Below are 115,343 nucleotides of genomic sequence, written 5' to 3'. Positions count from 1 at the left end.
ACGACGACTTCTTCGCCCTGGGCGGCGACTCGATCCTGGCCGTGCGGGCGCTGTCGCGGCTGGGCGGGCTGCCGGTGCGCGCGATGTTCGACCACCGCACGGTCGCCGCGCTCGCCGCCGCCCTGCCCGAGCGGGACAGCGCGCCGATCGCGCGCGTGCCGCGGATCACGCCGCTGCCGCTGTCGTCGGCGCAGCGCCGGCTGTTCTCGCTCGACGGCACCGCCGAGCAGAACACCGCCGTGGGCGTCCGGCTGACCGGTCCGCTGGACGTGGCCCGGCTGGAGCGGGCGCTGGACGCGCTGGCCCGCCGGCACGACGCGCTGCGCACCACGTTCGACGTGGTGGGCGACGAGCCGGTGCAGGTCGTCGCGCCGCACGGCACGATCCCGCTGCGCGTCCTGCCCGCCCGCGACGGCGAGCCCGATGCCGCCGACCTGGGCCTGGACGAGCCGTTCGACCTGCGGCGCGGCCCGTTGTCCCGGGCCGTGCTCAGCCCGCTGGGGCCGGACCGGCACCTGCTGGTCCTGGTGCAGCACCACATCGTCACCGACGGCTGGTCGGTGCAGGTGCTGCTGGAGGAGCTGGCCGAGCTGTACGCGGGCGGGCAGCCCGGCGAGCCCGCCGTGCAGTACCCCGACTTCACCGTGTGGGACCGGGCCCGGCCCCAGGGCGACCCCGCGTACTGGCGGGCCCGGCTGGACGGCATCGAGGCGCTGGACCTGCCCACCGACCGGCCCCGGCCGCCGCTGCGCACGACGTCCGGCGCGGTGCTGCGCCGCCCGCTGCCCGCCGACCTGGTCCGCCGGCTCGCGGGCGTCGGGCGGGCGCACGACGCCACCTTGTTCATGACGCTCACCGCCGCCGTGCAGGTGCTGCTGTCGGCGCGCGCCCGGCAGCGGGACGTCGCGGTCGGCACGGTGAGCTCCGGGCGCGACCGCGCCGACCTCGAACGCGCGGTCGGGTTCTTCGTCCGCACGCTCGTGCTGCGCTCGTGGGTGGACCCGGACCTGCCGTTCACCGCGTTCCTGGACCAGGTGCGGGACACCGCGCTGGAGGCGTTCGCGCACGACGACGTGCCGTTCGACCGGGTGGTGGAGGAGCTGCGGCCCGACCCGGACCCCGGCCGCACGCCGCTCGTGCAGGCCGTCGTGGCGCTGCACCAACCGCTGCTGCGCGACCCGGCGTTCGGGGAGCTGACCGCCGCCGAGCACGACCTGCCCCGGCCGGTGGCCCGGTTCGACCTGGTGGTGGAGTTCTGGCCGCGCGGCGACGACCTCGCGCTGACCGTCGAGTACAACACCGACCTGTTCGACGCGGCCACGATCGAGTCGCTGAGCGACGACCTGGAAGCGCTGCTGCGCCTGGTGGTGGACGACCCGGACCGCCCGCTGCGCGGTCTGGCGCCGCTCGACTTCGCGCCCGACGACGCGGTGCGCGTCCGCGGGTTCCGGGTCGACCCCGCCGAGGTCGAGCGAGCGATCCGGCGGCACCACGAGGTGACCGACGCGGTCGTCAAGGCCGTCGGCCGGCGGCTGGTCGCCTACGTGACGCCCCCGGTGGGCGCCGCCGCGCTGCAAGGCTTCCTCGGCCAGGTGCTGCCCGCGCACGCCGTGCCCACGACGGTCGTCGGCCTGGACCACCTCGACCGCGACGCGCTGCCCGAACCGCCCGAAGAACGCACCGAAGTCCGTTACGTGGCACCGCGCACGCCCGTGGAGGCCGTGCTGGCGGACGTGTTCGCCGAGGTGCTGGGCGCGGCGCGGGTGGGCGTGCGGGACAATTTCTTCGCGCTGGGCGGCGACTCGATCCTGGGCATCCAGGTGGTCACCCGCGCCCGCCGCGCCGGGCTCGTGCTCACCTCGCGGGACATCTTCGCGCACCAGACCATCGCCGCGATCGCGCCGCACGTCACCCGCGACCTGCCGCCCGCCGCGGACCAGGGCGCGGTCACCGGCGACGCGCCGCTCACCCCGATCCAGCGCTGGTTCTTCGACAGCCACACCGTGCGGCCCGAGCACTTCGACCAGTCCGTGGTCGTGGACCTCGACGCCGACCCGGACGTGCCCGCGCTGCGCACCGCCCTGGCCGCGCTGGTCGAGCACCACGACGCGCTGCGCACCCGGTTCGAGGGCGACCGGCAGGTGGTCGGCCCCGTCGCGGACGCCGACCCGCTCGCCTTGGAGCACTTCGACCTCGCCCGCGGGCCGCTGCTGCGGGCCGAGGTGCTCGACGGCGGCGCGGTGCGCCTGACCGCGCACCACCTCGTGGTCGACGGCGTGTCGTGGCGGGTGCTGGTCGAGGACCTGACCACGGCCTACCGCCAGGCCCGGGCGGGCGAGACCGTCCACCTCGGGCGCAAGACCACGTCGTTCCGCGACTGGGCGACCCGGCTCGCCGACCACGCCCGGCACGGCTTCGACGCCGAGCTGGACCACTGGGCAGCCGTGGCCGCCACGCCGACCGGCATCCCGGTCGACCGGACCGGCCCGAACACGGTCGGCTCCCAGCGCGAGGTGACCGTGCGGCTCACCGCTCGGGAGACCGACGCGCTGCTGCGCGACGTGCCCGGCGTGTACCGCACGCAGGTCAACGACGTGCTGCTGACCGCGCTGGGCCGGGTGCTGGCCGACTGGACGGGCCGGCCGCGGGTGCTGGTGGACCTGGAGGGCCACGGCCGCGAGGAGCTGTTCGCCGACGTCGACCTGTCCCGCACGGTCGGCTGGTTCACCACCGTCTTCCCGGTCGCCCTCGACCTGCCCGCCGGCGGGCGGGCGGCCGGAGGTGACTGGGGCACGGCGCTGAAATCGGTGAAGGAGCAGCTGCGGTCCGTGCCCGGCCGCGGCATCGGCTACGGCGCACTGCGCCACCTCGCCCGCACCGCCCCCGCCTGCGACCCCCGGGTGTCGTTCAACTACCTGGGCCGGTTCGACGCCGACCAGCGCGACCTGGAGCTGTCCGCCGACCCGCGCGCGCCCCGGCCGCACCTGCTCGACGTGGTCGGCCAGGTCCGCGGCGACCGGCTGGAGTTCACCTTCCACTACAGCGAGAACGCCCACGACGCCGACACCGTCACGCGCCTCGCCGACGGGTTCGCCGCCGCGCTGCGCGGCATCGTGGCCCACTGCGCCGAGCCGGGCGCGGGCGGGCGCACCCCGTCGGACTTCCCGCTGGCCGACCTGACGCAGGCCGAGGTGGACCGGATCACCGGCGAGGACGCCTACCCGCTCACGCCGATGCAGGCCGGCATGGTGTTCCACGGCCTGGGCGACAAGGGCGTGTACTTCCAGCAGACGACGTTCGTGGTCGACGGCGTCACGGACCCGGCCGCGTTCGCCGCCGCCTGGCAGCGGGTGGTCGACCGGACGCCGGTGCTGCGCAGCAGCGTGCTGTGGGAGGGCGTGCGGCAGCCGTTGCAGGTGGTGCACGAGCACGTCCGCGTGCCGTTCACGTTCCTGGACTGGAGCCACCTCGACGCCGACGCCCGCGCCGAGCGGCTGCGCGAGCTGCTGGCCGAGGACCGGGCCGAGGGCATCGACCTGGCCGTGCCGCCGCTGATGCGGGTCGCCATCGCGCGCCTGTCGCCCACCAGCGTGCAGGTGCTGTGGACGTTCCACCACGTGCTGCTCGACGGCTGGAGCGTCTTCCACGTGCTCTCCGACGTGCTCGGCGCCGGTGAGCCGGAGGAGCGTCGACCGTTCCGCGACTACGTGGCGTGGCTGGCCGAGCAGGACGAGGCCGCGGCGGAGGCGCACTGGCGGCGCGTGCTGGGCGACTTCGACTCGCCCACGCCGCTGCCCGCCGACCGCCCGGCCGACCACGGCACGTCGTCGCGGCGGCTGCCGGTCGAGCTGACCGTCGAGGAGTCCGAGGCGCTGTACGGGTTCGCCCGCCGGCACCGCGTCACGCCCAGCGCGATCGTGCAGGGCGCGTGGGCGCTGCTGCTGGCCCGCTCCAGCGGGCGGCGGGACGTGTGCTTCGGCGCGACGGTGTCCGGCCGGCCCGCCGAGCTGCCCGGCGTCGACTCGATCACCGGCATCTTCATCAACACCCTGCCGGTGCGCGTCCGGGTCGACGGCGCCACGCCCGTCGCCGAGTGGCTGCGCGGGTTGCAGGACGCGCAGGTGGAGTCGCGGCGGTTCGAGCACGTGCCGCTCAACGACATCCAGGGCTGGAGCGGCGTCGAGCGCGGCACCGCCCTGTTCGACAGCGTGGTCGTGTTCGAGAACTACCCGGCCGACGTCGCCGAGGGCATGGGGCTGCGCGAGCTGGCCGCGGTCGAGACCACGAGCTTCCCGCTCAGCGCCACCGTCTACCCCGAGGAACGGCTCGCCGTGCTGCTGAGCTACGAGCCCGCCATGTTCGAGCACGACACCGTGGCCCGGCTCGGCGAGCGGCTGCGGCGGCTGCTGGTCGGCCTCGTCGCCGACCCCGACCGGCCGGTGGCCGACGTGCCGTGGCTGTCCGACGCCGAGGTCCGGCAGGTGCTGGTCGACTGGAACGGCACGGTGGTCAGCGAGCCGACCGCCACGATCCCGGAGCTGTTCGCCGCGCAGGCGGCCCGCACGCCCGACGCGGTCGCGGTGACCTGCGAGGGCGCGCACCTGACCTACCGCGAGCTGGACGAGCGGACCAACCGGCTCGCGCACCACCTCGTCGGGCTCGGCGCCGGCCCGGAGCGGATCGTCGCCCTGCGGTTCCCGCGCTCGCTGGACCAGGTGGTCGCGGTGCTGGCGGTGCTCAAGTCGGGCGCGGCCTACCTGCCGCTGGACGCCGCCTACCCCGAGGACCGGATCGCGGCCACCGTCGCCGACGCCCGCCCGGTCGCCGTGCTGTCGGAGGTCCCCGACCTGACCGGACTGCCCGCGACCCCGCCGACCCCGGCGCTGCGCCCCGACCACGCCGCGTACGTGATCTACACCTCCGGCTCCACCGGACGGCCCAAGGGCGTGGTGATCCCGCACGGCAACGTGGTGCGGCTGTTCTCCGCCACCGACCACTGGTTCCGGCTCGGGCCCGACGACGTGGTGTCGATGTTCCACAGCTACGCCTTCGACGTCTCGGTGTTCGAGCTGTGGGCGGCCCTGCTGCACGGCGGCCGGCTGGTGGTCGTGCCGCACGCGGTGTCCCGCTCGCCGCGCGACTTCGCCCGGCTGCTCGCCGACGAGGGCGTGACGATCCTCAGCCAGACGCCGTCGGCGTTCTACCAGCTCATCCCGGAGAAACCCGCGGGGCTCAAGCTGCGCTGCGTCATCTTCGCGGGCGAGGCGCTGGAGCTGCGCAAGCTGGAGGGCTGGGACGGGCCCGGCGCGCTGATCAACATGTACGGCATCACCGAGACCACCGTGCACGTCACCTACACCGAGGCCGACGGCAGCATCGGCGTGGCCATGCCGGACCTGCGGATCTACGTGCTGGACGAGGACCTCAACCCCGTGCCGCCGCACGTGCCGGGCGAGATGTACGTGGCCGGGCCCGGCCTGGCCCGCGGCTACCTCGACCGGCCCGGCCTGACCGCGTCGCGGTTCGTGGCGAACCCGTTCGGCCCACCCGGTTCCCGCATGTACCGCAGTGGGGACCTGGCCCGTTGGGAGGACGGCGTGCTGCACTACCTGGGCCGCGCCGACCAGCAGGTGAAGATCCGCGGGTTCCGGGTGGAACTCGGCGAGGTGGAATCGGTGCTCGCCGCGCATCCTGCCGTCGCCCAGGTCGTTGTAGTGGCGAACGAGCACCGCTTGGTGGCGTACTACGTGCCGGACAAGCCGACTACGGCGACGGAGCTGCGCGACCACACGGCCAGGGTCCTGCCCGACCACATGGTTCCCGCGGCGTTCGTCGCACTGGAAAGCCTGCCGTTGACCGTGAACGGCAAGCTCGACCGCGTCGCGCTCCCCGCGCCCGAGCGCGACGCGGTCACGTCCGGCGAGTACGTCGCGCCCCGGACGGAGACCGAAGAGGCGATCGCGGCCATCTGGGCCGACGTCCTCGGCGTCGGCCAGGTCGGCGTGCAGGACAGCTTCTTCACCCTGGGCGGCGACTCGATCCGCAGCCTGCACATCACGTCCCGGACCAAGGCGGCGTTCGGCGTCGACCTGTCACCGCGCGACGTCCTCACCGCGCGCACCGTCTCCGCCCTGGCCGACCTGGTCGAGGAGCTGGTGCTCGCGGATCTCGAAGCTCTCGCTGCCGACACGGAGGCGTGACCCGTCATGACCGCGTCCAAGAACGACCGCATCTCCGCGTTGCCGGAGCACCTCCGCGACAAGCTCCGCGCGCGGCTGGCCGGCCGCGCCGCGCCCCCGGTCGACGTGATCCCGCCCGCGCCGCGCGACGAGCCGCTGCCGCTGTCGGCGGGCCAGCAGCGGCTGTGGTTCCTGGCCCAGTTCCAGCCCGGCAGCACCGAGTACACCAGCGCGATCGCGCTGCGGCTCACCGGCGCGCTCGACGTGCCCCGGCTGACCGGGGCCGTGCGCGGGCTGGTGCGCCGGCACGAGTCGCTGCGCACCACGTTCGACCAGGTCGACGGCCGCCCGGTGCAGGTCGTGCACGACGACGTCGAGCTCGACCTGCAGGCCGTCGACGACCTGGACGAGGTGCTGGACGAGCCGTTCGACCTGCGGCGCGGCCCGCTGTTCCGGGCCGCCCTGCTGACCGGGTCCGCCGACGCGCACGTGCTGCTGCTGGCCTCGCACCACATCGTGGTCGACGGCTGGTCGCTCGGCCTGCTGGCGGACGAGCTCGGCGCGCTGTACCGCGGCGAGACCCTGCCCGAGCCCTCGTTGCAGTACGCCGACTACGCCGTCTGGCAGCGCGGGCGGCCGGTGGACACCGGGTTCTGGGTGGACCGGCTGGCCGGCGTCGTGCCGCTGGAGCTGCCCACCGACCGGCCCCGGCCCGCGGAGCGCACGTCGGCGGGCGCGACGCACGAGTTCACCGTGCCCGCCCGGCTGGCGGGCGACCTGGCCGAGCTGGCCCGGGTGCACGAGACCACGGTGTTCACCGCGCTGATGGCCGCGTGCCAACTGCTGCTGGCCCGCTACACCGGCCAGGACGACATCGCGGTCGGCACGGTCACCAGCGGCCGCAACCGGCCCGAGCTGGCCGGCCTGGTCGGCTTCCTGGTCGGCACCGTCGTGCTGCGGTCCACTGTGGACAGCTCGCGGTCGTTCGTCGAGTTCCTGGCCGAGGCGAACCGGACCGCGCTGGACGCGTTCGCGCACGACGACGTGCCGTTCGACCGGGTGGTGGAGGCCGTCGGCGCGTCCCGCGACCCGAGCCGCACCCCGCTGTTCGACGTCATGGTGGTGCTCCAGAACGCGGGCCGCTCGCTGCCCGAGCTGCCGGGCCTGCTCGTCGAGGAGCACCCGCTCAGCCGCGCGTGGTCGAACTTCGACCTGACCTTCGAGTTCACCGGCACCCCGGACGGCCTGCTCGGGTCGGTCGAGTACAGCACCGACCTGTTCGACGCGGACACCGTCGACCGGATGGCCCGGCACCTGCTGGCGCTGCTGTCGGCGGTCACCGCCGACCCGTACCGGCCGATGGCCGAGCTGCCGATGCTGCTCGGCGACGAGCCGGACGGCCGCGGGCCCGCGCTGGACGTGCCGGCGACGACGTTCCCGGCGCTGTTCGAGGCGCAGGCCCGCCGCACGGCCGACGCCACGGCGCTGGTGTGCGACGGCGAGGCGCTCACGTTCGCCGAGGTGGACGCCCGCGCCAACCGGCTCGCGCACCACCTGCTCGCCGAGGGCGTCGAGCCGGAGCGGATCGTGGCGCTGTCGCTGCCGCGCGGCGTCGACTGGGTCGTGGCCGTGCTCGGCATCCTCAAGGCCGGCGCGGTGTACCTGCCGGTCGACCCCGGGCTGCCCGACGCGCGGCGGGAGTACCTGCTGGCCGACTCCGGCGCGGTGCGGGTCGTCGACGCGCCGGTGGACACCTCCGGCCTGCCCGACACCCCGCCGGACGTGGCCGTGCGGCCCGACCAGGCCGCCTACGTGATCTACACGTCCGGCTCGACCGGCCTGCCCAAGGGCGTGGTGGTCGAGCACCGGCACCTGGCGAACCTGCTGCACAACCACCGCGAGACGTTCGCCGGCGACCGGATGCGGGTCGCGCTCAGCGCCGTGTTCTCGTTCGACACGTCGTGGGAGGGCATGCTGCTCATGGCCGACGGCCACGAGCTGCACGTGCTCACCGACGACGTGCGGCTGGACGCCGCCGCGCTGCTCTCCTACGCCCGCGAGCACCGGATCGACCTGCTCGACCTGCCGCCGTCCTACGTCCGGCAACTGCTCGCCGACGGGTCGCTCACCGCCGGGAACGGGCCCAAGGCGCTGGTGCTCGGCGGTGAGGCGCTGGGCACGGCGCTCTGGCGCGACCTGGTCGCGTCCGGCCTGCGGGCGTACAACTACTACGGCCCCACCGAGGCCACCGTGGACGCGGTGTCGTGCCGCATCACCGGCGACCGGCCCGTCATCGGCACGCCGCTGGGCAACGTCACCGCGCACGTGCTGGACGACGACCTGCGGCCGGTGCCGGTCGGCGTGCCGGGCGAGCTGTTCATCGCGGGCGCCCAGGTGGCCCGCGGCTACCTGGACCGGCCCGGCCTGACCGCGCAGCGCTTCCTGCCCGACCCGTTCGGCGAGCCGGGCGAGCGCATGTACCGCACGGGTGACCGGGTGCGGTGGCTGGCCGGGGGGACTCTGGAGTACCTCGGCCGGACCGACGACCAGGTCAAGATCCGCGGGTTCCGGGTCGAGCCCGGCGAGGTGGAGGCCGCGCTGGCCACCCACCCGGAGGTCACCGAGGCCGCCGTCGTGGCCCGCACCGACAGCGGGCACACCCGGCTGGTCGCGTACGTCGTCACGACCGGGTCCGCCGACCTGCGGGCGCACCTGCGCGAGTCGTTGCCCGACTACGCGATCCCGTCGGCGTTCGTCGTGCTGGACCGGCTGCCGCTGACGCCCAACGGCAAGCTGGACCGGGCCGCGCTGCCCGCGCCGCAGGCGGTCGCCGGGGGCGGGTTCGTCGCGCCCCGCACGCCCGTGGAGGCCGAGCTGGCCCGGCTGTGGGCCGAGGTGCTGGGCGTCGAGCGGGTCGGCGTCGAGGACAACTTCTTCGCCGTCGGCGGCGACTCGATCCTGTCGATCCAGCTCGTGTCCCGGGCCCGGCAGGCGGGGCTCCACCTGACGTCGCGGGACGTGTTCCGGCACCAGACCGTGGCCGAGCTGGCGCTGGTCGTGTCGCGGGCCGCCGAGACCGCGGCCGAGCCGGTGTTCACCGGACCCGCGCCGCTCACGCCCATCCAGCGGTGGTTCTTCACCGAGTACGGCCCGCTGGCGCACTTCACCATGTCGCTGCTGGTCGAGCTGGAGCCCGGGGCGGACGCCGAGGCGCTGCGCACCGCCGTGCGGACCGTCGTCGGGCACCACGACGCGCTGCGGCTGCGGTTCCGCGAGGTCGACGGCCGGTGGGCGCAGGAGGTCGCGGACACCGAGGTCGACGTGTTCCGGGTCGAGGCCGACGCGGACGTGGAGGCGGTGGCGCGGGACGCGCAGCGCGGCCTGGACCTCGACGCGGGGCCGTTGCTGCGCGCGGTGTTCCTCCCCGGCGCGCGGCCGGAGCTGCTGCTCACCGTGCACCACCTGGCGATGGACGGCGTGTCGTGGCGGGTCCTGCTCGGCGACCTGGAGCGGGCCTACCGGGGCGTGCCGCTGGAACCCGTCGGCACGTCGTTCACGCAGTGGGCGCACCGGCTGGACGAGCACGTGCGGTCCGGCGCGCTGGACGGCGCGCGGGAGCACTGGGACGCGCTGCCCGAGCCCGAGGCCCTGCCGGTCGACCGCGACGGCGCGAACACCGCCGGGTCGGCGCGGGTGGTGTCGGTGCGGCTGGACCGGGCGACCACGGACGCGGTGCTCACCGCCGTGCCGCCGGTGTACCGCACGCAGGTCAACGACGTGCTGCTCAGCGCGCTCGGCAAGGCGTTGGCGGAGTGGACCGGGCGGGACGAGGTCGGCGTCACGCTGGAGGGCCACGGCCGCGAGGAGCTCGTGCCCGGCGTGGACCTCACCCGCACGCTCGGCTGGTTCACCACGCAGTTCCCGGTGGTGCTGCCGGTCGGTGACGAGTGGGGCCGGACCCTGAAGTCGGTCAAGGAGGCGCTGCGCGCGCTCCCGCACCGCGGGGTGAGCTTCGGAGCCCTCGACATCGGGCGACCGGGTGGCGGGCCGCTGCCGCAGGTCTCGTTCAACTACCACGGCCGGTTCGACGTGGCCGACGGCGGCCTCTACCGCGCCCGGCGCGACGGGGTGGGCGAGGACCTGCCCGGGGACGCCCCGCGCACCCACCTGCTCGAGGTGACCGGGCTGGTCGAGCGCGGCGAGCTGGAGCTGAGCTGGCAGTACTCCGAGCACGTGCACGACGAGGGCACCGTGCGGCGGCTGGCCGAGCGGACGCTGGAGGCGTTGCGGGAGATCGTGGCGCACTGCGCCCGGCCCGGCGTCGGCGGTCGCACGCCCTCGGACTTCCCGCTCGCCCGGCTCACCCAGGAGCAGGTCGACGCGCTCGCCGGGCCGGACGTGGAGGACATCCTCCCGCTCACCCCGTTGCAGGCGGGCATGGTGTTCCACAGCCTGGTCGAACCGGGCACGTACGTGGACCGGATGCGACTGGTGCTCGACGGCGTGCGCGACCCGGAGGCGCTGCGCGAGGCGTGGCAGCGGGTCGTGGACCGCACGCCCGTGCTGCGGTCGAGCGTGGTGTGGGACGGGGTGGCCGAACCGGTGCAGGTCGTGCACCGGCACGTGGAGCTGCCCGGCGGTGACGTGGACGCGCCGTTCGACCTGGGCGTCGCGCCGCTGCTGCGGGTCGCCGTCACGCCGCTGGGCGAGGACCGGGTCGAGCTGGTCTGGTCGTCGCACCACGTGATCCTGGACGGCTGGAGCACCGCGCAGGTGTTCGGCGAGGTGCTGGAGCAGTACCGGGCGATCACCACGGGCACGCCCGCGCAGCTGCCCGCGCGGCGGCCGTTCCGCGACTACCTGCGTTGGCTGGCCGAGCAGGACAAGGCCGCGGCCGAGGCGCACTGGCGGACCGTTCTGTCCGATGTGGACGGACCGACGCCGCTGCCGTTCGACCGCACGCCGACGCGTGCGCACCGGTCGGAGGCGTCGGCGTCGGTGAAGTTCTCGCTGGACCTGGGCGACGCCGTGCAGCGCGCCGGGCTGACCGTGAACACGGTGGTGCAGGGCGCGTGGGCGTTGCTGCTGGCCCGCGCGAGCGGCGAGACCGACGTGGTGTTCGGCAGCACGGTGTCCGGCCGCCCGGCGGAGCTGCCCGGGGTCGAGTCGATGATCGGAATGCTGATCAACACCGTGCCGACCCGGGCGGTGGTGGACGGCGCGGCCGAGGTGGGCGCGTGGCTGCGCGGGTTCCAGGCGGCGCAGAGCGAGTCGCGGCGGTTCGAGCACACGTCGTTGGCCGAGATCCAGTCGTGGGTCGGCACGAAGCTGTTCGACTCCGTCGTGGTGTTCGAGAACTACCCGTACGAGCGCGAGGGTTCCGGGCCGCGCGTGGTGGAGGTCGACGCGGTCGACAACGCCACGCTGCCGTTGACGGTGAGCGCGTCGGTGACCGACCGGCTCGACCTGGACCTGGCCTACGACCCCGAGCTGTTCGACGCCGCCACCGCCGAGCGGCTGGCCGGGTGGCTGCGCGAGCTGGTCAGGGCCATCGCGGCCGACCCGACCACGCGCGTCGCGGACCTGCCGTGGCTGACCGACGCCGAACGGCACCGGGTGCTGGTGGAGTGGAACCGCACCGGGCAGGACACGCCCCGGGAGCTGTTCCCGGAGGTGTTCGCCGAGCAGGCCCGCCGCACGCCGGACGCGACCGCGCTGGTGTTCCACGACCGCGCGGGGACGCGGACCGCGTTCACGTTCGCCGAGCTGGACGCCCGCGCGAACCGGCTGGCGCACCACCTGCTCGCCCGCGGCGCGGGCCCGGAGCGCACGGTCGCGGTCGTGCTGCCGCGCTCGGCCGACCTGGTGGTGGCCGTGCTCGCCGTGCTCAAGGCGGGCTCGGTGTACCTGCCGATCGACCCGGAGCTGCCCGCCGAGCGCATCGACTTCCTGCTGCGCGACGCGAGACCGGCCGTGGTGCTGGACGCCGTGCCCGACCTGACCGGGCTGCCCGACGCCCCGCCGGCCGCGGCGGTGCGCCCCGAGCAGGCCGCCTACCTGATCTACACGTCCGGGTCGACCGGCACGCCGAAGGGCGTCGTGGTCGAGCACCGGCAACTGGCGAACCTGTACTACGCCAACAAGGCCGCCCTGATGGGCGAACCGACCCGGTTCGCGGTCACCGCCACGTTCTCGTTCGACACGTCGTGGGAGGGCCTGCTGTTCCTGGCGGCGGGCAACGAGCTGCACGTCGTCAACGAGGAGCTGCGGCTCGACCCGCCCGCGCTGGTCCGGTACATCACCGAGCACGGCATCGGCACGGTCGACCTCACCCCGTCCTACGCGCGGCAGCTCGTGCAGGCCGGCCTGCTGGAGTCCGGGTTGCGCGTGGTCATGCTCGGCGGCGAGGCGGTCGACGCGGCGCTGTGGCGCGAGATCGCCGCCTCCCCCGTGCGGGGCTTCAACCAGTACGGGCCCACCGAGGTCGCGGTCGACTCGGTCGCCACGCCGGTGGTCGGCGACCGGCCGGTCATCGGGCGACCGCTGGCCAACCTGTCGGCGTACGTGCTGGACGCCGACCTGCGGCCGGTGCCGCCGGGCGTGCCCGGCGAGCTGTTCCTGGGCGGCCCGCAGGTGGCGCGCGGGTACCTGGACCGGCCCGGCCTGACCGCCCAGCGGTTCGTCGCCGACCCGTTCGGCCCGCCCGGCGCGCGCATGTACCGCACCGGTGACCGGGTGCGGTGGCTGGCCGACGACGAGGCACAGCCGGGACTCCTCGACTACCTCGGTCGGGCCGACGACCAGGTCAAGCTGCGCGGGTTCCGGATCGAGCCCGGCGAGGTCGAAGCGGCCCTGCTGGACGTGCCCGGCGTGCGGGAGTCCGCCGTGGTGGTCCGGGACAACCGGCTGATCGGGTACGTGACCGGCACGCCGGAGACCGACCCGCGGGACGCGCTCGCCCGCGCCCTGCCCGACTACCTGGTGCCGACGGCCGTCGTCGTGCTGGCGGAGCTGCCGCTGTCGCCCAGCGGCAAGCTCGACCGGCGGGCGCTGCCCGAGCCCGACCTGACCGGCGGGTACGTCGCGCCGCGCACCGACGCCGAGCGCGTGGTGGCCGACGTGCTGGCCGACGTGCTCGGCCTGGACCGGGTCGGCGCGCTCGACGACTTCTTCCGCCTCGGCGGTGACTCGATCCTCAGCATCCGCGTGACCTCGCGGTTGCGCGCGGCGTTCGGCGTGCAGCTGTCGCCGCGCGCGGTGTTCGAACACCCCACGGTGTCCGGCCTCGCCTCCGCCATCAGCACCGGGGCGGGTTCCGGCCAGGATGAGGTGGACGCCATCCCGGTGATCCCGCGCGATGGCGTCCACCCTCCGCTCACCCACCCGCAGTCGCCCGCGCAGCGGCGGCTGTGGTTCCTGGACCAGTTCGAGCCGGGCAGCACGGAGTACGTCACGCCCACCGCGCTGCGGCTGCGCGGACCGCTCGACCTGGACGCGCTGCGCCGGGCCCTCGACGGCCTGGTGGCGCGGCACGAGTCGCTGCGCACGACGTTCGACGACGACGTGCAGCTCGTGCACGAGCCGTACGAGGTGCCGCTCGCGGTCGAGGACGGCGCGTGGGACGCGGTGCTGCTGGAAGAGGTCGGCACGCCGTTCGACCTGCGCGAGGGGCCGCTGTTCCGGGCCCGGCTGGTGCGGGTCGCGCCCGACGAGCACGTGCTGGTGCTGACGCTGCACCACATCGTCACCGACGGCTGGTCGACCGGGGTGCTGGCCCGCGACCTCGGCGCGTTGTACGCGGGGCGGGAGCTGCCGCCGCCGGCCCTCCAGTACGTGGACTACACGGCGTGGCTGCCCGAGCCCTCGGTCGAGTACTGGGCGCGGCACCTGGCCGGCGTGGCGCCGCTGGAGCTGCCGACCGACCGGCCGCGCGCGGCGGTGCGCGGCACGACGGGCGCGATGCGCGAGTTCACCGTGCCCGCGCCGGTCGCCCGGGCGGTGCGGGCGCTGGCGGCCGAGCACGGCGACACCCTGTTCACCGCGCTGCTGGCGGCGACGAAGGTGCTCCTGGCCCGCTACACCGGGCAGGACGACATCGCGGTCGGCACGGCCGTGTCCGGGCGCGGGCGGGCCGAGCTGGACGACGTGGTCGGCCTGTTCGTCAACACCGTCGTGCTGCGGTCCCCGGTGGACCTGCGGCGGTCGTTCACCGACGTGCTGGCCGACGTGCGGACCACCGTGCGCGACGGCTTCGCGCACCAGGACGTGCCGTTCGAGCGGGTGGTGGACGCCGTCCGGCCCGACCGCGACCCGTCCCGCAACGCGCTGTTCGACGTCATGGTGCTGATGCAGAACTTCGGTGCCGACGTGCCCGACCTGCCCGGCCTGCGGGTGGAGGACGTGCAGCTGCCGCTGCTGACCTCGACGTGCGATGTGTCGTTCGAGTTCGGCGAGGTCGACGGCGAGCTGCGCGGCGCGGTCGAGTACAGCACCGACCTGTTCGACGCCGACACGATCGACCGGATGGCCCGGCACCTGGTCACGCTGCTGGAGGGCGTCACCGCGGCGCCGGACCGGCCCCTGGTCGAGGTGCCGCTGCTGCTCGGTGACGAGCCGGACGGTCACGGCGTGCGGCTGGAGGTCCCCGAGGTCACCTTCGCCGAGGCGTTCGAGGCGCAGGCGCGGCTCACGCCCGACGCGGGCGCGGTGGTGTGCGGCGGCACGCGGCTCACGTTCGCCGAGGCCGACGCGCGGGCCAACCGGCTCGCGCACCACCTGCTGGCGCACGGCGCGGGCCCGGAGCGGGTGGTCGCGGTGTCGCTGCCGCGCTCGGCCGACTCCGTGGTGGCGATCCTGGCCGTGCACAAGGCGGGCGCGGTGTACCTGCCGGTGGACCGGGACCTGCCGCGCGAGCGGGTCGACTTCCTGCTCCGCGACGCCCGCCCGGCGCTGGTGCTGGACGAGGTGCCCGACCTGTCCGCCTGCCCCGACACGCGGCCGGACGTGGTCGTGCGGCCGGACCAGGCCGCCTACGTCATCTACACGTCCGGCTCGACCGGCGTGCCCAAGGGCGTCGTGGTCGAGCACCGGCAGCTCACCAACCTGATGCACAACCACCACCGGGCGTTCGACGGCGAACCGCCCCTGCGGGTCGCGCTGACGGCCGTGTTCTCGTTCGACACGTCGTGGGAGGGCCTGCTGTTCATGGCCGACGGCCACGAGCTGCACGTGCTGGTCGACGACGTCCGCCTCGAACCGCACGTCCTGGTCGAGCACGTACGCGAGCACCGGATCGACCTGCTCGACCTCACCCCGGCCCACGTGCAGCAGCTCCTGCCGCTCGGCCTGCTCGACGGCGAGCACGTGCCGAGGCACCTGCTGCTCGGCGGCGAGGCGCTGCCGCCCGCGCTGTGGCGGACGCTGGCCGACTCCCGCGTCACCGCGCACAACTACTACGGCCCCACCGAGGTCACGGTGGACTCGGTGTCCGCCGTGGTCACCGGTGACCGCGCGCTGATCGGCCGGCCGCTGACCAACCTGGTCGCCCGCGTGCTGGACGAGGACCTGCGCCCGGTCCCCGTGGGCGTGCCGGGCGAGCTGTTCCTCGGCGGCGCGCAGGTGGCGCGCGGCTACCACGACCGGCCCGGCCTGACCGCCCAGCGGTTCGTCGCCGACCCGTACGGGCCGCCCGGCGCGCGCATGTACCGCACCGGCGACCGCGTGCGCTGGGTCTCCGTCGGCGGAGCCGACGACCAGGCGCCGCAGGCTGCCCTCGTGTACCTGGGCCGCAACGACGACCAGGTGAAGATCCGCGGCTTCCGGGTCGAGCTGGGCGAGGTGGAGACGGCGCTGCTGCGGCACCCGGACGTGACGCAGGCCGCCGTGGTGGCCCGCGAGCACCACGGCCACCAGCGGCTCGTCGCCTACACCGTCGGCCCGGCCGACGACCTGGCCGGCTGGCTCAAGCAGCGGCTGCCCGACTACCTGGTGCCGTCGGCGTTCGTGGCGCTGGAGGCGTTGCCGGTCACGCCGGCGGGCAAGGTGGACCGGCGGGCGCTGCCCGCGCCGACGTTCACCGAGACCGGGTACGTGGCGCCGGAGCCCGGCGTGGCGACCGCGCTCGCCGCCATCTGGGCCGAGGTGCTCGGCGTCGACCGGGTCGGCGCGCGGGACAACTTCTTCGCCCTGGGCGGCGACTCGATCCTGAGCATGCAGGTCGTCTCGCGGGCCCGGCAGGCCGGGCTGAAGCTGACGTCCAAGGACGTGTTCCTGCGCCAGACCGTCGCCGACCTCGCCCTCGCCGTCACCGACGACACCCCGGCGGCGCACGAGACCGTCGCCGGGCCCGCGCCGCTCACCCCGATCCAGCGCTGGTTCTTCGCCGAGCAGGGTCCGCTGGCGCACTTCACCATGTCGGTCGTGGTGGAGCTCGGCGACGTCGAGCCGGCCGCGGTGCGCGACGCCGTGCGGGCCGTGGTCGCGCACCACGACGCGCTGCGGCTGCGGTTCACGCAGGTCGACGGCGTCTGGTGGCAGGAGGTGGCGGAGGCGGAGACCGCCGAGGTGTTCCGCGTCGCCTCGGACGACCTCGCCGCCGAGGCCCACCTGGCCCGCACGAGCCTGGACCTGCGGCACGGCCCGCTGCTGCGCGCGGTGCTGTTCGACGACGGCAGGCTGTTCGTCACCGCGCACCACCTGGTGGTCGACGCGGTGTCGTGGCGGATCGTGCTGGAAGACCTCCAGACCGTGCTGGCCGGCCGCGACCTCGGGCCGAAGAGCACGGCGTTCACCGACTGGGCGCACCGGCTCGACCGGCACGTCCGCGAAGGCCGGTTCGACCACGCCCTGCCGCACTGGGCCGCCGTGCCGGTGGAGGAGCCCGTGCCGACGTCGGCGGGCAGCGCGCGCACGGTGTCCGTGCGGCTGGGCCGGGCCGAGACCGACGCCCTGCTGCACGCCGTGCCCGACGCCTACCGCACGCAGGTCAACGACGTGCTGCTCACCGCGCTGACCGCGGCGTTCCGCGGGCGGGCGCTGGTGGCGCTGGAGGGGCACGGCCGGGAGGAGCTCGTCGACGGCGTGGACCTGTCCCGCACGGTCGGCTGGTTCACCGCCGAGTTCCCGGTCGCGCTGGAGCTGCCCGGGAACGGCGACCGGGTGCCCGGCGACGATTGGGGCACCGCGCTGAAGTCGGTCAAGGAGCAGTTGCGCGCCGTTCCGGACAAGGGGCTGGGCTACGAAGCCCTGAAGTACTGGGACCGGGGCGTCACGGGCGCGTTGCCGCGCGTGTGCTTCAACTACCTGGGCCAGTACGACGACGAAGGCCCCGATGTCGACCACGGCCGCGAGGTGCCCGACGACGCCACCCGCCCGCACCTGCTCGACATCACCGCCGCCGTGTCGGCGGGCGAGCTGGTGCTGGAGTGGGAGTACTCCACCGAGGCGCACGACGAGGCCGCGGTGCGGGCGCTGGCCGACCGGATGGCCGACGCGCTGCGCGGGATCGTCGCGTTCTGCGCCCGGCCCGACGCGTGGGGCCGCACGCCCTCGGACTTCCCGCTGGCGAAGCTCACCGCCGAGCAGGTGGACCGGATCGCCGACCGGGACGTGGAGGACGTCTACCCGCTCACGCCGTTGCAGGCCGGCATGCTGTTCCACAGCCTGATGGACGACGGCACGGCCTACGTGAACCAGCTCCGGGTGCGGCTGTCCGGTGTGGACGACCCGGCGCGGTTCGCGCGGGCGTGGCAGCGGGTGGTCGACCGGACGCCCGTCCTGCGCACCGAGGTCGTGTGGGAGGGCCTGGACGAGCCGGTGCAGGTGGTGCGGCGCGACGTGACCGTGCCGGTGACCTTCGCCGACGTCACCGACGAGCTGGTGGCGGCCGACGCCGCCGCCGGCATCGACCTGACCTCCGCGCCGCTGATGCGGCTGGCGGTCGGGCGCGTGTCGGACACCGAGGTCGACCTGCTGTGGACCTCGCACCACCTGCTGCTGGACGGCTGGAGCACGGCCCAGGTGTTCGGTGAGGTGCTGACCGAGTACGCGGGCGGCCCGGCCCCGGCGCGTCGGCCGTTCCGCGACTACCTGGCCTGGCTCGCCGAGGCCGACCAGTCGGCCGCCGAGTCCCACTGGCGGGGCGTGCTGGCCGGGTTCGAGACGCCCACCCCCCTGCCGTTCGACCGGCCGCCCGCCGAGGCGCACCGCGCCGAGTCGTCCGCGCAGGTGGTGCTGGACCTGCCCGCCGACCGGCTGGACGCGGTCGCCCGCGCGCACGGCCTCACGGTGAACACGCTGGTGCAGGGCGCGTGGGCGCTGCTGCTGGCCCGCACCTCGGGCCGGCGGGACGTGGTGTTCGGCAGCACGGTGTCCGGCCGGCCGGCCGAGCTGCCCGGCGTCGAGTCGATCGTCGGCATGTTCATCAACACCGTGCCGACCAGGGTGGCGGTGGAGCCCGACGCCGAGGTCGTCGCCTGGCTGCGCCGGCTCCAGGACTCCCAGACCGAGGCGCGGCAGTTCGAGCACGTGTCGCTGGCCCAGGTGCAGGGCTGGGCCGGGATCGGGTCGGACTCGGGCGGGCGGCTGTTCGACAGCCTGCTGGCGTTCGAGAACTACCCCGTCGAGAAGGACGCGCCCGACGGCGCGCCCGGCATCGGCGAGGTCGACGGCCTGGACACCACGTCGTTCCCGCTCACCGTCCGCGCGCACGTGGACGACGCGCTGCACGTGGAGCTGACCTACGACCCGCGGTTGTTCGACGCGGGCACGATCACCGCGCTCGGCGACCGGCTGGCCCGGCTGCTCGACGCGATCGGCGCGGACCCCCGCCGGCGGGTGTTCGAGCTGCCGTGGCTGTCCGACGAGGACCGCGAGCGGGTGCTGGTGACGTGGAACGGCACGTCGTCCGGCGCGGTGGTCGAGGACACCATCCCGTCGCTGTTCGCCGCCCAGGCCGCGCGCACGCCGGACGCGGTGGCGGCCACGTGCGAGGGCGTGAACCTGACCTACCGCGAGCTCGACGAGCGGTCCAACCGGCTGGCGCACCACCTCGTCGCGGCGGGCGCGGGACCGGAGTCGCTGGTGGCGCTGCGGTTCCCGCGCTCGCTGGACCTCGTGGTGGCGGTGCTGGGCGTGCTGAAGTCGGGCGCGGCTTACCTGCCGCTGGACGTGTCGTACCCGGCCGACCGGGTCGCGCACATGGTCGAGGACGCCCGGCCGGCGGTGACGCTGGAGGCCCTGCCCGACCTGTCCGGGATGCCGACGCACGCGCCGGACGTGCCGCTGCGGCCGGAGAACACCGCGTACGTGATCTACACGTCCGGCTCGACCGGCCGGCCCAAGGGCGTCGTGGTGCCCCACTCGAACGTGGTGCGGCTGTTCGCCGAGACCGACCACTGGTTCGGCTTCGGGCCCGACGACGTGTGGACGCTGTTCCACAGCTACGCGTTCGACTTCTCGGTGTGGGAGCTGTGGGGCCCGCTGCTGCACGGCGGCCGGCTCGTCGTGGTGCCCTACGAGGTGTCGCGGTCGCCGCGCGAGTTCGCCCGGCTCGTCGCCGACGAGGGCGTCACGGTGCTCAACCAGACGCCGTCGGCGTTCTACCAGCTGCTGGAGGAGGCCCCCGACCTCGACGTCCGGTACGTGATCTTCGGCGGCGAGGCGCTGGACGTGCGCAAGCTGGCGCCGTGGCGCGGCACCGGCGCGTTGATCAACATGTACGGCATCACCGAGACCACGGTCCACGTCACGTGGACGCCCGCGGACGGCTCGATCGGCGTGCCCATCCCCGACCTGCGCGTCTACGTGCTGGACGAGGAGCTGCACCCGGTCCCGCCCGGCGTGGTCGGCGAGATGTTCGTGGCCGGGCCCGGTGTGGCGCGCGGCTACCTCAACCGGCCGGGCCTGACCGCGCAGCGGTTCCCCGCCGACCCGTTCGGCGCGCCGGGCTCGCGGATGTACCGCACCGGCGACCTGGCCCGCTGGGTGGACGGGCGGCTGGAGTACTTCGGCCGCGCGGACCAGCAGGTGAAGATCCGCGGGTTCCGGATCGAGCTGGGTGAGATCGAGGCGGTGCTCGCCGCCCACGACGCCGTGGCGCAGGTCGCGGTCGTCGTGCGCGAGGACCGGCTGGTCGCCTACTACGTGCCCGCCGGGACGGCGGACGCCGTCGGGCTGCGCGAGCACGTCGAGCGCTCGTTGCCCGACTACATGGTGCCGACCGCGTACGTGGCGCTGGAGCGGTTGCCGCTCAACGCCAACGGCAAGCTGGACCGGGCCGCGCTGCCCGCGCCGGAGCGCGAGGCGTCCGCGGCGGGCGGGTTCGTCGCGCCGCGCACCGAGGCCGAACGCCTGGTCGCGGGGGTGTGGGCGGACGTGCTGGGCCTGGCCGAGGTGGGCGTCGAGGACAACTTCTTCACCCTCGGCGGCGACTCGATCTCCAGCATCCGGGTGGTGTCGCGGCTGCGGTCGTCGTTCGACGTCTCGCCGCGCGACCTGTTCGACCACCCGACCGTGGCCGCGCTGGCGGCCCGGCTGTCCGGGTCCTCGCCAGGAGGATCGGACGCCGCGCGACCCGGCTCCGGTGGCGGCGCCATCACGCGCGTCGAGGGTGACGGGCCGTTGTCGTTCGCGCAGCAGCGGCTGTGGTTCCTCGACCAGTTCCAGCCCGGCGGCACGGAGTACGTGACGCCGCTGGCCGTGCGGCTGCGCGGCGCGCTGGACGTGCCGAGGCTGGAGCGGGCGCTGACCGCGCTGGTCGAGCGGCACGAGGCGCTGCGGACCGCGTTCCCGGCGGTGGACGGGCTGCCGGTGGCGGTGGTGCGGCCGGCCGCACCGGTGACGCTGCCGGTGGTGGACGCGCTGCCCGTGCCGGAGCCGTTCGACCTGGCCGAGGGGCCGCTGTTCCGGCCGGCGCTGGTGCGCCGCGGTCCCGACGACCACGTGCTGGCGCTGACGATGCACCACATCATCACCGACGGCTGGTCGGGCGGGGTGCTGATGTCCGACCTGGCCGCGCTGTACGGCGGCGAGGAGCTGCCGCCGCTGCCCATCCGGTACGGCGACTTCGCCGCCTGGCAGCGGGAGCAGCCGCTGGACGCGCAGCTGGAGTACTGGCGCGACCAGCTCGCCGCCGTGCCCGCGCTGGAGCTGCCGACCGACCGGCCCCGGCCGCCCGTGCAGACGACGGCGGGCGCGCAGACCGAGTTCGCCGTGCCCCCCGCGGTCGCGCACCGGCTGCGGGAGCTGGCCCGGGCCGTGGACGGCACGCTGTTCATGGCACTGGTCGCGGCCTGCGAGGTGCTGTTCCACCGGTGGTCCGGGCAGGACGACTTCGCGATCGGCACGGTGGCGTCCGGGCGGGACCGGACGGAAACGCAGGACCTGGTCGGGTTCTTCGTCAACACGGTCGCGCTGCGGGCCCGGATCGAGCCGTCGGCGACGTTCCCCGAGTTCCTGGCCCGCACCCGGCGGACCGTGCTGGACGCGTTCGCGCACCAGGACGTGCCGTTCGAGCGGGTGGTCGACGCGGTGCAGCCCGACCGCGACACCAGCCGCACGCCGCTGTTCCAGGCCGTGGTCGCGCTGCAGAACGCGCCGCAGGCGCCGGGCTTCCCCGGCCTGGACGCGGAGGACGTCGCCCAGCCGACGGTCAGCAGCAGCTTCGACGTGACGCTGGAGTTCACCGAGGCCGAGGACGGCGGGCTGCACGGGTCGGTCGAGTACAACACCGACCTGTTCGACGCGGGCACGGTCGAGCGGCTGGTCGAGCACCTGGGCGTGCTGCTGGCCGGCATCGCGGCCGACGCCGACCGCCCGCTGTGGGCGCTGCCGGTCCTGCCCGAGGCGGAACGGGAGCTGCTGGCGGCGTGGGGCGGCACCGCCCCGGCCGTCGACGGCCCCGGGTTCGTGGAGCTGGTGGAGGCCCGGGTCGCCCGCACGCCGGACGCCTTGGCGCTGACCGGCGCGGCGGACGTGACCTACGCCGAGCTGAACGCCCGCGCGAACCGGCTGGCGCACCACCTGGTCGGGCTGGGCGCGGGACCGGAGCGGATCGTCGCGCTGCGGCTGCCCCGCTCGGTCGACCTGCTGGTGGCCGAGCTCGCGGTGCTCAAGGCGGGCGCGGCGTTCCTGCCGGTGGACCCGGAGTACCCGGCCGAGCGGATCGCGTTCATGCTCGACGACGCCCGGCCGCTGGTCGTGCTCGACGGTCCGGTGGACGTGTCCGGGCAACCCGACACGAACCCCGGTGTGGCGGTGCGGCCGGAGCACCCGGCGTACGTGATCTACACGTCCGGGTCGACCGGGCGGCCGAAGGGCGTGGTGGTGTCGCACGCCGGCCTGGCCACGTTCTCGGCGGCCGAGGTCGAGCACTTCGACGTCCGCCCCGGCGACCGGGTGCTGGAGTTCTCCTCCCCCAGCTTCGACGCCTCCGTGCTGGAGCTGTGCATGGCCCTGCCCGCCGGCGCGGCCCTCGTCGTGCCGCCACCCGGCCCGCTGCTCGGCGACCAGCTCGCCGACGTGATCCGCACCTTCGGCGTCACCCACGCCCTCATCCCACCGGTCGCCCTGGCGACGATGCCCGACGAGGAGCTGCCCACGTTCCGCACGCTCGTGGTGGGCGGTGACGCCTGCTCGGCGGACCTGGTGCGGCGGTGGGCCCCCGGTCGGCGGATGATCAACGCCTACGGGCCGACCGAGTCCACCGTGGTCACGTCGTGGAGCGAGCCGCTGGAGCCCGGCGGCGTGCCGCCCATCGGCCGGCCCATCCCCGGCACGCGGGTGCACGTGCTCGACGCCGAGCTGCGGCCCGTGCCGGTCGGGGTGCCGGGTGAGCTGTACGTCTCCGGCGTCGGCCTGGCCCGCGGCTACCTGGACCGGCCGGGGCTGACCGCGCAGCGGTTCGTCGCCGACCCGTTCGGGCCGCCCGGCTCCCGCATGTACCGCACCGGCGACGTGGTGCGGTGGACCTCGCGGGGCGTGCTGGAGTTCGTCGGCCGGGCCGACGAGCAGGTCAAGATCCGCGGCTTCCGGATCGAGCTCGGCGAGATCGAGACGGCCCTGCTGGCGCACCCGGACGTGCGCGAGGCGGTCGTGGTGGCGCGGGCGGACGCGGGGGGCCACAAGCGGCTCGTCGCGTACGTCGTGGGCGAGGTGGCGAAGCTCCGCGAGTTCCTGGGCGGGTCGCTGCCCGACTACCTGGTGCCGTCGGCGTTCGTGCCGGTGGACGCGCTGCCGATCAGCCCCAACGGCAAGGTGGACCGGGCCCGGCTGCCCGAACCGGACTTCGGCGCGCTGGCCGGAGCCGGGTACGTCCCGCCGACCGGGCCGGTGGAGGAGGCGCTGGCGGCGGTCTGGGCGGACGTGCTCACCCTGCCGAGGGTCGGCGCGCAGGACAACTTCTTCACCCTCGGCGGCGACTCGATCCTGAGCATGCAGGTGGTGGCGCGGGCGCGGCAGGCCGGCTACCGGTTCAGCACCCGCGACCTGTTCGTGCACCAGACCGTCGCGTCGCTCGCCCCGCACGTCACGGTCGAGGTCGCGTCGACGGCCGACCGGGCGGCCGTGGTGGGCGACGTGCCGCTGACCCCGATCCAGCACTGGTTCCTCACCTCGGGGCGGCGCAGCCCGCACCACTTCAACCAGTCGCACCTGGTGGAGCTGGACCCGGCGGTGGACGTGACCGCGCTGCGGCGGGCGCTGGGCGTGCTGGTGGCGCACCACGACGCGTTGCGGCTGCGGTTCACGCAGGTCGACGGGGCGTGGCGGCAGCACAACGACGGCGTGCGCGATGTCGACGTGCTGACCGTCGTGGACGGGGTCGACCGGTTGGAGGAGGTCGCCGACGAGGTGCACGCCTCGTTCGACCTGGCCGCCGGGCCGCTGTTCAAGGCGGTGCTGTTCCGCGCCGCCGAGGAGTCCGGGAACGAGGAGTCCGGGAACGACCGGCCGCTGCTGCTGCTCGTCGCGCACCACCTGGTGGTCGACGGGGTGTCGTGGCGGATCCTGCTGGACGACCTGGACAGCGCGTACCGGGGCGAGGACCTGGGCGCCAAGACCACCTCCTACCAGGAGTGGTCGCGGCGGTTGGAGGCCCACGTGCTCGGCGGCGCGCTGGACGACGAGGTCGAGCACTGGCGGCAGTCGTTCCCGCCGTTCCCGACGCCGAGCGGCACGCCGGACGCGGTGACCGTGGAGCTGTCCGAGCAGGACACGGACGCGTTGCTGCGCGGCGCGCCCGCCGCCTACCGGACCCGCATCAACGACGTGCTGCTGGCCGCGCTGGCGTGGGCGCTGTCCCGCTGGACGGGGTCGCCGCGGGTCGCGGTGGACCTGGAGGGCCACGGGCGCGAGGACGTGCTGGACGTGGACCTCTCCCGCACCGTCGGCTGGTTCACCACCGTGTTCCCGGTGACGCTGGAGGTGCCGGACGGCGGGTGGCGCGACCGGGTGAAGGCGGTGCGGCGGCAGTTGCGGGCCGTGCCGGGCAACGGGTTCGGGTACGGGGCGCTGCGGCAGCACGGCCTGGTGCCCGACGACGGGCGGCCCGCGGTGTCGTTCAACTACCTGGGCCAGTTCGACATGGGCCAGTCCTCCGGGGGAACGGCCGAGGCGACCGGTCTGTACCGGGCGGTGCGGCCGTCGGTCGGCGCGGAGCACGACCCGGCCGACGCCGGGGAGCACGCCCTCGACGTGGTCGGCGAAGCCGGGAAGACGCTCGGCTTCACGTTCTACTACTACGCGTCGGCGCACTCGGAGGCGGAGATCGGAGCGGTGGCCGCCGACTTCGCCGCCGCGCTGCGGGCGATCGCCGCGGATTGCCGGGGTGCGCTGTGACGACGTCGTTGGCGCGCAACCGGAACTACACGCTGCTGTGGGGCGGCCAGGCGCTGGCCGAGGTGGGGTTCAGCGCCTCCATGCTGGCCCTGCCGGTGCTGGTGCTGTTCCTGACCGGGTCGCCGGTGCTGGCGGCGCTGGTGCTGACCGTGGACGCCACCGCGCAGCTCGTGGTCGGGCTGCCGGCCGGCGCGCTGGTCGACCGGTGGGACCGCCGCCGGATCATGCTGTGCTGCGAGGCCGCCCAGGTGCTCACCCTGGGCGGGCTCGTGGCCGCGGTGCTGGCCGACGCGGTCACGATCCCGCACGTCATGGCGGTCGCCGCGGTCCTCGGCGTGTGCCGGGCGCTGTTCGAACCGGCCGAGGACGCGTGCCTGCCCCGGCTCGTGCCGGACTCGCAGCTCGCCACGGCCGTGGCGATGAACAGCGCGCGGTCGTCGTTGGGGCAGATGGCGGGGACGGCGCTGGGCGGCGTGCTGCTGGCCGTGGCGCGCTGGCTGCCGTTCCTGGTGGACATGGTCACGCACGTGGTGGCGTTCGTGGCGCTGCTGTTCCTGCGGGTGCCGCCGTCCGCTCCGGTCGAGTCGCACCCGCACCTGCTGCGCTCGATCGGCGAGGGCCTGCGGTGGGTGTGGAGCCGGCGCGAGATCCGGGTGACGGCGCTGTGCGCGGTGGTGCTGAACCTGTTCTTCACCGCGTTCTACGTCATCGTCCTCGTGCTGGTGGAGGGTCGGGGCGCGTCCGGGGCCGAGATCGGCGTGATGGCGGCGATGCTCGGCGTCGGCGGCGTGCTCGGCGCGCTGGCCGCGCCCCGCCTGCACCACGCGCTCGGCCCGCACCGGTCGATCGCGTCGGTGTTCTGGGTGCTGGCCGTGCTGGTGCCGTGCGCGCTGCTGGTGGAGTCGCCGTACCTGATCGGGGTGCTGTTCGCGCTGATGAGCTTCCTGGCGCCGACGGCCAACACCACCATCAGCACCCACCAGCTGCTCCTGACCCCCGACGAGCTGCGCGGGCGGCTCAGCGGGGTGATGGGTGTCGTCGTCGGCGGCGCGGGCGCGGTCGGCCCGATGGTCGGCGGCGTGCTGACCGAAGCGCTGTCGGCCCGCACCGCCGTTCTGGTGTGCGCGGCGGGCATTTTGTTGATCACGGTTTTCGTCACGGTGAGCCCGACTCTGCGCGGGTACGCGAAGTCAGAAGAGGAGAACAAGGCATGAGGGACGACATCACCTACCAGGTCCTGGTCAACGACGAGGGCCAGTACTCGTTGTGGCCCGCGCACCACGACGTGCCCGCCGGCTGGCGGTTCGAGGGCACCAAGGGCACCAAGGACGAGTGCTCGGCGCACGTCGACCAGGTGTGGACCGACATGCGGCCGGCGTCCTTGCGGGCGGCGATGGACTGAGGTCGGCCCCGCGCGGCCCGCGGGCGTGCTCCCGCGGGCCGCGCGGCGACGGTGGGGCCGGGTGGCGCTCCGGCGGCCGGCCGCTACCGTCACGGTCGTGAGCGCACCCGACTGGCTGGCCGACACCAGGACGTCCTACGACACCGTGGCGGAGAGCTACACCGACTTCACCCGCGAGTCGTTGGCGAAGCTGCCGCTGATGCGCGGTGCCCTGGCGATGTTCGCCGAGGCGGCCCGCGAGGTCGGCGGCCCGGTGGCCGACGTGGGCTGCGGTCCCGGGCACATCACCGCCCACCTGCGCGGGCTGGGGCTGGACGCGTTCGGCATCGACCTCTCGCCCCGGATGGTGGAGATCGCCCGCCGCGACCACCCCGGCGCTCGGTTCGAGGTCGGTTCGATGACCGACCTGCCCCTGGCCGACGGCTCGGTGGGCGGCGTGCTGGCGTTCTACTCGGTCATCCACGTCCCCGACGCCGAGGTCCCGGCGGTGTTCGCGCACTTCCACCGCGTGCTGCGGCCCGGCGGCGTGGTCCTGCTCGGCTTCCACGTCGGCGACCGCGACCACCTCAAGACCGAGGGGTACGGCGGCCACCCGATGTCGCTGCACGTGCACCGCCGCCCGGTGGAGCGGGTCGCCGGCTGGCTGCGCGACGCGGGGTTCGCCCTCGCGGCACAGGTCCTGCTCGACCCGGACGACGAGGTGCCGGGCGGGATGCTCGTCGCCCGCACCCCGGCCTGATCGGAGGTCGGCGTGCCCGAGCTGATCGCGCCCACCACCCGCCTGCACGCCGCCTGGCTGGCCGCGCGGGACGACTGGGGTCCCGGCGTCCACGAGGACGGCTTCGGGCTGCGGCCCGACGACGAGGTCGACTCGCCGGAGGGGTTCGCCGCCTGGGTGGCCCGGCTGACCGCCGAGCCGGGGTCGGTGTGCCGGTGGATCGTGGAGGACGGGCAGGTGCTCGGCGGGATCGCGCTGCGCCACGGACCCGAGGACTACGTGCGCGTGTTCGGCCACATCGGCTACGGCATCCGCCCGTCCGCGCGCCGCCGCGGGCTGGCCACGTGGGCGTTGGGGCGCATGGTGGCCGAGGCGCACGACCTGGAGCAGGTGCTGGTGGTCTGCGAGGACGGCAACACCGCGTCGATGAAGGCGATCGAGCGCAACGGCGGCGTGTTCGACGGCATGTACGGCACCCTGCGGCGGTACTTGATCAAAACCCGGTAGCCGGTCCGCCGATGCGCCTCGGCGCTCGACTTCGGACACCCCGGGCCGAGGTCGGTGGCCGGCCAAGGACCGCACGCCCCGCCTCGGCGCGGACCGGTGGTCAGCCGTGGCCGCGGGTACACCTTGGCGCAGGTCTTCGAGCCGGCGTTCGACGCGGGCGGCGTCGTCGGTGCGGTGCTGTGCGCCAAGCTGACCTTCTCCAGCAAGCGGACTTCCGGCACAGCCACCCCCGCATCCACCCGGTGGTGCTGCGAAGGAGGTGCGCTTGTTCACGTCACGGGCACGATCCGCGCGGACCGCAGCTCCCCGTCCTCGATGTCGAGCAGGCCGATCGTGCCGTGCGGTTGCCGGCGCCGGTCGGTGGGCGAGCCCGGGTTGAACACGCGCACGCCGTCACCGGTGACGTCCATGGGGATGTGGGAGTGGCCGAACACCACCAGGTCCGCGCCGGGGAACCGGCGGCGCATCCGCGCGGTGCGGCCGGTCGCCTGGCCGCTGTCGTGGATCATCGCCACGCGCAGCCCGGCGAGGTCGAGCTCGACGGTCTCCGGCGCGCCCCACGCGACCACGTCCGGCCCGTCGTTGTTGCCGCACACGGCGGTCACCGGCGCGTACTGCGCCAGTTCGTCCAGCACGGACGCCACGCAGACGTCACCCGCGTGCAGGATGACGTCCGCGTGGCGCAGGTGTTCCGCCACCGCCGGGGGACACGACTTCCACCGCCGCGGCGCGTGGGTGTCGGACAGCACTGCTACCCGCATGGTGCGGAACCCGCCGTTCGCGCGCTCAGGTCAGGGCCGGGCCGGAGTCGCCGGTTCCGGACAGCTCCTTGAGGAACTCGTGGCACTGCCTGGCGCGCGCCGAGTCCTCCTCCATCACGCGGCGGAAGAAGTCGGCGATCTCCTGCTTGCCCGCGTTCTCCGCGTCCCGGACGTACTGGCCGTAGTCGTGGCCCGCCTTGAGCGCGTGGTACTGCACGGAGATCAGGTCGTAGCTGACGTCGTCGAAGCCGGTCTCCCCGGTGGCCATGGGCCCCTCCTCGGTTGGTCGGTCGGTCGCCTGTGCCATACCCGGCAGCCGCGCCGCCAACCACCCGGACGTGGTTGCTCTGAGTGGCAGGGGTCCCGGGTTGCTTGTAGCGTTCGACGCGGGTTGAGACGACAGCCTTGGACTGGCGCGAGCTGGGCTCGCCGGCTGGAGGAACCCATGAGAATCGCGGTCGTCTCGGCGCACGCGAACCCGTTGCCCGTGCTCGGCGATGCCGAGGAGGGCGGTCAGGACGTCCAGGTCGCCGACCTGGCGGCGGCCCTGGCCGCGGCGGGGCACGACGTGGTGGTGCACACGCGGCGTGACTCCCCCCGCACCCCCGAGGTGGTGCGCGCCCGGCCCGGTTACGACGTGGTGCACGTTCCGGCGGGGCCGCCGAGCCCTGTTCACCCGGACGAGTTGCTCCCGCACCTGGACGAGTTCACCCGGTCCCTGCGCGCGCAGTGGCGCGCCGACCGGCCCGACGTCGTGCACGCCCACTACTGGACGTCCGGGGTGGCGTCGGTGCTGGCCGCCAACGGGCTGGACGTGCCGGTGGTGCAGACGTTCCACTCGTTGGGCGCGGTGGCGCAGCAGGCCGGTGACGAGGGCGTGCCGGAGGCGCGGCTGTCCACCGAACGCCTGATCGGGCGCGAGGCGTGCCGGGTCGTGGCGCAGTCGACGGAGGAGAAGGCGCAGCTGGTCGGCCTGGGCGTGGCGCGGGCCCGGGTCGCGGTCGTGCCGCCGGGGGTGGACGTCGGCCGGTTCAAGCCGGAGGGCCCGACCCTCAACCGCCCGCTCCCGCACCGCATGGTCTCGCCCGCGGCCGGCGCGGACGACGTGATCACGGCGCTGCGGTCGGTGTGGGACACGGAGCTGGTGGTCGTGGGCGGTCGGGCGGAGGACGTGCGCCGGCTGCGCGAGCACGCGCGGGCCTCGGGCGTCGGCGACCGGGTCCGCCTGGTCGGCCGCGTGCCGCGGGTGGCGATGCCGGCGCTGCTGAGGTCGTCCGACGTGGTGGTGTGCGGCGGGGCGGACGGCTCCGTCACGCCGTTGGAGGCGATGGCGTGCGGCGTGCCGGTGGTGGCCGCGACGGTCGGCGGCGCGACGGACACGGTCGTGGACGGCGTCACGGGGCTCCTGGTGCCGCCGGAGGACCCGCGCACCCTGGCCCGGGTGCTGCGTCCCCTGCTGGCCGACGAAGCCCGCCGTGACGCTTACGGCATCGCCGCCGCGGACCGCGTCGAGGCGAGGTACAGCACCACCCGCATCGCGACCGAGACCGTCCGGGTGTACGTGCAGGCGACCGGCCTGCCGGAGACGGTGGAGGCATCGGCGCACGAGGTGTGACCGCACGGTTCGCGGGACCGCCCGGTCGCCGCACGAGGTCGCGTCCCGAGGTGCCCGGTCAGGTCGTCCGGTAGGTGCGGAGGCGGTCGGTCAGGTCGTCGGGGGTGCCGTAGGCGCGCAAGCGGATCGGGCGGGGGTCGCCCGGGTGGTCGCCGCGCCGGAGCGCGGCCACGTAGCCGGCCACCTCCCAGGCCGGCGGCAGCACGTCGTCGCCCCGGTAGGCGATCACCACCGGCGGCTCGCCGGGTGCGGGGCGCACGGCGGCGGCCCAGCCGTACTCCTCGTCCCACAGCAGCACGAACTCGCGGTTCGGGAACGTGGGCAGCGCGCCGGTCACCGGCACGTACGCCGTCGCCGGCGGGCCGGGGTCGGCGTGCCAGCGGCCCGCCGACCCCAGCTCTACCGCCACGGCCCGCACGTACCGGTGCAGGCCGCTCGTCGGCGTGTCCTCGGAACCGTGGTCCACCGCGCTCAGGTCACCGTCCGCCGCGCGGGACGGCCCAGGGCGAAGCCGAGCGCGATCATGCCGACGGCCAGCAGCAGGTGCAGCCAGTTGTCGGCGGTGTTCACCGGCACGAAGTTCGCCGCGCTGTCGTGGTCGATGAGCAAGCCGTACAGCCACAGCACCAGGTAGACGACGCCGCCCGCGACGAGGTACAGGAACGCGTTGCGCGCGGTCTTCGCCATCACCAGGCCGGCGACGCCGAAGGCCAGGTGCACGATGTTGTGCAGGATGGACACGGCGAACACGCCGAGGAGCTTGGCCTGCGACTCGTGCCCGGCGAACTGCAGCGTGTCGTAGTCGGTGGTGATCCCGGGGATGAACCCGGCGATCCCGACCAACAGGAACACCGCTCCCACGACCGTCGCGGCCCGTTGGACCGGGGTGCGTGCCGTTGCTGTGTCGGGTCTGGACATGTCGACTCCAGTCGCCTCGAAGAACCCTCTTCGGTTGGGCATCGACTACCCCGCGTGGGTGAGGGCAAACGACTCCTCACCTCGGCGGTTCGAACCGGGCCAGCCAGGTGGTGAGGATCCGCTCCAGCAGCCGGGCGTCCTCGGGGTCGAGGGCGTCGAGCAGCTGCCGCTCGTTGGCCATGTGCTCGGCGAACGCCCGGTCGATCACGCGCCTGCCCGCCTCGGTCAGCGCGACCACGCGCCGCCGGCCGTCCTCCTGCCCCGGCCGGCGCGTCACCAGGCCGTCGCGCTCCAGCCGGTCGATGCGCTTGCTGATCGCGCCCGTGGTCACCATCGTGTGCTGCGCCAGCTCCCCCGGCGCGCGTTCGTAGGGCGCACCCGCCCGGCGCAGCGCCGCGAGCACGTCGAACTCCCCCTCCCCCAGCCCGTGCCGCCGGTAGACCACGGCCAACTGCTCGGTGAGCACGGCGGCGAGCCGGTGCAGCCTGCCGATGACGCCCTGGGGCGTGACGTCGACGTCCGGTCGTTCGCGGGCCCACTCGGCCTGGATGCGGGCCACGCGGTCGGGTTCCATGACGCCGCAGCATAGCTTCCACGGAAGCTACAATGTCTTCCGTGGAAACTATCCGGTGGGGCCTGGTCACCGCGATCGCCCCGGTCGCGTGGGGTTCGACCTACTACGTGACGCACCACTTCCTGCCCGCCGGGCACCCGCTCTGGGGCGCGGCCCTGCGCGCCCTCCCCGCCGGGGCGCTGCTGCTCCTGCTGTGCCGCACCCGCCCGCGCGGCCGGTGGTGGTGGCGGTCGCTCGTGCTGGGCACGTTGAACATGGGCGCGTTCTTCGCGCTCGTCTACCTCGCCGCGCAACTGCTGCCGACCAGCCTGGCCGCGACGATCATGGCCACGTCACCGGTCGCGATGATCGCCCTGGCCTGGCCCCTGCTCGGCCAGCGGCCACGCGGCCGGGCGGTGCTGGGCGCGCTGACCGGCATCGCCGGCGTGGTGCTCATGCTCGCCTCGGGCGTGACCGCCGTCGACCCGCTCGGGGTGGCGGTGTCGGTCGCCGCGATGGCGATGTCGGCGTTCGGGCACGTCCTCACGCAGCGCTGGGGCGCGGGCGCGGACGTGCTGTCGGTGACGGCGTGGCAGCTCGTCGCGGGCGGCGGGGTGCTCGTCGTGGCGGCGTTCGCGGTCGAGGGCGCTCCCCCACCGCTCACCGGGGTCGGCCTGGCCGGCTTCGCGTTCGTGTCGGTGGTGGCCACCGCGGTCGCGTTCGTCGCCTGGTTCACCGGCCTGCGCCACCTCGACGCGGGCGCGGTCGGCCTGATCGGCCTGCTCAACCCCGTCACGGGAGTCCTGCTGGGACTGGTGCTGGCGGGCGAGTCGCTGGCCGCGCACCAGGTGCTCGGCCTGGTGCTGGTCCTGTCGGGCGTGCTGCTCGGCCGGCCCACCCGACCGAGGACACCGCCGCCCCCGACCCGCGCCCCGGACCGCGACCGCTGCGCCGTGATCTGATTCGCGCGGTACCTCGTGCCCGGCCGCACGGCGCCTCGGGGATGATCGTCGGCGCCACGACGGGTTCGGTCGTGTGGTCGAGGGGCCACGCGGCGCAGGGGGAGGGCAGGACTGTGCGTTACGGGCGTTCCGACGACGAGTGGGACCGGTTGGTCGAGGCGGGCAGGGCTTTCCTGGTCGAGCAGGCGGCCTTGCGGCGCACCACCTCGTACACCGAGCTGAACGCGGTGCTGGCGCGCCGCACGGGGGTGAAGGGCTTCGACTTCGACCAGGGGCCCGAGCGGGCCGCGCTCGGCGAGCTGCTCGGGCAGATCGCGGACGACTCCTTCGCGGAGACCGGCGGTCTGCTCATCAGCGCGTTGGTCCAGTACGTCGACACCAACGACGCCGGTCCGGGCTTCTACGCCCTGGCCAGGGCCAAGGGACTCCCCGTTCCGACCAACGCCGGCGACCGCCAGTTGTTCTGGGCGGGCCACGTCGGAGCACTGCACCGCCACTACGCCCGGCCGGCCCGAAGCCACCGTCGAGCCGTGACGCCGTGAGCAACGGCTGAGGCCGGGTCGACCTCGGCGCGCACCGGATCCACGGCACGGACGGCAACCCGATCACCGAGCTGGTCGAGGACCTGGGCATCCCGTACAGCCACGTGGGCGGGGACAGCGCGTACACCGGCGGCTTTGACAGCCTGGACCTGTTCGGCGCGGACCACCGGCCGGCCGGGCACCGGCGCGAGAGCCGCACCCGGGAACTGGCCGACGACGTGCCGCACGAGGTGGAGCACCGGGCCGAGGCCGCGCGCAAGGGGCACCTGCCGGACCTACCGCTGGGCGACGCCGCCCGCGAGGCCCTCGCCGACCGCCGGTTCGCGCCCGAGGACGAGCAGGCGACCACGTCCGTGACCGCGCTGGGCTACGCGACCCTGCCCACCGCGCGGCGGGGTGACACCGGATCGGCCGTGACGGGGCCCGCGCGTCCCGGCGGCGTCGGCGCGGGCCCCGCGTCACCTCAGCAGTAGCCGTTCACGGGGCCGCTGAGCCCGGTCCACATGAACGCGTCGGTCACCCACGTGCCGTCCGACAGCCGGTTCCACAGGCTCGTGGTGCCCCACCGCCCGGTGTGCGAGGTGCCGTTGGCGGAACAGGACACGGTGACCGTGGCCCCGTCGGCGACGCTGCCCGCCAGGGCGTAACCCGTGCCGGGTCCGGTGCGCTTGTTGACGGTGCCGCCGCCGTTGGCGTCGATCACGCCCTGGGTGAAGCCGAGCGCGCCGTAGTTGTAGACGGAACCGCCGGCGTACACGCGGGTGCTGCCGTGCAGCGCCGAACCCTGGTAGGCCGACGCGCCGTTCTGCGGCACCCACTTGCCGACGTTGTGCTCGGCGATGCCGACGTAGGCGTTGTTCTGGCGCAACCCGAAGTGCACGTGCCGGCCGGACGCCGACCCGCCGCACGTCACGTCCGTGCCGGTGTTGCCGAGGAACGTGCCCTGGCTGACGGCGGCGCCGTTGACGGCGATGTTGTTCCACAGGTGGTAGTAGTCGGTGGCGTAGCCCCGGTCGTGGATGACGCGGATCCAGCCCGTGCACATCGTGTACGCGGTGCCGGCGCGGGCGGCGAGCACGCGCTGGTCGCCGCCCGCGAGGTCGACGGAGCTCCACGGCGCGGCGGCGCCGGACCAGCCGTGCGGCCCGCCCGGCATCCCCCACGTCTGCCCGACGGCGAACGGCAGCGCCATGCCGGTGCGCAGGTCGCCTCCGGCGGTGGTCGACACCTGGCGGCCGTCCTGCCGGACGAGAAGGGCGCGCTCGCCCTCGTCGACGACCGGGGCGCGGCCGGCCAGCTCGGCGAACCGGGGTTCGCCCTCCAGCGCCACGCTCCACCCGCCGTCGGCGCGGTGGGCGACGAACAGCCAGCCGTCGGGGAACTCCGGCGAACCGGGCCGGGTGGTCAGCACCGCGGTGCCGAACGCCCAGTCGCCGTTCCGCCGTGCCGGTGTCACCACGGTGGAGCGGTCCGCGGCGACCACCCCGGCCGCGCGGTGGTGGATCTCGGCCACCACGGCCGAGGTGAGGTCGCCCGACGCGGGCGCGGCGGTGGCCGGGGCCGCGACGATCGCGGTGGAGAGCACGGCGGCGAGGGTCGCCGCGGCTCGGGGTCGAACGGTCATGACGCCTCCGCAGGGAAGAGGTGCAAGACCACCAGTATCGCGATCTTCGTCGGTAAATCACCCTCTAGATGGGCGATAAGCGGACCATTCACGTACCGTCGGGCCGGTCCGCGGCCGGTGGCCGGGCGACCAGCGACCACAGGTAGCTCAACGGCTCGCCGTCAGGCTCGTCGCGTTCGGCGAACTCGCCGATCACCGCGTGCACCCGGGCGGTCAGCTCCGCCTGCGAGGCCGCGCCCAGCCGCAGCACGCCCCGGGCGCTCTCCCGGCCGGCGTCCGGGCCCGCCTCCAGCACCTCGGCCCGGTGCGCGGCGAGCACCGCCAGGTCGACTCGCTGCGCCAGGCCCTCGCCCCCGACGTCGACCAGGCCGAGCCGCCACGTTCGGCCGGTCGCCCGGTACGGGCGCTCCAGCGCGCCGCGCGTGCCGCTGCGCACCGGGTCGGCGGCCAGGAAGTCGTGGCGCACCAACGCCCGCACGTGCCGCAGCACGGTCGCGGGCGCGACGCCGAGCCGGTCCGACAGCTCCTTGTTCGTCAGCGCCCGGTCCCAGCACAACCGCAGGATGCGCCAGCGCAACGGGTGCGCGAGCGCCTTCAACTCCTCGACCGTCGCGTCACGGGCGGGGTGATCGGGTGGGGCCGGCACGCGGGAGAGGCTAGCCCACACCGCCTTGCCGCGCCCGCCAGTGATTTGATTGACTGCAACCGATTGCACTTCACGAAATCACTCAGGGGGGCGACGGGGTGGGCTGGACCGACTTCGAGTGGTTGGCCGGGGCGGAACCGAGCCCCGGCGGAGAGACCGTGGTGTACCTCGGCGACGCCTCCGGCCGTCGACAGCCGTGGGTGCTGACGCCGGGCGGAACCCCGCGGCACGTGGAGGTGCCGGGGTCGGTGGGCCGGTGCGTGTGGCGGCCGGACGGCGCGCGCCTGCTGGTGCTCACCGACCTCGACGGCGGCGAGGACCACCGGCTGGCCGAGGTGGACCCCGGGACCGGGGACGTGCGGTGGCTGGTCGCCGAGGAGGGCGTGCGGTGCGAGATCGGCACGCCCTACGGCAGCGACGGCCGGCCCTACAGCCCGGACTCCACGCTCCTGGCCTACGCGAGCAACGCCCGTGATCGCGAGGTGTTCGACGTGCGGGTGCGCGACCTGCGCACCGGCGCCGAGCGGATCGTGCTGCGCGGCGACGACCGCTACCTGCCGATCGGCTTCTCCCCCGACGGAGCGCTGCTGCTCGTGCTGCGGCTGCACCAGAACACCGAGCAGGACCTGTTCGCGTGCGACCTCGCCACCGGCGACGTCCGGCTGCTCACGCCGCACGACGGCCCGGCGAAGCACCACCCGGTCGCGTGGTTGCCCGACTCGTCCGGCGTGTACCTGTGCACGACCCGGGGCCGTGACTTCCTCGGCCTGGCCGCGCTGTCCCTGGACGGCCGGCTGACGTGGATCGACACCCCGGAGGCCGACGTGGAGGGCGCCGCGCTGAGCCCGGACGGCACGCGGCTCGCGTGGGGCGTCAACGAAGGCGGCTACACCCGGCTGCGGTGGACGGACGTCGACGGCGGCACGCCGCGCGACGTCACCGCGCTGCCCCGCGGCGTCGCGGTCACCGAGTTCGGGCTCGACGGCTACGCCCCGCGGTTCACCGCGGCGGGCGAGCTGCTGGTGCAGCTCGGCCGGCCGGACGCGGCGACCGACCTGTACCTGGTGGACCTGGACCGTGACGCGGCCCGGCGGCTCACCGACTGCGGGGCCCGGCTGCCGGTCCCGGTCGTGCCACCGACCGTCGTCCACGCGACCAGCGCCGACGGCGAAACCGTGCCCTGCCTGCTGTACCGGCCGCCGTCGGCGGGCGCGGACCGGAAGGCGCCGGTGGTGGTGACCGTCCACGGTGGACCGGAGTTCCAGGCGAAGCCGCTGTACGACCCCTTGGTGCAGGCCCTGCTGGCGCACGGGATCGGTGTGCTCGCGCCCAACGTGCGCGGCTCGTCCGGGTACGGGTGGCGCTACCAGCGGCTGATCTACCGCGACTGGGGCGGTGGCGACCTGGCCGACCTGGAGGCGTCGGTCCGGCTGCTCGACGAGGTGCCGTGGGCCGACACGGCCCGGTTGGGCGTGCACGGCGCGTCGTACGGCGGGTTCGCCGCGCTGACGTGCCTGACCCGGTTGCCGCACCGGTGGCGGGCCGGGGTGAGCGAGTGCGGGCCCTCGGACCTGCTCAGCGACATCCGGACGTTCCCGCCGACCTGGCGCAGGCGGGCCGTCGACTGGATCGGCGACCCCGACGACCCGGCCGACGTGGCCGTCCTCACCGAGCGCAGCCCGCTCGCGAACGCGCACCGGCTCACCGCGCCGGTGCTGATCCTGCACGGCGAGAACGACACCAGGGTGGACCCGGCGGAGTCCGAGCGGATGTACCGCAGGCTGCGCGAGCTGGGCAAACCGGCCCGGCTCGTGCTGCACCCCGGCGTCGGGCACGACTGGACCCGGGCCGGGCTCGCCGAGACGATCGACCTGATCGTGTCCTGGTTCGCCGACCACCTCCGCCGACAACCGGACAGCGTCCCCACAGGCGACGCACAGGAACCGGGGTCATCGTGGACGGCATGACGCCCATCCACGACCGCGGTCTCGCCTTCGACCTGGCCACGCTGACCCGCCGGCGGGCCCTCGCGCTGGTCGGCGGCGCGGGGCTCGCCTCACTGGCCGCGTGCGGCACCGGGACCACCGCTTCCACCACCACTGGCTCGGGTTCGAATTCGGCCTCGCCCTCCGCCTCCGCCCGATGCGGGGCCGTGATCCCACCGGAGACCGCGGGCCCCTACCCCGGCGACGGGTCCAACGGCCCGAACGTGCTCACCCGGTCGGGCATCGTGCGCGGCGACATCCGCACCAGCTTCGGCACGGGCTCGCGCACCGCCGAGGGCGTGCCGCTGCGCATCGAGCTCACCGTGCTGGACGCCGGGTCGGGCTGCGCGCCGTACGCGGGCGCGGCGGTGTACCTGTGGCACTGCGACATGGACGGCAAGTACTCGCTGTACTCGGAGGGCGTCACGGGGGAGAACTACCTGCGCGGCGTGCAGGAGGCCGACGCGTCCGGGCGGCTCGCCTTCACCAGCGTCTTCCCCGCCGCGTATTCAGGCCGGTGGCCGCACGTCCACTTCGAGATCTACCCGAGCCTGGCCGAGGCGACCCGGGCCGGCACGAAGATCACCACGTCCCAGCTCGCCCTGCCGGAACAGGTCTGCGAGACCGTCTACGGCACCGCCGGGTACGTGCAGAGCGTGCGCAACATGGGCCGGACCTCCCTGGAGGACGACACCGTGTTCCGCGACGGCCACGACGAACAACTGGCCGACGTCACCGGCGACGTCACCACCGGCTACACCGCCGCGCTCATCGTCAGGGTGTGAGGGGCCGGGCTACAACTGCCGGAGGTAGTCCTCGCACAGCCGCTCGTACTCCCTGAGCCGAGCGTGGTCCTCCGCCGTGGAGTAGTACGCCCCTCGGGACGGGCGGGGCCGGGGCGGCAGGGGGTCGACGAGTTCGTACGGCGCCCACTCGGCGTGCCGCCGCTGTCGGCGCGCGATGGCCCGGAGCTCTTCCAGCAGCTCGGTCTTCGACGGGTTGGAGCGGAGGAAGCGGACGCGGAACGGGCGGACCAACGCGTCGAGGGCGGGCACCGTCAGCGCCTCGGGGTCCTCGGGGATGCGCACGTGCTTCTCGGTCTCGTACTCGACCCGGGACGCGGCCGCCGCCTTGACCGCCGCGATCAGCTTGTCCGCGAAACCACCCGGCTCGGCGTCGAACGCCTGCTCGGCAGCCGCCATGTCACCTTCGGCCACGGTCTCCGCGGCGACCTCGGCGAGGTTGCGGGCGTACTCGTTGCGGGTCCACGCGCGGTCGTAGCTCACGCCGACAGTGTGCCGGGCGCCGCCGCGGATCAGGGTGTGAGGGTCAGCAGCAGGTGCAGGCCGACCAGCAGGCCGCACGTCACCGCGTGCACCACCGGGTTCTGGGCGAGCAGCGCGGCGAACTCGCGCAGGAACGCGCTGGGCAGGAAGTACCACGCCGTGGGCGCGCCGATGATCTGCATGCGCAGCCGCAGCCGGCGGGCCAGCACGGCGGCGCGGAAGACGTGGAAGTTGTTGGTCACCGCGACCGCGCGGCCGGTCCAGCCGCGTTCGGCCAGCAGGCGCGCGCTGTACTGGAGGTTCTGCGCGGTGGTGGTGGCGCGGTCCTCCAGGACGATCACCTCGTCCGGCACGTCGCGACGCACCAGGTAGTCGCGCATCGCCTCCGCCTCGGACACCGCTTCGTCCGACCCCTGGCCGCCCGAGACGACGAGCAGCGGCGTGCGGCCGGCGGCGACCTCCCGCCGGTACAGGTGCAGCCCGCGGTCCAGGCGCGACGCCAGCAGCGGCGGCACGCGGTCGCCGATCAGGCCCGCGCCGAGCACCACCACCGCGTCGAAACCGGTGCGGCGGCCGAGGCTGCCGTACACGATCGAGTACAGCAGCAGGCTGACGAACAGGAACGCGACGTAGGCCGCGACGATCAGCAGCGACCCGATCACCGCGTCCACCGCCGGTCCGGTGTAGGCGGTGGCGAAGCCGAACGCCAGCACGACGCCGAAGATGGCGAGCCCGGCGAGCAGCGACAGCAGGTTCGCCAGGCGGAACCCCTCGCGGCGCAGCATCAGCACGCCGTTGGCGATCAACGCGATCGGCAGCACGAACCCCAGTCCGAGCAGCACGACCACGACCGCGTACCCGAAGAGCGCGGCGGACAGCCCGCCCCGCACCGAGGCCCGGAACGCCAGCCACAGCACCAGGAACACCAGCGTCACGCCCAGCCACACGGCGTTGGCGAGCCGCCGCCGGTCGCGGATCACGCCGACCACGAGGAACAACGCGGTCACCAGCGCCGCGATCCCGAAGATCATGCGGGTCAATCTAGGCGGGTGGCCGGGCCGGCACCGAACGGCGTCCGCCCTGGGACGCCGACACCGGTCTCAGACGAAGTCGTCCTCGTCCGGGAGCTCGGCGTCCCGCTCCGACGCCGCCCGGTCCGGCAGCACGGTGGCGAGGTAGGAGCGCAGCGCCGCGGTGGTGCCCACGTCGCGGCCCGCGTTCTCGGACAGGAACCAGCGGTGCACCAGCACCTCGTGGAACAGCTCCGCCGGCGCGAGCACGCCCAGCAGGTCCGGCGGCACGGCGGCCACGACCGGGTCGTAGACCTCGTTGCGCCACAGGTGGCCCGCGGTCGTCTCGGGCACGGGAGCGCCGTCGCGCTGCTCCAGGTAGGCGCGGAACGAGCGCAGGTCGTTGAGCAGCCGCCGGGCTTGGCCCTCCTGCACCTCCAGGCCGGTGAGCTTGAACAGCTCGCGGCGGCTCTGGCCGATCTCGGCCACCCGGATGTCGACCCGAAGCCGCGCGCCGCTCTCGGAGGTGACCAGCTCGACCTCGCCGACGTCGAAGCCGAGGTCGTTGAGCCGGCGCAGCCGCTCGGCCACCCGGTAGCGCTGCTCGTCGAGCCGGAAGAACTCCTCGCGGGTCACCTCGTCCCACAGCGCCGCGTACCGCCGCGGCACGCTGTCGGCCACCTCGACCGGGTCGATGTCGGCCGGCAGCAGGCCGCCCGCCTCCAGGTCCATCAGCTCGCCGCCGATGCGCTCCCGGGCCAGGTCGACGTCGTAGGTGCGCTGCCCGTCGGACAGCTGCGGGTGGCGCTCGACGGTCTCCGCGTCGACCAGGTACGCGGCCAGGCTGCCCGCGTCGAGCCGGAACAGCGTGTTCGACAGCGAGCAGTCGCCCCAGAACGTGCCGGACAGGTGCAGCCGCACGAGCAGTTCGACCAGGGTGTCCACCAGGCGGTCGGCGGAGTGCTCGCCGCGCGGGGTGGAGAACAGGTAGCGGTAGGACATCGAGTGCTCGAGGTAGCGGGTGACCAGGATGGCCTGCTGGTCGTCCGGCCGGTCGACGCACAGCCCGAGCACGGACACCGACGGCATGCCCTCGCGCTCCAGCTCGCCCAGCACCGCGTACTCGTGCCGGGCCAGCGACTCGGCGATCTCCTTGAGCGCGTACACGCGGCCCTCACTGGCCACGAACCGCACGACGTGCCGCGAGATGCCCCGCTGCGGCACGGTCAGCAGCAGCTTCTCGTCCCACTCCTCCAACGGCTGGGACCACGGCAGGGCGAGCAGTCCACCGGCCTCGGTGGCGGGTGGGCGGAACAGGAATCGCATGTGCTCCCCGTGGCTGGTGCGCGGACGACGCCGAAGCTACCCCGTCGCGGCGTCGTCCAGCCACGGGATGTGGCCTGGTCGTCACGATCAAGAAGGCGCGGTCCGCGGCCGACCCCCCGGGTGCGGCCGCGGACCGCGGGACACGGGTCAGGCGTTCTCCAGGCGCTCGATCCGCTCGAGCACCGGCTGGAGCTCCTGGCGGACGACGGCGGCGATCAGGGCGGACGGGTCGGCTTGTGCGGCCGTGGCCGCCTGAAGGTGCGCGAGGCCGCTCAACGCCGCCACCGCGGTCTGCCGCGTGGCGCGCGGCTCGACGCCCAGACCGCGCAGCACCTCCCCCGCCACGCCGTCGGGCTCCGCGACCAGGCCGATCAGCAGGTGCTCGCAACCGACGTGGTTGTGGCCGAGCGTGAGCGCCTCGGTGACGGCCAGCTCCAGCGCGACGGCCGCCGCCTGCCCGTACGCGACGGGCGCGTCGGAGCCGGACCGCTCGGGCAGCCTGATCCGCGCGGGGTCGACGTCCATCGCCCGCAGCACCCGCAGCGCGAGGTTGCCGCCCTCCGCCAGCACGCCGGCCAGCAGGTGCTCGGTGTCCACCGTCGCCGAACCGTCCTCGCGGGCGCGGTCGGCGGCCAGCCGCAGCGCGGCGCGCACCCGGTCGGTGAACCTCGACTGGCGCGCCGCCACCTCCTCCGACGCCGGATCGTCGAACCGGATCGCCCGGATCGTGCCGAGCCGCCGCACGGCCTGCTCCAGCGCGCGCTGGCACACGGCCGACACCGGCACACCGGCCTCCTTGACCTGCTCGGCCAGGTCGTCGGGCAGGTACACGTTGATCTTCGGCATGAGACACATCCCCCCTCGACAACGTCGACTAACCCCATGTATACCCCCTTAAGGGGTTATGAGCATAGGTGATGCAGGTCACACCCAAGTGGTGCAACGTGGCGCGTCCTCCCAAGGGTTTCCCGACCGCAACGCGACACCGACGAGCGGCAGAAGGGGGCGACGTGCCGGCCGACTACGACCAGTTCGTCACCGATCGACTTGATCGACTACTGCGGTACGCCACCGCGCTGACCTGCGACAAGCACCTCGCCCAGGACATCGTCCAGGACGTGCTGCTGCGCGCGCGGCAGAAGTGGGCTCGGATCGGGGCGGTGGACGTGCCCTACCTCTACGTCAAGCGGATGGTGACCAACGAGTACCTGTCGTGGCGCCGGCGCCGGGCGGCGCGGGACGTCTCCGCCACCCACGTCGCGCTCGACGACGTGGCGCCCGCGGTCGCCGACCCGGCCATCCACCACGCCGAGCGCGACGCCATGCGGGTCCGGATCGCCGTGCTGCCGCGCAAGCAGCGCGCCGCGCTGGTGCTGCGCTACTACGAGGACAGCACCGACGCCGAGATCGCCGAAATCCTGGGCTGCGCGGAAGGCACCGTGCGCAGCCACATCTCCCGCGCGCTGCACACGCTGCGGGTCAACGAGAACACGCCTTCGGAGGTGCTGCGATGACCGACACCCGGCAGGAAGCCCTCATCCGCGAGGCGATCGCGGCGGAGGCGGACCAGGCCGTCGACCACCGGACCGTGCTGGCGAACCTGCACGGCAAGCGCTCGCGCCGGCGGCCGATCGCGCTGTTCGCCGCGGCCACGCTGACCGCCGCGGCGGTGGCCGTCGCGGTGATCGTGCCGCTGGCCGTGGACCGCGACGCGACGCCGGCCGGCGTCGACCCGGCCGCGCCGCCCGCCACCCCGACCGCGCAGACCGTGCTGCTGATCGGCCTGGACGGCGCGGCGCACACCGACTCCGTCGTGCTGGCGAGGGTCGGCGTGGACGGCGCGGTCAGCGCGGCGTCGCTGCCCCGGGACGCGGTGGTCGACATCCCCGGTGTCGGCGAGGGCAAGCTGAACTCGGTCTACGCGCAGGCCCACGACACCGCGGAGGCCGAGGGCCGGGACGGCGCCGCGGCCGGCGTGGACGCGCTCAAGCGGACCGTCGAGGCGCTGACCGGCGTGGCGGTCGACCACTACGCGGCGGTCGAGATGGACGCGTTCAGCGCGCTGTCCGAGGCCGTCGGCGGGGTCCCGGTGTGCCTGAAGCGCCGGGTCAAGGACGAGCTCTCCGGCGTCGACCTGCCCACCGGGCCGCAGACGCTGTCCGGCGCGCAGGCCCTGGCGTTCCTGCGGCAGCGCCACGGGCTCCCCAACGGCGACCTGGACCGGATCGTGCGGCAGCAGGTGTTCCTGCACGCCCTGGCGGCCAAGGTCCTCAATGGCGACCCGGCGACGCTGCCCGAGCTGGCCCGGGTGGCGGCGACCCACCTGCGCGTCGACCCGGGCTGGAACCTGGCGGAGTTCGCCGCGCGGCTCACCCCGACCGTGCGGACCGCGATCATCCCGCTCGGCGAGCCGGTCACCACGGAACAGGGCCAAGGTCTCCCGGTCGACCCGGCGGCGGTGCGGGCGTTCCTGGCGGGGTTCTTCGCCGACGGCGCCACCGGCACGCCCACCGGCGGGTTCACCATCCCGCTCCCGGCCACGGAGACGCAGAAACCGGGCAGGCAGCCGTCCGAGCGCGACTGCGTGAACTAGCTACAGCGGCAGAGGATCGGTGATCTGCAGGCCGGCGTCCACGCTCGCCACCAGGAGTTCCGCCTGGTGGGGTGAGTGGACGCCGGCCCAGCTGCGCAGCGGGCCGAGGAAGTCGACCAGGTCGCGCTGGGCGGCGCGCAGCATGGCGGGCAACGCGCTCCTGGGCACGTCGACGTGCGGTCCGCCGCGCCCCTCGCCCACCCACACCCGGATCAGGTCCTCGGTGACGCGCTCGACCCACGGCGAGGGCGGGTGGCCGAGGACGACCGGCGCGCCGTGCAGCGCGTCCAGCCACGTGCGCCACTCGAACAGGTCGCTGCCGCCGGGTTCGGCGCGCACGCCGTCGCCGCCGTCGAGCAGCAGTCCGCCGCGCCCGTACAGGACGTCGAACCCGATCAGCTCGTGCACGGCCGCCGCCGCGGTCCGCGCGTCCTTGCCGCCGCTGTCCAGGTACAGCGTGCACAGCACGGCGCCGACGTCGTCCGGGCCCGCCGCGCCGTCGAGGTGCAGCCAGCCGCCGTCGCCGCGGGACACCGGCCACAGGTCGAAGTTCTCCGGCGCGTACCTGGTGATGACTGGCGAGAACCGGGCCACGTTCCCGAGGCTAGTGGCGCAGCGCCCCGGCGGCAGGGGCCGCCGGGGCGATCGTGGTTCTCCAACTGCCGGTAGGGCTGGCCCTACCCCTGGTCGGCCCGCCACACCTGGTACTCGCGCATCCCGTAGAGCAACGGCAGGTGACCGTGCTCCTGCGCGACCTGGACAGCCTGGCCGAACACCACCGTGTGGTCGCCGACGGCCTCCGTCCGGCTGACCGCGCAGTCGGCCACCGCGTGCGCGTCCCGCACCAGGTGGGGGCCGCCCGCGTGCGGCGGCAGGCCCCACGGGACCAGGTCGAAGCGGTCGGGCGCGCCGGAGGCGAACAGCTCCGCCACGGGCCGGGCGTCGCCGTGCAGGAAGTTCACCGCGAACGCGCCGCGGGCCAGCACGGCGTCCAGCGTGGGGCTGCCGTTGCGCAGGCACACCAGCAGCGTCGGCGGCGACAGCGTGACGCTGCACACCGACGAGACCGTCATGCCGCGCGGCGAGCCGTCGTCGCCGGTCGTGGTGATCACCGCGACACCGGTCGGGAAGTGCGACATCAGGGTGCGGAACTCCGCGATCTCGATCGCGGGCAGCGACTGCGTCATGGCGTGCTCCCGGGCAACTCGGGGACCGGCACGGGCTTCGGGGCGCGGGTGCGCTCGATGAGGGACAGCAGCGGGCCGGTCATGCCGGTGGTCACCAGCGCCATCACCACCAGCGCCAGGAACAGCTGCACGGACAGCAGCCCGGCGCTGTACCCGGCTTGCAGCACCACGATCTCGGTCAGGCCGCGGGTGTTCACCAGCACGCCGACCGTCACCGACGTGCGCCGGTCCTGGCCGGCCAGCCGCCCGCCGAGGTAGCCGCCGCCGACCTTGCCGAGCACGGCGAGGCCGATCGCGAGGGCGATGGCGGTCCACGGCACGGCGCCGCGCGGCGCGGTGGCCACGCCCATGCCCGCCACCACGAAGAACACCGGCACCAGCAGCCGGCCGAACACCATGACCGGGCGCACGGCCGCAGACCACGCGCCGCCGGGGACCGCGAGGCCCACCACGAACGCGCCGAACACGGCGGTCAGGCCCCAGTGCTCGAACTGGAACGCCGCCAGCAGCGCCAGCGCGGCGATGGCGGCGCCGGTGGCGCGGGGGAACCGCTCGGCGACCGACAGCGGGACCCGGCCGCGCAGCAGGATGCGCCCGACGGCGGTCGTCGTGACGCCGAGGGCGATCAGGACCAGGGACACCACGATGCCGCCGGAGATGCCGACGGCGACCACGAGCAGCACCCACGCCGCCGAGTCGGTGACCACGGCGGCGGCCATGGAGAGCCGGCCCGCCGGGCTGTCCACCATGCCGCGGTCCTCCAGCACGCGAGCCAGCACGGGCACGGCGGTGACGCTCAGCGCGACCGCGACCATCAGCACCAGGGCGGGCACCGGCGCGTCGCCGCGCACGTCCGGGTCGGCCACCCAGACCACCCACGCGGCCATCACCAGGCCGGTCAGCAGGGCGGGCAGGAACGAGCCGGCGGTCACCCAGCCGATCGCGCGGGCGCCCAGGCCGGAGCCGCCGTGCCGCAGGTCGTAGGCCACGCCGACCAGGAACAGCACCAGGCCGACCTCGCCGATCACCTTCAGCGGGCTCACCACGTCGGTGGGCAGCACCGCGGTGAGGGCCGGCGCCCCGCCGACCGCGAGCACGGCGGGCACGACCAGGATGCCCGCCAGGATCTCGCCGATGACCTCGGGCTGGCGGGCGGCGCGCGCCGCGAGCCGACCCAGGTGCGCCGCGACCAGCACGACCGCCAGGACGGCGACCACGTGCCCCGCGCGCAACAGGACGTCGGTCATGGTCTGGCCCCCGTCCGCCCGAGGATGTCGTGCCTGGTCATCGACAGCGCGCGGCTGCCCGCGAAGTTGGGGATGCGCAGGTGCACGGCCAGATCCCTTCTCGAGCGGTGGCGGTTCTCAGTTCTCGGGTTGGTGCCCGACGAGGTTGAAGAAGACGTCGTCGAGGGTCGGGCGGCGCAGCGCGAAGTCCGCGACGTCCACCCCCGCGTCCCGGAGGGCGACGGCGGCGGCGGCGATGCCGTCCATGCCGTCGCGCAGTTGCAGCTTCACCAGGCCCTTGGCCGGGTCGGTGGTCGGTTCGTCCACGGCCAGCGGCGCGAGCACGCCCACCGCGGCGGGCACCCGGTCGGGCAGCGCGACGGCCACCTCCAGCCACTCCTGGCCGACCTTGCGCTTGAGCTCGTCCGGCGTGCCGTCGGCGATCACCTGACCGGCCGCGATGACCACGATCTGGTCGGCCAGGTAGTCGGCCTCCTCCAGGTACTGGGTGGTCAGCAGCACGGTCATGCCGTCGGCGACCAGGCCGCGCACGGTGTTCCACAGCGACTGCCTGCTGGCCGGGTCCAGCCCGGTGGTCGGCTCGTCCAGGAACAGCACCTGCGGGTGGCCGACCAGGCAGCTGGCCAGGTCGAGCCGGCGGCGCATGCCGCCCGAGTAGGTGCCCACCGGCCGGTCGCCCGCGTCGACGAGGTCGAAGCGCTCCAGCAGCTCCTGGGCGCGGCGACGCGCGCCCGCGCCGCCCAGGTGCAGCAGCCTGCCCAGCAGCACCAGGTTCTCCCGGCCGGTCAGCAGCTCGTCCACGGCCGCGTTCTGCCCGGCCAGGCCGATCCGGCGGCGCACCTCGCGCGGCTGCGCGACCACGTCGAACCCGGCGACCCTGGCCTGCCCGCCGTCCGGCACGAGCAGCGTGGCCAGGGCGCGGACCGCGGTGGTCTTGCCCGCGCCGTTGGGGCCGAGCAGCCCGAGCACCGAACCCGTGCGGACGGACAGGTCGACGCCGCGCAGCGCCTCGGTCCTGTCGTAGGTCTTGCGCAGTCCGGTGACTTCGATCGCGAGGTCCATCAGCTCGCCCTGCTCTCACCGGCGGCGGACTCGCGCAGGCTGCGGGGGCGCATGTCGGTCCAGTTGTCCTCCACGTAGGACAGGGCGGCCTCGCGCGTCGACTCCTCGAGCGCGACGGCCCACCCCGTGGGGACCTCGGCGAACGAGGGCCACAGGCAGTGCTGGCCCTCGTCGTTCACCAGCACGAGGAACCTGCCGTCCTGGTCGTCGAAGGGGTTCGTCATTCGGTTCTCCGTACCCTCGGGCGGATGGGGGACCCCAGTTGCTCCATGCTTTCGGCCCGCGCTGACCGGGCGCTGACGGATCGGTGATGCCGTGACGACTTCAGCCGATCCCCGGTGCTACTGCGTGAGGTTCACGCCGGCGACAGCCGCACGGGCAGGCTGCTGTAGCCGTGGACGAAGTTGGAGTACAGGCGGGTGGGCGGTCCCTCGACGTGGATCTCCGACACCAGGTCGCGCAGGCCCTCCAGCACCGACGACACGTGCGCGCGGCCCAGGTAGGCGCCGAGGCAGAAGTGCGGCCCGAACCCGAACGCGATGTGCCGGTTGGGCGTGCGGCCCAGGTCGAACCGCGCCGGGTCGGCGAACACGTCCTCGTCGAAGTTCGCCGAGCTGTTCCACAGGGTGACCACGTCACCGTCGCGGATGAGCTGCCCGCCCAGCTCCACGTCGGCCGCGGCGCGGCGGCCGAAGTGCATCGCGGGCGTGGTCCAGCGCAGGACCTCCTCGGTCGCGGAGGCGATGGACACGTCGCCGTCCTTGAGCGCCCGCCACTGCCCGGTGTTCTCGGCGAGCGCCAGGATCGCGCCGATGGACGACATCCGGCTCGACTCGTCCGCGCCCAGGATCAGGCTGTAGGAGTTGAACACCACCTCGTCCTCGGGCAGCGGTCGTCCGTCCACCAGGCCGTTGGCCAGCGCGCTGAGCACGTCGTCGCCGGGGTTGCGGCGGCGCTGGTCGGCCAGCTCGGTGAAGTAGAGCAGGATCTCGTTGCGGGCCAGCCACTCGTCGAGCTGGCTGTCCTCGGAGCTGATCCGGCTGAGCGTGCGGTTGTTCCAGTCGACGAGCTTCGGCCGGTCCGCGGCGGGCACGTCCATCAGGTCGCCGATGGTGTTGATCGGGATGTGGTCGGCCACGTCGGTGGCGAAGTCGCACGACCCGCGCTCGATCACCTCCGCCAGCAGCGCCCGGGTGCGCGCCTTCACCTGCTCGGCCACGGACTCCAGGAACCGCGGCGAGAACGACTTGAGCATCAGGTTGCGCACCGCGCGGTGGTGCTCGCCGTCGGTGACGGCGAGCATCTTGCCCGACGCGGAGTCGTGGCCCTGCAACAACGTGGTGAGCACGTTGCCGCGCTCGGAGGTGAAGTTCTTGTTGTCCTTGTAGGCGGTGACGCAGTCGGCGTGGCGGGTCACCACCCAGAAGCCGGGGTTGTCGCCGCGCGGCTCGTTCCAGTGCACCGGGCTCTCGGCGCGCAGCCGGCGCCACAGCTCGGGCAGGTCGACGTCCAGGAACGTCTGCGGGTCGGCGAGGTCGAGGGTGGCCGGATCGGCGATCATCACGCGGTGCCGTCCCTTCAGGAGTTGCGGTAGCGGCGGACGCTCAGCACGGACGTGACGAGGAACAGCAGCCCCAGCGACACGAGGATCACCAGGCTCGGGTTCTCGGCCGGGAACCCGGTGCCGGTGGGCGCGCCGTTGCCCCACAGGTCCCGGCAGGCGCTGATCACCGAGCTGACCGGGTTCCACTGGGCGATCGGCTGGATCCAGCCGGGCAGCTTGTCCACCGACAGGAAACCGGTGGACAGGAACGAGAACACCACCGCGACCAGGCCGCCGACCGACTCGATGGTCTCCAGGTTGCTCATCGCCATGCCCAGCAGCACGCCCAGCCACAGCACGGTGAAGGTGAACACCGCGACCAGGCCGAACCCGGCCAGCGTGGGCAGCACGCCGTTGTGCGGCCGCCAGCCGAACAGCAGCCCGAACGCCACCACGACCACCAGGCCGATCATGCTGATCAGCAGGTCCGCGATGACGTGCCCGATGAGCACCGCCGACCGCGAGATCGGCAGCGACCGGAACCGGTCGACCAGCCCGCCCTGCACGTCCAGCGCCACCGCGATCGCGGTCGGGCCGACGGCGGCCAGCGCGCCCTGCATGACCACGCCCGCGAAGATGAACTCGATGTAGTTGGTGCTGCCCGGGATCTGGATGGCGCTGGAGAACAGGTAGCCCAGCGCCACCATGGTGATCAGCGGGTTGAGCGTGATGCCGATCAGCCGGCCGGGGTTGCGGCGCAGCCGCCGCAACCTCCTGCCCGCGATGGCCAGCACCTCGGTCACGGACGCCAGCGGCGGTGCCGCAGACGGCGGGATGTCCAACGTGGTCACGGTCGTGCCTCCCCGGAGTGGTTGCCCTGCACCCGGCGGAGCTCGTCCGCGACCGCCGCGCCGATCAGCGCCTGCGGTTCGGGGTGCATCATGTACTCGTGCCCGCACGGGACGCGGTGCACGCGGACCCGTCCGTCCACGTGGGACGTCCAGGCGTCGGCCAGCTCGGCGATCTCGTCCTCGGTCCGGTCGGCGGTGGCGGAGAACAGCACCAGGTCGCCGCGCAGGGTGGACGGCGCGAAGCTCTCCATGATGCGGCCGTGGTTGCGCACCACGGCGAGCATGGCCAGCAACCGCTCCTCGCCCAGCTCCGCCAACGGGTGCCGGTCGCGGCGCAGCACCTCGACCACGTCGCCCGGCTTGAGCTCGCGGCCGGCGAACTCGCGCCGGTCGTGCCCGATCTGCTCCATCACGCGCAGCAGCAGCTCGTCGTCGACCTCCGTCGGGTTCCCGGCTCCCGCCGGGACCTCGTCCGCTGTGCTCGTCCCTCCGGCCACGGGCCGGTGCGGGTAGCCGTCGAGGTTGGCGACCAGCGCCACCTCGTCGCCCTCCGCCTGCAACCGCACGGCCATCTCGTGCGCCAGCACGCCGCCGAACGACCAGCCGAGCAGGTGGTACGGCCCTTCCGGCTGCACGGCCTTGACGTGGCCGACGTACAGCGCGGCCACCTCCTCGATCGACCCCGGCAGCGGCGCGAGCTGCCCCACGCTGGGCGACTGGATGCCGTAGATCGGCACGTCCGGGTCGATGGCGCGGGCCAGGCCGACGTACGGCAGGCTCGACCCCAGCCCGCTGTGCAGCACGAACAGCGGCGGCTTGGACCCCGACGGCCGGATCGGCAGCACGACCGCGAACGGGTCGAGCGTGTCGTCGCCCTGCTCCAGGGCGCGGACCTCGTCGAACACCCGGGCCACCGCCGAAGCGCCCGCCGACGGCGCGTCCTGCTCCTCGGCGATCGACGCGAGCCCGGCCGCGGTCTTGTGCACGAAGACGTCCGCGATGGTGAACCGCAGCCCGGCCTTGCGCGCCCGGCTCACCACGCCGGTGGCCAGCAGCGAGTGCCCGCCCAGCTCGAAGAAGTCGTCGTCCACCCGCACCGACGGCACGCCGAGCACGTCGGCGAACACGTCGCACAGCAGCCGTTCGGCGGCGGTGGCCGGTTCCCGCGACGGGGTGCGGTCGACGAAGTCCGGCGCGGGCAGGGCTGCCCGGTCCACCTTCCCGTTGGTGTTGAGCGGGAACCGCTCCAGCGCCACCAGCGCGGACGGGACCATGTAGTCCGGCAGCGACTCGCCGACGCGGCGGCGCACCACCGCCGGTTCCGGCACCCGCGCGCCCGCGACCGGCACCAGGTACCCGACGAGCCGGCCCCGGGCGGCCACCACGACCGCGTCCGCGACCTCCGGCACGGCCCGCAGCGCCGCCTCGACCTCGCCCAGCTCGATCCGGAACCCGCGCACCTTGACCTGGTGGTCGCGGCGGCCCAGGAACTCGATCTCGCCCTCGGCGTCCCACCGGACCACGTCGCCGGTGCGGTACATCCGGTCCCCCGGCCCGGCGAACGGGTCGGCCGGGAACCGGTCGGCGGTCAGCGCGGTGCGGCCGAGGTAGCCGCGCGCCAGGCCGTCGCCGCCGATGTAGAGCTCACCCGGCACGCCGACCGGCACCGGCCGCAGCGCGTGGTCGAGCACGTACACCTTGGTGTTGCCGATCGGCTTGCCGATGGTCGGCCTGCCGCCGTCCACCGCGGCCACCGTGGACCAGATCGTGGTCTCCGTCGGCCCGTACATGTTGCGCACGTCGTGCGCGTGCTCGCGCAGCGACGCGGCCAGCGCCTCGCTCAGCGCCTCGCCGCCGGTGAGCACCACGCGGAGCCGGCGCAGCGCGGCCGGGTCGTGCTCGATCAGCGCCTGCCACAGGCTCGGCGTGGCCTGCATGACGGTGGTGCGGGTGTCGACCACGGCCGCGCCGAGCGCCACCGGGTCGCGCACCACCTCCCGGTCGGCCACGACGAGCGTCGCGCCGGAGACGAGCGGCACGAAGACCTCCAGGATGGAGATGTCGAAGCCGAACGTGGTCACCGCGAGCAGCCGGTCGTCCCGGCTCATCGCCAGGCGCAGCCGCATGTCCGCGATCAGGTTGCGCAACGCGCGGTGCGGCACCACGACGCCCTTGGGCTTGCCGGTCGAGCCGGACGTGTAGATGACGTAGGCCGGGTGCTCGGGCCGCAGCGGCGCGAGCCGGTCCCGGTCGGTCAGCTCGGCCGCGCCCCCGCGACCGCGCAGCACCTTGTCCACCTCGGGCGCGTCCAGGAGCAGCCGCGGCGTGCCGTCGTCGGGCAGGTCGACGCCGGAGGTGGTGACGACCAGGATCGGCGCGGCGTCCGCCAGCGTGAGCCGGACGCGGTCGGCCGGGTGGTCGGGGTCGACCGGCAGGAACGCGGCCCCGGACTTGAGCACCGCCAGCGCCGCCACCACCAGGTCACCCGACCGGGGTACGGCGATGGCCACGATCTTCTCCGGCCCGGCGCCGCGCCGGATCAGCTCCCGCGCCAGCCGGTTCGAGCGCGCCCCGAGCTGCCGGTAGGTCAGCTCGCCGTCGTGGCCGGCCAGCGCGGTGACGCCGGGGATCTGCCTCGTGCGGTTGGCCACCATGTCCGGCACCAGCGCGCGGTCGAACCGGCGCGCGGTGTCGTTCCACTCGACCAGGATGCGGTGCCGCTCGGCCGGGCTGAGCACGTCCACGTCGCTCAGCGGCGCGTCCGGGTCGGCCACCACGGCGGTGAGCACCCGGACGAGCCGCTGCGCGATCGAGTCCGCGGTCGCGCGGCGGAACAGGTCCGTGCGGTAGGCCAGCACGCCGTCCATGCCCGCGGGCACGCCGTCGACGTGCCGCTCCACCAGGTCGAACGTGAGGTCGAACTTGGACCGCTCGGCCTTCATCGGTTCCACGGCCGCCCGCACGCCCGGCAGCGCCTCGGTGGCGTCGTCGTCGTTCTGGAACGCGAGCATCACCTGGAACAGCGGGTGGCGGGCCAGCGACCGGGTCGGGTTCAGCGCCTCCACCAGGTACTCGAACGGCAGGTCCTGGTGGGCGTAGGCGGCCAGGTCGGTCTCCCGGACCCGGCGCACCAGCTCGCGGAACGTCGGGTCGCCGCCGGTGTCGGTGCGCAGCACCAGCGTGTTGACGAAGAAGCCGACCATGTCGTGCAGCGCCTCGTCGGTGCGTCCCGCGATGGGGCTGCCCAGCGGGATGTCGGTGCCCGCGCCGAGCTTGGTCAGCAACGCCGACACCGCGGCCTGCATGAGCATGAACACGCTGGCGCCGGTTTCGCGGGACAGCGCGAGCAGGCCCGCGTGCAGCTCGGGTGACACGGCGAACTGCCGCACGTCGCCCTCGTGGTCGCTGACCGCGGGCCGGGGGAAGTCCGTGGGCAGGTCCAGTTCCTCGGGCAGGTCGGCCAGCGCGCGCGTCCAGTACGCCAGCTGCTCGGCCAGCACGCTCTTCGGGTCGTGCTCGTCGCCCAGCCACTCCCGCTGCCACACCGCGTAGTCCGCGTACTGGGCGGGCAGCGGCTGCCACGACGGCGCCTCGCCCGTGCGGCGGGCCGCGTAGGCGGTGGCGAGGTCGCGGGCCAGCGGCGCGGTGGACCAGCCGTCGAACGCGATGTGGTGGAACACCAGGAGCAGCACGTGCTCCCGCTCCCCCACCTCGTACAGCCGGGCCCGCAGGGCGGGTTCCGCGCCGAGGTCGAAGCCCCGGTCCACCTCTTCGGCGAGGGCGGCCGCGAGGTCGGCCGCGCGGCCGGTGACCAGCGCGCCGGGCCGGGCGGGCAGCACCCGCTGGTACGGCACGCCGTCCACGTCCGGGAAGACCGTCCGCAGGATCTCGTTGCGCGCCACCACGTCGTCCACGGCCGCGGCGAGCGCCGGCACGTCCAGCGCGCCGGTCAGCCGCACCGCGAGCGGGATGTTGTACGTGCCGGTCGAGCCCTCTTCGAGCTGGTTGAGGAACCACAGCCGGCGTTGCGCGAACGACAGCGGCAGGCCCTCGTCACCGGAGCGCTCGACCGGGCGCAGCGCGGGCCGGGCCCGGTCCGCGCCCACGACCAGCCGGGCCAGGCCCGCGACCGTGCGCGCCTCGAACAGCGCCCGCACCGGCAGCTCCACGTCCAGCACCGTGCGCACCCGGCTGACGACCCGGGTGGCCAGCAGCGAGTGGCCGCCCAGCTCGAAGAAGTCGTCCTCCACGCCGACCTCGGCGGTGCCCAGCACCTCACCGAACACACCGCACAGGATCTCCTCGACGGGCGTGCGCGGACCGCGGCCCTTGGCGCCCGCCGCCACGTCCGGCTCGGGCAGCGCCTTGCGGTCCACCTTCCCGTTCGGCGTCAGCGGCAGCGCGTCGAGCACCACCATCGCGGCCGGGACCATGTAGTCGGGCAGCGCACCGCCCACCGCCTCCCGCACCGCCGCGACGTCCAGCACCGCGCCGGGCGCGGCCACGACGTACCCGACGAGCCGCTTGTGGCCGCCCTGGTCGCCGCCGACCGCCACGGCCGCGTCGCCGATCTCGGGCACGGCGCGCAGCGCGGCCTCGACCTCGCCCAGCTCGATGCGGTGGCCGCGGATCTTGACCTGGTGGTCGCGGCGCTCCAGGAACTCCAGCTGCCCGTCCGGCCGCAGCACCACGCGGTCGCCCGTGCGGTACATGCGGGTCCCGGGCTCGCCGAACGGGTCACCGAGGAACGTGACCGCGGTCTTGGCCCGGTCGCCGAGGTAGCCGCGGCCGACGCCGATGCCCCCGACGTACAGCTCGCCGGCCACGCCCGGGGGCACCGGGCGCAGGTCGTCGCCCAGCACGTACAGCCGGGTGTTGCGGACCGGGCGGCCGATCGGCACCCGAGCGCCGCCCAACGGGTCACCCTGTCGGATGATCGCGTGCGTGACGTCGTCGGAGCACTCGGTCGGCCCGTAGGCGTTGACCAGCGGGATGTCGGGGTAGCGGGCGAACCAGCGGTGGCACAGGTCGGGCGGAAGCGCCTCGCCGGTGACCACCAGCCACCGCAGGCCGGGCAGCGCGGGCGTCTCCTCGGTGATGTCCCACGCGTCCAGCGCCGCGCGCAGCAGCGACGGCACGACTTCGAGGATCGTCACGCCCTCGTCCGGGACGGTGGCGAACAACGCGTTGGGGTCCACGGCGGTGTCGCGGCCGGTCACCCGGACCTGCCCGCCCGCCATCAGCGCGGTGAGCATCTGCCACACCGAGATGTCGAACGTGACCGGCGCGTTGTGCACGACCTTGTCCGAAGAGGACACTTCGAGGTCGTCCACCTTGCACCACAGGTGGTTCACCATGCCCCGGCGGTGCACCATCGCGCCCTTGGGCTTGCCGGTCGAGCCGGACGTGAAGATCACGTACGCGAGGTCGTCGGGCGCGCCGAGGGCAGGGGCCGGCTCGGCGTCCACCGCGCCGTCGAGCACGACGACCTCGACGTCGCCCGCGACCTCCCGGGCCAGCTCCAGGTGCGCCTCGTCCACCGCGAGCCGCCGCGCGCCGCAGTCGGCCAGCAGCGCGGCGATGCGGGCGACCGGCGCCTGCACGTCCAGCGGCACGTACGCGCCGCCCGCGCCCAGCACCCCGAGCACGGCGGTGACGAACCCGACGCCCGGTGCGGCCAGCACGGCGGTCAGCCCGTCGCCGACCTGCCGGGAGAACGCGCTCGCCCGCCCCACCAGCTCGGCGTAGGTGACGCTGCCGGCGTCGTCCGTCACGGCCACCGCGTCCGGCCGCTCCAGCGCGAGCCGGCGCACGCGCTCGACCACGCCCTCGTACGCCTGCGGTCGGACCGGACCGGTGCCGGCGGCCAGCACGTGCGCCCGCTCGGCGTCGTCGAGCACGTCGATCCGGCTCAGCGGCGCGGTCGGGTCGGTCACCACCGCGCGCAGGAACGCGACCAGCCGTTCGGCGAGCCGACGCGCCGAGGCCCCGGTGAACAGCTCGGTGCTGTACTCCAGCACGCCGTGCATCCCGGTCGGGACGCCCTCGGCGTAGCGCTCCTCCAGCAGCACGGTGAAGTCGAACTTCGCCCGCTGCGACCGCACCGGCTCGACCCGCCCGGACAGCCCCGGCAGGTGCAGCGGGACGTCGTCGCTGCTGTTGAGCGCGAGCATGACCTGGAACAGCGGCTGCTTGTTCAGCGACCGCTCCGGGTTGAGCCTGTCCACCAGGTGCTCGAACGGCACGTCCTGGTGCTGGTAGGCGGCCAGGTTCGTGTCGCGGACGCGGTGCAGCAGCTCGGAGAACGTCGGGTCGCCGCCGGTGTCCGTGCGCAGCACCAGCGTGTTGACGAAGAACCCGATCAGCTCGCCCAGCTCGTCGTCCGTGCGGCCCGCGGTGGGCGTGCCCAGCGGGATGTCCGTGCCCGCGCCGAGCTTGGTCAGCAACGCCGACAGCGCGGCCTGGAACACCATGAACACGCTCGCGCCCGTCTCCCGGGCCAGCGACACCACCCGGTGGTACAGCTCGGCGTCGACCTCGAACCGCAGCTCGTCGCCGTCGTAGGTGCTCACGGCGGGCCGGGGGAAGTCGGTGGGCAGCTCCAGCTCCTCCGGCACGCCGGCCAGCGCCTGCGTCCAGTAGGCGAGCTGGCGCGACAGCAGGCTCCCGGTGTCGCGCTCGTCGCCCAGCAGGTCCTGCTGCCACAGCGCGTAGTCCGCGTACTGCACGGCCAGCGGCGACCAGTCCGGGCGCGTGCCCGCGACCCGGGCCCGGTAGGCCGTGGCCAGGTCCCGCACGAGCGGCGCGATCGACCAGCCGTCGAAGGCGATGTGGTGGAACACCAGCAGCAGCACGTGCTCCGACGGCCCGACGCCGAACAGGCGCGCCCGCACCACCGGCTCGGTGGCCAGGTCGAAGCCGCGGTCGGCCTCGGCGGTGAGCACGTCGGACAGCTCCGCCTCCGGCAGCCGGGTCAGCGGCAGGTCCGGGTAGTCCGCGGGCACGTCCACCACCCGCTGGTACGGCGTGCCCTCGACGTCGGGGAACACCGACCGCAGGATCTCGTGCCGCTGCACGAGGTCGCGCAGCGCGCCGCGCAGCGCGGGCAGGTCCAGGTCACCGGACAGCCGCACGGCCATCGGCACGTTGTAGGTGCCGGTCGCGCCGTCCTCGAACCGGTCCAGGAACCACAGCCGGCGCTGCGCGAACGACAGCGGGATGCGCTCCTCGCGGGCGTAGGGCCGCAGCGGCGGGCGGGCGTCGGACGCGCCGACGACCTGCTCGGCCACGCCCGCGACCGTCCGGGCCTCGAACAGCGCCCGGATCGGCAGCTCGATGCCCAGCGCGGCCCGCGCCCGGCTGATCACCTTGGTGGCCAGCAGCGAGTGCCCGCCCAGCGCGAAGAAGTCGTCGTCGATGCCGACCTGCGGCAGTTGCAGCACGTCGGCGAAGACGCCGCAGAGGATCTCCTCGACCGGGTTGCGGGGGCCGCGACCGCGGGCCTGGCCCGCGAAGTCGGGGGCCGGCCCAGCAGGAGAACTCAGGAACTTGCGGTCCAGCTTGCCCTGCGTGGTCAGCGGCAGCTCGTCCAGCACGACGATCGCCGACGGCACCATGTACTCGGGCAGCGCCTCGACCAGCCGCTCGCGCAGACCGCCCGGCACCGTCTTGCCGTCGTCGGTGACGATGTAGGCGACCAGCTTCCGGTCCCCTTCTCCGTCCTCCCTGACCACGGCCACGGCGAGGGTGACGGCGTCGTGCGCGAGCAACGCGGACTCGATCTCGCCCAGCTCGATCCGGAACCCGCGCAGCTGCACCTGGTCATCGGCCCGGCCCAGGTAGTCGAGCTGGCCGTCCGGGTGCCACCGCACCAGGTCGCCGGTGCGGTACATGCGGTCACCGGGGCCGCCGAACGGGTCGGCGACGAACCGCTCCGCGGTCAGGCCGGGCCGGTTGAGGTAGCCGCGGGCGAGGCCGCCGCTGACGTACAGCTCGCCCGTGACGCCGACCGGGACCGGCTGGAGCAGCGGGTCCAGCACGTACACCCGGTGCGCCGCGGTGGGCCTGCCGATCGGGGGACGCCCGCCCGGCGACAGCGGCCCGCCGACGGTAGCGGCCAGCACCGACTCCGTCGGCCCGTAGCCGTTGAACATGCGGTGGGTGACCGACCAGCGCGCCACCACCTCCGGCGGGCACGCCTCACCGGCCACGACCATGGTCAGGTCGGCGGGCAGCACCGTGCCCTCGGGCATGCCGCCCGCCACCACCGGCGGCAGCGCGGCCAGGTTCACGCCCTGGTCGTTGATCAGGTCGATCAGCGCCTGGCCGGGTCCGCGCGCGTCGTCGCCCGCGACCACGACCGTGCCGCCGCCGCACAGCGCCAGCCCCATCTCCCACACCGTGGCGTCGAAGCTGTAGGAGGCGAACTGGAGCACCCGGGTGTCCGGCGTGACGTCGAACTTGGCGATCAGGCTGAGCACCATCGCGACGAAACCGGCGTGGTCGACCACGACGCCCTTGGGCTTGCCGGTCGACCCGGACGTGTGGATGACGTAGGCCGGGTGGTGCGGGCGCAGCGGTGCCACCCGGTGGTCGTCGGTGAGGTCGCCGTCCGGGTAGCCGGACAGGTCGAGCGCGTCGATGGCGACGACCTCGACGTCCACCTCCAACGTGGCCGCCACGTCCACTGTGGACAGCAGCACGCCCGGTGTGGCGTCGGTGATCAGGTAGTCGACCCGGTCGGCCGGGTACTTGGCGTCGATCGGCAGGTAGGCCGCGCCCGCCTTGAGCACCGCGAGGACGGCGACCAGCATCTCCAGCGAGCGCGGCATGGCCAGCGCGACCACGCCCTCCGGTCCGACGCCGCGGGTCACGAGCACCCGGGCGAGCCGGTTGGCGCGGGCGTTCAGCTCGGCGTAGGTCAGGCGCTCGCCCCGGAACACGGCGGCGGTCGAGTCGGGCGCGGCGGACGCGCGGGCCTCGAACAGGTCGGTGACCACGACGTCCGGGACGGGCTCGATCGTGCCGCCCCACTCGTGCAGGACGCGGGCGCGCTCGTCGGGCGCGAGCAGGTCGATCCGGCCCACGCGGACGTCCGGGTCCTCGACCAGGGTGCGCAGCAGGCGCGTGAAGCGGTCGACCACGGACCGGATGTGGTCCTCGCCGAAGAGGTCGGACCGGTACTGCGCCAGCAGCCGCACTTCCCGGCCCGGGTACACCGACAGCGCGAACGGGTACTCGGCGACCAGCCTGCCCTCGGCGCCGGTCAGCCGGACGCCCGGGATGATCCCGGACAGGCCGTCGGTGTCCATCGGGTAGTTGTGGAAGCTGACCACGGTGTCGAACAGCTCGCCGACCCCGGTCAGCTGCTGCACCTCGGCCAGGCCGAGGAAGTGGTGCGGCGCCAGGTCGAACTGCTCGTCCTGCACGCGGGCCAGCAGGTCGGACACCGGCGCCGCCGGGTCCAGCCGCACCCGCACCGGCAGCGTGTTGAGGAACAGGCCGACCATCGACTCCATGCCCGGCAGGTCCACCGGGCGGCCCGAGTGCACCGCGCCGAACACCACGTCGTGCCGCCCGGTGAGGCGGCCGAGCAGGATCGCCCACGCGCCCTGCATGACGGTGTTCAAGGTCAGGCCGCGGGCCCGCGCCCAGGTCGACAGCGTGCGGGTGAAGTCCTCCGGCAGGTCCACCACCAGCGAGGCGGGCGGCTCGGTGACGCGGGGCCGCTCGGCCGGGCCGATCCGGGTCGCCTCGTCGACGCCGTCCAGCGCGGTCCGCCACGCCTCGCGCGCGGCCTGCTCGTCCTGCCGCGCCAGCCACTCCAGGTAGCCGCGCGAGGGCGCGACGGGCGACAGCGCGGTCACGTCCGCGCCGTTGGCGGTGAGGGCGAACAGCTCGCGGGCGAAGATCGGCATCGACCAGCCGTCCACCAGGATGTGGTGCACGGCCCAGATCAGCCGGAACCGGTCGTCGGCCAGCCGCACGGCGGTGAACCGCAGCAGCGGCGGGTCGGCCATGTCGAAGCGGCGCACCCAGTCGGCGTCGGTCAGCCGCGCCAGCTCGCGCGCCGCGTCGTCCGGGTCCATGCCGGTGAGGTCCACCTCCTCCCACGGCAGGGCCGCCGACACCGGGATGACCTGCACCGCGTCGCCCGACGGGCGGGAGTGGAACGACGCGCGCAGGTTCGGGTGCCGGCGCAGCAGCGCCTCGGCCGCCGCGCGGAACGCCGCGACGTCCAGCGCGCCCTCGACGTCCACGACGACCTGGAGGGTGTAGACGTCCGCGCCGTCGCGGTCGAACTCGGCCTGGAACAGCAGGCCCTTCTGCAACGGCGACAGCGGCAGCACGTCCAGCACCGAGCCGGTCTCGCGCTCGATGTCGGCGATCTCGGCCTCGGTCAGGTCGACCAGGTCGAAGTCGGACGGGCTGTGGCCGCCCGCGCCGGGCAGCGCGGCGTGCTCGACGAACGCCTCCAGGGCGCGGAACCACGTGCGCGCGACGTCCTCGACGTCGGACTCGGTCAGCAGGCCGTCGGCCCACAGCCAGTCGGCGACCAGGGTCGGTCCGTGCGGGCCGTCCTCGGTGACCGGCGTGACGGCGAGGGCGTGCCGCAGCGGCATGTCCGGGTGCACGCCGGTGCCGATGGCCGTGGCGGCGTCCAGCGACCAGGCGCCGTCACCCGTCGTCCGGTTCCCGGCTCCGCCGAGGGTCGCGAACCGGCCCAGGTAGTTGAACCCGATCGACGGCGTGCCGAACCGGGCCAGCGCGCCGACGGTCTGCGGGTTGAGGTAGCGCAGCAGGCCGAAGCCGATGCCGTGGTCGGGCAGGGCCCGCAGCTGCTCCTTGACCCGCTTGATGGCCGTGCCCGCGCTCGCGCCGCCCGCCCACAGGTCGGCGCGGTCCAGCTCGCCCGGGTCGACGCGCAGCGGGAACACGCTGGTGAACCAGCCCGCCGTGCGGGACAGGTCCAGCTCGTCGGCGACCTGCTCGCGGCCGTGGCCCTCGACCTCGACCAGCACCGCCGGGTCGGTCGCGCCGAGCCGCCTGCGCCGCCAGTCGGCGACCGCGACCGCGAGGCCCGCCAGCAGCACGTCGTTGATCTCGGCGTGGAAGGCGGCGGGCACCTTGGTCAGCAGGGCGGCGGTCCGCTCGGTCGGCAGCACGAGCCGCATCGACCGGGCCGTGCCGTACGTGTCCCGAGCGGGGTCGAGCGGGCGGCTGCCCAGCGGCACGTCGCCGCGCCGGAGCTGGTCGACCCACAGCGGCAGCTCGGTGACGCGGGCGCCGGCGCGGGCGTGCTCGGCGAGCACCTTCGACCAGCGCCGGTAGGACGTGCCCACGGGCTGCAACGGCGTGCCCGCCAGGGCGTCGGCCAGGTCGGGCACGATGATCCGCCACGTGACGCCGTCCACCACGAGGTGGTGGACCACGAGCACCAGCCGCGCCTCGACGCCGGAGTCCACCAGCACCGCCTGGACCACGCGGCCCTCTTCGGGCGCGAGCGCGGCGCGGGCGCGGGCGACCTCCTCGGCCACCGCCTCGTCCAGGTCGTCGGTCTCGGCGACCTGGGCGCGGCGGACGAGCTTGGTGGCGCGGATCGAGCCGACCGGCAGGACCTCCATCGACCACAGGCCCGGCAGCGGTACCGACAGCTTGCCGCGCAACGCGTCGTGGTGGTCGACCACGGTCTGCACCGCGCCGGCGAGCTTGACCGCGTCGAGCCCGGTGGGCACGTGCAGCACGACGTACTGGCTGTACTGGCGGGTGACGTCGGTCAGGTCCGACAAGTCCTCGCGGAGCTGGTGCGCGATGGGCGTCAGCTCGATCTCGCCGACACCGTCGTCCGCGACCGCGGTGTGCCCGTCCGCGTCGGCGGCCATCGCGGCGATCGCGGCCGGGGTGCGGTGCTTGAGCACGTCCCGCGAGGTGAACACGACCCCGGCCCGGCGCGCCCGGCTGACCACCTGGATGGAGCTGATGCTGTCGCCGCCCAGGGTGAAGAAGTCGTCGTCGGGGCCGACGTCGCGCAGGCCGAGCACCTCGGCGACGACCTCGCACAGCACCCGTTCGCGCGGGGTGCGCGGCGCGCGTCCCCGGACCCCGGCGGCGGGGTCGGGCTCCGGCAGCGCCTTGCGGTCGACCTTGCCGTGCGGGGTCAGCGGCATCTCCGGCAGCTCCACGAACACCGACGGCACCAGGTACTCGGGCAGCACCTCGGCGAGCCGGGCGCGCAGGTCGCCCGGCGGCCGGCCGTTCGACGCCACGACGTACCCGACGAGCCGCTTGCCGCCGGAGGCGTCCGGCGCGACCCGCACGGCGGCGTCGGCGATGCCGGACAGGCCGCGCAGGGTCGTCTCGATCTCGCCCAGCTCGATCCGGTGGCCGCGCACCTTCACCTGGTGGTCGCGCCGCTCCAGGAACTCCAGTTGGCCGTCCTCGCGGCGCACCACCCGGTCGCCGGTGCGGTACATGCGTCCGCCCGAGAACGGGTCGGCCATGAAGGTCGACGCGGTGCGCTTCGGGTCGCCCAGGTAGCCGCGGCCGACGCCGACGCCGCCGACGTACAGCTCGCCGGGCACACCGGTGGGCACCGGGCCCAGGTCGTCGCCCAGCACGTACAGGCTCGTGTTGCGGACCGCGCGGCCGATCGGCACCCGCGTGGTGCCCGCCGCGTCCTCGACCGTGACGAACGCGTGCGTGACGTCGTCCGAGCACTCGGTCGGCCCGTAGGCGTTGACCAGCGGCACGGTCGGGAAGCGGGCGAACCAGCGCAGGCACAGGTCCGGCGGCAACGCCTCCCCGGTCACCACGAGGTGCCGCAGCGACGGCAGCTTCGGCCGCGCCTCGACCACGTCCCACGCGTCCAGCGCGGCCCGCAGCAGCGACGGCACCAGCTCCAGCACGCTGATCCGCTCGTCGGCGACCAGGCCGAACAGCTGGTCCGGGTCGGCCGCGGTCTCCCGGCCGACGACCCGCACCCGGCCGCCCGCGACCAGCGGCGCGAGCATCTGCCACACCGAGATGTCGAACGTCAGCGGCGCGTTCTGCACCACGCTGTCGCGGTCGGTCAGGCCCAAGTCCTCGACCTTGGCCAGCAGGTGGTTCACCATGCCGCGCCGGTGCACCATCGCGCCCTTGGGCTTGCCCGTCGAGCCGGACGTGAAGATCACGTACGCCAGGTCGTCCGGTCCGCCGAGCACGGGCGCGAGGTCGGTGTCCTCCGCGCCGTCCAGCACGACGGCCTCAACGCCGATCTCCCGCGCCGGCGCGCAGTGCGCCGGGTCGACCACCAGGAGCGAGATCCCGTTGTCGCGCACCAGCTCCGCCGTGCGGGCGGCGGGCGCGCGCGTGTCCAGCGGGACGTAGGCGGCGCCGGCGCCCAGCACGCCGAGCACCGCCGAGACGAACCCGGCGCCGGGCGCGGCCAGCACGCCGACCAGGTCGGCCCCGACCAGCTTGCGCGACAGCGCGCTGGCCCGTGCGACGAGCGCGGTGTACGTGACGTCGAAATCGTCCTCCACCACCGCGACGGCGTGCGGGCGCAGCGCGGCGAACGAGCGCACCTGCTCCACCACGTCGGTGAACGCGTCGGGCCGGGTCGCGCCGGTCGTCGCGCCCAGCCACGCGGACCGCTCGGCCGGGTCCAGGACCTCCAGCCGCGCCAGCGGCTCGTCGTCGTCCGCGCGGGCGAACCGCTCCAGGAACGCGGTGAAGCGGGCCAGGTGCGCCCGCGCCTCCTCGTCGGTGTAGAGCTCGGGGTTGCCGTTGAGGTGGACCTCCAGCCCGCCGTCGGGCGCGTCCACCACGGTCAGCATCAGGTCTTCGATGAGGCCGGTCGACAGGTTGTTGACCTCGACCTCGCACTCGCCGAGAGCGAACGTCGTCTGCTGCGGCAGGATGTTGACGAACGGCCCGAACGGCCGCCGGTCGTCGGTCGCCAGCCCCATGCCCCGGCGGATCCGGCTGACCCGGTGCCGCTGGTGCTTGAGCGCCTTGGCCAGCGCGCGCGACGTGCGGCGCAGCAGGTCGGACCGGGTCTCGCGCGGGCGCACGGGCACCCGCAGCGGCAGGTAGTTCGCCACCATCCCGGGCACCGCGCGCATCGTCGCGCCCATCCGGGCGGTCGCGGGCAGGGTCAGCAGCACGTCGCCGACGCCGGTCAGCCGCTGGGTGTAGACGGCGACCGCGGACAGCACGACGGCGGGCCAGGTCGACGCCGACCGGCTCGCCAGCTCGCGCAGCGCCTGCGCGGTGTCCTTCGACAGCACGTCGGTGCGGCGCAGGAAGCCCCGCACCTCGGGGCCGGACGCGGTGCGGGTGGACAGGCTCACCAGGTCCGGCGTCTCCTCGAACGCGGCGGCCCAGAAGTCCTTGTCCTTCACCGCCGCCGCGGACTCCTCGTACGCCCGCTCACCGTCCAGCAGCGCGCTCAGCGGCGGGATCGGCGTCCCGTCCACCCCGGCGTACAGCTCGGCCAGCCGACGCCAGAACACCACCTGGCTGTACCCGTCGCACAGCAGGTGGTGGATGCGCATGTAGAAGAAGTGCCGGTCCTCGGCCACCGTGATCACGGCGAGCCGGAACAGCGGGAACTCGTCCAGCGAGAACGGCGTGGCCAGGTCGGCGCGCATCCAGTCGGCCGCCTCGTCCGCGGTCAGCGCGAGCTCGGTCAGCGGCAGCTCCGGCAGTGGCGTCACGACCTGCCGCGGCGCGCCGTCCACCTCGACGTACCGGGTGCGGGTGCACTCGGCCTCGTCGACCATGCCCCGGGCGGCGGCGATCAGGGCGGGCACGTCGAGCGGCCCGCGGATGTCGAGGTAGCCCGCCGAGTTGTAAGCGACGCCCCGCCCGTTGAGCTTCTCGTCGAACCAGATCTCGGCCTGTCCGGCGGAGAGGGGCAGGTCCACCGCTTCGGTCATGGCATTCTCCTCGCAAGCGTCGCGGGATCGGCTGCGGCGAGCTGGTCGCCGAGCAGGTCCGCGCCGTAGATGTCCGCGATCCACTGGTCGTGGTAGACGGTGTCCAGGTAGCGGTCGCCCAGGTCCGGCGCGATCGCGACCGCGGTCACGTCGCCGTCGGGCCGGTGGCGCGCGAGCCAGTCGGTGGCGCCGGACAGCACCGTGCCGGTCGAGCCGCCGAACAGGAACCCGTGCCGCAGCAGCGTCCGGCAGGCGCGCACGGTGTCCCGCTCCGCCACGTGCAGCACCTCGTCCACGAAGGACTCGTCCAGCAGCGGCGGGCGGACGCTCGTGCCCAGGCCCGGCACCATCCGGGGCTCGGCGGGCGTGCCGAAGGTGACCGAGCCGACCGCGTCCACCGCGACGATCCGCACTGACGGCTTGTTCTCCTTGAAGTACCGCGCGCAGCCCATCAGCGTGCCGGTGCTGCCCGCGCCGATGAACACCACGTCGACCTCGGGGAAGCTCTTGAGGATCTCCGGGCCGGTGGTCTGGTAGTGCGCCAGCCAGTTGGCCGGGTTGGCGTACTGGTTGAGCCACACGTGGTTCTCGTTCTCGCACAGCTGCCGCACGTGGCGGATGCGGGCGCCGAGGTACCCGGTCTCCGGGTCGGGCTCGGTGATGACGTGCACCCGGGCGCCCAGCGCCTCCATGAGCTGCCGGGTGGCGAGGTTGCACCGCGCGTCGGTTACGCACACGAACCGGTAGCCGCGGCTCGCCGCCACCAGGGCCAGCGCCACCCCGAGGTTGCCCGACGAGCTCTCCACCAGCGTGGCGCCTTCGCGCAGGGTGCCGGCGCGCACCGCCGCGGACACCATCTCGTTGGCGGCCTTGAGCTTGATGGACCCGGCGAAGTTGAACCCTTCGCACTTGAGGTACAGCGGGTGGCCCGAGAGCCGCCGGAGGTCGACGTAGAGGTCGTCCACGTTGAACTCCTGGGGCGTCGATATCACTGGCATGCGCCGACTCCTAGGCGAGGTGCACGGTCAGGCGGCTCAGCGCTTGCCGTAGCGGTCGAGGTCGAAGAAGAAGTCCGGGACCACGGCCAGCTCGCCCGCCCGCGACACCTCGTCGTAGACGTGCTTGCCGACCGCCAGGTCCAGCACGCCGAGTCCGAACGGGGAGAACACCAGCGGCCGGTCCGCCGGTGGCGTCACCGCGCCGGTCATGACGTCGTGCAACGTGCCGGACAGGAAGTCGCGGTTGCCGGTGAGCTGCTCGGCCAGGTGCGGCGAGGTGTTCGCCTTCAGGCAGTGCTCGACGTCGTCCACCAGGTTGGTGGAGGCGAGGATCACCTCGGGCGACAGGTCGCGCAGCGACACGTGCAGCACCAGCGGGTTGTGGTCGAACCACGTCGGGTCGGAGACGTGCGGCGTGCCCGCGACGGTGGCGAACACGACCAGGTCGCTCGACCGGATCAGGCTCTCCGCGCTGTCGTGGACCCGCACCGCGGCGTCGCCCGCGGACTCGGCGTACTCGCGGAAGCCGTTCGCCGAGTCGGCGCTCAGGTCGTGCACGCCGACCTCGTCGAAGCTCCACCCCGTCGCGGTCAGGTAGGTGTGGATGTAGCGGGCGATCAGGCCGGTGCCGACGAACCCGACCCGCGTCGGCCGGCTCCGGTCGCGGCTGAGCCAGTCAGCGGCCAGGGCGGCGGACGCGGCGGTGCGCACCGCGCTGACGATGGAGCTCTCCAGGCAGGCGAGCGGGTAGCCGGTCTCCCGGTCGTTGAGGATCAGCACGGCGGACGCGCGCGGCAGGCCCGCGGCGACGTTCGCGGGGAAGCTGGAGATCCACTTCACCCCGTGCACGCCGATGTCGCCGCCGAGGGACGCGGGCAGCGCGATGATGCGCGACGAGGGGTCTTCGGGGAACCGGAGGAAATAGGACGGCGGATTGACCGAGTCACCTTCACCGTGCCACCGGTAGGCGGCCTCGATCAGTTCGAGAACGTGCTTCTCCCGCCCTCGCAATACCTGGTTCACCTGAGCGCCGGAAATCACCGCGAAGGCAGGTGCCACGTTACCGTCCCTTTCTCGTGCAGGTCCCCGAGCAGCGCCGACCCGATCGGGCGGCGATCACCACCACATCGTGGCGAACACGGCTGACAACCCGCTGACACGTGACTGACGGCGGTGGATATAGATGTTCTATAGCTATTTGCGTTCAGGTTGTCCCACACGAAAATCCCGGGCAATCGCCCTTCGAACACCGGCAGCACTGCGACGATCGTCGGTTCCGCGGCCTTTGTCGTGATCATGACGGGAGGACAACCCTCGATGGAAGATCGTAGGATCAAGAAGGTCGTGGTGCTCGGTGGCGGCACCGCGGGCTGGATGGCCGCGGCGTACCTCGGCAAGGCGCTGGGCCCCGGTGTGACCATCACCGTGCTGGAGGCGCCCTCCATCCCCAAGATCGGCGTGGGCGAGGCGACGGTCCCCAACCTGCACAAGACGTTCTTCGAGTTCCTCGGCATCGCCGAAGAGGACTGGATGCGCGAGTGCAATGCCAGCTACAAGATGGGCATCAAGTTCACCAACTGGCGCACGCCTGGCCGCGGTGAGGCGAACCCGCGGCCGTACGGCGACGGGACCGACCACTACTACCACCTGTTCGGCCTGCTGCCCAACCACGAGAACCAGCCGCTGTCGCACTACTGGGCGCACAAGAAGCTCGCCGGCCAGACCGACGAGCCGTTCGACTACGCCTGCTACCGCGAGCCCCCGATCCTGGACGCGAAGCTGTCGCCGCGGTTCATGGACGGCACGAAGTGGACCAACTACGCGTGGCACTTCGACACCAACCTGATCTCGCCGTTCCTGCGCAAGTGGTCGATCGAGAACCAGAACGCGATCCACATCCAGGACCTGATGACCGAGGCGGTCATCGACCAGCGCGGTCACGTCTCGGCGCTCAAGACCGAGGGCGGGCTCACCATCGAGGGTGACCTGTTCATCGACTGCTCGGGCTTCCGCGGCCTGCTCATCAACCAGGCGATGAAGGAACCGTTCCTGGACATGAGCGACCACCTGCTCAACGACAGCGCGGTGGCGACCCAGGTGCCGCACGACGACGCGGCCAACGGCGTGGAGCCGTACACGTCCTCGATCGCGATGTCGAGCGGGTGGGCGTGGAAGATCCCGATGCTGGGCCGCTTCGGCACCGGCTACGTCTTCTCCAGCCGCTTCCAGTCGCGCGACGACGCGACGCTGGAATTCTGCACCATGTGGGGCCTCGACCCGGAGACGGCGAACCTCAACCAGATCAAGTTCCGCGTGGGCCGCAACCGCCGCGCGTGGGTGAAGAACGTCGTCTCGATCGGCCTGGCCTCCTGCTTCCTGGAGCCGCTGGAGTCGACCGGCATCTACTTCGTGTACGCGGCGCTGTACCAGCTGGCGAAGTACTTCCCGGACAAGAACTTCGACTCGATCCTGCAGGACCGCTTCAACGCGGAGATCGAGACGATGTTCGACGACTCGCGCGACTTCGTGCAGGGCCACTTCAGCTTCGCGCCGCGCAACGACACCGCGTTCTGGCAGGCGTGCAAGGAGCTGCGGCTGGCGGACGACTTCCAGGAGAAGGTCCGCATGTACAAGGCGGGCCTGGCGGTGAACATGCCGATCACCGACGAGTCGACCTACTACGCGAACTTCGACGCGGAGTTCCGCAACTTCTGGAACAACTCCAACTACTACTGCATCTTCGCGGGCCTGGACTACCTGCCCGACCACAGCCTGCCCGCGCTGGCCGCGCGCCAGGACGTGCTGGACTCGGCGGAGCCGGTGTTCGCGCAGATCAAGCAGACCCAGAAGGAACTGCTGACCACGCTGCCGAGCACCTACGAGTACCTCAAGCAGCTGCACGGCAAGTAGGACTTCCCTCCCCCCGGGAAAGACACGAGCCCCACCGGTCCCCCGGCCCGGTGGGGCTCGTCGCCGCGTGCCCGCGAGTCCTCGGTGGACACTCGCGCCGCTGATTCTCGTTGGACACGTCCGCGGTGGTGTGGTCGAGTGGGGTGGTGGAGCAGTCATCCGTGCGCCGGATCGTCGTGCTCGGGGTGAGCGGCGCGGGCAAGTCGACGTTGGCGCGGGAGCTGGCCCGGGTGGTCGGCGGCCCGCACGTCGAGCTGGACGCGATCCAGCACGGCCCGAACTGGGTCACGCCACCGGACGACGAGTTCCGGGCCCGGCTCGCGGCGGCGACCGAGGGGCCCGCCTGGGTGGTCGACGGCAACCTCGCCAAGCTGACCGCGGACGTGCTGTGGCACCGGGCCGACCTGATCGTGTGGCTGGACCTGCCCCTGCGGGTGGCACTGCCGCGGCTGGCGCGGCGCAGCGCGTCCCGGATCGCCCGCCGGGCCGAGCTGTGGAACGGCAACCGGGAGACGCCCGCGTTCCTGTTCGGCCGGAACTCGGTGCTGGTGTGGGCGGTGAAGGCCCGGCGCAGGCACCTCGCCGAGTACCCCGGCCGGCTGGCGCGGGCCGGGGTGCCCTGGGTGCGCTTGCGCTCGACCGCCGCGGTGGCGCGGTGGTCCGCGGGGTTCAGCGCGGTGAGCCGACGCCCACCCGGAACGGGTCGTCGCGGTCCAGCTTCCCGGTGAACAGGCCCTGGAACAGGTTCAGCTTCTGCATGTTCGACGTGCCCTCGATGAACTCCAGCCCGCGCGCGTCGCGGACGAGCTTGTCCAGCTGCGGGTGGTCGAAGCGGGCGCCGACGCCGAAGAACTCGCAGGCCGCCCGGGTCGCGTCGAGCGCGAGCCGGGACGCGCGGGCCTTCGCCGCCGACGCCAGGTAGCCGTCGGACGTGCGGGCGTCGACCGCGCGGGCGGCCAGGTGCACGAGCGCGCGGGCCGCCGTGATGCGCCGGCCCAGCTCGTCGAGCCGGTCGCGCTCGTCGCGGCGCAACGTCGTGCGGTTGTCGCGGACGTACTCGTGCGCCGCCCGCGCGATGCCCAGCGCGATCGCCGCGACACCGGGCCGGAGCAGGTTGAACGTCTGCACGAACGCCCACATGCCGCGCCGCGACGGCGAGAGGTGCCGACCGACGAAGCGGGACGCGGGCACGTGCACGTCGTCCAGCGTGATCGCGCTGATCCGCGCGCCGCGCAGGCCGATGCTGTCCAGCGCGGTCGCGGAGAACCCCGGCGTCGGCGTCTCCACCAGCACCGCGTTGATGCCGAGCGGGCCGGAGCCGACGCGGGCGAACACGACCCCGAGCTGCGCCCGGCAGGCGTTGCCGACGTAGCGCTTCGCGCCGGAGAGCACCGCGCCCCCGTCGACCGGCGTCAACGTCGAGGTGAGGCCGCCCGCGTCGGACCCGCGGTCGGGTTCGGTGAGCGCGAAGAACGTCCACAGCGGCTCGGCGAGCATCCGGCCGTAGAACCACTCCTTCTGCTCGCGGTCGGCGAGCAGGTCGACCAGGACCCCGGCCAGCAGCGGGCCGGGCGAGGCGACCAGCATGCCGACGTCGGCGCAGGCCAGCTCCTCCATGATGATCGCCCGTTCGAGGGCCAACGTGCCGTAGAACCGGTTGCCCGCGATGGGGATGGGCACGTTGCCGTACTCCGGCGGGATGCCCATCGTCGACAGGTACCGCACGGCGGGCAGGTCGAAGTGCGCCCGGATCAGCTCGGGGTCGCGGTCGAGCGCGAGCCCGAGGCGGCGGAAGTCCGCACCCCACTCGCGCACCTGGTCGCGCAACGCCACGAGCCGCGCGTCCAACCCGCTCACGCCACGCCACCCGCGGACCGCGCGCCCCCGGACGGTCCGGCGTCCTCGGCACGACCGACGGCCGGCCCGGCGGCGGTCGGGGCGGTGTCGGCGGTCGGGTCGGTGTCGGCGGCCGGGGCGGGGACGTAAGCCTCGGCCAGCAGCTCCGACAGGTGCGCCACCTGCCCCGGGCCGCCGACCAGGTACCCGCTCGCGCCGAGCAGGTTCACCAGCCACCGGTCGGCCGCGGTGATCCGGGCGTGCAGGTGGGACAGGATCACGGCGGGCAGGTGGCCCGCGTCGACGCCCGTCAGGACCGCCCGCACCTCCAGGTGCTCGATCAGCCCGTCGGCGACGGTCTCCTTCACCATCTGCTGCTGGAGCAGCGTGGTGCTGCCGGTGCGCCGGCCGTTCAGGTAGCGCATGCACGTCTCGCGCAGCGCCTCCGACAGCCCGAGCCGCAGCCACACCAGGCCCAGTGCCCAGGCGGACCGCTGGTCGGACGCGTCGTGGTCGGTCTCGGCGTCCGCTTCTCTCAACCGAGGTACGAGAACACCGTTTCCGTACATGTCCGGGCCGACTTCACCCGTTCGTGTACCCAGACCCCGCAGCAGCACGACCGCGCCGCCCGGCAGGTCGACCGCATCGACGGTGGACTCGTCCAGTGCCGAGCGCGCCACCACGACGCCGTCCAGCCACACCCGGTCCGCCGACGCCGCGACCTCCTGCGGCACGACCGCGTGCCCACCGGGCCCGGCCGGCAGCAGGCCCGGCACGACCAGCGAACCCAGCACCGTCAACGCCGGCGCCAACCCCTCGTCCCGCGCCGCCAGGTGGCACCGCGACAGCGCCTCCGCGCCCAACCGCACCGACGTCGTCACCGGACCTCACCCACCGCGGCCATGCCCAGGTCACCGGTCGCCGCGTCGTGCTCCACGAGCACCACGCGCCCCAGCGAGTCGGCCAGCCCCTCCCACAGCGCCGTGCACGGGTACCCGGCAGGCGCGGTCCGCACGGTCCCGCCGTGCCGCACCAGCTCCGGGTCGATCCCCGCGCCCGCGACCACTGCCACCCGCTCGTCCGCGCCCACCAGAGACGCCAGCCCGGCGGCCACCGCCCCCGGCAGCTCGGCGACCGACACACCGGGCGTGTGCACCAGAGACAGCGGCGCGCCCCCGGTCTCCAGCAGCAACGCCACCCCGGCGTCACCGGTCGGCCTGTCGTCCACCTCGTAGGGCAGCGTGGCCTGGTCGGCGATCACCACCAGCGCCCGCGAGTACCCGTGCCGCGCCGCGTAGTCCGACGCGATCCGCAGCGCCGCGAACGGCGCGCACCGGCCGACGTCGGACACCGAGAACGACAGCGGCGCGCCGGGCACCGCCTCGGCCAGGTACGTCGCCGCGGCCAGCCGGCAGTCCAGGTCCGGTGTCGCGTGGGCGACGATCGCCAGCTCCACCGGGCCCAACGGCTCCAGCTCGGCGTGCAGCGACCGGGTCAGCGCGGTGAACGTGGTGCCCGGCTCGGCCAGCACCTCCGGCCGCAGCGCGACGCCGTAGCCGGACGTGAGGTCGGTGAAGTGGCGCGACGAGAACTCGTCGTCGAGCGCGCGGTCGGGGGCGACGCGGGTCCGCACGACCCGCGCCAGCCCCAACGTCCGCGCGCCCGCCGGGCGGGACGACGTGGGCGCGGTGGTCCGGTACACGGCTAGCGGTCCATTTCCGCGGCGACGAAGTCGGCCAGCGAGCGGACCGTCTCGAAGTGCGCCATCTCCAGGTTGTCGGTGTCGAACTCGACCTCCAGCGCCTCCTCCAGCTGCATCAGCAGCTCGAAGACACCGGTCGAGTCGAGGCCGAGCTCGTCGAACAGCCGGGACTGCTCGGTCAGCTCCGGCAGGTCGTAGTCCAGCACCTGGGCCAGGACGGCGGTGATGGCGCCGACGATCCGCTCCCGGGGGGCGACGGTGGTGGATTCGCTCATGATGCGGTTCCTTCGGTGAGAGCCGTGGCGGCGGCGCGGTCGGGGAGGTGTTGGTGGCGCAGCAGGTCCTCGGTCTCGTCGCGGGAGCGCACCAGGTGCGCGCGACCGCCGTGGACGAGCACTTCCGCCGGGTAGCCGTGGCTGAGGAACAGCACCGGCGAGGCGGTCGGGCCGTACGCGCCGGAGCGCAGCACGCCGACGAGGTCGCCGGGTCGCACGGGCGGCAGCTCGACCTTCTTGCCGAGGGTGTCGTTGGGGGTGCACAGCGGCCCGGTGACGTGCCAGCTCTCGGTGGCGGGCTCGTCGACCCGGTTGAGCACCCGCATGGGGAAGTTGCGCTTGACGAACGACCCGATGCCCACCGCCGCCATGTGGTGGTTCGTGCCGCCGTCGGCCACCGCGAACCGCTCCCCCATCGACTCCTTCACGTACCGCACGCGCACGACGTACGTGCCGGACGTGGCGGTGAGGTAGCGGCCGAGCTCCATCACCAGGCGCGTGCCGGGGTGCCGGTCGGCGAACTCCGCGATGATCGGGTTGACCCGGGCGGCGAGCAGCCCGAGGTCGAGGTCGCGCTCGCCGTCGAAGTAGGCCACGCCGAGGCCGCCGCCGATGTCGACCAGGTCCAGCGGGATGCCGAGGTGGTCGGCGAGCCGGTCGGCCAGCTCGAAGATCCGCTCGGTGTTCTCGGCGACCGCCTCCTCGGACAGGATGCGGGTGCCCATGTAGACCTGCACGCCCAGGAACCGGACGTTCGGGTGCCGGGCCACGAGGTCGTCGGCGGCGAACAGCTGCGACTCGTCGATGCCGAACTGGCGCGGCTTGCCGCCCATGGTGAGGCCGGAGCCCTTGACCGAGAAGCTGGGGTTGACGCGCAGCGCGACCGGGGCGCGCAGCCCGCGCAGGCCGGCGAACTCGTCGATCAGCGCCAGCTCGCCGAACGACTCGCACACGATCGCGTAGACGCCCTCGTCCAGGCACGCGGCCAGCTCGTCGGCGCTCTTGCCCGGTCCGAGGAAGATGATGTCGGCCGGGTCGACGCCCGCGCGGCGCGCGGTGACCAGCTCGGCCATCGAGGACACCTCGGCCCGCGCGCCCCGGCCGTGCAGCACGGACAGCACGCCGATGTTGGGGTTGGACTTGAGGGAGAAGAAGAACTCCAACCGCGGGTGCAGCAGCTCCTTGAGCCCGTCCACCCGCGCTTCCAGCTCGTCGCCGTCGTAGAGGTACAGCGGTGTGCCGTACCGCTCGGCGATCTCGGTGATCCCGATGCCCTGGACCTCGAACTCAGCGGTCACGGTCGCGCCTCCAATCGGGCGGTGATGTCGTCGTCCACGGCGCGCAGCTGCTCGTCCGACGACGCCACGAGCAGGCCGTAGAGCCGCCCGTCGAACGCCGAGTCGGCGCGGTGGCCCGCGTTCACCGTGGCGAAGTTGTTGACCAGCAGGCCCGTGCCGCCGGCCCGGTCGAGCAGCAGGCCGCGCAGCAGCTCGCGGACCTCGGCGAACGGCAGCCTGCGGTGCAGCCGCACGGGGTAGTGCCGCGCCAGCGCGACCTGCCCGGGGCCGACGAACCGCTCCTGCACGCGGGCCTGGTAGGTGGACATGTTGTTGCGGGCGTTGATCTCGACGACGGGGTACAGGCCGTCCTCGGGGTCGACCATCGCGTCCACGCCGACCACGCCGAAGTAGCCGTCCGCGGCGAGCTTCTTGCCCAGCCGGTGGGCGGTCTCGACGAGCTCGACGACCTGACCGTCGGACAGCCGGGCGGGCATGCGATGTCCTTTGTGGACCCCGCCTTCGGTGTGCAGCTCCTTGACGAAGTCGAACCGCACGTCGCCGTCGCGGGCCACGGTGAACTGGTAGTTGAGGTCCGCGCGCTTGGCGACCCACTCCTCCACCACGAACGCGAGCCGCGGCTGCCCGGACCTGGCCACCTGCTTGGCGACCATGCCGAGCAGGCGGTCCATCCGGCGTTCGCCCTCCAGCACCGCGATGCCCTTGCCGGAGACGCCGAGCGCCTCCTTCACCACGACCTTGCGGCCCTCGGCGACCAGCGCGCGGGCCCGGTCGAACGCCTCGCGCAGCTCGTCGACCGTCTCGCAGGCCCACCCGGTGGGCTGGCGCAACCCCAGCTCGTCGGCGGCGCGGCGGCTGTAGACCTTGCTGTTGACGGACTTGCACGTCACGGCGTCCGGCGCGGCCAGCGCCATGCCGGTGCGTTCGGCCAGCTCGACCTCGAGGTCGGACACGCCGTGCGCGGTCAGCCGCACGCCGTCCTCGGCGAGCTTCGCCAGGGTCGCGACCGTGGCCGGGTCGGCGAGGGCGTCGGCGGTGACCGTGCGGCGCGGGTCGGAGTCGGCGACGACGTGCACGGTCGGCAGGTCGATGCCCAGCTCGGTCAGGTAGGCCAGGTAGACCGGGTCGGGCGCCGCCTTGAGCACCACGTGGTCGTCGCCGCCCGCGAGCAGCAGCGCGAACTCGTCCATGTGGTTGACCACGGCCGCGCCGCTCTCGGCGGAGAGCCGGGGCAGGGTGTGCTCGCCCAGCGCCCAGCGTTCCTCGACCTCGAAGTTGCCGAGGAACGCGAGCGAGGCGTCCGGCGTGCCGAGCAGCGCCGTCTTGAGCCTGCGGGTGAAGTCCGGTTCGTCCATGTCAGTGCTCCAGGACCATCGCGGCGAACGTCTGACCGAGGCCGGCGGCCGTCATCAGGTACTTGTCGCCGGGCTTGAGCAGGCCGAGCTCGGTCACCGTCTGGTAGTTGATGAACGGGTCGGCGCAGAAGCAGTGGCCGGTGGCGCCGAGGTTGTCCAGGAAGAACCGGTCGTTGGGCAGGCCCAGGTTCTTCGCCGCGACCGTCCACGACACGCGGTTGACGTTGTGCGGCAGCACCAGGTCGATGTCCGCGACGCCGATGCCGGCTTCCTCGGTGGCCGCGCCGACGACCTCGGCCAGCGCGTCCTGGTAGATGCGGCGGGCGTCCTTGGCGATCTCCGGGGTCAGGTCGATCACGCCGTCGTCGCGGCCGTGGATGCGACTGGCGTAGCCGCGCACGTGGTCGCGGTCGCCGTCGGCGGCCACCAGGACGGCGGCCATGCCCTCGCCCATGATCGACGTGTCGCGGACCCACTGGGTGAACGGCGTGAACGTCTTGTCGCCCGCCAGGATCAGGGCCAGCGCGTCGGGGTCGCCGTCGGCGGCCAGCAGCGTGCCGGCGACGTCCATGGCGAGCAGCCCGGTGGCGCAGCCGTGGTCGGCGACGGCGAGGGTCTTGGCGTGCCGGAGGTTGAGCGCCTCGCGGACCTCGTGCAGCGGGGTGACGGGGTAGGGCGCGGTGGTGCGCATGCCCTTGGCGCGGATGAGGTAGCGGACCCGCTCCTCCTGGCCGCGCAGCCCGTCGAGCTTCTCGGCGGCCGCGATGAGCAGCTGCGCCTCGGAGAGGTCGGACTTGCAGATCCGGTCCAGGCCGTAGAGCCGGGTGAACCGGCGCACCTGCTGGTCGTCGAGGCCGAGCGGCTCCTGCAGGTCCGCGACGGCCACCGTCTCCGGCAGGTGACTCGACACCGCCACCAACGCCGTCATGTGCGTCCTCCTCGCTCGCCCTGGTCCGTTGCCGGATCAAGGTTCGCAAGGCGCGCTGACACCGTGCTGACACACCACTGACCGCGCGAGTCGAACCTCCAGGTCCCGAGAGTCGAACACTCAAGTCCCGTGAGTCCTACGTTCGCGTCGCGTGAGTCCTACGTTCAGGGCCCCTGAGTTCAACGCTCAGGTACCCCGTGTCCGGACCTGAGCGTTGAACTCGGGGGTCGCGAACGTAGGACTCTCGGGACCTGAACGTAGGACTCTCGGGGCCTGGAGGTTCGACTCTCGGGGCTTGGAGGTTCGACTCGCGCGCGAAGAAGGCCACCCCGACCGCGGTCGAGGTGGCCCTTCATCCCCAGTGGACCCGTCAGGTGGCGGCGGTGCGGGACGCCGAGCCCGGTTGCTGGTCGCCGGCCGAGTCGCGCGGCCACCACCGGCTCGGGCGCGGCAGGAACGCGGCCAGCTCCGGGAAGTCGGTCGGCCGCTCGGTCATCCAGTTCCAGTAGCGCGGGATCGTGCGGGCGTACTCGCAGTAGTACCGGCGCAGCGCGTCGATCAGCTGCCGCAACGTGTTCGGGTGGATCGACCCCGGCCGCCACACGAGCAGCATCCTGCTGCGCAACGGCTCGGTCATCGCCACGAGGCTCACGTCCGACGTGGACCCGGTCGGCGTGGCGAGCGCCGCGGCCCCCGCGTCACGCACCCAGCTCATCGCCTCGGCGTGCCCGCCCGCGTAGTGCATGACCTCCGGCGTGGGGTGGTCGAGCTTGCGGAACAGGTGCTCCTCGACGACGTGGAACCAGTGCCCCGGCACGTGGTGCACCCAGCTCAGCGACAGCATGTGCCTTCGGCTCACCGTAGTCCTGCGCGCCAGCGCGTGGTCGCGGGGCAGCGCCAGCCAGATCGGCTCGCGCACGATGACCTCCTTGGCCAGCGACGGGTCCAGCTCCCGCACCCCGTCCACCGCCTCCGGGCTGGGCACGAGCGCCGCGGTGAGCTCGCCGCGGCTGACCGCGTCCACGCCCAGGGCCGGGTCCAGCGTCACGGTCTGCACCTCGACCGAGGGCAGCGACGACTGCAACGCCCGCCGCAGCGTCACGGGCGTCCATTCGGCGTTGCCGATCCGCAGAATTCCGGACGACAGCGAGGACGCCTCCGCGACCACCGCGTCGGCCCGCGTGGCGAGATCGGCCAGCATCGGGATTAATCGTTCTCCGAGTGGCGTCGGAGTAATCCCGAAGGCCGAACGCACGAACAGATCGCCGCCAACCGCCTTCTCGATCCGTCTCAATTGGGCGGTGAGGCTCGGTTGGGGCAGGGACAGCTTCGCCGCGGCCTTCGAGATGCTGCCGGCCTCGGCGAGGGTGGTGACCACCCTGGCGTGACGTATCTCCAGGTGCATGCATCCAACCCCTTCGCGTCGTTACTCGGGGTCCACTAACTTCGGCGGGTTCGGGGATTTCCCGCCCCCGCCTCGTTCGTGCCGGGCGGCCGTGCCAACCTACCCCACGGATGTGCGCGAGAGGAGTAGTTCACGCTACCGCCAACCATTCGTTGAGTTCTCAACAGAAATTATGGAAACGGTGGCTACGATCCCCGGCACGTACCTACTCAAAGGTCGGTTACGCGTTGTCTCCGCACCGATGCGGAGAGGAACTCCACCGGCAGGCCCGACGGCCGATGCGGGGGACAGCACCAGTGCCGCCCGCGTGATCACATCCGTATGGTCTGCGGCGCGTGCACACACCGATAGGTCCCACGTGGGGAGCAAGAACGTGAATCTATCTCCGATTCAAGGCGTGGATGACGTCGTCCGACTGCATTCCGTCCGCAAGGTTTACGGCAATGAGCGGAACGGCGTAGTGGCCCTTGACGGAGTCACGCTCGGCATCGCGCGTGGCACCTTCACCGCGGTGATGGGGCCATCCGGCTCGGGCAAGAGCACCGCGCTGCACTGCGCGGCCGGCCTCGACCGACCCACGTCGGGCTCCGTGCTGCTCGACGGCCAGGAGATCACCGACCTGAGCGAGCGCGAGCTGACCCGCTTGCGCCGCGAGCGCATCGGCTTCGTCTTCCAGTCCTTCAACCTGCTCCCCGCGCTGACCGTGGTGGAGAACGTCGGCCTGCCGCTGCGCCTGGCGGGCCGCCGCCCGAAGAGGTCCCAAGTGGACGCCGTCATCGCCCGGGTCGGCCTGGCCGAACGCCGCCACCACCGGCCCGGCGAGCTGTCCGGCGGCCAGCAGCAGCGGGTGGCCATCGCCCGCGCGCTGATCACCGAGCCCGCCGTGGTCTTCGGCGACGAGCCGACCGGCGCGCTCGACACCCGCACCGCGCTGGAAGTCCTCGCCCTGCTGCGCCAGGCCGTGCGCGAGGTCGGCCAGACCGTGGTGATCGTGACGCACGACCCGGTGGCCGCCGCGCACGCCGACCGCGTCGTGTTCCTCGCCGACGGGCAGATCGCCGGGGAGCTCACGGCACCCACCGCGCACGCCGTCAGCGAGCGGATGACCCAGCTCGGCGCCTGGGCCGACGCGCCCGCGGGCGACCTGACCGGTGGGGTGCGCTGATGCTGCGCCTCGCGCTGCGCACCCTGCGCTACCGGATCGGCGGTTTCGCCGCCTCGTTCATCGCGCTGTTCCTGGGCGCGGCGATCGTGATGGCGTGCGGCGGCCTGATGGAGACCGGCATCCGCGACGCCGTGCCGCCGCAACGGCTCGCGGCCGCGCCGCTGGTCGTCACCGGTGACCCGTCCTACCTGGAACGCTCCCCGGTCGACGCCGCGCTGGCGGCGAAGGCGGCGGACGTGGACGGTGTCGCCGAGGTCGTCCCCGACGTGGCGTTCCCGGTGACCCTGCCCGACGGCGCGGAGGCGACCGGCCACACGTGGTCCGGCGCGCGGCTCGCGCCGTACGCGGTGGACCAGGGCCGTGCGCCCCGAGGTCCGGGCGAGGTCGTGGTGGACGCGAACTCCGGGGTCGGCCTCGGCGGCGCGGTCGCGCTGCGCATCGGGTCGGAGGTCGTCGACTACCGGGTGGTGGGCGTCGCGAAGGCGGCGGTCGACGCGAAGGCCGTGTTCTTCGCCGACGACGAGGCCCGGCGGCTCTACGGCAAGCCCGGCGAGGTGGACCTGATCGGCGTGCTGCTCGAACCGGGCGCGACGGCCGACGGCGTGCGCGACGCGCTCACGGCCGCCGTCGCCGACCGGGACGTGAGCGTGCTCGCGGGCGACGAGCGCGGGCGCGCCGAGTTCCCGGACACGCAGGGCGGCGGCGAGGCGATCATCACGCTGTCCGCGGTCTTCGGCGGTCTGGCGATCATGGTCGCGATGTTCGTCGTGGCGGGCACCCTCGGCCTGTCCGTGCAGCAGCGGCACCGCGAGATGGCGTTGCTGCGCGCGATCGGCACGACGCCGGGCCAGCTGCGCCGGCTGGTGCTGGGCGAGACGGCCTTCGTGGCGGTGCTCGCGACCGCGCTCGGCTGGCCGGTGAGCGGGTACCTCGGCGAGTGGCTGCTGGGGCAGCTGTCCGCCGCGGGCGTCGCGCCGCAGCAGATGGCGTACCGGCAGGGCTGGGTGCCCGTGGTCGCCGGGGTCGGCATCTCGCTGCTCAGCGCCCTGGTCGCGGCGTTCGTCGCGGGCCGCGGCGCGGCGGTGGCCCGGCCGACCGAGGCGTTGACGGCGGCCAGCCTGCAGACGCGCTGGTTCAGCGTGCCGCGGCTGGTATTCGCGCTGCTGTGCCTGGGCGGCGGCACGGCGTTGAGCATCATCACCGCGCTGGTCATGGACGGTCCGGTGGCGGCGAGCACGGCCGGTCCCACGGCGATGCTGTGGGCGTCGGGCATCGCCCTGCTCTCCCCCGCCGCGGCACGCGTGCTGATCGCGGTCCTGCGGTGGCCCGTGCGCGCGCTCTCCGGCCTGTCCGGGTACCTCGCGGTCCTCAACACCCGGGCACGGCGGGTGCGCGTGGCCGGCGCCATCACGCCCGTCATGCTCGCCACGGGCCTGGCCACCGCGCTGATCTACCTTCAGACCACGCAGGCGAGCGCGGCGTCCGGCGCGTTCGCGGAGAGCCTGCGGGCCGACGCCGTGGTGACGAGCTCGACCGGCGGCGTGCCGCTGGAGCTGGTGGACGAGGTACGCGCGCTGCCCGGCGTGGAGGCGGCGTCCGCCGTGGTCGACACCGAGGCGTACTTCCCCCACCACGGGGACGGCGACGACGAGATCACCGTGCTCGGCGTGACGCCCGACGGTGTCACGCGGACGATGGGCGTGGACGTCACGTCCGGCTCGCTGGACGACCTGCGCGGCGAGTCGGTGGCGTTGCCGTCCGGCTGGGCGGACGAGCTGGGCGCTTCGGTCGGCGACTCGGTGCGGATGAAGCTCGGCGACGGCGCGGAGGTCGACCTGGAGGTCGCGGCCGTGCACACGGGCTCGTTCGACGCGGCGCTGATGCCCGCGGAGCTGGTCGTCGCGCACACCACCGGCGGGCAGGCGTCCCAGGTGCTGGTGAAGGGCCCCGAGTCGGCGCTGGCGCCGTTGGCCGAACGGCACCCGGACCTGGAGGTGGCCGACCGCGAGCAGGCGCTGGCCGCGGGCGGCGGCGGTGAGCAGACCGGCGCGTGGGTGAACTACCTGCTGGTCGGCATGATCCTCGCGTACACGGTGATCTCGCTGGTGAACACGCTGGTGATCGCGACCGGTGAACGGCGGCGCGAGTTCGCGCTGCAACGGCTGATCGGCGCCACGCACGGGCAGATCCTGCGCATGGTGGGCGTCGAGTCGGTGGTGATCTCGCTGGGGGGCGTCATCCTGGGCGCGATCGTGTCCCTGGTGACGCTCGTGCCGTTCGCCATCGCGTTGAACGGCACGTACTGGCCGCAGGGCCCGATCGGGATCTACCTGGTCGTGGTGGGGTCGGCGACCGGGCTGACGCTGCTGTCCACCGTGCTGTCCACGGCGTACGTGCTGCGCACTCCCCCGGTGGAAGCCGCGGCGGCGCTGGACTGACAGGTCACGGCCGGCGTCGGAGGTCCACTTCGACGCCGGTCGCGGCCGACCGCACCAGCGCCTCGCCGACCCGGGCGGTGCGCGCGGAGTGGGCGAGCGACACCAGCGGCGGGACCTTCTCGCGCACGGCGTCGGCGAACGCGACGGCCTGGTGCTCGTAGGCGTCGGAGGCCGGCACGACCTCTTCGCGCACGCCGTCCAGCGTGACGACCGTGATCACGCCTTCCTCGTCGGGCCGGGTCCACGCGTTGCGGACCGAGATCGAGCCGCGCGTGCCCTGGAACTCGTAGGCGGCGCGCGGCCCGTACTCCAGGCTGTAGTCCAGCACGGCCGAGCGCCCGTCGCCGAAGTCGAGCACGGCCACCGCGCTCACGTCGACCTCGCGCGAGTGGAACCGGGCCCGCACGGCGCGCGGCGCGGCGTCGAACGCCCACAGCGGCACGTCGAAGGCGTAGCAGCCGACGTCCCACGTCGCGCCGCCGCCGAGCGCCGGGTCGAACCGGATGTTGCCCTCGACGGCGGTCGGGTACGCGAACGCCGACCGCACCACCCGCAGCTCGCCGATCTCACCGGAGGCCAGCAGTTCGGCGGCACGGCGTTGCTGGGGGTGGAAGCGGTACATGTACGCCTCCACGACGACGAGGTCGGCGGCGGCGCGCTCGACGCGCACGCAGTCCTCTTCGGACAGCGCCATCGGCTTCTCCACCAGCACGTGCTTGCCGGCGTCCAGCGCGCGCAACGTCCACGGCACGTGCTGCGTGTTGGGCAGGGCGATGTAGACGGCGTCCACGTCCGGATCGGCCAGCAGCGCGTCGTACCCGTCGCGGACGCGTGCCCCGAACGGCCGCGCCACCGCCTCGGCCGCCTCCCGCCTGCCTTCCCGACCGGCCACGGCGACCACCGCGTTGCCCACCGTCCGGTGGATCGCGGGCAGCACCCGACCGGCGATGTGGGCCGTGGCCCCGAGGACACCCCAACGCAGCGGCTGCACCCCACCAGCTTAACCGCTTCACCACGGCCGCCCCCACCACGGGGGCCTCGACTCCCATCCCTAACCCGAGAGTCGAACCTCCAGGTCCCGAGAGTCGAACGCTCAGGTCCCGAGAGTCCTACGTTCAGGACCCCTGAATTCAACGCTCAGGACACCCGCGAGGTCACCCGCAGCCACCCGCGTGCCCCTCGTCGGACGAACGTCCCAGCCCCACCGCGCTCGACGACGCGGGCAGCGCCGCCGCCGGCGCGAGCTTCGACCGCACGTGCGCCACGAAGTCCGGCACCCGGTCCACTCCCCAGAACCGGGTGAACCGGTGCACGAAGAACGGCACGCCGAACGCCCCGTCCTCGCACACCTCCATCAGCAGCTCCACGCCCCGCGCCCGCAGCTCCGGGTCCTCGCTCGCCCCCGCCACCTCGGCCGGGTTCAACCCCAGCTCCGCGGCGATCCCGGCGACCGTGTCCCGGGAGCAGATGTCCCGCCCCTGCTCCCACCGCGCCCGGTACGCCGCCGCGATGTACTCCGGCCCGACGCCCTCGCGCAACGCCACCAGGTACCCCAGGTGCGGGATCTCCCAGACGGGCTCGCGGTCCACCGGCCACTTCAGCGCCAACCCGCGCGCCGCCGCTAAGCGGGCCACGTCCTGAAGGATGTAGAAGTGCTTCGCGCGCGACATCGCCGCGTACGGGAACTGCTCGCCCCGTTCCGCCAACGCCCGCTCGTTGCGCGGGTCTGGCTCCCAGAACGGCGACCACTCGATCGCGTCCGCCACGTCCGGGTACGACCCCAGCAGGTCGTGGTAGGCCAGCCACGAGTACGGGCTGCGCAGCGAGAAGTAGAACCGGGGACCGCGCGCCACCTCAGATCACCAGCCCGCCGTCGACCCCGAACACCTGACCGGTCACGTAGGAAGCCTGGTCCGACACCAGGAACGACACCAGGTCGGCCACCTCCTCCGGCCGGCCGAACCGCCCCAGCGGGATCTGCGCCGCCATGCGGGCCGCGAAGTCCTCGCCCAGGCCGGTGACCATGTCGGTTTCGATGAACCCCGGCGCCACCGCGTTGACCCGGATGCCGTACTTGCCGACCTCCTTGGCCAGCGCCTTGCTGAACCCGATGATCCCGGCCTTGGACGCCGAGTAGTTCGTCTGCGTCGCGTTGCCGTACACGCCGGCCACCGACGACAGCGTCACGACCGAGCCCGCCTTGCGCTTCATCATCGCGAACACCGCGGCCTTGGCCAGGTGGAACGTGCCGTCGAGGTTGACCCGCAGCACCCGCTGCCAGTCGTCGGACTTCAGCAGCACCAACGGGTTGTCCCGCACGATCCCCGCGCACGACACCACCGCGTGCAACGGCCCGAGCGCACGCTCCGCGTCCTTGACGAACCGGTCCACCTCGGCCTTCTCGGCCACGTCCACCTGCGCGGTGAACACGGCCGCACCGGCCGCGGCGGCCTCCTTCTCCACCACCTCGGCGGCGTCGCGGTTCGACTGGTAGCAGAACGCCACGTCGAACCCGTCCCGCGCGAGCCGGGCCACCACCTGGTGCCCGATGCCCCGCGACCCGCCGGTCACCAGCGCCACGCGCCTCATGCCAGTTCCTCCGCCCTGCGCCGTGCCATCGTGAACGAGCCGATCTCGAGCACCTTGCGCCCGGCGACCAGGCTGTGGCCCGCGAGGATCGCCGCGTCGGCCACCTCCCGGACCAGCCGGACGTGGTGCTCCACCACGTCGCCGGGCACCACGTCGCCGTGCACGACGACGTCGCGGATGCCGCTGATCAGCTCGACCTTGTCGGCCAGCACGTCCGGGTTCGGGTTCTCCCACCGGGTCAGCAGCACCGCGGACTGCGCCCACGACTCCATCAGCAGCCCCAGCGGGTACGCGTCGCGCGCGTCGGGGTCGGCGTAGCACGGCTCACGGCCGCTGACCGCCTTCAGCGTCACGATGGCGCTGCCGGGGTCCACTTCGGACACCCGGTCGACCAGCAGCACCGGGAACCGGTGCGGGATGATCCGCCGGATGCCCTTGAGGCCGGTCACGACGCCACCAGCCGCAGCTTGAACTCCGCCACCGCGCCCGCGCCGGTGGACACCTTCGCCGCGCACCGCACGTGGTCCTCCTCCGCGGTCAGGTCCGACTCGACGGTCACCGTGTCGCCGGGGAACACCGGCCGCACGAACTTCGCCCGGTCCAGCGCGACCACCCGGTGACCGGGCAGCGCGGCCAGCACGTGGTCGAGCAGGAACAGCCCCGGCATGATCGGGAAGCCCGGGTAGTGCCCGGCGAACACGGGGTCCGCCGGGTCCGCGTGCACGGTGCTCACGGCAGGTCCAGCACGACGCAGCCGACCGTGCCGTCCCGCTCGACGCCGGTCACCAGCGCGACGCCCGAGCGGCCGGACGCGACCGCCGCCGCGAGCTGGAAGCTCGCCACCGCCGCCGACGTGTCGCCGACCAGCGGCACGCACCGCAGCCACTCGGGCGTGCGGCCCAACGCCTGCGCCACGGCCTGCTCCTCGACGCCGTCGGTGGACACGAACGCGATGTCCGCCGGGTCGACACCGGCCTCCGCCACCGCGGTCCGCACGCACTCGCGCAACGCCTCGGCCGCGCCGTCGGGCTCGAAGAACCCGCGGAACCGGGTGGTGACGACGCGGGCCAGCACCGGCCGTCCGGCCCGGGTCGACTCGCGTTCCAGCAGGAACACCGCGCCGCCCTCGCCGAGCGGACCGGCCGCGCCCCCGCTGCCGCGCCACTCCAGCCACGCGCGCTGCTCGGAGTACTCCTCCGCCGCGCCGACCAGCACCCGGTCCGCGTGCCCGCCGCGCAGCAGCCGCGCCGCGTAGCTCAACGCCAGCAGCCCGGTCAGCGCGCCGCCCGCGATGGTGGTGTTGGGGCCCTTGATCTTGTGCCAGATGGCGCTCTGCCCGGCCGCGCGGTTCATCACCGTGTTCGGGAACAGCGCCGGGTCGACGTGGTAGGGCTTCTCGCCGGTCAGCCCGTCCCGGGTGAAGTCCATGATGGACTGCACGCTGCCGGAGCCGGTGCCCAGCACGACACCGACCCGGTCGGGGTGCTCCAGCAACGCCGGTCCGCACTCCTCCAGCAGCCGGCCGACGGTGCTGACGGCCAGCGCCGTGACCCGGTCCATGGTGCGGGTGCCCTTCTTGCCCAGCGCGCCCGCCGCGCTGAAGTCCGGCACCAGCGCCGCCTGCTCGAACGGCCCGCCGGGAGCGGGGGCGAGCGCCGGGACGCCCGCCCGCACACCGCTCGTGAACGCCTCCGAGCCCATCCCGAACGGCGACACCGCCGACCACGCCGAGATGACCAGCGTGTCCACCAGGGGGGCCGTCACGACGCACCACGCCCGCTCAGCGACCCGGCCTTGCCGGTGATGGCGCCGATGAGGCGGTCGTCGAAGTCGACCAGGCTCCAGTCCTTGCGGTTCTCGATCACGGCCCAGCCGTGGGTGATGCGGCCGGTCGCGGTCGGCACCAGCTCGCCGTCGCGCAGCACGTAGCAGTCCATCCGGGCGGTGAAGGTGTACCGCTTGAAGACCTCCTCCACGGTGAACACCGTGTAGAGCGTCTCCTCCATGTTCGCCTCGCCCAGGAACGTGATCCGGGACTTCGGCACGACCGGGATCCAGTTCTGCTCGTCCAGCAGCGTCTTGATCGACGCGCCGCGGTCCTCCACGAACAGGTCGAGGATCTCCTCCATCTGGCGGAGGTAGCCCGACATCTGCACGCGCTCGGTGAAGTGGCAGTAGAAGTAGGGGATGCGCCAGGCCCAGCCAAACGCGTTCCTGCCGGCCGTGAGCACGTCCAGCGGGTCGGCGTCACCGACCGCGATCGGCTCCAGGGCGCCGACCTTGTCCAGCACGGCCGCGGCGGGCGCGCCGATCTCGTCGACCACGTGCGGCCGCAGCTCGGCGGGCACGGGCTCGGCGTCGAAGCCGTGCGGGTCGAGCCGGAACGACACGGACACCTTCGACTTGACCGCCTTCACGGTCTTGCCTTCCCGCTCCACGGTCAGCTTCACGACGAGGTGCAGCGGCCCGTCGCCGTCGACCCGCTTCACCGTGGCCCGCGCGAGGTCGTCGATGTGGAAGGCGGTGAGGATCTTGGTGTCCAGGTCGGTGATGTCGGTGCACAGCCCGAACCGCTCGTACAGCGCGCCCGCCGGGAACCCGCTCTGCCGCAGGTGGTCCAGCACCGCTTCCTCGACCATGTAGTTGACGTGCTTGAAGCCGATCCAGGTGCAGATGTTCGAGCCCTCGTAGCGGGGCCGCAGCGAGACGGTCGTGGTGGTCACGTCAGCTCCAGGTGTTCGTCGAAGAAGTCGCGGACCAGGGCCGCGAGGCGGTCGGGCTGTTCGATCATCGGGAAGTGGCCGCACCCGTCCAGCAGCTCGAACCGGCCGCGGGGCAGGCCCTTGGCCAGGGCGCGGCCGTCGTCGGGCCGGGCGGCGATGTCGTCCACGCCGCTCACCACGAGCACCGGCGCGTCGACCCGGGACAGGTCCAGGAACGGGGTGCGCAGGTAGGTCTGGAACCACCGGGTCCAGCCGTACGGGCCCACCTGGTCGCGCAGCGCCCGGGCCAGCCACTCGCGCTTGGCCTCGGGGAAGCGGGCGGTCCCGCCGACGCGCAGCGCCTCGGTGAACGTGCGGTGGAAGTCGTTGAGGTAGTAGGAGATCGTCGGCCAGTCGAAGTCGGCCGGTTCGGGCCGGTAGAACGGGCACACCAGCACCGTGGGCCGCGGCGGCACGCGGCCGTCGGCGTAGCACTCCAGCAGCAGGTTCGCGCCGAGCGAGTGCGCCACCACCACGTCGTGCCCGGCGGTCACGACGTCCACCAGGAGCCGACCGGGGTCGGGCTCGTGGCTCCACGCCGGGTCGGCCATCCCGTGCCACGGCAGGTCCGGCGCGACCGCCTCGAAGCGGGGCGGCAGGTCCAGGGCGTCCCACGCCGCCGCCCTGCCCGCCAGGCCGTGCAGGAACAGCCCGCTCACCCGCCGGGCCGCGACCATCACACCGCGTCCCGGTACCGGCCCAGGATCAGCACGGAGTTGTTGCCCGCGAACGCCAGCGCGTTGTTCTGCACCACGTCCAGCGTGGCGGGCCGCGCCTGGTTGGGCACGCAGTCCAGCCCCACCTCGGGATCGGTCTCGGTGTGGTTGATGGTGGGCGGGATGAAGCCCTCGGTGATGGCCAGCGCGCACGCCGCGGACGCCAGCGCCGACGCCGCGCCCATCGAGTGGCCGAGCATCGACTTGATCGACACGGTGGGCGGCGGCGCGTCGAACACCTGCCGGATCGCGCCGGACTCGGTGACGTCGTTGGCCTTGGTGCCGGTGCCGTGCGCGGAGATGAAGTCGACGTCCTCGGGCTTGACGCCCGCGTTGCGGTGCGCCAGCTCGATGCACCGGGCCAGGCTGTCCCGGTCCGGCGCGACGGGGTGGTTGGCGTCGCAGTTGAGGCCGTAGCCGAGCACCTCGGCGTAGATCCGGGCGCCGCGGGCCAGCGCGGACTCCAGCGACTCCAGCACCAGGATGCCGCCGCCCTCGCCGGTGAGGATGCCCTTGCGGTCCTTGTCGAACGGCGCGCACACCTCCGGCGCGATCGTGCCGAGGCGGTAGAAGCCGGTGAACGTCTTGCGGCACACCGCGTCCGCGCCGCCGACCAGCGCGACCTCCACCTCGCCCTCGCGGATGGCGTCGAAGCCGTTGCCGATGGCGTAGTTGCCCGCGGCGCACGCGGTGGGGATGGTCACCGCCTCCACGTCGGTCAGCGCCAGCTCGCGCACGATGCTCGACGACAGCCGGCCCGCGGTGGAGCGGCGCGCGACGACCGGGTTCCAGGACTCGGGGCCGTGCTCGAGCTGCTGCGCCACGAGGTTGTCCAGGTCGCGGGACTCGGCGTCGGTCGTGCCGACGGACACCAGTGCCCGCTTGCCGCGCAGCTCGTCGAGCGTGAGGCCCGCGTCGGCGACGGCCATCCGCGCCGCGGCGGCGGAGAACTGCCCGGCCCGGCCGAGCTCCTCGGGGTCCACCCGCTCCAACCACGCGGCCGGGTCGAAGTCGGTGACCTCGGCGCCGTTGGCGTGGCTGAAGCCGGTGGTGTCGAACGAGGTGATGGGCTTGATCCCGCTGCGGCCCTCGCGCAGGCCCGCCAGGAACTCGGTGACGCCGATGCCGATGCTGGTGACCACGCCCAGACCCGTGATCACCACCCGGCGCGGCTGCCGCCCTCCGTCGTGCATCGTGTCCTCCAAGTCCGGTGCCGGACCTCTCGCGGGTGGCGAACCGGTTACTTGGCGGCCTGCGCTTCGGCGACGACCGCGATGACGCCCTCGAGGTTGACCATCCGGGTCAGCTCGGCCTGGTCGATCTCCACGCCGAACGTGCGCTCCAACGCGGACAGGATCTCGATGGCGCCGAGCGAGTCGGCGTCGTGGTCCTCCTTGAAAAGGCTCGTGTCGGTCATCTCCTCGGCGTCGATCTCGAGGATTTCCGACACGATCTCCTTGATCTTCGCCTTGCCGTCCGCGTCGATCTGCACCGAACTGGTCACTGCGCACCTCCGGGAACACGGGTTTCTGCCTACCGGTTCCCAGAATGCTTTTCGGGGCTATATCCGGCCTATGCGGCGGGCTATACGGCCGCCGGCCGCGCTACACCGCGACGCGGCGCGGCGAGGCCAGCACGGGATCCGCGGTGAGGATCGCCAGGTGCACCTCGCGCAGCAGCGAGCCGGGGTCGATGCCCAGCTCGTCGGCGAGCATGCGGCGGCCCTCCTCGTACAGCACGAGCGCGTCGGCCTGCCGGTCGCAGCGGTAGAACGTGGTCATGAGCTGGGCGCGGAACCGCTCCTGCAACGGGTGCTGGTGCACGAGCTTGGTCAGCTCGGGCAGCAGCTGGGCGTGCCGGCCCAGCGCCAGGTCGGCCTCGATGCGGCTCTCCAGCGCGGCGATCCGCGCCTCCTCCAGCCGCGGCGCCTCGGCGTCGGCCAGGTGCTCCGACACCCCGGTCAACGCCGGCCCGCGCCACTGCCGCAACGCCGAGCGCAGCAGCCGCGCCGCCTCCTCGTACTGGCCCGCGGCGAGCGCCGACTGGCCCCGCGCCGCGTCCTCCTCGAAGTCACGCAGGTCGAACGCGCACTCGGTGAGCCGCAATTCGTAACCGCGCGAGCGGCGGGTGATGCCGACTTCCCGGCGCAGCGTTTTGCGCAATCGCGAGACGTAGGTGTAGATCTGCGCGTTGAACGTGGCGGGCGGGTGGTCGCCCCACAGGAAATCGCTCATCTGGGTGTCGGAGACAGCGCCGTTGTCGGCGAGGAGCAGCGCCGTGAGCACGGTGCGCGGTTTCGACCCGTCCAGCGGCACCTCCTGCCCGTCGTAGAGCACTTCGACCGGCCCCAAGACCCGGAACTCCAGCACTTCGCCTCCTACAGCAGTACCTGGTCGTGGACGAGGATCGCCTGGTAGAGCCGTCGCATCGCGCGGCCGGGCTCCAACCCGAGCTCGCTCGCCAGGCGCCTGCGCGTGTGGTGGAAGACGTCCAGCGCCTCCGTCTGCCTGCCGTTGCGGTACAGCGCGACCATCAGCTGCTCGCTGAACCGCTCCCGTTCCGGGTACTCCGCCGCGAGCTGCTTGAGCTCCGACACGACGCCGCGGTCCTCGCCGTTGGCGAGCTTGGCGGCGATGAGGTCCTCGCGGGCGCTGAGCCTGCGCTCGTCGAGCCGGGCGGCCTCGATGCGGAACCGCAGGCCGTCGCTCACGTCGAACAGCGCCGGGCCGTGCCACAGCCGCAGCGCCCGTTCCAGCAGGTCGATCGCCTCACCGGGTCGGTGCAGCACGAGCGCGGAGCCGCGGTCGGCCAGATCGCGGAACAGGTGCGCGTCGACCGCCTCGCCGGGCAGGTCGAGCACGTAGCCGCTGCTCACCGTGCGGACCAGGCAGTCGCCCGGCACGTCGGCGAACTGCTCCAGCAGTTTGCGCAGCCGCACCACATTCGCCTGGAGCGCGTTGCGGGCGTTTCCCATCTGTTTACCCGCCCACAATTCCTCGACCAGCTGGTCGAACGGAACGGGGGTGCCCGGTGAAAGCGCCAGCAGCGCGAGCAGGGTGCGCACCTGACGAGCGGCGACACCCATCCGACGATCCTCACGTGCGAGGGCGACAGCACCGAGAATCTGCACCTGCATGGTCACGACCCCCAGTCTCTAGACGACGCAGAGCGCGCTGTAGCCGGCCGCCGAACCCGAAATCTCCCGACTAAAGCGTTTGACATGGTGCCCAGCCCGCCCCGATGGGGGGAAATATCATTTGAACCATCTGGAACGCGCCGTCGCGGTATGCCTCCGATCGGGCCAGCGCCGGACTCCGCCTGCTGGTACCGCGCTCACCGAACTTGGACCCGTCGGCGGTGGCGACTACAGCGCGTCACCACCACCTAGTGCTTCGGGTGATCACGGGTCACACGCGTGCCGTCCGGTCGCCGGCCGCCGGGGTGCGCCCGGTCGTAGGCTTCCAGCACGATCGCGGACAGCCTGCCGCGGTCGGAGATCCGGTAGCCGTGCTCGCGCGCCCACCGCCGCACAGCCTGCGCCACATGCGCGTCCACGCTGCGTACCGGCACCGGAGGGGTGCCCGGAACCCGGCGCGCGGCGCGCACGAACCGGTCGAGCGCGGCCCGCAGCCGGGCCGCGTTGGCGGCGCCGAGGCGGATCTCGAACCACACCCCGTCCAGGCCGAAGGACACCGACCGGACGTCGTGCCCGGTGTGCCCGTCCAGGTCGTCCACCGCCACGCGCACCACTCCCCCAGGTCGGACACTCACGCTCGGTGTCGATCCCGCGGCACGCTACCGGTGAGTTGACCATGGTGGGGATGCGGATCGCGAAGTATAGGAGAGGTATAGCGGACGGCCGCAGTGTTGACTTCGGGTGAATCCCCGGTTCCGGCCGCCGCCCGCACCACCTTCCCGGTCCGTCGACCGGACGCGGCACATCCCCGGCCCGCCTGGCTTGAAAAGAGTTCACGTCACCGCGATGGGCGTGATTTCCGATTTGTCCACTACGACCGCCACCGCCGCGACACCGCCGGTCGACCGCATATCCACCACTGCGGAAACCCGGACCCGGCACCGAATCGTCACGGCGTTACAGGAAGCGCCGACGCGGGGCTGCAAAATTTTTCGGGACCGCGGCCACCGAATGCGCGCGACGGCCCGGCGCACCGGTTCCGCACCGCTGGACCTTCGGGACCACGCGCTCGGCCCACCCCCCTCACCGAGCGGTTCAGGGGCGATCAGCGAGACTTGACGGCATGAACGACGAGCCCGACGACCGGACCAGCTTCGCCGACCTCGGGTTGCGCCCCGAACTGCTCCGGGCGCTGTCCGGCCTCGGCTACGAGGAGCCCACCCCCATCCAACGGGAAGCCATCCCGCCGCTGAGCGAGGGCCGCGACCTGCTCGGACAGGCCGCCACCGGCACCGGCAAGACGGCGGCGTTCGCGCTGCCCGTGCTGGAGCGCATGGCGGGCGGCGAGCGCGGGCGGCGGGAGCCGTTCGCGCTGGTGCTGGTGCCGACGCGGGAACTGGCGGTGCAGGTCTCGGAAGCGGTGCACCGCTACGGCCGGGAACTGGGCGCGCGGGTGCTGCCGATCTACGGCGGCCAGCCCATCGGCCGGCAGCTGCGCGTGCTGGAGCAGGGCGTCGACGTCGTCGTGGCCACGCCGGGCCGCGCGGTCGACCACCTCAGCCGGGGCACGCTGAAGCTGGAGCACCTGGAAGTCGTCGTGCTGGACGAGGCCGACGAGATGCTGGACATGGGCTTCGCCGAGGACCTGGACACGATCCTGGCCGAGACGCCCGCCGAGCGGCAGACCGTGCTGTTCTCCGCGACCATGCCCGGCCGCATCGACCGGCTGGCCCGCCGGCACCTGTCCGACCCGGTGCGCATCACCATCGGCCGCGAGCAGGCCGAACCGGGCGAGGCGCCGCGCGTGCGGCAGAGCGCGTACGTCGTGCCGCGCGCGCACAAGCCCGCCGCGCTGGGCCGGGTGCTGGACGTGGAGGCGCCGACCGCGGCGATCGTGTTCTGCCGCACCCGCGACGAGGTCGACCAGCTCACCGAGACGTTGAACGGGCGCGGCTACCGGGCCGAGTCGCTGCACGGCGGCATCAGCCAGGAGCAGCGCGACCGGGTGATGGCCCGGCTGCGCAACGGCACGGCCGACCTGCTGGTGGCCACCGACGTGGCGGCCCGCGGCCTGGACATCGAGCAGCTGACGCACGTGGTGAACTACAACGTGCCGTCCGCGCCGGAGTCCTACGTGCACCGCATCGGCCGGATCGGGCGCGCGGGCCGCGAGGGCGTGGCGATCACCCTGGCCGAGCCGCGCGAGCACGGCATGCTCAAGACCATCGAGCGCGTCACCAAGCAGCGCATCCACATGGAGAAGGTCCCCACGATCGCGGACCTGCGGGCGCGCCGGCTGGAGCTGACCCGGGCCGCGCTGCACGAGAGCCTGCTGGAGGACGACCTGGAGAGCTTCCGGGTCGTGGTGGAGACGCTGACCGACCAGTTCGACGTCATGGAGGTGGCGCTGGCGGCGGTCAAGCTCGCGCACGAGGCCACCGGCGCGGCGGCGGACGAGGAGGAGATCCCGGAGTACGTGCCGAGGACGGGCTCCGGCGAGCGCCGCGGTGGCGGCGAGCGCCGCGAGCCGCGCCGCCCGCGCCGCCCGTCCGCGGGCATGACCAGGCTGTTCGTCGGGGCGGGCCGCAGCTCGGGCATCCGGCCGCAGGACCTGGTCGGCGCGATCGCGGGCGAGGCGCGCCTCAACGGCCGCGACATCGGCGCGATCGAGATCGCCGACCGGTTCTCGCTGGTGGAGGTGCCGGACTCGGCGGCGCAGCAGGTCATCGCGTCGCTGCGGGGCGCGACCATCAAGGGCCGCAAGGTCACCGTGCGGCGGGAGCGCGACGACCCGCGCTGACCACGATCCGGGACAACGCCCCCAGCGGTTTGTCAGTTCGTCCTACGAACTAGTATGGTTCGTAGGACGAACTACAGATCGCTGGGGTGTGTTCGAGATGAGTCGTGTGGTCGTGGTGGGCGGTGGCTACGGTGGCGCCGCGGTCGCCAAGGCGCTGGACGAGGACGTCGACGTGGTCCTCGTGGAGCCGAAGGACGCGTTCGTGCACGCCGCCGGGTCGTTGCGAGCCCTGGTGCGGCCGGACTGGGCGCACAACATCTTCTTCCCGTACGACCGGTTGCTGTCCCGGGGTCGCGTGGTCCGGGACCGCGCCGCCTCGGTCGAACCGGACGGCGTCACTTCGGCCTCGGGCGAGCGGATCGCCGCCGACTACGTGGTGCCGGCCACCGGGTCCGGCTACCCGTACCCGGCGAAGACGGACACCGATTCGTCCGCCGAGGCGCTGGAGCGGTTGCACGCCACGCACAAGGAGCTGGCCGACGCGCCGCGCGTGCTGGTCGTCGGCGCGGGACCGGTCGGCCTGGAGCTGGCCGGGGAGGTCAAGGCGGTGTGGCCGGACAAGCGGGTGACCGTGGTCGACCCCGCCGGGCAGTTGGTGCCCGGGTTCGAGCCCGCGCTCCGCGAGGCGCTGCACCGCCGGCTCGACGCCCTGGACATCGACCTGCGGCTGGGCACGGCGCTGACCGAGGAGCCGCCGACCGGACCCGCGCAGGGCGGGACGTTCACCGTGGGCACGACCGGCGGCCCGATCACCGCCGACATCTGGTTCCGCTGCCACGGGGTGCGGGTCCACGGCGGGTTCCTGGGCGACGCGCTGGCCACCGCCCTGACGCCGCAGGGCCGGGTCGGGGTGACCGAGGCGCTCACCGTCGAGGGCCACGAGCGCGTGTACGCGGTGGGCGACATCACCGACCTGGCCGAGGCGAAGATGGCCGGGTACGCGTTGCAGCACGCCGAGGTGGTGGCGAAGAACATCATCGCGCAGGTGCGGGGCGAGCGGCCCGCGGCGACCTACCGCCCGTCGCCGGTGCCGTCGATCCTGCTGCCGCTCGGCCCCGACGCCGGGTGGGCCAGTTCCCCACCCCGGACGGCCCGACGCTGCTGCCGCCGGAGACCGTCGCCCGGTACAAGGGCGCGGACCTGTTCACCGGCCGGTTCGTCGAGCTGTTCGGTGTGGACCGTCAGCCCTGATCCTCGTTGAGCACCATGAACACCGGCGGCACCTCGTTGTCCCGCACCACGCGGGACAACAGGTCCGCGAGGGCTTCGCGCTCGCCGGCGGCCAGGCCGGACGGCAGCCGTTCGATCCGGCGGCACGTCTCGGCGTAGAACTCGTCGGCGAGCCGGCCGCCCTCCTCGGTCAGCTCGACCCGGACCGCGCGGTTGTCCGACGGGTCCGCCTCGCGGCGGACCAGCCCGCGCTTCGCGGTCCGGTCGACCAGGCCGCTCAGGCTCGACTTCGCCAGGCCCAGCACCTCGCCCAACTCGCTCATGCCGTAGGGCCGCGGCATGAGCACGCACAACAACTGCCCCTGCTGCTGGGTCAGGCCGTACTCGCGGGCGGAGTCGGCGTAGACGGCGTCCACCAGGAACGTGGCGCGCACCAGCGCGGTGACGATGCCCATCCGCTCACCCACAGCCTTGGCCATGCGCGCCACGATACTCGTTCGTGCCGCGAACCAACTATCGGGAAGGAATCCCCGATGTCGTCACGCAAGCCGCTGTTCGGGGTCGGGATCAGCACGGCCGTCCACCGGGCCGCGGACAGCCTGCGGCAGGCCGTCGACGCCGACCGCGCCGGGCTGGACCTGGTCAGCGCCTCCGACCACCCGTACTTCGGCGACCGGCTGGACGCGTACGCGCTGGTGGGCGTCGCGCTCGGCCGCACGACCGGCATCACGGGCCTCGTCAGCGTGACCAACCTGCCGAACCGGCCCGCGCCGGTGCTCGCCCGCACGGTGACGTCGCTGTCGGAGCTGACCGGCGGCCGGATCGTGCTGGGCGTGGGCGCGGGAGGGCTGTGGGACGACATCGCCCGGATGGGCGTGACCCGGCTGACCCCCGGCGCGGCCATCCGCGCGCTGGAGGAGGCGATCACGCTGGTCCGGGCGTTGTCCGGCGGCGGTGACCCGGTGACGTTCGACGGCGAGTTCTACCGGGTCGAGGCGCTGCACCCGGCCCGCACGCCCGCGCCGCCGGTGTGGACGGGCTCGGTGGGGCCGAAGTCGCTGGCGGTCACCGGCAAGCTCGCCGACGGCTGGATCCCGGGCCACGCGGCGGACTGGCTCAGCGAGCGCTACCGCACGTCCCGGCCCGTCATCGACGAGGCGGCGGTGGCGGCGGGACGCGACCCGCGGGACGTGGCCACGATCTACAACCTGCCGGGCGCGATCTCGCCGACCCCGCTCGCCGCGACCCGCGACGCGGACGGCAAGTGGGTCGGCGGCTCGGTCGCCCAGTGGGTCGAGGAGCTGACCGGCGCGGTGCTGGAGCACGACGCGGCCGGGTTCGTGTACTTCCCGGTCCGCGAGCCGCTGACCGACGTCGCGCTCGGGACGTGGGCGAACGAGATCGTGCCCGCGGTGCGCGAAGCGGTCAGCTGACCGGCCGCACGGGGTGGTCGACCGGCGCGGAGAGGTCCACGCCGCGCCACGGCTCGCGCCGGGACCCCACCTCGTCGCCCCAGTGCCGCACACCGGTCCAGCCCGGGTCGCCGGTGGCGCGGAAGTCGACCCACGCCCGAAGCATCCGCCGCGACAGCGCGCTCGTCGTCACCGGCCGGTCCGCCGATCAGGCTGAACCCACCGTCCTGGCCGGCGCTGTCGAGGTTGCCGAACGAGAACGGCACGTCCGCGGTGTGCCAGGCGGGCGGCCGGGTGAACCGCGCCAGGAACGCCCGGCCGTGCGCCTCGGCGATCCTGGTGGTGGGCTCGCCGAACACGAAGTCGCCCGCGAGCCGCACGGCGGCGTCCTCGAAGTGCTCGTACGCGGCCACGACGTGGTCCGGGATGCCCCACTCGCGGCCGAACTCACGCAGGTCGGCGGGCGGCCGGAACGTGCCCACCGCCTCGAACAGGGCGTACTCGACGTCCGTGTGGCACAGCAGGGCGTCGACGTCGGGCGCCACCGCGGGCAGCGCGTCGGCGACCGGCCCGAACAGCACGGGGTCGTGGCTCAACGGCCCGGTGCGCTGCGCGGCGGCGAGCGCGTCGGCCGACGCCACCGCCGACTCGGGCGTGCGCGGGTCTATCCACTCCGCGACGCGGCGCGCGAACCCCGGGGTGTAGACGCGGTTCGGCACGCTGTGCGCGATGAGCCGCCGCACCGGCTCCGACGCCGCGAGGAACAACGCCGACCCGGCGCCCGCCGACTGGCCGCCGACCGTGACGTTGCCCGGGTCGCCGCCGAACACCGCGATGTGCTCCCGCACCCACCGCAGCGCGGCCCGCTGGTCGAGCAGCCCCCGGTTGTCGGGGTGGCCGTCCACGTGCCCGAACCCCTCGAACCCGAGCCGGTAGTCGCACGTCACCACGACCAGCCCGGCGCGGGCGAGCGCGGTCCCGTCGTAGTCGGGCTGCGCCGACGAGCCGAACGTGTAAGCCCCGCCGTGCACGTAGAACAGCACCGGCCGCGGCCCGTCCGGTGTGGACGGGGCCCACACGTCGAGGGACAGCACGTCCTCGTCGCCGGGCCGCCACACCGGGGCGCCCGGCAGCCGCGCCGACTGCGGCGCGATCGGGCCGAACTCCCGGCAGTCGCCCGCGCCCTCGACCGGGACGGGCGCGGCGAACCGCCGCGCGCCGAACGGCGGCTCCGCGTACCGGATGCCGAGGAAGGCGTCCACCCCGGCGTCGACCGCCCGGCCCCTGAACTGTCCACGTCGCGTCATCAGCGCCTACCCTGCCATGATGGGTGATCCGCTGAACGCTCGAGAGGACGCCGCCGAGGCGTTGGGGATGGTGGCGCGGGCCGCCGGGCCGTACCTCGACGCGCTGCCGCACCTGCCGGTGCGCGACGCCACGCACGCCCACCTGGTCGACGACCTGGACGGACCGCTGCCCGGGGCCGGTGACGGGACCATCGCCGCCGTCGCGGACCTGCTGCGGATCGGGACCAGGGCCGCCACGCACTCGTCCGGGCCCCGGTTCTTCCACTTCGTGGTCGGCGGCGCCACCCCGGCCGCGCAGGCGGCGGACTGGGTGACGTCGCTGCTGGACCAGGCCACCGGCCTGTGGCTGACCTCCCCGCTGGCCGCGCGCGCCGAGACGGTGGTGCTGCGGTGGTTGAAGGAGCTGTTCGGGCTGCCCGCGTCGCACGGCGGGGTGCTGACGCCGAGCGCGACGGCCGCGAACCTCACCGGGTTGGCGTGCGCGCGGCACTGGTGGGCCGGGCGGCACGGGGTGGACGTGGCCGCGGCCGGCCTGGCCGGGCTGCCGCCGATGCCGGTGTTCTCCAGCGGGTACGTGCACCCGAGCAGCCGCAAGGCGCTGCAACTGCTGGGGTTGGGCCGGGACGTGGTGCGGACGCTGACCCGGGACGACGCGGGCCGGCTCGACGTGGCCGCCCTGGACCGCGAGCTGGCGTCGTCGGGCCCGGCCGTGCTGATCGGCAACGCGGGCGAGGTCAACGGCGGCGACTTCGACCCGCTGGACGAGCTGGCCGACCTGGCCGAGCGGCACGGGGCGTGGCTGCACGTGGACGGCGCGTTCGGCCTGTTCGCCGCCGTGTCCCCGCGCACCGCCGGGCTGGTGCGCGGCGTGGAGCGGGCCGACTCGGTGGCCGCGGACGCCCACAAGTGGCTCAACGTGCCCTACGACAGCGGCATGGCGTTCGTGCGGGACCCGGCGGCCCTCGAACGCACCTTCGGCGGCTGGAACACCGCCTACCTGCCCGACCCGGACGACGAGTTCGTCAACTACAACACCCGCGGCCCGGAGTCCTCCCGCCGCGCCCGCGCGTTCCCCATCTGGGCCACCCTGCGCGCCTACGGCCGCGACGGCCACCGCGCCATGGTCGAACGCCACCAGGACCTGGCCCTGCGCCTGGGCCGCCGCATCTCCGAATCGCCCGACCTGGAACTGCTGGCCCCGATCACCGTCTTCATCGTCTGCTTCCGCTACCGCCCGCCCGGCGTGCCCGAGTCCGAACTGGACGACCTGAACCGCCGCCTGGGCGAAGCCCTGGTCGAGGACGGCCGGGTCTACGCGGGCACCACGGTCTACCGGGGCATGGTCGCCCTGCGCCCGGCGATCGTGAACTGGCGGACCACGGAGGAGGACGTCGACCTCCTGGCCTCCGTGGTCCGCGAACTGGGCGCCGGTCTGCCTCGCACGTCCTGACCCCGGGTTGGCGACTCCCGAGGTCGCCGCTGCCGCCCTCCGACCTCGGCCGGCCCACTGCTCCGCCCAACGGACCATCCGGCCGTACGACCGGAGCACGGTCGGATCGGGCGGTCACGGCCCACCCCACTCGGGTTCACCGGCACGACGCCGGGACGGCTGAGGATCCGCGGTGGGCCCGCGAGTCCGCCGGTGCGTGCCGGTCGTAGCATCGACGGCGTGCGGAACGCGATCACCGATGTGCCGGGAGTGCTGGTCGGGCACGCCACGCGGGTCGGTGGCGGTGCGTTGACCGGTGTCACGGCCGTGCTGTTCCCGACCGGGTCGCTGTCCACTGTGGACGTCCGGGGTGGCGCGCCGGCGACGCGGGACACCGCCGCGCTCGATCCCCGGTACGGCGGGCACGCGGTGCGCGGTGTCGTGTTGACCGGTGGCAGCGCGTACGGGTTGGCGGTGGCGGACGGGGCGGCGCGGGAGTTGGGGGCGTTCGTGCCCGCGGCGGCGTTGTTCGACCTCGGGCGCGGTGGTGACTTCCTGGCCCGGCCGGGGGCCGACGAGGGTGCCGAGGCGGTGCGGAACGCGGGGGTCGAGGTGGCCCAGGGCAACGTCGGCGCGGGCACCGGCGCGCTGAACGCCGCGGTGAAGGGCGGCCTGGGCACGGCGAGCGCCGTGCTGCCCGGTGGCGTCGTCGTCGGCGCGGTCGCGGCGCTCAACGCGGTCGGCCCGTCGGTCGACGTGGGCACCGGCCTGCCGTTCGCCGCGCACCTCGGCCTGCCCGGCGAGTTCCCCACCTACCAGGGTGACGACCTGGAGGCGGCCCGGGTCGAGGGCCACGCCCAGCCGTTCAACACCGTCATCGGCGTGGTCGCCACGAACGCCCGCCTTCCGCACCTGTTCGCCCTGGCCAACGCCGCGCAGGACGGCCTCGCGACCGCCGTCCGGCCGGCGCACGGCCTGACCGACGGCGACACGGTGTTCGCCACCTCGACCGGCACCCACGACGCGGGCGACGTCGACCTGCTGCTCGCCGCCGCACGGGCGGTGTTCGCGCGGGCGCTGGTCCACGGCCTGCTCCGCGCCCAGTCCGTCACCACGCCGTGGGGTCACCTCCCGGCGTACCGGGAGCTCTACCCGCGCACCGCCGCCACCTACCGGGGGAACTGACCATGCACGCCATGCACTACGAGATCACCCTGCCCGCCGACTACGACATGGGCATCATCCGCACCAGGGTCGCCACGCGCGGCTCGGCGCTGGACGCGTTCCCCGGGCTGGGGTTGAAGGCTTACTGCGTGCGGGAACGCGGTGTCGACGGGTCGCCGGTGAACCAGTACGCCCCGTTCTACCTGTGGCGCGCCGTCGAGGGCATGAACAGCTTCCTGTGGGGTCCGGGGTTCCGGGGCATCATCACCGACTTCGGCCGTCCCACCGTGCAGCACTGGACCGGCCTCGCCTTCGAGCGCGGCACGGCCGCCGAACCGACGGCGGCGACCAAGCGCACGTGGCGGCTGCCCGCGTTCAGCGACCCGACCGAGGCGATCGACGAGGCCCTCGACGAGCTCGCGCGCCTCAAGGACGACCCCGCGCTGCACTGCACCGCGCTGGCCGTCGACCCCCGGAACTGGGAGCTGGTGCACTTCAGCCTGTGGAGCGCGGCGCCGGAGGCGGAGGTCCGCTTCCGGGTGCTGCACCTGTCCCGGCCGGAGCTGGACGACCTCAGCGCGGGCCGCCACTGGTAGCCCGCGTCCGGCCCGTCCCGGGGTCGCGGGCCCGGTCGGCGTAGGGCACGGACAGGTAGCCGACCAGGTCGAGCACGCCGCCGCTGGTGCGGTCCAGCTCGCGGGCGAACGCCAGGATGTGCCCGTCGACGCGGTCCATCAGCCACGCCAGCAGCACGACCACCACGTCGGCGAGCAGCCCCACCTGGAACGGCATGTCCTCGCGCCGTCCCGCGGTGACCGCGCTGGCGAAGTCGGTCATGCCGCGCTGGGTCAGCTCCAGCGGCCCGGTCTCGATCGCCCGCTTCATCGAGTCGACCACCAGCGGCAGCACCGACGCCCACACCTCGCGCGGCGCGACCTCGCAGATCAGCCCGCCGCTCAGCGCCGCGGTCCACAGCGCCTCCGGGTCGCGCGCCCGCACCGCGCCGACGGCCAGGTGCGGCAGCAGCTCCGCGCCGCGCTCCCACGCGCCGGTGGCGACGAGCTTCGACACGGCGTGCCGGTAATGCCCCAACGCCGGCCCGTGCTCGCCGCGCGCGGTGAGAACGCCGCCCAGGTCGTCGTGGAACGACGCCACCTCGGCCGCCGCGCCGACCTGCTCGGCGCGGGCCAGGCCGACTGCGGCGTAGTGCTGCGCGGTCTCCAGGTCGCCCCGGTCCCGGTGGCACGCGCCGAGCCGGCGCAGCGCGGCCAGCTCCTGCCGGTCGTCACCGAGGTCGCGGAACAGCTCCACGGCCCGCGACCCCGCCTCGATCGCCTCGGCCAGCTCGCCCCGCTCGCGGCGGCGGTCGCACTCGGCGAGCTTGAACGCGGCCTGCCGGGCCCGTTCGCCCAGCTCCTCGGCCAGGTCGTGGCCCTCGACCGCGTAGCGCAGGGCGGTGTCGGGGTCGGCGTCGCCGAGGCCGTCGAGCAGGGTGATCGACTCCAGCTGCCCGGGTCGGTCCCGTCGGGTGCGGTGGTCGTCGTACGCCAACCGCGCCGCCTGGCCGGCTTCGTCGGTTCTGCCTTCGCGCATCAGCAGCCTCGCCATCCGCAGCAGGACGTCCGCTCGGTCGCGGCACGCGTCGCCCAAGCCCACACACCGTTCGAAGTCCGCGAGCGCGGCCCCGTATTCCCCGCGCCGCTCGGACCGGGCGCCGGTCAGCTCGAACCTGGTCGCCCACAGGGCTTCCAGCTCGTCGTCGGGCAGGTCCAGCCCGGTCAGCAGGGCGTCGACCCGCTCGACCAGGGCGGCGGCCCGCTCGTCGTCGTCCTCGAGCCTCAGCTCGGCCAGCAGCACGTCCGCGTAGGACGGGCTGTCGGCGACCGCGCCGGTCTCGGCGACCTCGCGCAGCGCCGTGAGCTCCCGGTGCAGCACGGGTGCGAGCGGGTCGGCGCAGTCGCGGGCGGCGGCGGCCAGCAGCTCGCACCCGGTCAGCGCGGCCTCGGCGTCGGTGGTGGACCGGTCGCGCCACTCGTCCAGCCTGCCGTTGACCGTGCCGACGTACAGGTAGGACCGCTCGATGCCGCCGGGCGTGCCGGTGTTGACGATGGCGCGGGCGGCGGGCGTCTCCTCGGCGGTGAGCCGCCGCACGACGGTGCGGGCGAACCCGGCGGCGAGGTTGGGCGGGATGGTCCACAGGGTGCCGATGTAGCCGCGCGCGCCGGCGCGGACGAACTCGCGGCCCAGCCGCGTCCACGAGCGGCACGAGTTGTTGAACACGATCGGCCGGTGCCGCAGCGTCACGGGCAGGTCGTCGTCCGGCAGCGTGTCCTCGCCCAGCACGATCGCGTCGTCGGCGTCGTGGCAGTTGAAGAACACCAGCTCGACCGGCAGGTCCGCGACGAGGTCGCGCACCACCTGCGGCGAGGCGTCCTGGTGGGACAGCACGATCGGGTGCGTGTGGTGGCCCGGCGACGCGGCCGTGCCCGGCAGTTCGCGGAACGCCCCGGCGTCGACCACCAGGCTGAACGCGCCGGGCTCGCGCGCCGCGCCCGCCCGGTGCAGCTCGGTGAGCACGACCAGCGTCGGGTCGGCCACCACGTGCCCGATGGGCTTGCGCGCCCAGTTCACGTCCTCGGTGTGCACGAACGAGTAGGGCAGGCCCGTGGTGAACGCGGTCAGCCGGCGGTCGCCGACGCGGGCGACGACCTCGGCGGGCACCTGCGCGGTGACCACCGCCTCGACCGCCGCGTACGGGTCGTGGCCGCCGGAGGACAGGTACCGCCACAGCGCCTCGACGAACCCGATGCCCTTCACCGCGTCGCCGATCGCCCCGGCCGCCGCGGTGACCCGCTCCTGCTCCTCGGCCACCACCGAGCCCACCTCGACCAGGTCCGGCTCGGGCGTGATCACCAGCCGCGCGCCGCGGTGGTGCGCGTACACCGCGGCCACCAGGTCGTCCACCCCGCCGGTGCGCTCGACCAGCACGGCTTCGTCGCCGTCGTCCGGGTTGTGCCCCTCGAACGGCACGGGCGGCGCGTCGTCGTCCACGCGCAGCGCCGCGCCCGTGCGAAGGGCGGTGAACAGGGCGGCGACGAAGTCGGCGTCGGGCGCGACGTCCAGCGTGCGCTCGGGCTCGCCGCCGCGCAGCACCTCCCACGCCTTGGCGGTCAGCCCGACGGGGTCCTCGCACGGCAGGTGCAGGCGTTCGGGCAGGTCGGGGAACACGTCGGTGTCGGGTTCGGCGAGGAACACCGCGCGGCGCACGCCCGTGGCGCCGAGCAGGGAGGCCAGCAGCCGGTCGTGCCGGTGCGAGGAGGAGTCCGGGGGCCGCAGCGCGACGACGGGCGTGACGCGGTCCGCGGGCAGGCACGACACCACCACCGCGGCTTCGCGCACCTGGTCCGGCCGGCACACCACGACCGTGTCGCCGACCTGGAACACGGGTTCGCTGATCACGGTGACGTCCAGGTCGGACCGGCCCGCGGGCAGCCGCACGGCCACCCCGCCGTCCTCGACCTCGCACGGCTCGGAGCCGGACACGCGCAGCGTCACCGAGTGCGACAGGGCGAACGACACCCCGTCGTCGGTGGCGGTGGCGGGCGCGTCCACGGCGAGCCGCCAGCGGGCGGGCGCGGGCAGGTCGAACCGCAGCCGCAGCACCGCGCGCACGTCGGCGTCCCGGGTCTCCTCGACCAGCAGGTCCCGCGCGCCCGCCTCGGCGGTCAGCTCCTCGCCCGCGTCGACGGGCGCTTTGCCGTGCACGTCGAGCAGGACGGCACGCAGCAGCCCCGCTTCGAAGCGGAAGCGGATTCCGTGCGGAGCACCGAGGTCCACTGGCTCACGACCCTTGCAAGCGAGGAGTGTCCACCGGGTAAAGGAGGTGGCGGGCAGAAACTACGCCACCGGAGGGCCCGACCTGTAGCAGATCCGCCGGGTAGTCGCGGTTGTTACACCCCGGGGCGTTCAGAGCGGGCCGCGGGCGTCCACCGGGCGCGGCGGTGCCTGCCCGCCGCCTGCACCTGGTCGCGGCCGAGCCGCTTGGCCTCGTACAGCGCCGCGTCCGCCGCGGCGAGCAGTCCGGACACGGTGTCCTCGGCGACCTCGGGCCACACCGCGATGCCGATGCTGACGGTGAGCCCGGCGACCACGCCGCCGTCGCCGACGTCCACGAGCACCCGGTGCACCTCCGAGCGCATCCGCTCGGCGATGGCCACGGCCTCCTCGTGGTCGACGCCGGGCAGCAGCACGGCGAACTCCTCGCCGCCGAAGCGGCCGACCGAGTCGCCGCGCCGGACCGCGCCCTCCAGCGCCGTCGCGATGCGCCGCAGCACCAGGTCGCCGGTCTGGTGGCCGTGGGTGTCGTTGATGTCCTTGAAGTGGTCGACGTCGATCATGAACAGGCCGACGCGCGCGCCGGGCGGCTGCTGGCGGGTGCGCTGCAGCTCCAGCGTGGCCTGGAGGTGCCAAGCCTCGGCGTTGAGCAGGCCGGTCTTGGTGTCGGTGCGGGCGGCCAGCTCCAACTGGTGGATGAGCACGGTGCGGTGCAGGGCGACGGCGGCGACGACCATCGGCAGCGCGAACCCGGGCCACCACGCCACGGCGAGGGCGACGAAGCCGCCCAGCGCGAGCTGGCCCGCTTCGAGCAGGTTGTCCGCGCCGCTGCCGAGGGCGTCGCGCACCGGGCGGGGCCGGACGGTCAGCAGGATCACGCCGGCCACCAGGGCGGTGTTGACCAGCCACTGCGCCGCGCCCGCGCCGACCAGGCCGACGAGGTCGAGCGGGCCGTCGGGCCGCCCGGCGCGCAGGTGGTCGCGCAGGCCGGTGAGGTCCGCCGCGGTGCTCGCGGCGAGCGTGGCCAGCACCATCATCGACGTGGTGAACACGTTGCGGTGCGGTGGGCGTGAGGCGTCCCAGCGGCCGACGACCCACCACCGGTGCGCGTACATCAGCACGACGAGCGCGACGGCGAGCGCGGGCGGCAGCACGATCGCGCCGGCCAGCATCCAGATGCTGCACAGGTCGACGTGCGGCAGGTGGCTGTGGTCGCGGCGGATGCGCTCGATCCAGCGGGAGCTGTGCAGGTGCAGCGCGGCGCAGCCGAGCAGGACGGCGAACGGGGTCCAGGAGTCGGCGGGCACGGGCCGGGCAGCGGTGGCGGCGATCGCGAGGACGGCGAGCAGATCCACCGACAGCACGTACACCAGGGCCTGCCCCGGCAGGGACCATAGTGACCAGCGTCGATCGCCCGACGACGTCGAACGCGCTCTGCCCATGGTTCCTCACGACCGTCTGCCCCGGACCGCCCTGGCGTCCGGACGGAGGGTCACAGTAATGGTGACCTGTGTCGATGTCAGCCGCTACCGGGGTGACGCACCCCGCGGGGAGGTGAGCGCGGTGCGCGACAAGATCTGGTGAAACCGCAGGTCGGCGAGGTGTCGAGACGGGAGTGAGGTGTGGTTGTGCGCGACAAGATCTGGTGATCCCCCGGATGCCCGGTTCCGCGGGCCGATCGCGAGCCACGTCGAGGGGAGGTGCGCCGCCATGCGCGACAAGATCTGGTGAAGACCCGGAGCCCTGACCGACGACAACGCCCTGGAGCACGTGCGGGCCGCGGTGAGCACTGCCACTCCCGCGGCCGGCGCGGTCAGCCGACGCGCGCCCGCACCAGCCACAGGCACGCCGTCGCGGCGCCGATGCCGCTGAGCACGAGCGTGGCGCGCAGGCCGACGGCGTCGCCGAGCAGGCCGCCCACCAGCGCCCCCGCGGGCGCGGTGCCCCAGACGGCGGTGCGGATGGTCGCGTTGACCCGGCCGTGCAGCGCGGCGGGCGTCGCCTCGTACCGCACCGGCACCTGGTGCACGTTGTAGAGCTGGAGCGCGAACCACATCACCGCCACCGCGCCGATCACGAGCTGGTCCACCGCGACCAGCGCCTGCCCCGCGCCGGTGGCCACGACGGCGCCGGCCATCGTCCGCCGCCGGCCCCACCGCTCACCCAACCGGGCCGCGACGAGAGCGCCGAGCAGCCCTCCGACCGCGCCGACGGACAGCGTCACCCCGGCTTGCGCCGCGGACAGCCCCAACGCCGAGACCAGGTGCAGGAGCACCACGACGGTGAAGGCGTTGAACCAGAAGACGTGGGTCGCCGTGCACAACGTGACCCGCCGCAGCCCCTGGTGCCCGAACACGGCCCGCACCCCGGCCCACACGCCCGCGCCGGCCTGCGGCCGTTCCACCACCCGCACCCACAGCAACGTCACGGCCGCGACGAGGAAGCTGACCGCGTCGGCCACCAGCGCGCCGGCCGCCGTGATCGCCCCGACCAGCCACCCGCCCAACGCGGGTCCCGCGACCTGCGCCGTGGCCTGCCCCACCTCGACCACGCCCTGGGCGCGCGTCAACTGCGCGGCCGGCACCACCATGGGCACCAGCGCCAGCCCGGCGATGTCCCCGAACACCGCGAACGTCCCCGCCAGCGCCGCCACCGCGGCCAGCACCCCGACCGTCAGGACCCCGAGCCCGGCGGCCACCGGCACGACCGCGAGGCTCACCGCCTGCCCGACCGCGCACACCCCGGCCACCACCCGCCGCGGCAACCGGTCCACCCACACCCCGGCCGGCAACCCGAACACGAGGTACGGCAACCGCCCGCACGCCGCCACCAGCCCGACCTCGAACGCCCCCGCGCCCAGCGTCAGCGCCGCCACCAGCGGCACCGCCACCACGGTGACCTGCGACCCGACGAGCGACACCGACTGCCCGGCCCACAGCAGCAGGAACGACCGGTTGCGCCTGAGCACCGTCAGGCGACCGCGGCGGGAGCGACGCGGGACCACGCGGTGGTGGCGGTGAGCGCCAGGACGGTGCCCGCGACGCCCGCGACGGCGATGGCGGTGGTCGCGGAGCCCGTGGCGGAGGCCAGCAGGCCGCCCGCGGCGACGCCGAGGCCCTGCGCGGCGACCAGGCCGCTGCGGGCGAAGCCCAGCGCCTGGCCGCGCTGCTCGTCGGGCACCAGGCGGACGAACGTCGCGCCCGCCGTCACCTGGTAGGCGCTGAACACCCCGCTCACCGCCAGCAGCGCCACCGCGCCCACGAGGTTCGGCGCGAACAGGTACCCGACCAGCGGCAACGCGGTGGCGACGGCCAGCAGGCCGAGCAGCCGCACGCGCGTGGACGCGGGCAGGAACCGCAGCAGCACGGTGCCCAGCACCATGCCGGCCGGGTCGGCGGCCAGCAGCAGGCCGACACCCGCCGCACCCGCCCCGACCTCCGCCGAGAACGGCGCGGCCAGCCCTTCCGGCACCACGGTGAACAGCGCCAACCACCCCAGGCCCACCAGCAGCCGCAGCCTCCGGTCCCGCCACACCAGCGCGGCCCCGGCCCGGATGCGCACGTGCGCGGCGGGCACGAACGCCGGCGCGGGGCGTTTCCGCAAGCCGAACCGCAGCAGCAGCGCCGACAGCGCGAACGTCAGCGCGTCCGCCAGCAGCGCCCCGGACGTGCCCAGCCACGCCACCACCAGCCCGCCGCCGACGAACCCGAGCAGCAGCCCCGCCTGGTGCGTGATCAGGTGCACGGACTGCCCGGCCTCGTACCGCTCCCCCAGCACGGTCGGCAGCAGCGCGCCCTGGGCGGCGGCGAAAGGCGGTTCGGCGAGCTGCGCGACCACCAGCAGCGCGGCGACCAGGGGCAGCGGCACGCCCGGCACCGCCATCACGGCCAGCAGCACGGCCCGCACCGCGTCGGCGACCACCATCACGGTCCGCCGCGGGTACCGGTCGGCCAGGCCGGTCAGCAGCACGCCCGACACCAGCGCGGGCAGCATCGTCAACGCGTAGGTCAGCGCCGTCCACGCGGCCGACCCGGTGCGCTGGAACACCAGCACCGACAACGCCACCCGGGCCAACTGGTCGCCGACGGTCGACAGCACCGCCGCCGACCACAGCACCCGGAACTCCGGCACCGCGAACACCGCGCGGAACCCCGTGCCCCCGACCACCGCTCCCCCGATCCGACGCGACCGATGAGTTCCCCGGGCGCGCGCCGTCTCAAGTTGTGCGGCGTGCGACCGGCACGTCACCGTACAAGCCCGGAGGGTGAGCATGAGCGAGGTTGCGCGGATGACGGTGGCCTTCACGCAAGAGGCCGAACGGCACCGGCACGAGCTGCGGGTGCACTGCTACCGGCTGCTCGGCTCGTTCGACGAGGCCGAGGACCTGGTGCAGGAGACGTTCCTCAAGGCGTGGCGGGCCCGCGACACGTTCGAAGGGCGGTCGTCGTTCCGCGCGTGGCTGTACCGGATCGCCACGAACGCGTGCCTCGACGTGATCGACCGCCGTCCCGCGCACGCCACCACCGACGGGATGCCGGTGGCGGACGTGCCGTGGTTGCAGCCGTTCCCGGACGCCCTGCTGGACGCCGAGCCGGACGCGGAGGTGGTGGCGCGGGAGACGATCGAGCTGGCGTTCCTGGCCGCGGTGCAGCACCTGCCCGCCAAGCAGCGGGCGGTGCTGGTGCTGCGGGACGTGCTGGGCTGGCCGGCGAGCGAGACGGCGGCGTTGCTGGAGGAGACGGTGCCCGCGGTGAACAGCGCGCTGCAACGCGCCCGCGTCACCATGCGCAAGCACCTGCCGCAACGGCGGTCCGACTGGTCGGGCGAGCCGAACCCGCGCGAGAAGGCCGTGGTGCGCAAGCTGGTCGAGGCCACCGAGAGCTGCGACATGGCGCTGATGGCCTCCGCGTTGCGCGAGGACGTCACGTGGACGATGCCGCCGCAGCCCGAGTGGCACCGGGGCCGGGACACCGTGATCGACATCTGGACGCCGGTCATGGTGGGCCCGGAGGCGTTCGGCGAGTGGAAGGTGCTGGTGACGTGGGCGAACCGGCAGCCGGCGCTGGCCAACTACGCCCGCAGGCCCGGTGCCGAGCACTTCACGCCGGTGGCGCTGGACGTGCTGCGCGTCGAGGGCGACGAGATCGCGGAGGTCGTCACGTTCCCGTCGGACCGGTTCCCGCTCTTCGGCCTGCCCGCGACGCTGTGACCTTCGACGTCAGGCTGGTCACCGTGGCCGACGAGCGGCCCTACGACCCCGGCGAGTGGCGTGACGCGCTGGTGGTCGTGCTCAGCGGCACGCTCGACCTGGACGGCGAGCTGTTCGCCGAGGGCTCGGTGCTGGCGCTGGCGGGCCTGCCGCTGCGGGTCCTGCGCCGGCACGGCGGGCGGCCCGCCGTGCTGGTCGCGATAACCCGGTCAGCGCCCGGCGAACACGCCCCTGGCGAAGGCGACGAGGTCGGCGGGCGGCTCCGCGGGCACCTCGACCTCGTGGGGCGGCTCGGGGTCGTACTCGATGAACAGCTGGGTGAACCGGGCCCGCTCGTCGCCCCAGAGCAGGCCGACGAGGGTGAGCGCCAAGTCGATCCCGGCCGAGACCCCGGCGCCGGTGACCACGGACCCGTCGACGACCACCCGGTCGGTGCGCACCACCGCGCCGCGGGCGGCCAGCTCGTCGCGCAACGCCCAGTGCGTGGTCGCGGGCCGGCCGTCGAGGACGCCCGCCTGCGCCAGCAGCGTCGACCCGCTGCACACCGACGTGGTCCAGGTCGCGGTCGGGTGCACCTCCCGCAGCCACGCCGCCACCACGCCCTCGGCCAGCACCTCCGCCCAGCCACCGCCGCCGGGCACGACGATCACGTCCGCGCGGCGCAGCTCGGCGAACGTCGTCGTCGGCACGACCACCAGCCCCGCGTCGGTGGTCACCGGGTCGGGCGAGGCGGCCACGAAGTGCGCGGTCACCTCCGGCTGGTGGGCCAGCACCTCGTACGGCCCGACCAGGTCGAGCGCGGTCATCCTCGGGTAGAGCACGAAAGCCACGTCCACGTCGATCCCCCTCCTAAGCCGCACCGGTGGTGCGGAACCTGTCGCGGTACCCGCCCGGCGTCACGCCGAGCACCCGCACGAAAGCCCGGCGCAGCGTCTCCGCCGAGCCGAACCCGGCGCGCCTGGCCACGACGTCCAGCCCCTCGTCGCCGGACTCCAGCGCGGTCGCCGCCGCCTCCACGCGCACCCGCTCCACGTACCGGGCGGGTGACACGCCGACGCGGCGCGGGAACACGCGCGCGAAGTGGCGCGGGCTCATCGCGGCCCGGCGCGCCATCCCCTCGACCGTCCACCCGGCGGCCGGGTCGTCGGTGATCGCGTCCAGCACGGCCCGCAGGCCGGGCTCCCGCACGGGCGGCACCCGCGACCGGACGCTGAACTGCGACTGGCCGCCGGGGCGCTGCAGGAACACCACCATCCAGCGGGCGATCAGCCGGGCCAGCGCGGCGTCGTGGTCCTGCTCCACCAGGGCCAGCGCGAGGTCGATGCCCGCGGTGACGCCGGCGGACGTGACCAGCCGCCCGTGCCGCACGTAGATCGCGTCCGGCACCACGTCCACCGACGGGTGCTCGGCGGCGAGCCGGTCGCAGTACGCCCAGTGCGTGGTGGCGCGGGCGCCGTCCAGCAGCCCGGACGCGGCCAGCACGAACGCGCCCGTGCACACGCTGGCCACCCGCCGCGCGCCGGCCGCGACGCGCCGCAGGTGGTGGCGCAGCTCGGCGTCACGGGCGGCGTCGGCGAACGTGAAGCCGCCGACGACCAGGACCGTGTCCACCCCTCCGGACACCTCCCGCAGGTCCTCGGCCTCCATCCGCAGCCCGCCGGTCACCTCGAACCCGCCACCACCCATCGCCGCCAACCGCACGCGGTAGCCGTCGGGCGTCCCCCGGCCGTCGCGCGGCGGGTCGGCGGTGCACGCCCGGTTCGCGCCGGCGAACACGTCCGCCGGACCCGCGATGTCGGTCAGCGCCGCGCCGTCGTACCCGACCACCAGGACCTCGCGTTCCACACCACTCACCCTCTCCCCCTCCGATGAGGGCGGCAACGACCGGCGACCCTCGATTCCGGCCACGCTACGGTCGGCGACCGTGCTGAGGATCGAGATCGACGGCGGACCGCCGACCACCGACCGGCTGGCGGCCGGCCTGCTGGCCAACTACGGGCACTTCACCGCGATGCAGGTCCGCGACCGCCGGGTGAAGGGTCTGGACCTGCACCTGCGGCGGCTCGACGCGGCCAACCGCGAGCTGTACGGCGCGGGCCTGGCGGGCGACCACGTCCGCGCCCTGATCGCCCACGCGCTGGGCGACGTGCGCGACGCGGCCGTGCGGGTCGTCGTGTTCGGCCTGGGCGAGCCGTCGGTGCTGGTCGCGGTGCGCCCGCCGACCACGCCCCCGGTGACGCCGCAGCGCCTCGTGCCGGTCACCTACACCCGCCCGTTGCCGCACGTGAAGCACGTCGGCGGCTTCGGCCAGATCCACCACGGCAAGCGCGCCGAGCAGGCCGGTTACGACGACGCGCTGCTCACCACGTCCGACGGCGTGGTGGTGGAGGGCGCGATCGCCAACATCGGGTTCTTCGACCACGACGGCGGCGTGGTGTGGCCGCGGGCCGACTGGCTGCACGGCATCACGATGCAGCTGCTGGAACGGGAGCTGCCGACACGCCGCGAGGTGGTGCGGCTGGCCGACGTGGGCCGTTACCGCGGCGCGTTCCTGGCCAACTCGATCGGCCTGGTGGGCGTGTCGCGGATCGACGACGTCGAGTACCCGGTGGACGACCCGGCGCTGGACCGCGTCCGGGCCGCCTACGACGCGGTCCCCGCCGACCCGGTTGAGTAGATCCACCGATGCCGCCACGCCCCGGTCGCGGGAGCGTGGGCGCGTGATCGACTACCGGGTGCCGTCGCAGATCGCCGCGGTGTGGGTCGTGACGGGGCTGTCCGCGGCGTTCGTGGGCTGGCTGGTGCTGTTCGGGTTCTTCGTCGGGAGCGCCGCGCTGGTCGGCGTCGGCATGCTCGGCCCGTTCGTCGTGGTGTACCTGGTCGGCACGCTCGTCCCGGCCGGCAGCCCCTTGACGGCCGGGCCGCTGCGCCGGGTCGGCTGGGCGGCGCTGGTGACCGTGCTCGGGCTGGTCGGGGCCGTGTTCTACCACGCGGTGGTCGAGGCGAGCACGCCCGCCAAGCCGCCGACGTGGCTCGTGCTGCCCGCCGTCGGGACGCCGTTCGCGCTGGTCGCGGCGATGCTGGCGCACGGCCTGGCGGTGCGGCTCGCGGCCGTCGCGGTGACCGTCGCCGCCGTGGCCTTCGGCCTGTGGTTCCCCACGACGATGCCCGCCGACGACCCGGCGTCCCGCATCCGGAACGCCGGGGTTCCCGGTGGTGTGCTGCTGATCGCCACGCCGGAGGGGTACCTGTTCCCGTCGTTGAGCGTCGACCAGGACCGGGTGACCTACCGGTACACGCCATCGGCCCCGGTCGGCGCGTTCGACGCGTCCCCGCGGCTCGTGGTGCGGCCCGCGACCGACGAGGAGGTCGAACGCTTCCTGCCGGCCGCGCCCGGCCGCCGCGACCGCGACGTGCTGCGCCCGTTCGCGGACACGTGGGCGCGCCTGTTCTGATCAGACCGCCGGCGGCCGGTCCTCGTACGGGGTGGACAGCACCACGGTGGTGCGGGTGGACACGTTCGCCACCTCGCGGATCTGCCGGAGCAGCTCCTCCAACGCGTGCGGCGACGCGACCCGCACCCGCAGCACGTACGACGCGTCCCCGGCCACCGAGTAGCACGCCTCGATCTGCGGCAGGTGCTCCAGCCGTTTCGGGTAGTCGTCGGGAGCCGCCGGGTCGATCGGGGTCAGCGAGATGAACGCGGTCAGCGGCAGGCCGATCTCGTCGCCGTCCAGCCGCGCCGCGTAGCCGCGCACCACGCCGCGCTGCTCCAGCCGCCGCACCCGCTGGTGCACGGCCGACACGCTCAGCCCCACCCGTTCGGCGAGGTCGGTGAAGCTGCACCGGCCGTCGGCGGCCAGTTCGCGCAGGATCGCCCGGTCTATCGGCTCCAGGTTCGTCACGCGGGCAACACCACCAGCTCGTGCGGTCGGTTGTTGACGCTCTCCACGCCGTCGGCGGTCGCGATCACGATGTCCTCGATCCGCGCGCCCCACCGGCCGGGCAGGTAGATGCCGGGTTCGACGCTGAACGCCATGCCCGGCTCCACCGGCAGGTCGTTGCCGCTGACGATGTAGGGGTCCTCGTGCACGTCCAGCCCGATGCCGTGGCCCGTGCGGTGGACGAAGTACTCGCCGAAACCCGCGTCGGCGATGATGTCGCGCGCCGCCGCGTCGACCGCTTCGCACGTGACACCGGGCCGCACGGCCTCGACGGCCGCCTGCTGCGCCGCCTGAAGAACCGCGTAGGTCTCCCACACGTCCGCGTCACGCGGCTCGCCGAGCACGTAGTTGCGGGTGGAGTCGGAGTTGTAGCCCTCTGCCACAGGACCGCCGATGTCGACCACCACCACGTCGCCCGCCTCGATCACGCGGTCGGAAAGGTCGTGGTGCGGCGACGCGCCGTTCGGGCCGGAGGCGACGATGACGAACTCCGCCAGCACGTGCCCCTCGGCCACGATCGCCGCCGCGATGTCCGCACCCACCTCGGCCTCCGTGCGCCCGGGGCGCAGCCACTCGGCCATGCGGGCGTGCACCCGGTCGATCGCCGCGCCCGCCTTGCGCAACGCGGCCACCTCGGCGGGGTCCTTGCGCATCCGCAGCTCTCGCAACACGGGCCCGGCCAACACCTGGTCCCCGCCCACCACGTCGCGCAACCGCAACGTGTGCAGCGCGGGCATCATGTCGGAGACGGCCGTCCGAGTACCCTTCAACGCCCGCTTGACCAGCGCGTACGGATCTTCGCCGTCGACCCACGTGGCCACTTCGACCCCGAGCGCGTCGGTGGGGATGTCGACGTAACCGGGCTGCTCCAACTTGGGCACCACCAGGACCGGCGTCCCCCCGACCGGCACCACCAGACAGGTCAACCGCTCGAACGACGTCCCACCGGCACCGAGGAGGTAGCGCAGATCCGAACCGGGCGCGATGAGCAACGCGTCAACGCCCGCGATGGAGGCGGCGGCAGCGGCTCGGTCGAGCCGCGCCCTCAGCGCGTCCACGTCCACGGGCCCAACTTGGGTCGACATAGGAGGAAGCCTAGTCGTGCGAGCCCCATCCCACGCCACAAGCCACCACACCCCACCGTTCTCCCCCGTTCGAGCCACTTCCACCCCGACCAGCCTTTTTCTTCCCCCGCCCTCCCCCAACGGGTGAACCTCAGAAACCCGATCCCCCAAAACGCCGTTACCGAACCTGTCAAACGTCGGTTGAAACAACGAGGCCGCCGGCAACCACCCCCACACCCGAACCCCGCCACCCCTCCCCAACCCCACCCGCCATCCCCCTCCCCAATCCCAATCCCACCCGCACCCCCTACCCCCCACCCGCACTCAACGGAGTTATCCACCAGCCCGGAACGACAGACCACCGGAAGCGCACCGCCCAAAGAACCTGCCGCCGGGAGTTATCCACAGGACCAGAGCGGGCGACCCGCGATGTCGGAGGTCTCTGGCAAGCTGTCCCAGGTGAGCAATCCGCTGGTCCTGATGGACGCCGCCAGCCTGTACTTCCGGGCGTTCTACGCGCTGCCCGAGTCGATGACCGCCCCGGACGGCACCCCGGTCAACGCGGTGCGCGGGTTCGTCGACACGATCGCGAAGGTCATCACCGAGCGGAAGGCGAGCCGCCTGGTCGCCTGCCTGGACGCCGACTGGCGCCCGGAGTTCCGCGTCGCCGCCCTCCCGTCCTACAAGGCCCACCGCGTCGCCGAAGGCGCCGTCGACGGCGAGGAAGAGGTGCCCGACACCCTCACCCCGCAGGTGCCGATCATCCTCGACGTGCTGGACGCCGTGGGCATCGCGACCGCCGAGGCCGCCGGCTACGAAGCCGACGACGTCATCGGCACCCTCGCCGCCCGCGAGACCACCGACCCGGTAGAGGTCATCACCGGCGACCGCGACCTGTTCCAGGTCGTGCGCGACGAACCGACCCCGGTCCGCGTCCTCTACCTCGGCCGCGGCTGGGCGAAGGCGGAGCTGCTCGGGCCGCAGGAGTTGGCCGCCAAGTACGCGCTGCCGGTGCACGACGCCGGGCGCGCGTACGCCGGGATGGCCGTGCTGCGCGGCGACCCGTCCGACGGCCTGCCCGGCGTCGCCGGCATCGGCGAGAAGACCGCGGCGAAGCTGATCAGCGAGTTCGGCTCCCTGCAAGCCGTCCTCGACGCAGTCCACGACGGCCGCGACCGCAAGCTCACCACCCGCGCCCGCACCGCCCTGCTCAACGCCCAGGACTACCTCGCCGTCGCACCGACCGTGGTCAACGTGGCAACCGACGCCGACATCGTCATGGACCGCCCGGACCTCGTGCCCGCCGCCCCCGTCGACCCGGACCGCGTCGCCGAGCTGACCCGGCGCTGGGGCCTGGGCAGCTCCCTGCCACGGCTGCTGTCCGCGCTGGAGCGCCGCTGAGCCGCCATCACGAAGCGGTCGGCGGCGAGCAGACGACTGCCACCGGCCAACCACTGAGCCCAACCATCGAGGCCGACCGCTGACTTCGGCGACCGTCGACTGGCCGCCGGTCGAGCGGCGGCTGGTGGCTGGTGGCTGGTGGCTGGTGGCTGGTGGCTGGTGGCTGGTGATGGTCGGTCGACAGTGGACGGTCGGCGGTGTGGCGACGGTCGAAGTTGGCCGAGCCGGGTCGGGCCGGGTCGGTGGTGGCGGCTGTAGCGTGCGCCGGGTGTGCGTTTCGACTGACGATGCCGAGTTCGACGGCACGATCCTCTACGCGGGCCGGTGTGGTCATCGGTTGCACGGGCGCGTTGAAGTGCTCGGGTATCAGAACCGGGCGGTGAATTTGGCCGCTGGACCCAACGCGATGGTGCTCCACGTGCCCGCGGTAGGGGTGACGCGGGAGAACTTCCTGTCGGCCGGGCGCGACGGTGAGGTGCTCACCAGGATGGTGGAAGCGGTGCGTTCGCACGTCGTGCCGGTGGATTCGCCGATGTCGATGGACTGGACGGACGGCGGCGTGGAGGTGTTCGCGCACGACATCTACACGGTGGTGTTGGCGTCGGATCCGACGCGGATTCCGCAGGCGTTGGAGCAGGTGCCGCCGAACCGGAGGCCCCGGGTGGCGGCGGAGTTGTTCCGGTTTTACGGCGATGTGTTTCCGGGGCACACGATCGTGTTGTGTTGCTTTGAGGTTGTCCCCTTGAACCGGACACCTTGATCCCAGACAGCGCTCTGGGGGAAGGATGTCCTCCGTGTCAGGCAAGTCGAAGTACCCCGAGCAG

80 protein-coding genes and 1 pseudogene (1 of these 81 running past the window's edge) are annotated in these 115,343 nt (G+C 73.7%); 29 read left to right on the top strand and 52 right to left on the bottom strand.

Features of this window, described 5'->3' with window-relative positions:
• From ACIQMJ_RS28090 to ACIQMJ_RS28065, 6 genes are all read left to right on the top strand, one after another.
• On the top strand, positions 1 to 6,200 hold the 3' portion of the coding sequence (locus ACIQMJ_RS28090; RefSeq protein WP_499764001.1) for an amino acid adenylation domain-containing protein. It extends 1,462 nt beyond the left edge of the window; 6,200 of the gene's 7,662 nt are visible here — the last part of the coding sequence; its start codon lies off the left edge, out of view; the stop codon is at positions 6,198 to 6,200.
• 6 nt (positions 6,201 to 6,206) lie between these two features.
• Complete coding sequence (locus ACIQMJ_RS28085) at positions 6,207 to 25,013, top strand: non-ribosomal peptide synthase/polyketide synthase (protein WP_499764000.1); 18,807 nt, start codon at positions 6,207 to 6,209, stop codon at positions 25,011 to 25,013.
• Positions 25,010 to 26,227 (top strand): MFS transporter, encoded by a 1,218-nt coding sequence (locus ACIQMJ_RS28080; protein WP_499763999.1) that lies wholly within the window; start codon positions 25,010 to 25,012, stop codon positions 26,225 to 26,227. Before ACIQMJ_RS28085 ends, ACIQMJ_RS28080 begins: the two co-directional genes overlap by 4 nt.
• On the top strand, positions 26,224 to 26,415 hold the full coding sequence (locus ACIQMJ_RS28075; RefSeq protein ID WP_123742152.1) for an MbtH family protein: 192 nt from the start codon (positions 26,224 to 26,226) through the stop codon (positions 26,413 to 26,415). The genes ACIQMJ_RS28080 and ACIQMJ_RS28075 overlap by 4 nt, the downstream gene beginning before the upstream one ends.
• A gap of 97 nt (positions 26,416 to 26,512) precedes the next feature.
• Positions 26,513 to 27,154, top strand: coding sequence for a class I SAM-dependent methyltransferase (locus ACIQMJ_RS28070; RefSeq protein WP_499763998.1), 642 nt, complete (start codon positions 26,513 to 26,515; stop codon positions 27,152 to 27,154).
• 12 nt (positions 27,155 to 27,166) lie between these two features.
• Positions 27,167 to 27,640 (top strand): GNAT family N-acetyltransferase, encoded by a 474-nt coding sequence (locus ACIQMJ_RS28065; protein WP_499763997.1) that lies wholly within the window; start codon positions 27,167 to 27,169, stop codon positions 27,638 to 27,640.
• Positions 27,641 to 27,909: 269 nt separating this feature from the next.
• Here ACIQMJ_RS28065 and ACIQMJ_RS28060 read toward each other — a convergent pair whose 3' ends face one another.
• On the bottom strand, positions 27,910 to 28,401 hold the full coding sequence (locus tag ACIQMJ_RS28060) for a metallophosphoesterase family protein (protein WP_499763996.1): 492 nt from the start codon (positions 28,399 to 28,401) through the stop codon (positions 27,910 to 27,912).
• 25 nt (positions 28,402 to 28,426) lie between these two features.
• Positions 28,427 to 28,669 carry an acyl carrier protein gene (locus ACIQMJ_RS28055; protein ID WP_499763995.1) on the bottom strand — a complete coding sequence of 81 codons (243 nt, stop codon included), beginning with the start codon at positions 28,667 to 28,669 and terminating at the stop codon, positions 28,427 to 28,429.
• 177 nt (positions 28,670 to 28,846) lie between these two features.
• On the opposite strand from ACIQMJ_RS28055, the gene ACIQMJ_RS28050 reads away from it, so the two are divergent.
• Positions 28,847 to 30,016: a glycosyltransferase gene (locus ACIQMJ_RS28050; protein WP_499763994.1), complete on the top strand. Its 1,170-nt coding sequence runs from the start codon at positions 28,847 to 28,849 to the stop codon at positions 30,014 to 30,016.
• Between the two features lie 58 nt (positions 30,017 to 30,074).
• Here the strand turns inward: ACIQMJ_RS28050 and ACIQMJ_RS28045 are convergent, their stop codons facing one another.
• The 3 genes from ACIQMJ_RS28045 to ACIQMJ_RS28035 all read right to left on the bottom strand — a co-directional run bounded on the left by ACIQMJ_RS28045 (position 30,075) and on the right by ACIQMJ_RS28035 (position 31,508).
• A complete protein-coding gene (locus ACIQMJ_RS28045) occupies positions 30,075 to 30,482 on the bottom strand; it encodes a DUF6292 family protein (RefSeq protein WP_499763993.1) in 408 nt (135 codons plus the stop codon).
• A gap of 5 nt (positions 30,483 to 30,487) precedes the next feature.
• A complete protein-coding gene (locus ACIQMJ_RS28040; protein ID WP_499763992.1) occupies positions 30,488 to 30,934 on the bottom strand; it encodes a DUF4383 domain-containing protein in 447 nt (148 codons plus the stop codon).
• Between the two features lie 76 nt (positions 30,935 to 31,010).
• Positions 31,011 to 31,508 (bottom strand): MarR family winged helix-turn-helix transcriptional regulator, encoded by a 498-nt coding sequence (locus tag ACIQMJ_RS28035; protein ID WP_499763991.1) that lies wholly within the window; start codon positions 31,506 to 31,508, stop codon positions 31,011 to 31,013.
• A 41-nt stretch (positions 31,509 to 31,549) separates the two neighbouring features.
• Here ACIQMJ_RS28035 and ACIQMJ_RS28030 point away from each other — a divergent pair, with 41 nt between their 5' ends.
• The 3 genes from ACIQMJ_RS28030 (at position 31,550) to ACIQMJ_RS28020 (ending at position 33,464) form a co-directional block, all read left to right on the top strand.
• Positions 31,550 to 32,449: a DMT family transporter gene (locus ACIQMJ_RS28030; protein ID WP_499763990.1), complete on the top strand. Its 900-nt coding sequence runs from the start codon at positions 31,550 to 31,552 to the stop codon at positions 32,447 to 32,449.
• Positions 32,450 to 32,562: 113 nt separating this feature from the next.
• Positions 32,563 to 32,991, top strand: coding sequence for a hypothetical protein (locus ACIQMJ_RS28025; RefSeq protein WP_499763989.1), 429 nt, complete (start codon positions 32,563 to 32,565; stop codon positions 32,989 to 32,991).
• Between the two features lie 104 nt (positions 32,992 to 33,095).
• A complete protein-coding gene (locus ACIQMJ_RS28020; protein ID WP_499763988.1) occupies positions 33,096 to 33,464 on the top strand; it encodes a hypothetical protein in 369 nt (122 codons plus the stop codon).
• Here ACIQMJ_RS28020 and ACIQMJ_RS28015 read toward each other — a convergent pair.
• Positions 33,455 to 34,615, bottom strand: coding sequence for a M23 family metallopeptidase (locus ACIQMJ_RS28015; protein ID WP_499763987.1), 1,161 nt, complete (start codon positions 34,613 to 34,615; stop codon positions 33,455 to 33,457). The two genes, ACIQMJ_RS28020 and ACIQMJ_RS28015, sit on opposite strands and share 10 nt — an antisense overlap.
• An 88-nt stretch (positions 34,616 to 34,703) precedes the next feature.
• Entirely contained in the window at positions 34,704 to 35,261 is a 558-nt protein-coding gene (locus ACIQMJ_RS28010; RefSeq protein ID WP_499763986.1) for an ArsR/SmtB family transcription factor, read from the bottom strand.
• A 98-nt stretch (positions 35,262 to 35,359) separates the two neighbouring features.
• Between ACIQMJ_RS28010 and ACIQMJ_RS28005 the strand changes: the two genes are divergently transcribed.
• Positions 35,360 to 37,228, top strand: a complete 1,869-nt coding sequence (locus ACIQMJ_RS28005; RefSeq protein ID WP_499763985.1) for a S9 family peptidase — start codon at positions 35,360 to 35,362, stop codon at positions 37,226 to 37,228.
• On the top strand, positions 37,225 to 38,031 hold the full coding sequence (locus ACIQMJ_RS28000) for an intradiol ring-cleavage dioxygenase (RefSeq protein ID WP_499763984.1): 807 nt from the start codon (positions 37,225 to 37,227) through the stop codon (positions 38,029 to 38,031). Before ACIQMJ_RS28005 ends, ACIQMJ_RS28000 begins: the two co-directional genes overlap by 4 nt.
• Before the next feature lie 9 nt (positions 38,032 to 38,040).
• Here the strand turns inward: ACIQMJ_RS28000 and ACIQMJ_RS27995 are convergent, their stop codons facing one another.
• The 4 genes from ACIQMJ_RS27995 to ACIQMJ_RS27980 all read right to left on the bottom strand — a co-directional run bounded on the left by ACIQMJ_RS27995 (position 38,041) and on the right by ACIQMJ_RS27980 (position 41,714).
• Positions 38,041 to 38,532: a hypothetical protein gene (locus ACIQMJ_RS27995; RefSeq protein ID WP_499763983.1), complete on the bottom strand. Its 492-nt coding sequence runs from the start codon at positions 38,530 to 38,532 to the stop codon at positions 38,041 to 38,043.
• Between the two features lie 29 nt (positions 38,533 to 38,561).
• Positions 38,562 to 39,563 (bottom strand): YdcF family protein, encoded by a 1,002-nt coding sequence (locus ACIQMJ_RS27990; RefSeq protein ID WP_499763982.1) that lies wholly within the window; start codon positions 39,561 to 39,563, stop codon positions 38,562 to 38,564.
• Positions 39,564 to 39,632: 69 nt separating this feature from the next.
• Positions 39,633 to 40,868: a DUF4032 domain-containing protein gene (locus ACIQMJ_RS27985; protein ID WP_499763981.1), complete on the bottom strand. Its 1,236-nt coding sequence runs from the start codon at positions 40,866 to 40,868 to the stop codon at positions 39,633 to 39,635.
• 147 nt (positions 40,869 to 41,015) lie between these two features.
• Positions 41,016 to 41,714, bottom strand: coding sequence for a type II toxin-antitoxin system CcdA family antitoxin (locus ACIQMJ_RS27980; protein ID WP_499763980.1), 699 nt, complete (start codon positions 41,712 to 41,714; stop codon positions 41,016 to 41,018).
• 164 nt (positions 41,715 to 41,878) lie between these two features.
• Here ACIQMJ_RS27980 and ACIQMJ_RS27975 point away from each other — a divergent pair, with 164 nt between their 5' ends.
• Entirely contained in the window at positions 41,879 to 42,382 is a 504-nt protein-coding gene (locus tag ACIQMJ_RS27975; protein WP_499763979.1) for a SigE family RNA polymerase sigma factor, read from the top strand.
• Entirely contained in the window at positions 42,379 to 43,461 is a 1,083-nt protein-coding gene (locus ACIQMJ_RS27970) for an LCP family protein (RefSeq protein WP_499763978.1), read from the top strand. The genes ACIQMJ_RS27975 and ACIQMJ_RS27970 overlap by 4 nt, the downstream gene beginning before the upstream one ends.
• Here the strand turns inward: ACIQMJ_RS27970 and ACIQMJ_RS27965 are convergent, their stop codons facing one another.
• The 10 genes from ACIQMJ_RS27965 to sbnB form a co-directional block, all read right to left on the bottom strand.
• Positions 43,462 to 44,055 (bottom strand): hypothetical protein, encoded by a 594-nt coding sequence (locus tag ACIQMJ_RS27965; protein WP_499763977.1) that lies wholly within the window; start codon positions 44,053 to 44,055, stop codon positions 43,462 to 43,464.
• A gap of 83 nt (positions 44,056 to 44,138) precedes the next feature.
• Positions 44,139 to 44,648: a flavin reductase family protein gene (locus tag ACIQMJ_RS27960; RefSeq protein WP_499763976.1), complete on the bottom strand. Its 510-nt coding sequence runs from the start codon at positions 44,646 to 44,648 to the stop codon at positions 44,139 to 44,141.
• Entirely contained in the window at positions 44,645 to 45,895 is a 1,251-nt protein-coding gene (locus ACIQMJ_RS27955; RefSeq protein WP_499763975.1) for a cation:proton antiporter, read from the bottom strand. The genes ACIQMJ_RS27960 and ACIQMJ_RS27955 overlap by 4 nt, the downstream gene beginning before the upstream one ends.
• A 117-nt stretch (positions 45,896 to 46,012) precedes the next feature.
• Entirely contained in the window at positions 46,013 to 46,957 is a 945-nt protein-coding gene (locus ACIQMJ_RS27950; protein ID WP_499763974.1) for an ATP-binding cassette domain-containing protein, read from the bottom strand.
• Complete coding sequence (locus ACIQMJ_RS27945) at positions 46,957 to 47,181, bottom strand: MbtH family protein (RefSeq protein WP_499763973.1); 225 nt, start codon at positions 47,179 to 47,181, stop codon at positions 46,957 to 46,959. Before ACIQMJ_RS27945 ends, ACIQMJ_RS27950 begins: the two co-directional genes overlap by 1 nt.
• Before the next feature lie 131 nt (positions 47,182 to 47,312).
• Positions 47,313 to 48,518 (bottom strand): cytochrome P450, encoded by a 1,206-nt coding sequence (locus ACIQMJ_RS27940; protein ID WP_499763972.1) that lies wholly within the window; start codon positions 48,516 to 48,518, stop codon positions 47,313 to 47,315.
• Positions 48,519 to 48,535: 17 nt separating this feature from the next.
• On the bottom strand, positions 48,536 to 49,351 hold the full coding sequence (locus tag ACIQMJ_RS27935; RefSeq protein ID WP_499763971.1) for an ABC transporter permease: 816 nt from the start codon (positions 49,349 to 49,351) through the stop codon (positions 48,536 to 48,538).
• On the bottom strand, positions 49,348 to 64,272 hold the full coding sequence (locus tag ACIQMJ_RS27930) for a non-ribosomal peptide synthetase (protein WP_499763970.1): 14,925 nt from the start codon (positions 64,270 to 64,272) through the stop codon (positions 49,348 to 49,350). The genes ACIQMJ_RS27935 and ACIQMJ_RS27930 overlap by 4 nt, the downstream gene beginning before the upstream one ends.
• Positions 64,269 to 65,270 (bottom strand): 2,3-diaminopropionate biosynthesis protein SbnA, encoded by a 1,002-nt coding sequence (gene sbnA, locus ACIQMJ_RS27925; protein ID WP_499763969.1) that lies wholly within the window; start codon positions 65,268 to 65,270, stop codon positions 64,269 to 64,271. Before sbnA ends, ACIQMJ_RS27930 begins: the two co-directional genes overlap by 4 nt.
• Before the next feature lie 36 nt (positions 65,271 to 65,306).
• Positions 65,307 to 66,329, bottom strand: coding sequence for a 2,3-diaminopropionate biosynthesis protein SbnB (gene sbnB / locus ACIQMJ_RS27920; protein ID WP_499763968.1), 1,023 nt, complete (start codon positions 66,327 to 66,329; stop codon positions 65,307 to 65,309).
• 258 nt (positions 66,330 to 66,587) lie between these two features.
• On the opposite strand from sbnB, the gene ACIQMJ_RS27915 reads away from it, so the two are divergent.
• A complete protein-coding gene (locus ACIQMJ_RS27915; protein ID WP_499763967.1) occupies positions 66,588 to 68,180 on the top strand; it encodes a tryptophan halogenase family protein in 1,593 nt (530 codons plus the stop codon).
• A gap of 146 nt (positions 68,181 to 68,326) precedes the next feature.
• Positions 68,327 to 68,908 (top strand): P-loop NTPase family protein, encoded by a 582-nt coding sequence (locus tag ACIQMJ_RS27910; RefSeq protein ID WP_499763966.1) that lies wholly within the window; start codon positions 68,327 to 68,329, stop codon positions 68,906 to 68,908.
• Here the strand turns inward: ACIQMJ_RS27910 and ACIQMJ_RS27905 are convergent.
• The 8 genes from ACIQMJ_RS27905 to ACIQMJ_RS27870 all read right to left on the bottom strand — a co-directional run bounded on the left by ACIQMJ_RS27905 (position 68,850) and on the right by ACIQMJ_RS27870 (position 76,979).
• Positions 68,850 to 70,037: an acyl-CoA dehydrogenase family protein gene (locus ACIQMJ_RS27905; protein ID WP_499763965.1), complete on the bottom strand. Its 1,188-nt coding sequence runs from the start codon at positions 70,035 to 70,037 to the stop codon at positions 68,850 to 68,852. The genes ACIQMJ_RS27910 and ACIQMJ_RS27905 overlap by 59 nt on opposite strands.
• Positions 70,034 to 70,897 carry a hypothetical protein gene (locus ACIQMJ_RS27900; RefSeq protein WP_499763964.1) on the bottom strand — a complete coding sequence of 288 codons (864 nt, stop codon included), beginning with the start codon at positions 70,895 to 70,897 and terminating at the stop codon, positions 70,034 to 70,036. Before ACIQMJ_RS27900 ends, ACIQMJ_RS27905 begins: the two co-directional genes overlap by 4 nt.
• The gene (locus ACIQMJ_RS27895) at positions 70,894 to 71,718 is read right to left on the bottom strand and encodes a hypothetical protein (RefSeq protein ID WP_499763963.1); all 825 of its coding nucleotides are present in this window, start codon (positions 71,716 to 71,718) and stop codon (positions 70,894 to 70,896) included. Before ACIQMJ_RS27895 ends, ACIQMJ_RS27900 begins: the two co-directional genes overlap by 4 nt.
• A 2-nt stretch (positions 71,719 to 71,720) precedes the next feature.
• Entirely contained in the window at positions 71,721 to 71,993 is a 273-nt protein-coding gene (locus ACIQMJ_RS27890) for an acyl carrier protein (RefSeq protein WP_123742182.1), read from the bottom strand.
• Positions 71,990 to 73,291, bottom strand: coding sequence for a type III PLP-dependent enzyme (locus tag ACIQMJ_RS27885; protein WP_499763962.1), 1,302 nt, complete (start codon positions 73,289 to 73,291; stop codon positions 71,990 to 71,992). The genes ACIQMJ_RS27890 and ACIQMJ_RS27885 overlap by 4 nt, the downstream gene beginning before the upstream one ends.
• Positions 73,288 to 74,646 (bottom strand): preATP grasp domain-containing protein, encoded by a 1,359-nt coding sequence (locus ACIQMJ_RS27880; RefSeq protein ID WP_499763961.1) that lies wholly within the window; start codon positions 74,644 to 74,646, stop codon positions 73,288 to 73,290. The genes ACIQMJ_RS27885 and ACIQMJ_RS27880 overlap by 4 nt, the downstream gene beginning before the upstream one ends.
• Before the next feature lies 1 nt (position 74,647).
• On the bottom strand, positions 74,648 to 75,574 hold the full coding sequence (locus tag ACIQMJ_RS27875) for a 3-oxoacyl-[acyl-carrier-protein] synthase III C-terminal domain-containing protein (protein ID WP_499763960.1): 927 nt from the start codon (positions 75,572 to 75,574) through the stop codon (positions 74,648 to 74,650).
• Positions 75,575 to 75,944: 370 nt separating this feature from the next.
• Positions 75,945 to 76,979, bottom strand: coding sequence for a LysR family transcriptional regulator (locus ACIQMJ_RS27870; RefSeq protein WP_499763959.1), 1,035 nt, complete (start codon positions 76,977 to 76,979; stop codon positions 75,945 to 75,947).
• Between the two features lie 373 nt (positions 76,980 to 77,352).
• Here ACIQMJ_RS27870 and ACIQMJ_RS27865 point away from each other — a divergent pair, with 373 nt between their 5' ends.
• Together ACIQMJ_RS27865 and ACIQMJ_RS27860 are read left to right on the top strand one after the other, a co-directional pair.
• Positions 77,353 to 78,144, top strand: a complete 792-nt coding sequence (locus ACIQMJ_RS27865) for an ABC transporter ATP-binding protein (protein WP_499763958.1) — start codon at positions 77,353 to 77,355, stop codon at positions 78,142 to 78,144.
• Positions 78,144 to 80,582, top strand: a complete 2,439-nt coding sequence (locus ACIQMJ_RS27860; RefSeq protein WP_499763957.1) for an FtsX-like permease family protein — start codon at positions 78,144 to 78,146, stop codon at positions 80,580 to 80,582. Before ACIQMJ_RS27865 ends, ACIQMJ_RS27860 begins: the two co-directional genes overlap by 1 nt.
• 4 nt (positions 80,583 to 80,586) lie before the next feature.
• Here ACIQMJ_RS27860 and ACIQMJ_RS27855 read toward each other — a convergent pair whose 3' ends face one another.
• From ACIQMJ_RS27855 to ACIQMJ_RS27795, 13 genes are all read right to left on the bottom strand, one after another.
• Positions 80,587 to 81,573, bottom strand: coding sequence for a Gfo/Idh/MocA family protein (locus ACIQMJ_RS27855; RefSeq protein WP_499763956.1), 987 nt, complete (start codon positions 81,571 to 81,573; stop codon positions 80,587 to 80,589).
• Positions 81,574 to 81,736: 163 nt separating this feature from the next.
• The gene (locus tag ACIQMJ_RS27850) at positions 81,737 to 82,435 is read right to left on the bottom strand and encodes a 2-hydroxychromene-2-carboxylate isomerase (protein ID WP_499763955.1); all 699 of its coding nucleotides are present in this window, start codon (positions 82,433 to 82,435) and stop codon (positions 81,737 to 81,739) included.
• A 1-nt stretch (position 82,436) separates the two neighbouring features.
• Complete coding sequence (gene fabG, locus ACIQMJ_RS27845; RefSeq protein WP_499763954.1) at positions 82,437 to 83,171, bottom strand: 3-oxoacyl-[acyl-carrier-protein] reductase; 735 nt, start codon at positions 83,169 to 83,171, stop codon at positions 82,437 to 82,439.
• Entirely contained in the window at positions 83,168 to 83,620 is a 453-nt protein-coding gene (locus ACIQMJ_RS27840; protein WP_499763953.1) for a 3-hydroxyacyl-ACP dehydratase FabZ family protein, read from the bottom strand. Before ACIQMJ_RS27840 ends, fabG begins: the two co-directional genes overlap by 4 nt.
• Positions 83,617 to 83,904 (bottom strand): ApeI family dehydratase, encoded by a 288-nt coding sequence (locus ACIQMJ_RS27835; RefSeq protein WP_499763952.1) that lies wholly within the window; start codon positions 83,902 to 83,904, stop codon positions 83,617 to 83,619. Before ACIQMJ_RS27835 ends, ACIQMJ_RS27840 begins: the two co-directional genes overlap by 4 nt.
• Positions 83,901 to 84,935: a beta-ketoacyl synthase N-terminal-like domain-containing protein gene (locus tag ACIQMJ_RS27830; protein ID WP_499763951.1), complete on the bottom strand. Its 1,035-nt coding sequence runs from the start codon at positions 84,933 to 84,935 to the stop codon at positions 83,901 to 83,903. Before ACIQMJ_RS27830 ends, ACIQMJ_RS27835 begins: the two co-directional genes overlap by 4 nt.
• Positions 84,932 to 85,894 carry a thioesterase family protein gene (locus ACIQMJ_RS27825; protein WP_499763950.1) on the bottom strand — a complete coding sequence of 321 codons (963 nt, stop codon included), beginning with the start codon at positions 85,892 to 85,894 and terminating at the stop codon, positions 84,932 to 84,934. Before ACIQMJ_RS27825 ends, ACIQMJ_RS27830 begins: the two co-directional genes overlap by 4 nt.
• Positions 85,891 to 86,610 (bottom strand): alpha/beta fold hydrolase, encoded by a 720-nt coding sequence (locus ACIQMJ_RS27820; protein WP_499763949.1) that lies wholly within the window; start codon positions 86,608 to 86,610, stop codon positions 85,891 to 85,893. The genes ACIQMJ_RS27825 and ACIQMJ_RS27820 overlap by 4 nt, the downstream gene beginning before the upstream one ends.
• Positions 86,610 to 87,842, bottom strand: coding sequence for a beta-ketoacyl-[acyl-carrier-protein] synthase family protein (locus tag ACIQMJ_RS27815; RefSeq protein ID WP_499763948.1), 1,233 nt, complete (start codon positions 87,840 to 87,842; stop codon positions 86,610 to 86,612). The genes ACIQMJ_RS27820 and ACIQMJ_RS27815 overlap by 1 nt, the downstream gene beginning before the upstream one ends.
• A gap of 47 nt (positions 87,843 to 87,889) precedes the next feature.
• Positions 87,890 to 88,153, bottom strand: coding sequence for an acyl carrier protein (locus ACIQMJ_RS27810; RefSeq protein WP_053716681.1), 264 nt, complete (start codon positions 88,151 to 88,153; stop codon positions 87,890 to 87,892).
• Between the two features lie 100 nt (positions 88,154 to 88,253).
• Positions 88,254 to 89,018, bottom strand: a complete 765-nt coding sequence (locus tag ACIQMJ_RS27805; protein WP_499763947.1) for an AfsR/SARP family transcriptional regulator — start codon at positions 89,016 to 89,018, stop codon at positions 88,254 to 88,256.
• 8 nt (positions 89,019 to 89,026) lie between these two features.
• A complete protein-coding gene (locus ACIQMJ_RS27800) occupies positions 89,027 to 89,734 on the bottom strand; it encodes an AfsR/SARP family transcriptional regulator (RefSeq protein WP_387490035.1) in 708 nt (235 codons plus the stop codon).
• Between the two features lie 299 nt (positions 89,735 to 90,033).
• Complete coding sequence (locus ACIQMJ_RS27795) at positions 90,034 to 90,390, bottom strand: Lsr2 dimerization domain-containing protein (RefSeq protein ID WP_499763946.1); 357 nt, start codon at positions 90,388 to 90,390, stop codon at positions 90,034 to 90,036.
• Between the two features lie 518 nt (positions 90,391 to 90,908).
• Between ACIQMJ_RS27795 and ACIQMJ_RS27790 the strand changes: the two genes are divergently transcribed.
• Positions 90,909 to 92,585 carry a DEAD/DEAH box helicase gene (locus tag ACIQMJ_RS27790; protein WP_499763945.1) on the top strand — a complete coding sequence of 559 codons (1,677 nt, stop codon included), beginning with the start codon at positions 90,909 to 90,911 and terminating at the stop codon, positions 92,583 to 92,585.
• 97 nt (positions 92,586 to 92,682) lie between these two features.
• Positions 92,683 to 93,786 (top strand): NAD(P)/FAD-dependent oxidoreductase, encoded by a 1,104-nt coding sequence (locus tag ACIQMJ_RS27785; protein ID WP_499763944.1) that lies wholly within the window; start codon positions 92,683 to 92,685, stop codon positions 93,784 to 93,786.
• On the opposite strand, the gene ACIQMJ_RS27780 is transcribed toward ACIQMJ_RS27785, so the two are convergent.
• A complete protein-coding gene (locus tag ACIQMJ_RS27780; protein WP_499763943.1) occupies positions 93,767 to 94,234 on the bottom strand; it encodes a MarR family winged helix-turn-helix transcriptional regulator in 468 nt (155 codons plus the stop codon). The two genes, ACIQMJ_RS27785 and ACIQMJ_RS27780, sit on opposite strands and share 20 nt — an antisense overlap.
• A gap of 54 nt (positions 94,235 to 94,288) precedes the next feature.
• Between ACIQMJ_RS27780 and ACIQMJ_RS27775 the strand changes: the two genes are divergently transcribed.
• Positions 94,289 to 95,188 (top strand): LLM class flavin-dependent oxidoreductase, encoded by a 900-nt coding sequence (locus tag ACIQMJ_RS27775; protein WP_499763942.1) that lies wholly within the window; start codon positions 94,289 to 94,291, stop codon positions 95,186 to 95,188.
• Between the two features lie 710 nt (positions 95,189 to 95,898).
• Here the strand turns inward: ACIQMJ_RS27775 and ACIQMJ_RS27770 are convergent.
• Positions 95,899 to 96,474: pseudogene (locus ACIQMJ_RS27770) on the bottom strand (carboxylesterase family protein); the annotation flags it as partial.
• Between the two features lie 19 nt (positions 96,475 to 96,493).
• On the opposite strand from ACIQMJ_RS27770, the gene ACIQMJ_RS27765 reads away from it, so the two are divergent.
• The 3 genes from ACIQMJ_RS27765 to ACIQMJ_RS27755 all read left to right on the top strand — a co-directional run bounded on the left by ACIQMJ_RS27765 (position 96,494) and on the right by ACIQMJ_RS27755 (position 99,663).
• Complete coding sequence (locus ACIQMJ_RS27765; protein ID WP_499763941.1) at positions 96,494 to 97,924, top strand: pyridoxal phosphate-dependent decarboxylase family protein; 1,431 nt, start codon at positions 96,494 to 96,496, stop codon at positions 97,922 to 97,924.
• A 219-nt stretch (positions 97,925 to 98,143) separates the two neighbouring features.
• Entirely contained in the window at positions 98,144 to 99,088 is a 945-nt protein-coding gene (locus ACIQMJ_RS27760; protein ID WP_499763940.1) for a P1 family peptidase, read from the top strand.
• 2 nt (positions 99,089 to 99,090) lie between these two features.
• Positions 99,091 to 99,663, top strand: a complete 573-nt coding sequence (locus ACIQMJ_RS27755) for a DUF4865 family protein (protein ID WP_499763939.1) — start codon at positions 99,091 to 99,093, stop codon at positions 99,661 to 99,663.
• On the opposite strand, the gene ACIQMJ_RS27750 is transcribed toward ACIQMJ_RS27755, so the two are convergent.
• From ACIQMJ_RS27750 to ACIQMJ_RS27735, 4 genes are all read right to left on the bottom strand, one after another.
• Positions 99,641 to 102,904 (bottom strand): hypothetical protein, encoded by a 3,264-nt coding sequence (locus ACIQMJ_RS27750; RefSeq protein WP_499763938.1) that lies wholly within the window; start codon positions 102,902 to 102,904, stop codon positions 99,641 to 99,643. The two genes, ACIQMJ_RS27755 and ACIQMJ_RS27750, sit on opposite strands and share 23 nt — an antisense overlap.
• A gap of 113 nt (positions 102,905 to 103,017) precedes the next feature.
• On the bottom strand, positions 103,018 to 104,343 hold the full coding sequence (locus ACIQMJ_RS27745) for a GGDEF domain-containing protein (protein WP_499763937.1): 1,326 nt from the start codon (positions 104,341 to 104,343) through the stop codon (positions 103,018 to 103,020).
• Positions 104,344 to 104,714: 371 nt separating this feature from the next.
• Complete coding sequence (locus ACIQMJ_RS27740; RefSeq protein WP_499763936.1) at positions 104,715 to 105,869, bottom strand: MFS transporter; 1,155 nt, start codon at positions 105,867 to 105,869, stop codon at positions 104,715 to 104,717.
• A 2-nt stretch (positions 105,870 to 105,871) separates the two neighbouring features.
• A complete protein-coding gene (locus tag ACIQMJ_RS27735) occupies positions 105,872 to 107,068 on the bottom strand; it encodes an MFS transporter (protein WP_499763935.1) in 1,197 nt (398 codons plus the stop codon).
• Positions 107,069 to 107,165: 97 nt separating this feature from the next.
• Here ACIQMJ_RS27735 and ACIQMJ_RS27730 point away from each other — a divergent pair, with 97 nt between their 5' ends.
• Positions 107,166 to 108,110, top strand: a complete 945-nt coding sequence (locus ACIQMJ_RS27730; RefSeq protein ID WP_499763934.1) for an RNA polymerase subunit sigma-70 — start codon at positions 107,166 to 107,168, stop codon at positions 108,108 to 108,110.
• Between the two features lie 209 nt (positions 108,111 to 108,319).
• Here the strand turns inward: ACIQMJ_RS27730 and ACIQMJ_RS27725 are convergent, their stop codons facing one another.
• Together ACIQMJ_RS27725 and ACIQMJ_RS27720 are read right to left on the bottom strand one after the other, a co-directional pair.
• Positions 108,320 to 108,946, bottom strand: coding sequence for a DJ-1/PfpI family protein (locus ACIQMJ_RS27725; RefSeq protein WP_499763933.1), 627 nt, complete (start codon positions 108,944 to 108,946; stop codon positions 108,320 to 108,322).
• A gap of 13 nt (positions 108,947 to 108,959) precedes the next feature.
• Positions 108,960 to 109,955: a GlxA family transcriptional regulator gene (locus ACIQMJ_RS27720; RefSeq protein ID WP_499763932.1), complete on the bottom strand. Its 996-nt coding sequence runs from the start codon at positions 109,953 to 109,955 to the stop codon at positions 108,960 to 108,962.
• A gap of 79 nt (positions 109,956 to 110,034) precedes the next feature.
• On the opposite strand from ACIQMJ_RS27720, the gene ACIQMJ_RS27715 reads away from it, so the two are divergent.
• Both ACIQMJ_RS27715 and ACIQMJ_RS27710 read left to right on the top strand, forming a co-directional pair.
• A complete protein-coding gene (locus tag ACIQMJ_RS27715; RefSeq protein ID WP_499763931.1) occupies positions 110,035 to 110,787 on the top strand; it encodes an aminotransferase class IV in 753 nt (250 codons plus the stop codon).
• A 43-nt stretch (positions 110,788 to 110,830) separates the two neighbouring features.
• Entirely contained in the window at positions 110,831 to 111,565 is a 735-nt protein-coding gene (locus ACIQMJ_RS27710; RefSeq protein ID WP_499763930.1) for a hypothetical protein, read from the top strand.
• On the opposite strand, the gene ACIQMJ_RS27705 is transcribed toward ACIQMJ_RS27710, so the two are convergent.
• Positions 111,566 to 112,015, bottom strand: a complete 450-nt coding sequence (locus ACIQMJ_RS27705; RefSeq protein ID WP_181320534.1) for an Lrp/AsnC family transcriptional regulator — start codon at positions 112,013 to 112,015, stop codon at positions 111,566 to 111,568.
• Entirely contained in the window at positions 112,012 to 113,139 is a 1,128-nt protein-coding gene (locus tag ACIQMJ_RS27700) for a M24 family metallopeptidase (protein WP_499763929.1), read from the bottom strand. Before ACIQMJ_RS27700 ends, ACIQMJ_RS27705 begins: the two co-directional genes overlap by 4 nt.
• Positions 113,140 to 113,577: 438 nt before the next feature.
• On the opposite strand from ACIQMJ_RS27700, the gene ACIQMJ_RS27695 reads away from it, so the two are divergent.
• Positions 113,578 to 114,519, top strand: coding sequence for a 5'-3' exonuclease (locus tag ACIQMJ_RS27695; protein WP_499763928.1), 942 nt, complete (start codon positions 113,578 to 113,580; stop codon positions 114,517 to 114,519).
• Between the two features lie 124 nt (positions 114,520 to 114,643).
• On the top strand, positions 114,644 to 115,279 hold the full coding sequence (locus tag ACIQMJ_RS27690) for a hypothetical protein (protein WP_499763927.1): 636 nt from the start codon (positions 114,644 to 114,646) through the stop codon (positions 115,277 to 115,279).
• Positions 115,280 to 115,343 lie beyond the last annotated feature (64 nt).

The sequence above is a fragment of the Actinosynnema sp. NPDC091369 genome (assembly GCF_044757065.1).
In the GTDB taxonomy this organism is placed as follows: Bacteria; Actinomycetota; Actinomycetes; order Mycobacteriales; family Pseudonocardiaceae; genus Actinosynnema.
This window is presented reverse-complemented; position numbering and strand designations above follow the sequence as displayed.

Excerpts from the sequence above, each read along its gene's own strand:
- ACIQMJ_RS28015 (WP_499763987.1), bottom strand. The coding sequence starts at position 34,615 with ATGACCGTTCGACCCCGAGCCGCGGCGACCCTCGCCGCCGTGCTCTCC.
- ACIQMJ_RS27945 (WP_499763973.1), bottom strand. The coding sequence starts at position 47,181 with ATGACGAACCCCTTCGACGACCAGGACGGCAGGTTCCTCGTGCTGGTG.
- ACIQMJ_RS27990 (WP_499763982.1), bottom strand. The coding sequence starts at position 39,563 with ATGATCTTCGGGATCGCGGCGCTGGTGACCGCGTTGTTCCTCGTGGTC.
- ACIQMJ_RS28055 (WP_499763995.1), bottom strand. The coding sequence starts at position 28,669 with ATGGCCACCGGGGAGACCGGCTTCGACGACGTCAGCTACGACCTGATC.
- ACIQMJ_RS28040 (WP_499763992.1), bottom strand. The coding sequence starts at position 30,934 with ATGTCCAGACCCGACACAGCAACGGCACGCACCCCGGTCCAACGGGCC.
- ACIQMJ_RS28000 (WP_499763984.1), top strand. The coding sequence starts at position 37,225 with ATGACGCCCATCCACGACCGCGGTCTCGCCTTCGACCTGGCCACGCTG.
- ACIQMJ_RS27800 (WP_387490035.1), bottom strand. The coding sequence starts at position 89,734 with ATGGGTGTCGCCGCTCGTCAGGTGCGCACCCTGCTCGCGCTGCTGGCG.
- ACIQMJ_RS27780 (WP_499763943.1), bottom strand. The coding sequence starts at position 94,234 with ATGGCCAAGGCTGTGGGTGAGCGGATGGGCATCGTCACCGCGCTGGTG.
- ACIQMJ_RS27875 (WP_499763960.1), bottom strand. The coding sequence starts at position 75,574 with ATGACGGCGTTGGTGGCGGTGTCGAGTCACCTGCCGGAGACGGTGGCC.
- ACIQMJ_RS27950 (WP_499763974.1), bottom strand. The coding sequence starts at position 46,957 with ATGGACCTCGCGATCGAAGTCACCGGACTGCGCAAGACCTACGACAGG.
- ACIQMJ_RS27930 (WP_499763970.1), bottom strand. The coding sequence starts at position 64,272 with ATGACCGAAGCGGTGGACCTGCCCCTCTCCGCCGGACAGGCCGAGATC.
- ACIQMJ_RS27985 (WP_499763981.1), bottom strand. The coding sequence starts at position 40,868 with ATGCGATTCCTGTTCCGCCCACCCGCCACCGAGGCCGGTGGACTGCTC.
- ACIQMJ_RS27815 (WP_499763948.1), bottom strand. The coding sequence starts at position 87,842 with ATGCACGACGGAGGGCGGCAGCCGCGCCGGGTGGTGATCACGGGTCTG.
- ACIQMJ_RS27980 (WP_499763980.1), bottom strand. The coding sequence starts at position 41,714 with ATGCCGAAGATCAACGTGTACCTGCCCGACGACCTGGCCGAGCAGGTC.
- ACIQMJ_RS27790 (WP_499763945.1), top strand. The coding sequence starts at position 90,909 with ATGAACGACGAGCCCGACGACCGGACCAGCTTCGCCGACCTCGGGTTG.
- ACIQMJ_RS28075 (WP_123742152.1), top strand. The coding sequence starts at position 26,224 with ATGAGGGACGACATCACCTACCAGGTCCTGGTCAACGACGAGGGCCAG.
- ACIQMJ_RS27880 (WP_499763961.1), bottom strand. The coding sequence starts at position 74,646 with ATGGACGAACCGGACTTCACCCGCAGGCTCAAGACGGCGCTGCTCGGC.
- ACIQMJ_RS27860 (WP_499763957.1), top strand. The coding sequence starts at position 78,144 with ATGCTGCGCCTCGCGCTGCGCACCCTGCGCTACCGGATCGGCGGTTTC.
- ACIQMJ_RS27890 (WP_123742182.1), bottom strand. The coding sequence starts at position 71,993 with ATGAGCGAATCCACCACCGTCGCCCCCCGGGAGCGGATCGTCGGCGCC.
- sbnA (WP_499763969.1), bottom strand. The coding sequence starts at position 65,270 with ATGCCAGTGATATCGACGCCCCAGGAGTTCAACGTGGACGACCTCTAC.
- ACIQMJ_RS28035 (WP_499763991.1), bottom strand. The coding sequence starts at position 31,508 with ATGGAACCCGACCGCGTGGCCCGCATCCAGGCCGAGTGGGCCCGCGAA.
- ACIQMJ_RS27915 (WP_499763967.1), top strand. The coding sequence starts at position 66,588 with ATGGAAGATCGTAGGATCAAGAAGGTCGTGGTGCTCGGTGGCGGCACC.
- ACIQMJ_RS27785 (WP_499763944.1), top strand. The coding sequence starts at position 92,683 with ATGAGTCGTGTGGTCGTGGTGGGCGGTGGCTACGGTGGCGCCGCGGTC.
- ACIQMJ_RS27755 (WP_499763939.1), top strand. The coding sequence starts at position 99,091 with ATGCACGCCATGCACTACGAGATCACCCTGCCCGCCGACTACGACATG.
- ACIQMJ_RS27960 (WP_499763976.1), bottom strand. The coding sequence starts at position 44,648 with ATGACGCAGTCGCTGCCCGCGATCGAGATCGCGGAGTTCCGCACCCTG.
- ACIQMJ_RS27820 (WP_499763949.1), bottom strand. The coding sequence starts at position 86,610 with ATGGTCGCGGCCCGGCGGGTGAGCGGGCTGTTCCTGCACGGCCTGGCG.
- fabG (WP_499763954.1), bottom strand. The coding sequence starts at position 83,171 with ATGAGGCGCGTGGCGCTGGTGACCGGCGGGTCGCGGGGCATCGGGCAC.
- ACIQMJ_RS27700 (WP_499763929.1), bottom strand. The coding sequence starts at position 113,139 with ATGTCGACCCAAGTTGGGCCCGTGGACGTGGACGCGCTGAGGGCGCGG.
- ACIQMJ_RS27870 (WP_499763959.1), bottom strand. The coding sequence starts at position 76,979 with ATGCACCTGGAGATACGTCACGCCAGGGTGGTCACCACCCTCGCCGAG.
- ACIQMJ_RS27955 (WP_499763975.1), bottom strand. The coding sequence starts at position 45,895 with ATGACCGACGTCCTGTTGCGCGCGGGGCACGTGGTCGCCGTCCTGGCG.
- ACIQMJ_RS27765 (WP_499763941.1), top strand. The coding sequence starts at position 96,494 with ATGGGTGATCCGCTGAACGCTCGAGAGGACGCCGCCGAGGCGTTGGGG.
- ACIQMJ_RS28060 (WP_499763996.1), bottom strand. The coding sequence starts at position 28,401 with ATGCGGGTAGCAGTGCTGTCCGACACCCACGCGCCGCGGCGGTGGAAG.
- ACIQMJ_RS28050 (WP_499763994.1), top strand. The coding sequence starts at position 28,847 with ATGAGAATCGCGGTCGTCTCGGCGCACGCGAACCCGTTGCCCGTGCTC.
- ACIQMJ_RS27940 (WP_499763972.1), bottom strand. The coding sequence starts at position 48,518 with ATGATCGCCGATCCGGCCACCCTCGACCTCGCCGACCCGCAGACGTTC.
- ACIQMJ_RS27745 (WP_499763937.1), bottom strand. The coding sequence starts at position 104,343 with ATGGGCAGAGCGCGTTCGACGTCGTCGGGCGATCGACGCTGGTCACTA.
- ACIQMJ_RS27775 (WP_499763942.1), top strand. The coding sequence starts at position 94,289 with ATGTCGTCACGCAAGCCGCTGTTCGGGGTCGGGATCAGCACGGCCGTC.
- ACIQMJ_RS27970 (WP_499763978.1), top strand. The coding sequence starts at position 42,379 with ATGACCGACACCCGGCAGGAAGCCCTCATCCGCGAGGCGATCGCGGCG.
- ACIQMJ_RS28085 (WP_499764000.1), top strand. The coding sequence starts at position 6,207 with ATGACCGCGTCCAAGAACGACCGCATCTCCGCGTTGCCGGAGCACCTC.